Genomic DNA, 115,343 nt, shown 5'->3' with positions numbered 1-115,343 from the left:
GTGGGAGAAGTACTGGAAGCCCGCTTTACGCTGGAAGATAAGCTCGTGCAGCTGGCCTGGGATAATCAGCTGGCAAGTGCCCCGGTTGCCAATGCAAACGATATGGCACGCCCAGCTTAAAAAACAGCAAATGTAAAATGCTTGTTATTATTAAAAAGGCCTTTTATGCTGAAGGGGCTTTGCAGTATCAACGCGAAGTCGTTCAGCGCTAAGGCCTGAGCGTTTTATCTTGTCGGAGTGCCCCCCGGGGCTGAGACCGTTAATTCGGGATCCGCGGAACCTGATCAGGCTAATACCTGCGAAGGGAACAAGAGTAAAATTCATCAGTGCAGCGGCATTTTATCGCCTGCTGTTGCTATTACTCCTTCCGGACTCCGGACAAGCAAACTTCCCTTTTAGATGGAAATTGCTATGTCTGTATCGAAAACAAACCGCCGTGAACAACGCGCCCAGGCGCAAGAATTTATCGACTCACTCAAAGGCGGATCGGCATTCCCCAGCTCTAAACGCATCTGGATCACTGGCAGCCAGCCTGATATTCGCGTGCCTATGCGTGAGATTCAGCTCAGCCCGACACTGGTCGGCGGCAGTAAAAGTGAGCCTCAGTTCGAAGATAACGAGGCAGTGCCGGTGTATGACACCGCTGGGCCTTATGGCGATCCTGATGCGCAGATTGATGTCCATCGCGGGCTGCATAAGCTACGCGCACGCTGGATAGCACAGCGTGATGACAGTGAAACCCTGGAGCAGATCAGCTCGGTCTACACGCAACAACGTTTAGCCGATGATGGATTAGACCATTTGCGTTTTGAGCATCTGCCCCAGCCTCGCCGGGCAAAAGCAGGACGTTGCGTGACACAGCTTCATTACGCTCGCCTCGGCATCGTCACGCCGGAAATGGAATATATTGCGCTGCGTGAAAATATGGGCCGCGAACGAATTCGTGGTGAAGTGTTGCTACAACAACATCCAGGTCACAGCTTCGGTGCGCATCTCCCCGAGAATATCACCGCTGAGTTCGTGCGTGAGGAAGTCGCCGCCGGACGTGCCATTATCCCCGCCAACATTAACCATCCCGAATCTGAGCCCATGATTATTGGTCGCAACTTCCTGGTTAAGGTCAACGCTAACATCGGAAACTCTGCCGTCACGTCTTCGATTGAAGAAGAGGTAGAAAAGCTGGTGTGGTCAACCCGTTGGGGCGCGGATACCGTGATGGACCTTTCAACCGGGCGCTACATCCATGAAACCCGTGAGTGGATCTTGCGTAACAGCCCCGTCCCCATTGGTACAGTGCCGATTTATCAGGCCCTGGAAAAGGTCAACGGCGTAGCGGAAGATCTCAACTGGGAAGTGTTCCGCGATACTCTGCTGGAACAGGCGGAACAGGGCGTCGATTACTTTACTATTCATGCAGGAGTTCTGCTGCGCTATGTGCCAATGACCGCCAAACGTCTGACTGGTATTGTTTCTCGTGGCGGCTCAATTATGGCGAAGTGGTGCCTTTCGCATCATAAAGAGAGTTTCCTCTATCAGCATTTCCGCGAAATTTGTGAAATCTGCGCGGCTTATGATGTCTCGTTATCACTGGGTGATGGGCTGCGTCCAGGCTCCATTCAGGATGCTAACGATGAAGCACAGTTTGCCGAGCTGCATACGCTCGGAGAGCTGACGAAAATTGCCTGGGAGTATGATGTTCAGGTGATGATCGAGGGGCCGGGACATGTACCGATGCAGATGATCCGCCGCAATATGACGGAACAACTTGAGCACTGTCATGAGGCGCCATTCTATACCCTTGGCCCGTTAACCACTGACATTGCCCCTGGCTACGATCACTTCACCTCAGGAATTGGTGCCGCCATGATCGGCTGGTTTGGTTGTGCCATGCTGTGTTACGTCACACCTAAAGAGCATCTCGGTTTACCGAATAAAGAGGATGTGAAGCAAGGGCTGATCACCTATAAAATTGCCGCCCACGCCGCCGATTTGGCGAAAGGCCATCCGGGCGCGCAAATTCGTGATAACGCGATGTCCAAAGCACGCTTTGAATTCCGTTGGGAAGATCAGTTTAATCTGGCACTCGACCCGCACACTGCCCGCGCCTATCATGACGAAACACTGCCGCAAGAATCTGGCAAAGTGGCACATTTCTGCTCTATGTGTGGACCCAAATTCTGCTCAATGAAGATTACGCAGGAAGTCCGTGAATATGCAGCGCAGCAGGAAGCTGCGGCAAAACCTATCGAAATTGGCATGGCAAGGATGTCCGATGCGTTTCGCAGTCGTGGCAGCGAGCTGTATCACCCAGCCGATGCCCTAAACGAGGAATAAGTATGAGTGCCCCTTTTCCCTCCACCGCACCAGTCCTGGGACTGTATCCGGTTGTGGACAGCGTTGAGTGGATCGCCCGCCTGCTAGAAGCTGGCGTGCGCACGATCCAGCTACGCGTGAAAGATCGTCAGGATGAAGATGTCGAACCGGCGATCCGGGAAGCCATCGCGTTGGGCAAACAGTATCAGGCACGGCTGTTTATCAATGACTACTGGCAGCTCGCGGTGCGCCACCAGGCTTATGGTGTCCATCTGGGGCAGGAAGATCTCGACGTGGCTGACCTGGATGCAATCCGCGCTGCGGGGCTGCGTTTAGGGATTTCGACCCATGACGATGCCGAGCTGGACCGCGCGCTAGCGATCCAGCCATCCTACATTGCACTGGGCCATATCTTCCCGACCCAGACCAAAGATATGCCATCGGAACCGCAAGGCCTGGTAGAACTTAAGCGCCACCTGTCACGGCTGCAACATATTCCGACCGTTGCCATCGGCGGTATTTCGATCGCACGTGCGCCAGAAGTGCTGGCCACAGGCGTAGGAAGCATTGCGGTAGTGAGTGCGATTACACAGGCGGAAGACTGGCGTGCCGCTACGGCCACCCTGCTGGCCCTGGCTGAACCAGAGAATCAGGAACCTGTCGCACAGGGGTGATGTAATTGTTGCACTGGCGCACAAGTTAACTGGAAACCACTACGCACCTCGTAAATCAACAGCTAGTGCATAGTCGGTGATCAACTTAATGTTGCTGGCGTCAGGCAACTCCGCGTCTGACCAGGGCTGATAGCTTCTCCTTTTCGGCCCTGCCTTTCTCGCTATGCAGCACAGGAGGCGATTGCTCGCTCCACAGCAGCCCCCACCAAAGCAACAGCCTGCTCAGTTCGCGCATCGAGAGGGAATGTGAAGTTAAGCCGCAGGCAGTTGCGGTATTTTCCTGAAGCAGAAAACAGAGAACCCACCACCACTTGTATCCCAGAAGCTCGCAGCTCACGGTTGAGTAATACCGCATCAAATGCCTCTGGCAACTCAATCCACATTAAAAATCCGCCCTGCGGACGCGATACGCAGATACCACAGGGAAAATAGTGCCGCACCCAGCAGCTGAAGGTTTCATAGTTACGCTGATAAATTTGCCGCATCCGACGGAGGTGGGGCTGGTAATAGCCCTGACGGATAAATTCGGCCACGGCATATTGTGTTTGCGTCACGGTCGATCCGGTCACGATGTATTTCATGTGAATGACCCGATCGCGATAGCGACCCGGTGCGACCCAACCCACGCGTAAGCCGGGGGCCAGGGTTTTCGATACCGAACTGCACAGCAATACCCGGCCATCGACATCCAGTGATTTAATACTCACGGGGCGCGGATATTCCCACGCGAGTTCGGCATAGACGTCATCTTCAATAATCGCCGCATCAAAGCGCTGCACCAGCGCCAGCAGCGCCCGTTTGCGTGCTTCCGGCATGATAAAGCCCATGGGGTTGTTGCAGTTGGGTACCACAATCACAGCCTTTATTGCCCACTGATCAAAGGCCAGCTCCAGTGCTTCGATACTCATGCCCGTCACTGCATCGGTGGGGATTTCGATGGCGCGGATACCGAAACCACGCAGCGCCTGCATAATGCCGTGAAATGACGGTGACTCAACGGCAATGATATCGCCTGGTTCGCACACCGCGCGGATAGCCACTGAGATTGCCTCGTGGCAACCGTTGGTAATCACAATATCATCCGGTCCCAGCTGGCAGCCGCTATCAATGGCAATACGCGCCACCTGCTCCCGCAACGGCAGGCACCCGACAATGCTGTCATAAGCCAGTATGCGTGGATCCTGCTTCTGCGCCTGTCGGCTCAGGATCTTCCAGAGTGGTTTTAGTGTTGGCTGGGTCAGGTCTGGCGAACCATTTCCTAATAGCAGCATGTCGGTTTCCATCCGCCCGCTGAGTAAATCCAGCACTTCATCCCATTGTGAAATTTCGACGGGGCGCTGTACCGGTTTTGAAAGCGCAGGAACCGGGGGCACGGCTTTGCGGCTGGCAACAAAATAACCCGAGCGCGGTTGTGAGTGGATGAGCTGTTTCTCTTCTAACAGGTAATAGGCCTGCTGGACTGTGCTGATGCTGACGCCGTGCTCCTCGCTCAGGCTGCGAATAGAAGGCAAACGCTCGCCGCTCCGATAAAGCCCCTGCTCTATACGTTGCGCCAGCAGCGCAGCCAGATGTTGATAACGTGTCATTGCATGCCCTCGTAAGCCGTACTCCTGGGTTCAACCAGTACAGATGGCAACAAAAATCACCATTCAGACTGTTTTATCACCGCTCTGTACTGGTTGTAAAAGCTGATTTTTGTATCTGTATCCTTTTCCGTCACAGACGCACACTGGAGTCCGGGTAAAACATTGAGGTTATCGCCATGGAATTTGATCAAAACCGCTCTGGTAAGCCATCTTCGGTTACGTTACTAACAGTGATTCGCGCGCTGCTAACGGCATTTACGCAATGGCGTGCTCGCCGAGAAACTGCCGCTATTTTGTCACAGCTCAACGATCAGCAGCTGAAAGATATTGGTATGTCACGCAGTGATGTTGAACGCTGGCGCTGAATCGCAGCCATAAAAAAACCCTGCCGAGGCAGGGTTTTTTATTAGTACGGCTGACGATTAATCGTCGTTGCCGCCAAGACCAGCGTTCAGCAACTCAGCCAGGCTTGCAGAGGCTTCATCCGCAGTTACCTGCGGTGCAACCGGTGCTTCGCCCGCAGAGCGGCGACGCATACGATCCTGGTGGTAAGCATAACCAGTACCGGCTGGAATCAGACGACCTACGATTACGTTCTCTTTCAGGCCGCGCAGTTCATCGCGCTTACCTGCTACTGCAGCTTCGGTCAGGACACGAGTGGTCTCCTGGAACGATGCAGCAGAGATGAACGACTCGGTTGCCAGTGACGCTTTGGTGATACCCAGCAGATCGCGCATAAACGTTGCGCCAACTTTGCCGTTCGCTTCGAGGTCGCGGTTCGCGATCTTGATGCGGGAGTATTCAGCCTGCTCACCTTCCAGGAAGTCGGTGCTGCCTGCGCTCGCGATGGTTGCTTTACGCAGCATCTGACGCACGATGACTTCGATGTGTTTATCGTTAATCTTAACGCCTTGCAGACGGTAAACTTCCTGCACTTCGTTAGTGATGTAACGGGTCACAGCATGGACGCCACGCAAACGCAGGATGTCGTGTGGAGACTCTGGGCCGTCAGAAACAACGTCACCACGTTCTACACGTTCACCTTCGAATACGTTCAGCTGACGCCATTTCGGAATCATCTCTTCGTACGGATCGCTACCATCAACTGGGGTGATTACCAGACGACGCTTGCCTTTGGTCTCTTTACCGAAGGAGATAATACCGCTGATCTCCGCCAGGATTGCTGGCTCTTTCGGACGACGCGCTTCGAACAGGTCAGCAACGCGTGGCAGACCACCGGTGATGTCCTTGGTACCGCCAGATTCCTGCGGAACACGTGACAAGGTGTCACCAGCACTGATCTTAACGCCATCTTCCAGCTGAACAATCGCTTTGCCCGGCAGGAAGTACTGTGCTGGCATGTCGGTACCTGGGATCAGAACATCGTTCCCGTTAGCATCAACAATTTTCAGCGCAGGACGCAGATCTTTAGCACCTGCAGTACGTTCTGCAGAGTCCAGTACCACCAGAGATGACAGACCGGTAAGGTCATCAGTCTGACGGGTAATGGTCTGACCGTCGATCATGTCAGTGAAGCGAATGAAACCGCCCACTTCGGTGATAACTGGCATGGTGTGTGGATCCCAGTTTGCTACGGTTTCGCCCGCTGCAACCTGCTCGCCATCACCTTTAGCCATCACTGCACCGTAAGGAACTTTATAGCTCTCTTTGGTACGACCGAATTCGTCGATCATTTTCAGCTCAACGTTACGAGAGACGATAACCAGTTTCCCGGAGGAGTTGGTTACAGACTTCGCGTTGGTCAGCTTGATAGTACCTTTGTTCTTCACCTGAATGCTGGATTCAGCAGCCGCACGAGATGCCGCACCACCGATGTGGAACGTACGCATCGTCAGCTGTGTACCCGGCTCACCGATGGACTGTGCTGCGATAACGCCGATGGCCTCACCTTTGTTGATGATGTGACCACGTGCCAGGTCGCGACCGTAGCAGTGTGCACATACGCCGAAGTCGGTTTCACAACCTACAACAGAACGTACTTTAATCGCATCAACAGAGTTCACTTCGACAACATCACACCAGTGCTCATCGATCAGCGTGTTACGCGGGATCAGGATGTCAGCAGTACCTGGCTTCAGCACGTCTTCAGCCGTTACACGACCCAGTACACGCTCACGCAGTGGCTCTTTAACGTCGCCACCTTCGATGACCGGAGTCATCATGATGCCTTCGAATGTGCCACAGTCGTCTTCGGTAACCACCAGGTCCTGCGCAACGTCTACCAGACGACGCGTCAGATAACCGGAGTTAGCGGTTTTCAGTGCGGTATCCGCAAGACCTTTACGCGCACCGTGCGTCGAGATGAAGTACTGGAGTACGTTCAGACCTTCGCGGAAGTTCGCGGTGATTGGCGTTTCGATGATTGAGCCATCTGGCTTAGCCATCAGACCACGCATACCTGCCAGCTGACGAATCTGAGCTGCAGAACCACGCGCACCGGAGTCGGCCATCATGTAGATGCTGTTGAACGACACCTGCTGCTCTTCTTCACCGTGACGGTTGATCACAGTTTCAGTTTGCAGGTTGTCCATCATCGCTTTGGAAACGCGTTCGTTCGCTGCGGCCCAGATATCGATGACTTTGTTGTAACGTTCGCCAGCAGTTACCAGACCAGACTGGAACTGTTCCTGAATCTCAGCAACTTCAGCTTCCGCTTCGTTGATGATTTCCGCTTTCTTAGCCGGGATAACCATGTCGTCGATACCTACAGAGGCACCTGAACGGGCTGCGTAAGCAAAACCGGTGTACATGGTCTGGTCAGCAAAGATAACGGTCGGCTTCAGGCCCAGGATGCGGTAACAGGTGTTCAGCATCTTGGAGATTGCTTTCTTACCTAACGCCTGGTTGACGATAGAGTAAGGCAGACCTTTCGGTACGATCATCCACAGAATCGCACGACCAATGGTGGTGTCGATAATGCTGGTTTTCGCAACGAACTCATCTTGTTCATTTTTGCTGTATTCAGTAATACGCACTTTAACGCGTGCATGCAGCTCGGCCAGGCCAGCGCGATACACACGCTCAGCTTCTTTCGGGCCGGTCAGTACCATGCCTTCGCCGCGCGCATTTACTTTGTCACGGGTCATGTAGTACAGACCCAGTACAACGTCCTGAGAAGGAACGATGATTGGCTCGCCGTTCGCTGGTGACAGGATGTTGTTGGTAGACATCATCAGCGCACGCGCTTCCAACTGAGCTTCCAGCGTCAGCGGTACGTGAACTGCCATCTGGTCACCATCGAAGTCGGCGTTATATGCCGCACAAACCAGCGGGTGCAGCTGGATCGCTTTACCTTCGATCAGAACAGGTTCGAATGCCTGAATACCCAAACGGTGCAGGGTTGGTGCACGGTTTAGCAGTACTGGGTGTTCGCGGATCACTTCGTCCAGGATATCCCAAACGACAGCTTCTTCACGCTCAACCATTTTCTTAGCAGCTTTGATGGTGGTCGCGAGGCCACGCAGTTCCAGCTTGCCGTAGATGAACGGTTTGAACAGCTCCAGTGCCATTTTCTTCGGCAGACCACACTGATGCAGACGCAGGTATGGACCTACGGTGATTACAGAACGGCCAGAGTAGTCAACACGTTTACCCAACAGGTTCTGACGGAAACGACCCTGCTTACCTTTGATCATGTCGGCCAAAGATTTCAGAGGACGTTTGTTAGAGCCAGTGATGGCACGACCGCGACGGCCGTTATCCAGCAAGGCATCTACCGCTTCCTGCAGCATACGCTTTTCGTTACGTACGATGATATCTGGCGCAGCCAGATCCAGCAGACGCTTCAGACGGTTGTTACGGTTGATAACGCGACGGTACAGATCGTTCAGATCCGACGTTGCGAAACGACCACCATCCAGCGGTACCAGCGGACGCAGATCTGGCGGCAGAACCGGCAGAACGGTCAGGATCATCCACTCTGGCTTGTTACCAGACTGAACGAACGCTTCCAGCAGCTTGATACGCTTGGTCAGCTTTTTACGTTTGGTCTCGGAGTTGGTTTCGTTCAGCTCTTCACGCAGCTGTTCGCACTCTTGCTCCAGATCCATATTTTTCAGCAGCGCCTGGATAGCTTCTGCACCCATCTTCGCGTCGAATTCGTCACCGAACTCTTCCAGCGCGTCAAGGTACTGCTCTTCGGTCAGAATCTGACGTTTTTCCAGGTTGGTCATACCGCCTTCGATCACAACATAAGATTCGAAGTACAGTACGCGCTCGATATCACGCAGCGGCATATCTAACAGCAAGCCGATACGAGATGGCAGTGATTTCAGGAACCAGATATGCGCAGTTGGGGAAGCCAACTCGATATGGCCCATGCGCTCACGACGAACCTTGGTCTGTGTAACTTCAACGCCACACTTCTCACAGATCACACCGCGATGTTTCAAACGCTTGTACTTACCGCACAGGCATTCGTAATCTTTTACCGGCCCAAAAATACGGGCGCAGAACAGACCGTCACGCTCCGGTTTGAAGGTACGGTAGTTAATGGTTTCTGGCTTTTTAACTTCACCAAAAGACCATGAACGGATCATGTCTGGCGAGGCCAGAGCAATTTTGATCGCATCAAACTCTTCGGTCTTAGTTTGCGCTTTCAGAAACTTAAGTAAGTCTTTCACGGATTAGCTCCCGTCGGAGTGGAACTCTCAGGGACGCACACCTTAAGTGCGCGTCCCGTAACCAGTACTTGCGAGTACTTACTCGTCTTCCAGCTCGATGTTGATACCCAGCGAGCGAATCTCTTTCAACAGTACGTTGAAGGATTCCGGCATGCCTGGTTCCATCTGATGGTTGCCATCGACGATGTTTTTATACATCTTCGTACGGCCATTCACGTCATCAGACTTAACAGTCAGCATTTCCTGCAGGGTATACGCAGCACCGTATGCTTCCAGTGCCCACACTTCCATCTCACCGAAGCGCTGACCACCGAACTGCGCCTTACCACCCAGCGGCTGCTGAGTAACGAGGCTGTAAGAGCCGGTAGAACGTGCGTGCATCTTGTCGTCAACCAGGTGGTTCAGTTTCAGCATGTACATGTAACCTACGGTTACCTGACGCTCGAACTGCTCACCGGTACGGCCGTCGAACAGAGTGATCTGACCAGAAGAAGGCAAGCCGCCGAGCTGCAGCAGCTCTTTGATCTCGCTCTCTTTCGCACCATCAAACACTGGCGTTGCGATTGGCATACCTTTTTTCAGGTTCTCAGCCAGACGCAGAACTTCATCGTCAGTGAAGGTGTTCAGATCCACTTTCTGACGCACATCAGTGCCCAGATCGTAAGCACGCTGGATGAACTCACGCAGTTTGGCAACTTCTTCCTGCTTCTTCAGCATCGCATTGATCTTCTCGCCGATGCCTTTAGCTGCCATCCCCAGGTGGGTTTCCAGAATCTGACCGATGTTCATACGTGACGGTACGCCCAGCGGGTTCAGTACGATGTCGACCGGCGTACCGTTCTCATCGTAAGGCATATCTTCGATCGGGTTGATCTTAGAGATAACACCTTTGTTACCGTGACGACCTGCCATCTTGTCACCAGGCTGGATCTGACGTTTAACGGCCAGATACACTTTAACGATCTTCAGCACGCCAGGTGCCAGGTCGTCGCCTTGGGTGATCTTACGACGCTTAGCGTCGAGTTTTTTCTCAAACTCGTGCTTCAGTTCGTCGTACTGCTCGGCCAGCTGCTCCAACTGGTTTTGCTTCTCTTCGTCGGTCAGACCCAGCTCCAGCCAGCGCTCGCGTGGCAGCTTATCCAGCTTGTCCGCTTCTACGCCACCAGAGATCAGTGCTGACTTAATACGGCTGAACAGGCCCGCTTCGAGGATCTGCAGTTCTTCAGACAGGTCTTTCTTAGCCTGCTTCAGCTGCATCTCTTCGATTTCCAGCGCGCGCTTGTCTTTTTCTACGCCATCACGGGTGAAGACCTGTACGTCGATAACCGTACCGGAAACACCATTTGGAACGCGCAGAGAAGAGTCTTTAACGTCAGACGCTTTCTCACCGAAGATCGCACGCAGCAGCTTCTCTTCTGGCGTCAGTTGGGTTTCACCTTTTGGTGTTACCTTACCAACCAGAATGTCGCCACCGGTCACTTCCGCACCGATATACACGATACCGGATTCATCCAGTTTGGAGAGTGCAGCTTCACCTACGTTCGGGATATCTGCAGTGATCTCTTCTGGCCCCAGCTTGGTGTCACGAGACACACATGCCAGTTCCTGGATGTGGATAGTGGTGAAACGATCTTCCTGAACTACACGCTCGGATACGAGGATGGAGTCTTCGAAGTTGTAACCGTTCCATGGCATGAATGCCACGCGCATGTTCTGACCCAACGCCAGTTCACCGAGGTCGGTAGACGGGCCATCAGCCAGCACATCACCACGTTCAACTGGCTCACCCAGAGATACGCAAGGCATCTGGTTGATACAGGTGTTCTGGTTAGAACGGGTGTATTTGGTCAGGTTATAGATGTCGATACCCGCTTCGCCCGGATACATCTCATCTTCGTTAACTTTGATAACGATACGAGAAGCATCAACGTACTGAACGGTACCGCCACGTTTCGCTACAGCAGTAACACCGGAGTCAACCGCTACTGCACGTTCCATACCAGTACCTACCAGCGGCTTATCAGCGCGCAGAGTTGGTACTGCCTGACGTTGCATGTTCGCACCCATCAAGGCGCGGTTAGCATCATCGTGTTCCAGGAACGGGATCAGGGACGCACCGACAGAAACGACCTGTTGGGTCGAAACGTCCATGTAGTCAACCTGGTCGCGGCTGAACAGGCTTGACTCACCTTTGCTACGGCAGGTGACGAGATCGTCAACAAAGCTACCATCTTCAGCAAGGTTGGTGTTCGCCTGAGCGATAACGTAGTTACCCTCTTCAATTGCAGAGAGGTAATGAATTTCGTCACCCACTTTGCCGTCAACAACGCGACGATACGGAGTCTCGAGGAAGCCGTATTCGTTAGTCTGCGCGTAAACAGAAAGGGAGTTGATCAGACCGATGTTCGGACCTTCAGGCGTTTCGATTGGACATACACGACCGTAGTGGGTTGGGTGTACGTCTCGCACTTCGAAGCCTGCGCGTTCACGGGTCAGACCGCCTGGGCCCAGAGCAGAGATACGACGCTTGTGCGTGATCTCAGACAACGGGTTGTTCTGGTCCATAAACTGTGACAGCTGGCTAGAACCGAAGAACTCTTTCACCGCCGCCGAAATTGGCTTAGCGTTGATCATGTCCTGTGGCATCAGCGTATCGAGGTCGCCCAGAGACAGACGCTCTTTAACTGCACGCTCAACACGTACCAGGCCAACACGGAACTGGTTCTCAGCCATCTCACCGACTGAACGGATACGACGGTTGCCGAGGTGGTCGATATCATCGACTTCGCCAATACCGTTACGAATGCCGATCAGTTTCTTCATCACCTGGATGATGTCATCTTTGCTCAGGATACCTGAACCTTCGATTTCATCACGCAGCAGTGAACGGTTGAACTTCATACGACCAACCGCAGAGAGATCGTAACGATCTTCTGAGAAGAACAGGTTCTCGAACAGGTTTTCTGCTGCTTCACGCGTTGGTGGCTCACCAGGGCGCATCATACGGTAGATCTCAACCAGCGCGCTCAGGCGATCGTTGGTTGGGTCAACACGCAGGGTCTCTGAAATGTATGGGCCGTGATCCAAATCGTTGGTGAACAGCGTTTCGATGCGCTTGTGGCCAGACTGGCTCAGTTTAGCCAGCACATCCAGTGACAGCTCCATGTTCGCAGGAACAATCAGCTCACCGGTGTTTTCATCGATGTAATCTTTGGACACCACTTTGCCGGCGATATATTCAACCGGCACTTCGATATGCTGGATTCCATCTTTTTCCAGCTGGCGAATGTGGCGTGCGGTAATACGACGACCTTTCTCAACGTAGACGTTGCCGTTGGCTTCGATATCGAAGCTCGCGGTTTCACCACGCAGGCGCTCAGGCACCAGTTCCATCTGCAGCTTGTTGTCGCGGATTTCATACACGACTTTATCAAAGAACAGATCGAGGATTTGTTCAGTGGTGTAGTTCAGCGCACGCAGGATGATACTGGCCGGCAGCTTACGGCGACGGTCAATACGGACGAACAGGTTGTCTTTTGGATCGAACTCGAAGTCGAGCCATGAACCACGGTAAGGGATGATGCGTGCGTTATACAGCACTTTACCGGAAGAGTGCGTTTTACCCTTATCGCTATCAAAGAACACGCCAGGACTACGGTGCAGCTGAGAAACGATAACACGCTCAGTACCATTGATTACAAAGGTACCGTTGTCGGTCATGAGTGGAATTTCACCCATGTAGACTTCTTGTTCTTTAATGTCTTTAACGGTGCCTTCTGGCGCTTCGCGCTCATAGATCACCAGACGCAGTTTCACGCGCAGCGGTGCCGAGTAGGTCACGCCACGGATCTGACATTCTGTCACGTCAAAGACAGGCTCACCCAAACGGTAGCTGACATACTGCAGCTCTGAGCTGCCGCTGTAGCTTGAGATCGGGAATACGGAACGGAAGGCTGCTTCCAGACCGTACTGGCCTTCTGGATCTTGCTCGATAAACTTCTGGAACGAGTCAAGCTGGATAGAAAGGAGATAAGGTATGTCCAGAACTTGTGGACGTTTACCAAAATCCTTACGAATACGTTTTTTCTCGGTATAGGAGTAAACCATAGGGTTCCTCAGCTAGCTGACATGTCGAACCACGCTGTCCGTCCTGAAAAGGACAGTTCATGCAACACTATTTTGTTTTTCATGCGATGCGGTGCACCCCATGCAATACGTCTTTCTATCACTCTTAAATCATTTCATCACCGTTGCGCAGGCAGGGAACCTTAGCAGGACAGCGATATATTAAGGCGTCGATAGAAAAAAATATTGAGGAGAAACAATGGACAAACAGTGCGAAACGCCATCGTTCCCCTGTAGCGCAAAAAGGCTGGTGACCAAAAAGTCACCAGCCTCAGCCCGATGTTACTCAGGCTGCAACCCTAAGGTTGTCTTACTTAACTTCAACTTCAGCGCCAGCTTCTTTCAGCAGTGCTTCCAGAGCAGCTGCGTCATCTTTGCTGATGCCTTCTTTGATAACACCGGTAGCTTCAACCAGGTCTTTAGCTTCTTTCAAGCCCAGACCAGTTGCAGTACGAACTGCTTTGATTACTGCTACTTTGTTCGCGCCAGCTGCTTTCAGCACAACGTCGAACTCAGTTTTTTCTTCAGCAGCTTCAGCCGGGCCTGCAGCAACAGCTACAGCAGCAGCAGCAGAAACACCGAATTTTTCTTCCATAGCAGAAACCAGCTCAACTACTTCCATTACGGACATAGCTGCTACTGCTTCCAGAATTTGATCTTTAGTGATAGACATTACAATAGTTCCTAAGAATCAGTGAAAATTTATACGTTAGCAAGTACGAAGGAAAAGAATTTGGCCTTAAGCCGCTTCTTTTGCATCGCGAACAGCAGCCAGAGTGCGGACCAGTTTGCCGGCAGCGGCTTCTTTCATGGTCGACATCAGACGTGCCAGTGCTTCTTCGTAAGTCGGCAGAGTTGCCAGACGGTCAATATTGGCCGCCGTGATCAGCTCACCTTCAAAGGCTGCAGCTTTGACCTCGAATTTTGCATTCGCTTTCGCGAACTCTTTGAACAGACGAGCAGCAGCGCCCGGGTGTTCCATAGAGTATGCAATCAGGGTCGGACCAACAAACGTGTCTTTCAGGATCTCAAACTGAGTTCCTTCAACGACGCGGCGCAGCAGGGTGTTACGAACAACACGCATGTAAACGCCAGCTTCACGACCTGCTTTACGCAGTTCGGTCATTTTATCAACGGTAACGCCACGGGAATCCGCAACAACCGCTGAAAGCGCGCCTTTGGCTACTTCGCTGACTTCAGCAACAATCGCTTGTTTGTCTTGAAGATTTAATGCCATTAGCTTTTGCTCCTGGATTTTTGACCGGAGAAGGATTTCTCCGAACTCACTTCACTTAATCCCGCCGAAACGGGATAAGCGCTGAAACACGGTGAGCAGAATCCAGCTAAGAAAATATTCTTTTTGGTTCTGTCACCGTCTACGCAGGGGATTAAGCGTTGTGCCCGAAAGCACTCAGCTCCTGCGGTCTTGGACGGAGGCCAGGATATGGCCTGGCTCCAACCTAAATTCTTTAAGCGTTTCTGCCTAAGCAGAACAATGGGCGAAAATTCTAGATGAATTTTTCACCCATTTCAAGCAGCAATTAGTTTGCTGCTGCGCTCAGACCAGCCTGGTCAACGGCAACGCCGGCGCCCATGGTGGTAGAGATGCTAACTTTCTTGATGTACACGCCTTTAGCCTGTGAAGGTTTAGCTTTTTTCAGCGCAACCAGCAGAGATTCCAGGTTTTCTTTCAGTTTGTCAGCATCGAAGTCCACTTTACCGATGGTAGTGTGGATGATACCGTTTTTGTCGTTACGATAACGAACCTGACCTGCTTTAGCGTTTTTCACTGCTTCAGCAACGTTAGGAGTTACAGTACCAACTTTCGGGTTTGGCATCAGGCCACGTGGACCCAGAACCTGGCCCAACTGGCCAACAACGCGCATTGCATCTGGAGATGCGATAACAACGTCAAAGTTCATTTCGCCTTTTTTGATCTGGTCAGCCAGATCTTCCATACCTACCAGCTCAGCGCCAGCTGCTTTAGCAGCTTCTGCGTTTGCGCCTTGGGTAAATACAGCTACACGTACTGAACGACCAGTACCGTGTGGCAGAACGGTCGCACCACGAACGTTCTGATCTGATTTACGTGCGTCGATGCCGAGGTTAACAGCAACGTCAACGCTTTCAACGAACTTAGCAGTTGCCAGTTCTTTCAGCAGAGCAATAGCTTCGGTGATGTCGTACTGCTTGGTCGCATCAACTTTGTCACGGATTACGCTCATGCGCTTGGTCAGCTTAGCCATTTCTTAATCCTCTACTACCAGGCCCATGGAACGTGCAGTACCTTCGATAGAGCGAGTCATCGCTTCTACGTCAGAACCAGTCATGTCCGCAGCTTTGGTTTCTGCGATTTCACGTACCTGAGCACGAGTTACTTTACCGACTTTGTCTTTGTTCGGCTTACCAGAACCAGACTTGATGCCCGCTGCTTTTTTCAGCAGTACGGCAGCCGGAGGCGTTTTGGTAACGAAGGTGAAAGAACGGTCGCTGTATACAGTGATAACAACTGGAGTAGGCAGGCCTTTTTCCAGAGATTCTGTTTTGGCGTTGAACGCTTTACAGAATTCCATGATGTTAACACCCTGCTGACCCAGAGCTGGACCAACCGGTGGACTTGGGTTTGCCATACCAGCTGCAACCTGCAGCTTAACGTAGGCTTGTACTTTCTTAGCCATGATATTTCCTCAAATGGGTTATAGCGCCTGATAACCAGGCTCCCCGTGATAATCATTCACACGCTGTTACCAGCGCATAAAAACAAAAGGCGCGAAATTATAGGTAAATTTCGCGCCTTCCGCAAGAGCTAAAAAGTGAACAAAAGGATTAACCTTTCTCCACCTGAGCAAAGTCGAGTTCGACTGGTGTTGCACGACCAAAGATAGAAACAGATACCTTCAGGCGGCTTTTCTCGTAGTCAACTTCTTCCACAACGCCGTTAAAGTCGGCAAACGGACCATCGCTGACGCGTACCATTTCGCCCGGCTCAAACAGTGTTTTCGGACGCGGCTTATCACCAACCTGCTGCAGGCGGTTCATGATCGCATCGACTTCTTTATCGCTGATTGGAGCAGGACGATCGGAAGTACCACCGATGAAGCCCATCACGCGTGGAACGCTACGCACCAGGTGCCAGCTAGCGTCGTTCATCACCATCTGGACTAATACATAGCCTGGGAAGAACTTGCGTTCGCTTTTACGACGCTGGCCACCACGGATTTCAACCACTTCTTCGGTTGGAACCATGACTTCACCAAACAGTTCTTCCATGTTGTGCAGCTTGATATGCTCGTGCAGCGACTTTGCTACGCGAGCTTCAAAACCGGAAAACGCCTGCACGACGTACCAGCGTTTTTTTGGAGCTTCAGACATCTCAGAACCTCAGGCCAGTAATAAACGATACCAGACGGACCAGAATACCATCCAGCCCCCACAAAATCAGTGACATCACGGCGGTAACCGCGGCAACGATTAACGTGGTATGCAGAGTTTCCTGGCGATTCGGCCAGATGACCTTGCGCATTTCGGTTCTTGCTTCACGCGCAAATGCCACTGTTGCTTTGCCTTTCGTCGTCAGCAATGCGATGCCACCTGCCGCCGCAATAATCACCACAACAATCAGCGCGCGCAGCGCTAACATCATGTCACGGAAGTAATAATTGCCTACAATGGCGACAACCAGCAGTACTGCAACAACCAGCCATTTGACTGCTTCCAGGCCGCGTCCGCTTCCTTGAGCTTCGGTATTCGCACTCATAAACCAACCTGCCACAATAATTCAGAAACTATTTTGCCCCGCATGGCGAGGCATCCAAACCGAATGAGCTTTTGGGCATAACTCGGTATCCGACGCCGTAAACCAGAGCCTGTCTCAGCAATGATTATGACCTAAAATCACTGATGAGCCAGGTTCTATGCGACAGCGTGCAAAAAGGGCATCAAATGATGCCCTTTCCATGTGCATTGCGTCAAATGTTATCGTAATTAAGCGATAACTGAAGCAACAACACCTGCACCAACGGTACGGCCGCCTTCGCGGATTGCGAAGCGCAGACCCTGGTCCATCGCGATTGGGTGGATCAAGGTAACAACCATTTTGATGTTGTCGCCTGGCATTACCATCTCAACGCCTTCTGGCAGTTCTACTGAACCAGTTACGTCAGTTGTACGGAAGTAGAACTGTGGACGATAGCCTTTGAAGAACGGAGTATGACGGCCGCCTTCGTCTTTAGACAGAACGTAAACTTCTGACTCGAACTTGGTGTGTGGCTTGATTGAACCCGGCTTAGCCAGAACCTGGCCACGCTGGATGTCTTCACGCTTGATACCACGCAGCAGAACACCACAGTTCTCGCCTGCCTGACCCTGGTCCAGCAGTTTACGGAACATTTCAACACCGGTACAAGTAGACTTAGCAGTGTCCTTGATACCAACGATTTCAACTTCGTCGCCTACTTTAACGATACCGCGCTCAACACGACCGGTTACAACAGTACCACGGCCTGAGATTGAGAATACGTCTTCGATTGGCAGCAGGAACGGCAGGTCGATTGCACGTACTGGGTCTGGGATGTAAGAATCCAGGTGGCCAGCCAGCTCGATGATTTTAGCTTCCCACTCTGCGTCACCTTCCAGTGCTTTCAGCGCTGAACCGTGAACGATTGGCGTGTCGTCGCCTGGGAATTCGTACTGTGACAGCAGGTCACGTACTTCCATCTCAACCAGCTCCAGCAGCTCTTCATCATCAACCATGTCGCACTTGTTCAGGAACACGATGATGTAAGGAACGCCAACCTGACGACCCAGCAGGATGTGCTCACGAGTCTGTGGCATTGGGCCATCAGTTGCAGCAACAACCAGGATCGCGCCGTCCATCTGCGCAGCACCGGTGATCATGTTTTTCACATAGTCGGCGTGGCCTGGGCAGTCAACGTGTGCGTAGTGACGAGCTGGGGTTTCATATTCAACGTGTGCGGTGTTGATGGTGATACCACGAGCTTTTTCTTCTGGGGTGCTATCGATCTGGTCGAATTTCTTAGCCTGGCCACCGTAGGTTTTAGCCAGAACAGTGGTGATAGCTGCAGTCAGAGTGGTTTTACCGTGGTCAACGTGACCGATGGTGCCAACGTTTACGTGCAGTTTAGTACGTTGAAATTGCTCTTTCGCCATGGCGATAATTCCTTACGTTATGCCTTCACGAATCGTGAAGGCATCAATTAACAATTTTAAACCGTAGCTTATTTGCTACGAGCTTCAATAACGGCCTGAGCGACGTTGTTCGGCGCATCATCGTACTTCAGGAACTCCATGGAGTAAGAAGCACGGCCTTTAGTCAGAGAACGCAGCTGAGTAGCATATCCGAACATTTCAGACAGCGGAACTTCAGCGTGAATCTCAACGCCAGTAGCGTTAGATTCCTGACCTTTCAGCATACCACGACGGCGGCTAAGGTCACCGATGACGTCACCAGTGTTCTCTTCTGGAGTTTCTACTTCAACCTTCATGATAGGTTCAAGCAGTACTGGAGTTGCTTTCTTAAAGCCGTCTTTAAACGCAATAGAAGCAGCCAGTTTAAACGCCAGTTCTGAGGAGTCAACGTCATGGTATGAACCGAAGTGCAGACGAACACCCAGATCTACTACCGGATAACCGGCCAGTGGACCAGATTTCAGCTGCTCCTGGATACCTTTGTCAACCGCAGGGATGTATTCACCAGGAATCACACCACCTTTGATGTCGTTGACGAATTCGTAACCTTTAGGGTTAGAACCCGGCTCCAGTGGGTACATGTCGATAACAACATGACCATACTGACCACGACCACCAGACTGCTTGGCGTGTTTACCTTCGATATCAGTAACTTTGTTACGGATAGCTTCACGGTAAGCAACCTGAGGTTTACCGACGTTCGCTTCAACGTTGAATTCACGCTTCATGCGGTCAACGATGATGTCGAGGTGCAGTTCACCCATACCAGCGATGATAGTCTGGTTAGATTCTTCGTCAGTCCATACGCGGAATGACGGGTCTTCTTTCGCCAGACGACCCAGAGCCAGACCCATTTTTTCCTGGTCAGCTTTGGTTTTCGGCTCAACGGCGATAGAGATAACCGGCTCTGGGAATTCCATGCGCTCAAGGATGATGACGTTATCTGGGTCACACAGGGTGTCACCAGTGGTCACATCTTTCAGGCCGATCGCAGCTGCGATGTCGCCCGCACGAACTTCTTTGATCTCTTCACGCTTGTTAGCGTGCATCTGAACGATACGGCCCAGACGCTCACGGTTTGACTTAACCGGGTTGTACACGGTGTCACCAGTGTTAACAACACCAGAGTAAACGCGGAAGAAGGTCAGGTTACCAACAAACGGGTCGGTTGCGATTTTGAACGCCAGCGCAGCAAACGGCTCGCTGTCGTCTGAGTGACGAACAGCCGGAGTGTCTTTACCGTCGTCCAGCATACCGTTAATCGCGGTAACGTCAGTCGGTGCTGGCAGATATTCAACAACTGCATCCAGCATCGCCTGAACACCTTTGTTCTTAAATGCAGAACCACAGGTTACCAGGATGATTTCGTTGTTCAGAACACGCTTACGCAGAGATGTTTTGATCTCTTCTTCAGTCAGTTCTTCACCACCGAAGAATTTCTCCATCAGCTCATCAGAGCCTTCAGCAGCGGCTTCGACCAGCTTCGCGCGCCATTCTTCAGCCAGTTCCTGCATATCAGCTGGGATATCTTCGTAGACGAAGGTTACACCTTGGTCTTCGTCGTTCCAGTTGATTGCTTTCATTTTCACCAGGTCAACAACACCGGTGAATTTCTCTTCTGCGCCGATAGCCAGCTGCAGAGGAACTGGAGTTGCACCCAGACGAACTTCCATCTGGTTAACAACTTTCAGGAAGTTAGCACCCATGCGGTCCATTTTGTTAACGAACGCGATGCGTGGAACTTTATATTTGTTAGCCTGACGCCATACGGTCTCAGACTGTGGCTGAACGCCACCAACTGCACAGTAAACCATTACCGCGCCATCAAGAACACGCATAGAACGTTCTACTTCGATGGTGAAGTCAACGTGTCCTGGGGTGTCGATGATGTTTACGTGGTGTGGTTCGAACTGCTTAGCCATACCAGACCAGTAACAGGTGGTTGCAGCGGAAGTGATGGTAATACCACGTTCCTGTTCCTGCTCCATCCAGTCCATGGTTGCTGCGCCGTCGTGTACTTCACCGATTTTGTGGTTTACACCGGTGTAGAACAGAACGCGTTCGGTAGTAGTAGTCTTACCGGCGTCGATGTGCGCACTGATACCGATGTTACGGTAGCGAGCAATGGGTGTTTTACGAGCCATTTTATTCCTCGGTTTTTCGGACGTTCAAAGTTAGTCGACCCCAGCGGGTTGGCTGTTTGAGCGCCCGCTGGTTGAACAACAACTACGTAACTGTTACCAGCGGTAGTGAGCGAACGCCTTGTTGGCTTCTGCCATACGGTGAACGTCTTCACGTTTCTTAACTGCGGTACCTTTATTGTCCGCAGCATCAGAAAGTTCGTTCGCCAGGCGCAGAGCCATTGATTTATCACCGCGTTTACGAGCAGCTTCAACGATCCAACGCATTGCCAGAGCATTACGACGAACCGGACGTACTTCAACTGGAACCTGATAAGTAGAACCACCAACGCGGCGAGATTTAACTTCCACGGTTGGGCGGACGTTGTCCAGGGCTACTTCAAATGCTTCCAGCTCGTTTTTACCAGAGCGCTGAGCCAGGGTCTCAAGAGCGGTATAAACGATTGATTCTGCAGTAGACTTCTTACCATCTACCATCAGGATATTTACAAATTTAGCCAGCAATTCTGATCCGAACTTAGGATCCGGCAGGATTTTACGCTGACCAATGACGCGACGACGTGGCATGGAAATACTCCGTTGTTAATTCAGGATTGTCCAAAACTCTACGAGTTAAGTTTGACATTTAGGTTAAAACGTTTGGCCTTACTTAACGGAGAACCATTAAGCCTTTGGCTTCTTCACACCATACTTGGAGCGAGCCTGCTTACGGTCTTTAACACCTGAGCAGTCCAGCGCGCCACGAACGGTGTGGTAACGCACACCTGGCAAGTCTTTAACACGACCGCCACGGATCAGGATCACTGAGTGTTCCTGCAGGTTGTGACCTTCACCACCGATGTAGGAGGTAACTTCAAAACCGTTGGTCAAACGCACACGGCAAACTTTACGCAGTGCGGAGTTTGGTTTTTTAGGGGTGGTGGTGTACACACGAGTACATACGCCACGTTTCTGCGGGCAAGCTTCCAGCGCAGGCACGTTGCTCTTTGCAACTTTGCGTACGCGTGGTTTGCGAACCAGCTGGTTAACTGTTGCCATTAAATAGCTCCTGGGTTTAGCTTTTGCTTCGTAAACACGTAATAAATCGCCTCGTAAGAGTACGAGGACGCAGAATTTTAGGGCTGAGTCAAAAGGGTGTCAAGAAATAACCAGGCTTTCCAGCATTACCAGGTCATTTGTTTTGGGTGACCAGCCGTTAATGCAACGAATCCAGTATAGTCGACCCGTTGCACTTCGGTTGAAATTTGAGCAATGAGACCGCGTGCGGTCACATCTTCCTGTAACACGTAGACAGTTGCTGCACTTGCAAGCAGACGTGCTAATGGCGCACTACCTTGCAGGGCAGCGGTCACGCCATCCTGTAGCAGGAGCAAATCATCACCCGGCTGTAGTAACAACAGCAGGCTATCAAGATCGCTCTGCCAGGGTGATTGCATCAGGGTATGTAGCATCTCGTGGCCTTAAAAGCGCAGAATTCGGTCATAGCTGTCGAGTTTAGCGCGTAACGCACTGGCGGCCAGCACTTCCGCTTCCAGCACCCGATCTGAGTCAGCAGAGAAGCCACGGGCCTGAAGAGACTCAAGACAAACATAGCACTGCTCAATGTCGTATAACGCCAATACGCCAAATGTCGCAATATAGTCACGTGCCAGAATGGTAGCAGGCTGTTGGCCTGGGATCAGCTGCAACACACCATCACCGATGAAAAACAGGCCTACATCTTCGCTCAGTGCAGCGGTAGCCAACACGGCGTCCAGCCCTTCCCGTCCGGCACTGCTGCCATGAGGTGCCTGAGTAAAGATAAATGCCACACGATTCATCAGAACTGTACCAGTCTATCGCAGCTTAAGGCGGCCTCAGCCAGTGCGCCCAAACCGCTAAACACAAAACCGGGCTGCAAGTTTGCACCCGCCAGATCCAGACGAGCGGCTTCTTGCTCATCCGTCACACCGCGACGCAGTGCTGCTGCGACACAGATGTTCAGGGCAACGCCCTGCTCCTGGTGCAACGCTTGCCACTCACGTACCAGATCCACTTCATCGCTGGCCGGCGCGGTGAGCTGATTCGCATTCAGCACCCCTTCGCGATAGAAAAATACGCTCTCCAGCTGATGCCCTGCTGCGAGTAAAGCACGTGCAAACAATAGCGCACTGCTGGCGTGCTGTGTGCCATAAGCCGGACCGGTAACCAACAAGGTATAGCGCATCACCTTAGCTACTCCTGGGCATCATCGCTTTTGAACTGGCGAATGTAGAGATAGACCGTATGTTTGGAGATATTCAGGCGGTCTGCAACCTGGTTGATCGCATCTTTGATATCAAAAATACCTTTTTCATACAGGTTAAGCACAATCTGCCGGTTCTTGGCATTGTTGGATACGCTGCGATCGCCGCTGACTTCTTCAATCGTGAACTCGAGAGTTTGTGTCACCAGGTCCTCTACCGAACTGGCAAAGTTAACGCTCGAATCAACCTGCTGCATTTCTGGTGGCATAAACGTGGACATAATCTGCGAGAAAGGCACATCAAGGTTCATATTGATACACAGCAGACCAATTACCCGCTGCTCGCGATTGCGAATGGCAATCGTCACTGACTTCATCAGCACGCCACTTTTCGCCCGAGTGAAGTAAGCGCGTGAGACGTTGCTGTCAGCACCGTGCATGTCGTGCAGCATTCGTAGTGCCAAATCAGTAATTGGCGAGCCGACTTTACGCCCGGTATGTTCACCATTGGCGATCCGTACCGCAGAGCATTTCAGGTCTTCCAGGGAGTGCAGGACAATTTCGCAATGCGAGCCGATCAGCATCGCTAGCCCATCGACGACTGCCTCATAAGACTTAAGAATATCAAAGTCACTGGCAGCAAACGGTCGTTGATCCAGCAAATCAAAATCGCCCGGTTCACCGGGATTAAACGGATTCGACATCAAGAAGATCACCCTAAATGGCTGGAGCCTGTCTCAGCGCAGGGCAGACTCATGATTCAGATAATTGTGCGGGCATTAGTCTGGCAAATGTCGTGCGCATATTCCAGAGCTTTATCAGGGAGAAGCAACGAAAAGGGGCTGGCTGGATGCACATCAAAATCACAAAGAGTGACAGGAGATCGTGATGGCTAGTCGAACATCTGGCAGGAAGAGAAATAACGGGGCAGTTAACCCTGCCCCGCTTGGCAGTTAGCCGGATAAGCAGCTAAAACAGCGCTCTGACTTACTGTGCTTTTTTATCCGCAGCAGCTGGAGCCTGAGTTTTTGCGTCAGCTTTTGGTGCTGGCTTGATGTCCAGCAGCTCAACTTCAAACACCAGAGTAGAGTTAGCTGGAATACCAGGAACGCCATTAGCGCCGTAGGCCAACTGTGGTGGAATTACCAGCTTGATTTTGCCGCCTTTCTTAACGTGCTTCAGGCCTTCGGTCCAGCCTGGGATCACGCCATCCAGACGGAATGACAGTGGCTCACCACGGGTGTAAGAGTTATCAAACTCAGTACCGTCAGTCAGAGTACCTTTGTAGTTCACAACTACAGTGTCACTGTCTTTCGGTGCTTCACCAGTACCTTCTTTCTCTACCTGGTACAGCAAACCGCTTTCGGTTTTCTTCACGCCTTTTTCTTTAGCGAACTTGGCTGCATATGCTGCGCCTTTGTCTGCGTTCTCTTTAGCGTCTTTTTCCTGCTTAGCCTGAGCTGCGCCTTTTACGCGGGCTTCGAAGGCTTGCAGAGTCTGTTCGATCTCTTCATCAGAGAGTTTGCTCTTACCACCGAAAGCATCCTGTACACCAGCGATCAGCTGCTGTTTATCCAGAGTGATGCCCAGTTTTTCCTGTTCCTTCAGTGAGTTGTCCATGTAGCGACCCAATGAAGCACCCAGTGCATAGGCAGATTGCTGATCTTCATTTTTGAAAGCAGCATTCTTTGGTGCCTGTGGCGCAGCCGCCGCAGCTGGCGCATCCGCAGTAGGGGTTGCAGTGGCTTCTGCCGCTGTAGCCAGCGATGCGTTCATCGCTACCGCCAGGGTGGTCGCTAACAATGTGACTTTAAACAGTGATTTCATCCTTTCTCCAAAACCGAAGCCTGTGACCTCGGGAATCATTGCGGAACCTGAGGCCCACACTATAACGGTACGCGGCAGTGGCGAACACTCCCGCAGGGTAATTACCTGGTTAACCTCCGACCTTTTTTGCATCAGGAAGTTTCACCAGAGATGATAACGTAAGGCACGTTTTTCAAGCCCTCCAGGCCAACGCCTGCATAAAAACCAGATGAATCTGTGCTGGAAGACTGCGTACAATCGCACTCATGTCGTAAGTGAGACACCTGATACGAGGAGAAGTCATGCAACAACCAGAGTGGGAGCAGCGTCTGGAAGCGCTGGAGAGTAAGTTAGCCTTTCAGGAGTTGACCATCGATCAACTCAATAACACGGTAGTGCAACACGAACTGGAAATGAGCCGTATGCGTGAGCAGATGCGTTTGCTGCTGGAAAAAGTAAAATCGACGGCACCGTCGATGATTGCTTCTCAGTCAGAAGAGACACCACCGCCACACTACTGATTCAACCCGCCTACTAAGCTGAACACATTTTTAGCGGTTCAGCTTATTTAGCACTTACACCGCCTTGTTCTGTTTTATATTCCAGCCAGATTGTGTTTCTGCGCCTTTACCGCCGGACGTGGTCTGCTCCCAGTAACTCTGTTTTACCTATTCAGCCTGAAACTGATAGCTGATTTTAGGGCTATCGCTATTATGAAACGCGTTATGCATCACATGCGTGAGCATGGCATTTTCCAGCGTAATACGATAATACTCCATCTGCTGCCCTCCAGCCTTACACAGAGAAAGCTCTACCTTGGGAATATGTTTCCCGCTGGATAAAAAGTGGGAAATGGCAGGCGTGGCCTTATCTAAATTAGCGATTACCGTTAGATCTTTATATTGCACCTTTCCCACCCCGCCACCACTTCCTAGCGCTAAATTGGTTGACTGCACAGCACCCCAACTATAAGACTCAATATCAACCCAGCCTTTATGTTTGTCATTTTGCGACTCGCCTTGAATTCCATCAATGCGCAAAAACATGTCCATGATCACAATAACTCCTTAGGATTTTCACAGCGATATTTAAACAATGAGAGATCATTCAACTGAAATAAAAAGATAGCTATACATAGAAACTCATTTATGGTTTTCTTCTGCGGCCCCAATATCCACAAGGAAAAATCATGGACAATTACTGGCAGCAGAATCGATTATCCAGTTATTATCGCACTATGGCAAATGCAGAAGCGAAAGAGTTGAGCCGCGTCGCAAATAGCGCATCACTGATGCATCTTAAAGACGGATTTTTACGGATGCAGTTTCAGGATGAGATCAGCTTATTTATACGAGAACAATTAAATAAACTCAGTTACGCGAAAACCGAAGATGAGTTCCAGGCGTGCTTAAATAAATTAAAATCCGAGAAGGAAAATTTACAAGCAGAAGACAGGATGCTTACATCGGGTGAGGCTAAATTAACGGCATCTGTAAAAGTCGTTGCAACCGAGGAAGGATTCAGCTTTACAATCAATGCAGTAGGTGTTGTTGTCGGATTAGGGCAAGCAATAGTTGGAATGGGGTTATTATTTACTCTAGCGACCCCTGCCGGTGTTGTTGGCGCTGCATACGGCGCTTTACTCGTCATGCATGGCATAAATGATGCCTATGAATCGTATAGAAATATTAGAAATAAACGTAGTGACTCTCGCGGATTCTTAAAGGATAGCTATATGAAATCAGCCAACTTTCTAGGATTTGATGAGCGTATAGGGGAGTTAGCTTATCACGGAGCCACAATGGGCCTCTCATGGTATGGCATGACCAGACTCGTACTAAGACCAGGAACCCTCAGTCTGTTTAATCATATGCCCTCAGACTATGTCAGGCACCTATCTTTAATGTCAAAAGTAGATTTTGGCGGAGAGTTGTTTACAAACCTTATCGCTGCCAAAGGATTGTATGACGGTTTCAATCATGCTGCTTCAAACGAAAACGAAATGCCTTCAATGCCAACCTCGCCATAGGATAAAAGTAAAATACAGGCCCTATGGTAAGCAATGTCAAAACCCAAGGAATTAGAGAGCTCACGTCATTTAAAATATCAAGAATTACGACAATGAAAACAATCACTTGCAGAACGATGAGTATCATGTACCTATAGGAAAATGCATCAATTATAGAAGAGTAAGTCATATACCTCTTGCCTAGATATTGCCTTAACACGGCAATATCTTTCCCACTAAAACCGTTATCCAACAATTTTTTCTCATACTCAAATGCATTCACGCTACACACCTCATACAAAATTCCTTCTCACCAACCATGAGATAAAAAATGCCAGCACTATAGTCCGTTAGCCATTGGCACATAGCACCATTAACCACCCGTACCTTATACAAGACCAAACCCGATATCAAAGTTTGTTATTGTTTAATGGTCACAATTATGATCCACCCCATAAAAAAGAGTAAACAATGCCTAATAGACAGAAAAATCTCACCCCCGAAGTGAATAAACCGCAGAAAACTCTACAGAGTGAGATAAGATCCACCCGGTTTAAGCGCGCTCTCTGTTTTCTTTACGGCATTGCGAGCAGCCTGAAAATATTACTCGAATACGTAACAGGTCAACCCGTCTCTTTATATACGCTATTTAGCTTGGTACTGACGATTAGTGTGGTGTTATACGGTTTTTATCTTTCATCAACCTATAAATATCTGTTAGATGAACAGTTAGCTAATCAGCAGGAGAAAAAAACCGATCCTGAACACGACAAAGCGGAGGGTAGACAGTCAGTCAACTGACTGACTGTAAAGCGGAATCACACGGTGGTTGGATGATGTTGTGCGCCGCCACAAGACGGCGGCGCACTCTGCTACCAGCGGAAATACTTGTTGGTTGAGTGGTAGATCACCCGGTTACTGTTGCTGATATCACTGCCATAGCGGTCGTGTAACGCGAGGTAGATGGCACCTACCGAAAGCAGCCCAAGAAAAATCAGCATCGGCACTTTCTGCGGCAGCCGATAGTTTCCGTTAAACGCATAGGCCAGCACCACGGTGGGAATAAAGAAATAACGCCCCTGAACGCCAACGATCTCCTGCGTGGGGAAAGGTGACCATTGAGCCAGCATCGCCAGGTAGATCAGGATCACCGAAGAGAGCGCAACGACAATCAGCAACACCCCACTACTGCGCTGAGCAATTAACTTCCCTTTAAAGACGGTCACCACCAACGCCAGCGCAAAAATCAACGCGAAAATCACAATCAGCGAGACACGCACCGGCGCATCCAACGCACCGAGAATGCCAATAAAGCTGATGAAGATCATCGCCATGGATTTTATATTGGCAAAGGTGTGCAAGAAGATTGTCGCCACTTGCAGCGGATGTTGGATGTAGTACTTAATCATGGCCGGTGCTTCAATCCCCGGATGCAGCGTGACCAGGGTGTTATGGGTATTTTTCAGGGTATACAGCGTCCAGGCCAGTGCAATCAGCGTGATTAGAACGGTCGCCACCAGGTGGATAGCACGCCGTTGTCGCCACCACAGCCACAGCGGCAGCAGGACCATGGGAAGCAGGTTGATTTTGCTACACAACAGCAGCGTTAGCGCCACGCTGAGCAGGAGTAGATAACGCCCACTCAATGGTTTCTCAGTATTGCTGTTAAGCCGCATAAAGCAGGACATCGCCAGCAGAGCAAGGCTCAACCCCAGTCCATCAATCGTGGGTGAAAATAGCTGATACAGTGACATCGGCAGTAACACTACGACCCACGCCAGCGGTGGGATCGGATAGATGCGCCACGCCCACACAATCAACGCCAGAGAAACGGTAAAAGTAAAAATGGCCGCGAGTTGATAGGTATACCAGAAGTTTAGCCCGGAGAGTTCACCGATCTTCAACGCAATAGCTGCCGGTGCATAGAATAGCGGCAAGTAATAAGAGACATTAGGCATCGCATGGAATGCGGTGCTGCCGGTGAAGGTGACCTGCTTGAGCTGTGCGATGTAATCAGTGAAATTTTGTGGCTGGTAAGTATCAGCGATCTCACTGTACAAACTGTTCGCCTTGTCAGCACCCTGATCAATGCTGCCACCGGTGTTCGGTTCGCCATTCAGTACCCACTCGCCTTGTGCCAGTGCAGCGCTACGTGAAAAGTGGTTAATTTCATCGGGAGAACTTAAGGGCGGTTTTGCCAGCGAAATAAGAAAAAACAGCAGGTAAACGACGATAATCGCCAGCAGTCCACGTAGCGGTGAAAAAGTCTGGGTCATGTTATATCCCTTTTAACTGACGGCAATACGCTTATAGATAAAGGTTCTGGACATGAAGAAGTTTGAGAACATCCCGGCAATACTGCCTACTGCCACCGCAATAACGGGCCAACTGTGCGCCAGAGAGAAGTAATTTATGACTATCATGTAGCAGCCAATATTAATCACGCCACCAAGACACATAAACAGAAAATAGAGCAGAAACTCTTTACTGCGCCGCTGTGAAACCTGTGCCTGAGCAAAGGTAAATGCGCGATTAAGCAGCCAGGTCGCGATCACCGCACAGATAAACGAAATCACTCTGGCGTAATACAGCCCTAACGCCCCTTTCAGCAGGTAAAGCACGCCGGTATCGACCACAAATCCGACGACGCCAACCACGCCAAATTTAAACGCCTCCAGCAGCAGTTGCTTCATCAGAAGTCACGATTCGAAGTTGATAAGTAGAACAGACGCTTGTTCTCCTGACGCCCAATGGTGACGTTATCCAGAATCAGTCCACACGCCAGCGATAAGAACCCTGCCAGCATTAACACCGCCGAAAGCACTGCGGTGGGCAGACGCGGTACCAGGCCGGTACTAAAGTATTGTGCCAATACGGGTAGAAACAGCCCCAGTGAGACGATAAAGAACAGCAGGGAAATCATGCCGAAGAAGAACAGCGGCTTTTCGCGCATGAACAGTCGAATAATTGTGGCAAGGATACGCACTCCGTCTTTATAGGTGGAGAGCTTGCTTTCCGAACCTTCGGGACGTTCGCCGTAAACCGTGGTCACTTCACCATAGGGCATACGCAGTTCCAGCGCATGTACCGTCAGCTCAGTTTCCGTTTCGAAACCACGCGCCAGCGCCGGGAAAGACTTTGCATAACGACGGGTAAATGCACGATAACCAGAGAGCATATCCGTGAAGCGTCCCCCAAAAATCCTGGTCACGCTGGTGGTAAGGAGCTTATTACCAAACTGGTGCCCTGGCCGATAGGCCTTTTCGGCAATCTCGGCGGCAACCCGACGACAGCCAACCACCATATCGAGGCGGTCATCTATCAACTTGTCCACCAGCTTGTGGATCGCACGCGCTTCATAGGTGGCATCACCATCGACCATCACGTAAACATCGGCATTAACCTCAGCAAACATGCGACGCACAACATTGCCTTTGCCTTTCTCGTTAACCGCAATCACCGTGGCACCGGCCGCCTGGGCCTGCTCACGAGTGTTATCGGTTGAGAGATTATCAAATACCCAGATATCCAGCTCCGGCATGGCCGTTCTGAATTCACTAACTACTTGATAGATAGTGGTTGCCTCATTATGACAAGGCACCACTAAAGCAACATGTTTACCACGATAGCGAACATGTTCCTGAATCAGTTCTTCGCTGGCTAAATCAGCGGACACGAGTTTATTTACAGTGAGCATTTAATATCCCTGTACAGGCTAAACTACGTTAATTTTTTGGCGTTCAGTTCTGGAGCAGTGCAAGGAAGTTAAAAACATTTTGTGCGGATCGTCAATAAACTCGCTTTTTTACCGGTCTTTTTAGGAGATTTCGAGTAAATGAATATCAAAAAATAAGAACAAGCTTGCAAGGTAAAATGTAAAAACCAGCTTTATCCTGGCCGATGTAACAATAATAGACTGATATATGAAAAACACACTCAGGATTGAGAATAAAAAAATAATAGAATATTTAATAGATTGTCACAATATCGTCAGAAAATAAAAAATCCCGGCACAATGTCCGGGATTTCAGGCAGCTACGCTAAATAAGCGTGGTGCGAAGGTACTGTATTAGTGGCTGCAGCCACAACCGCCGGTACCACAACCGCCTTGACCGTGGTCATGGTCGTGATCGTGGTCGTGATGATGGCCGTCAGCACCGTGAACGTGGCCGTGAGCCAGTTCTTCAGCCGTGGCTTCACGGATCGCGACAACTTCAACGTTGAAGTTCAGGTCCTGACCCGCCAGCATGTGGTTGCCATCGACAACAACGTGCTCATCTTCCACTTCGGTGATTTCTACTGGAACTGGACCCTGATCGGTTTCCGCCAGGAAACGCATGCCCACTTGCAGTTCATCTACACCCATGAAGACATCTTTTGGTACGCGCTGTACCAGGTTGTCATCATACTGGCCGTAAGCGTCGTTTGCAGTGATATGCACGTCAAACTTATCGCCTACTACATGATTTTCCAGCGCTTTTTCCAGACCAGAAATCAGGGAACCATGACCGTGCAGATAATCCAGCGGTGCACTCACCGGAGACTCATCAACCAACACACCGTCTTCTGTACGTACCTGATAGGCCAGGCTTACTACCAGGTCTTTTGCTACTTTCATGATATCTCCTAACCGTTGAGAACCGATAACCCCGCCTCATTGGTCTATTTTTGCGTGCAATAACACCAACCAGAAAGGTTCGAAACTGAGGAACAGCGCCTCGCCACCTCAGCGTAATGGCGCCGATTGTAGCGGAATTCAATCCCGCTGTAAGTTTAAGCTTAAAAAAAGGTGCGGGATTCCGCTACTCAGGATGGAAAATGCCAATAACCTGCTCGTTTTCCCGAACCTGGCTTTTCGCCTGTTTGTCCGCTTCACGCATCTGGTGGCCGCACTTAACACACTCAACCACATCGACATTATTTTCACGCCACAGTGCCAGAGTATCTTTCTGCTGACACTGCGGGCATACCGCACCGGCAATAAAACGTTTACGCATTTTGCTCTGTCCGAAAGGGTGACCTGCTATCTTGCGATAGCAGGATCTGTACATTACTCATCGTCCCAGCCATCAAGCTGGCGTTTTTCGTGCTGCATTTCCCGCTGGAAGATATCCTCCAGCTCGCGTCTTGCCTCACGCACACGCGAGACTTGAACGCTGTCGCCATGATTTGGCACCAGTTCACGCAGCATACGCATATCCAGGCGGCGGAAGTGCAGCTGTGCCCGCTGCGCCTGATGTGGGTGCATACCCAGAGAAATAAGTGCTTTACGGCCCAGCTCCAGCGCACTGGAGAAGGTTTCACGCGTGAACTGCTGAACACCGGCCTGCAGAAGCTCATGCGCCTCCACACGACCACGCGCCCGCGCCATGATCTGCAACTGTGGGAAATGCTGTTGGCACAGATGCACGATGTTCATGGTGTCTTCCGGCTCATTACAGGTGATCACGATGGACTGGGCGGTTGCAGCGCCCGCTGCCCGCAGCAATTCTAGTTCAGTCGCGTCCCCATAATAGACCTTATAGCCGTACTTGCGCATCAGGCTAACCGCACTGATGTCACGTTCCAGTACGGTAATACGGGTATTATTCGCCATGAGCAAGCGCCCAACGACCTGACCGAAACGGCCAAAGCCGACCACAATCACCTGCGGCGCATCATCTTCCACATAGTGTTTCTCATCGCTGTCTTCCGTTTCATTGAAGCGGCGCGCCAAAATGCGATCGATGCCCTGCATGACCAGCGGCGTGGTCATCATTGAGAGCGTGACGGTGACTAACAGCAGCGGGAGTTGGTCACCGGTAAACAACTTGACCGAAGAGGCAGCAGAGAACAGGACAAAGGCAAACTCGCCCCCCTGACTCAGCACCCCGGCAAACTGCAAACGTTCAGAGCTGCGCATGCCATAAATGCGTGCAAGGACGTACAGCACCAGCGTTTTCACTACGACCAGCAGCAGCACACCCACCAGGATTTCCACGATGTGGGTATAGAGCACGCCCAGGTTTAGCGCCATACCAACCGAGATAAAGAACAAGCCAAGCAGCAGGCCTTTAAACGGCTCAATCGCAACTTCCAGCTCATGGCGGTATTCGCTTTCCGCCAGCAGGATGCCTGCGATGAAGGTTCCCAACGCCATGGAAAGCCCGAGAGTGTCCATAAACAGCGCCGAACCCAATACCAGCAGCAGTGCGGCTGCTGTGAAGACTTCACGCACGCCAGAAGCGGCGATGTAGCGCAGGATGGGACGTAACAGATAGCGCCCTCCCACCAACATGCCGGCAAAGGCCAGCACTTTCATCCCCAGTTTCATCCAGTCGAACTGGCCGTTGTCTCCACCTGCCAGCAGCGGCACCAGCGCCAATGCGGGAATCACGGCCAAATCCTGGAACAACAGTACCGAGAAGCCAAGCTGGCCCGATTCACTGCGGTTCATGCCTTTGTCGCGCATCAGTTGCAGCGCCATCGCCGTCGAGGACATTGCCAGTCCGATACCGCCAATCACCGCGGCCTGCCAGGCAAAATGGCTGAGCCAGAGAATCACCCCAAGCAGCGCTGCCGAAATGATCACCTGCGCGGCACCCACGCCAAAAATAGAACGTCTTAGTGCCCAAAGCTTCGAGGGGTTAAGTTCCAGTCCGATGATAAACATCAGGAACACCACGCCAAGCTCGGAGAAGTGCAGGATCTCTTCTACATCACTGATAAAGCCCAGCCCCCAAGGACCGATAGCGATGCCCGCCAGCAGATAGCCCAGTACGGCGCCAATCCCCAGGCGCGCTGCCACTGGCACAATCAGAACCGCAGCAACCAGATAGATCACCCCGGCCGTGAGTAACGTTTGTCCTTCCATTACACGCCTCCCTGTGGCAGTGGAGATGAGAGCCAGTCGCCATAGGCGCTCGCAAAGTTTTTCATGACTTCCGGCTGCTGTCGCCGTGCCCAGTAGATCACCATCGGCGTCATCCAGTGCATACGACACATCTGCGCGGTAAGTTCAAACGGGCGCATAACTTCCGTCATCGGGTAGCGATTCAGGCCATCCTGATGATAAGCCGTTTCCGGCTCCCCGGTCGTGATGACGCTGCGCCAGTATTTGCCCGCCAGCGCATTCCCGTCAGTGCCGCTGGCAAAGCCGCGCGACAAGACGCGATCCAGCCACTCTTTGAGCAAAGCCGGGCAGCTGTAGGTATAGAGCGGGTGCTGAAACACAATAATGTCATGCTCACGCAGCAGCTGTTGTTCATGGTGAACATCAATAAAGAAGTCGGGATAGTGTGCATAGAGATCGTGCACAGTAACGTGCTCCAGTCCCATTGCCGGTTGCAGCAAAACCCGATTTGCAATCGAATCCTGTGATTCCGGATGGGCGTAAAGCAGCAGGATTTTTGGTGGCTGCGGCATAGCTTCCCCTTCCAGGGCGTCGTCATGGCGTGACTTTTCCGCTACCATGCTCGACGCAGTATTTATCTGTACCCCAATAGTTCACGCTGCAGGAAAGCGGCGAGGCAGCAAATCCCTGAAAGAGTCGGGATTAAGTAAAGCAAGCCAACGCGCCCGGAGCGTGATTTCTGGCGGGTATTATTATGGTGCGTGTAAATTAACATATTCTGACTATGCGGCGCTTATGATTGTCTTCTCCTCGTTACAAATTCGCCGTGGCACTCGCGTCCTGCTCGATAACGCCTCCGCCACGATCAATCCAGGGCAAAAAGTTGGCCTGGTCGGTAAAAATGGCTGCGGTAAATCGACGCTGCTGGCCTTGCTTAAAAATGAAATCAGCAGTGATGCCGGTAGTTTCTCTTTTCCTGCTAACTGGGCATTGGCCTGGGTTAACCAGGAGACGCCAGCGCTGAGTAAAGCTGCGCTAGAGTATGTTATCGACGGCGATCGCGAATTTCGTCAGCTGGAATCCGAATTAGCCCACGCAAATGCAGAAAATAATGGCAATGCCATCGCCCTGCTGCACGGTAAGCTGGAGGCCATTCAGGCGTGGAGTATTCATGCTCGCGCCTCCAGCCTGTTACACGGTCTGGGTTTCAGTAATGAGCAACTCCAACGCCCGGTAAGCGATTTTTCCGGTGGCTGGCGTATGCGTCTGAACCTGGCACAAGCCCTGATTTGCCGTTCAGATTTGCTGCTGCTTGATGAACCGACGAACCACCTCGATCTCGATGCCGTTATCTGGCTGGAGCGCTGGCTGAATAACTACACCGGCACGCTGATTCTGATTTCCCACGATCGCGATTTTCTCGATCCGGTTGTCGATAAGATTCTACATATCGAACAGCAAACGATGGTTGAATACACGGGCAATTACAGTTCATTTGAACGTCAGCGTGTCGCAAAACTGGCCCAGCAGCAGGCATTGTTTGCCCAGCAGCAGGAGAAGGTGGCGCATCTCCAGAGTTATATCGACCGTTTCCGCGCCAAGGCGTCAAAAGCGAAACAGGCACAAAGCCGCATCAAGATGCTGGAGCGGATGGAGTTGATTGCGCCAGCTCACGTAGATAATCCGTTTAGTTTTAGTTTCCGCGCCCCAGAGAGTTTACCCAGCCCATTGCTGAAGATGGAGAAGGTGACCGCCGGTTATGGCGAGCGAATTATTCTTGATGCCATTAAGCTGAATTTGGTGCCAGGTTCGCGCATTGGTCTGTTAGGCCGTAACGGCGCAGGTAAATCGACGCTGATCAAACTGTTAGCGGGAGAGCTGGCTCCGCTCAAAGGTGAGACGGGTCTGGCAAAAGGCATTAAGCTCGGCTACTTCGCTCAGCATCAGCTTGAGTTTTTACGTGCTGATGAAACACCGTTGCAGCATCTTGCCCGTATTGCGCCGAAGGTTCTGGAGCAGCAGCTGCGCGATTACCTCGGCGGTTTTGGCTTCCAGTCCGATAAAGTCAATGAAGTGACCGAGCGTTTTTCCGGCGGTGAGAAGGCCCGCCTGGTGCTGGCATTGATCGTCTGGCAGCGGCCAAACCTGCTGTTACTGGATGAACCGACCAACCACCTCGATCTGGATATGCGTCAGGCACTGACCGAAGCGTTGATTGATTTCGAAGGCGCTCTGGTTGTGGTCTCGCACGATCGTCATCTGTTGCGTGCCACCACCGACGACTTGTATCTAGTGCATGATGGTAAGGTCGATATGTTCGAGGGCGATCTGGAGGATTATCAGCAGTGGCTGAGCGATCTGCAGAAGCAGCAGGCGCAACAGGATGCTGCCCCACGCCAGGATAACGCCAATAGCGCTCAGGCACGTAAAGATCAGAAACGCCGTGATGCCGAGTTACGCGCGCAGACTCAGCCGTTGCGCAAAGAGATCGAGAAGCTGGAGAAGCAGATGGCAAAATGGCAGAGCCAGTTGAATGATGCCGAGCAGCAGCTTTCTGACAGCGCCATTTATGAGCAAGCGCGCAAAGCCGATCTCGCGCAGGCGTTACAGCTTCAGGCCAGTGCCAAATCGTCTCTGGAAGAGACTGAAATGGCATGGCTGGATGCGCAAGAACAGCTCGAAGCCATGCTGGCTGCGGAGTGATGCTTTAGATTTTCCCTCACCCTCTCCAAAGAGAGAGGGTGTATAAATCAAAACGGCGTATCGCCCAGCACCGTTGCGCGGTGCATGATACGGCGCGCGGGAGAGTAATCTGCGGTGGCGTAATGCTGCGTAATACGGTTATCCCAGATAGCGACATCCCCTTCACGCCAGCGCCAACGCACCTGAAACTCGGGTTTGGTAATGTGCGCAAACAGGAAATTCAGAATCGCCTCACTCTCTTTTTGATTCAGACCAACAATCCGGGTGGTAAATCCTTCGTTTACAAACAACGCTTTCTTACCACTCACCGGGTGAGTACGAATCACCGGATGCGTCACTGGCGGGTTCTTATCCACCGCGAGTTGCAAACGCTGACGCTCCGCCTCGGTTTTACGGTACTTATACTCCTGGAACGACTTGCGAATATCGTGCTCTGCCTGCAAGCCATTCAGCAAGGTTTTGAACGGCTCAGACAGCGCATTATAGGCCGCAATATTGCTGGCCCACAGCGTATCGCCGCCGTTCTCGGGCAGCAGCCGGGCAGCCAACACGGCAATCGCCGGAGGCGTATTGATAAATGTCACATCGGTGTGCCAGTTATCGTTGTCGGGGGGATTATTGTCATCGGTATCCAACACGATAATCTCCTCCACGCCTTCGGCATGGGGATAGATGGGATGGATATGCAGATCGCCAAAACGGGCAGCGAAAGCACGCTGCTGCTGCGGTGTTATCGTCTGGTCGCGCAGAAACAGTACCTGGTGACGTAGCAAGCCATGATAGAGCTGCTCAAACTGAGCATCGCTTAACGGGCGGCTCAAATCCAAATCATTCACCTGAGCGCCAATGTGCGGGCCCAGCGCGGTCAGAGATACTTTCTCACTCATTGCTGCTCTCCATTCCACGGGGTCAAACGGCGCTGTAACGCTCGCAGCCCCAACTCTAACGTAATTGCGATAACTGCAATCACCAGGATGCCCGCCAGGACCACATCGGTCGCGAGAAACTCACCGGCTGACTGCACCATAAAACCTAACCCACGCGTTGCACCTATCAGTTCAGCGGCCACCAGGGTTGACCAACCTACCCCCAATCCGATGCGTAATCCGGTCAGGATCTCCGGCAGTGCGCCGGGTAAAATTACAAAGCGTAAGACCTGCCAGCGGCTGGCACCCAAAGCACGGGCAGCACGAATGCGTACCTGTTGGGCATTCTTGACGCCCGCCAGGGTGGACAACGTCACCGGCGCAAAAATCGCCAGATAAATCAGTAAAATCTTCGATGTTTCGCCAATGCCAAACCAGATCACCATCAGCGGTAAATACGCCAGTGGCGGCACCGGGCGGTACAGCTCAATTAATGGATCAAGTAAACCGCGAATGGTCGGGCTCAGGCCCATCGCAATGCCCACGGGCACCCCAATCAGCGCGGCGGCCAGTAAGGCAATCACCATACGAAACAGGCTGGCGGAAAGGTGCTGCCATAGCGTGGCATCCATAAAGCCCTGGGGGCTGGCGACCATATACAATTTCGCCAACACTTGTTGCGGTGGCGGCAAGAAAATCGGAGCGACTAATCCCAGTGCCGTAATTGCCCACCACACCAGGACCAGCAGCACCAGGCTCAAAAAACTCAGGCTTAACTGACGGGAAAAAGGCCAGCGCACCCCACGGCGTGCCGTCTGGGTTTTATCGATTACCGCACTCATATGAACGCCTCACGTTGAGAAAACACCTGATTCAGGACATATTCCCGGCGCTCAATAAATGCCGGATCGGACTTGATGCTGCGGCACGGCTCACCGGCGGCAAAGCGCTGCCCAAAGTCCAGACGCAGGCGCTCGGCCACCCGACCCGGCCCCGGCGACAGCAGCACCAATTCGCTCGCCAGAAACACCGCTTCTTCAATGTCGTGCGTAATTAACAAAATCTGCTTTCCGCTATCGCGCCACAGAGTCAGGAGCAGCGTTTGCATCTGCTCACGCGTAAACGCATCCAGTGCGCCAAACGGCTCATCCAGCAACAACAGCTGAGGATCGGTCGCCAGCGCACGAGCAATGCCCACTCGCTGGCGCTGTCCACCAGACAGCTGCCAGATAAAACGTTGTTCCGCCCCTTCCAGGCCCACCTGCTTGATCAACCGCGTGGCGGTACGATGACGTTCAGCCCGGCCGACACCCGCAAGTTGCAGTCCAAAGGCAACGTTATCGATCACATTACGCCACGGCAGCAGGCCCTCATTCTGGAATACCACCCCACGCTCTGCGCCCGGCCCCTGAACCGTCTTTCCTTCCAGGGTAATGCTGCCGGACTCCACCGGTAAAAACCCGGCGATCAGATTCAGCAAGGTTGTCTTACCGCATCCGGACGGCCCCAGCACCACCATAAGTTCACCGTTGCCCAACTGCAGATTGATATCCTGCAACGCAGCCTGACCGGCATAACGCGCACTGAGATGGTTGATGCTGAGCATACTCGTCCCCTTATTTCTTAATCAGCGGCGCCACGAAACGTGAGGTCACGTACTGGCTGTAATCACTGGCGGCATCAGGCACTTTGCCCTGCTCCTTCAGGAACTGCGCCGTATCCACAATCGCTTTATCCACCGGTTTGCCCAACTGCTCAACCTGCTGTTCAGCCGTCAGATAGGTGTTACCTTTTACCAACCCTGGGACGTCTGCTTCGGGTACACCACTCAGGCGAGCCAACTTCTGCAGATACTCGGGCTGCTTGAGCCAGGCTTCTGGGTTATTCAGATAAGCCTGCTGTGCTTCAATCGCACTGCGGGCAAACGCCGTCACCACTTCAGGGTGCTTCTGCGCGAAATCTTTGCGCACTACCCAGACATCCAGCGTTGGGGAACCCCATTTGCCCACTTCAGAGGAGTCAGTGAGTACATTGCCGGTTTTCTCCAGCTCGTTAACCGCCGGAGACCAGACGTAAGCGCCATCGATATCACCACGCTGCCAGGCCGCATTGATCGCCGCAGGCAACAGATTGATCAGCTGTACCTGGCCCGGCTTAATACCCCAGTGCTTCAGGGCGGCCAGCAGGCTGTAATGGGAAGTGGAGATGAAAGGCACGGCAATCTTCTTGCCGATAAGGTCTTTAGGGGAAGTGATCGACTTCTTCACGACCAGGGCTTCAGAACTGCCAAGCTGTGAGGCCAGCAAGAAGGCTTCAATCGGTAACTTCTGCGTTGCCGCTACTGCCAGCGGACTCGAACCGATATTACCAATTTGTACATCGCCGGAAGTCAGCGCCTGTAGTACACCGACGCCGCTATCGAATTTGCGCCACTGGACATTTGCCCCGCTCTCTTTTGCGAAAGTGCCATCAGCCTGTGCCACCTTCGCAGGCTCAGCCGACGTTTGGTAGGCAACGGTGACATCCACTTTTTCCGCGTTAGCGTGCAGTGTCACCAGGGCCAGTGCTGTGGCCAGAAGAGTCAAACGTGTTGCTGCCATGATATTCACCCCATCGATTCTTATGATAGATGCAGTGTCACAAGCGGCAGAAATTTCATAAAGGAATAAAAAATTATCCCTAATAGGAATTAGTTCTTAGATCATTGGCGGCAAAACACATGCAAAAAGCGCAAAAAAGAGGCGGCAAAGGAGAAATATGCAGGGCAGTTGAGCCTACCCTGCGAAGTGCGCGGTAAAACAGGAAGTTAGAGCCAGATTAAAATCACGCAGGCTGCGGTCAGTAATCCCATGGCGAGGTTAAACACGCGCCAGGCGCGGGGGCTGTGTAACAGTCGGCCAATCATGCTGCCAAACCCTAACCAGGCAATACCCGCCACCAGATTCACCAACACCATGGCAAAACTAATCGCAATAACCGAACTACGCCAGGCATCGCCGGTCAGACTAAAACTCGCCACGGCACCCAATGCCATAAGCCAGGCTTTAGGGTTGATTAACTGCAGCAATCCGCCCTGCCAGAAAGGCATTGGCGAGGTTGGGCCAGTACCGGCTTCCAGGGTTTCGTATTCTGCGGTTGCAATTTTCCAGGCCAGCCATAGCAGATAAAGACTACCCGCAACTTTCAAAAACAGGTGTAATGAGGGATAGAGTAAGATCAAACCGCCAACGCCGAAGGCAACCAGCATCAACATGATCTGCATGCCGATCATGATGCCAATCATTAGCGGGATTGATCGGAGGAAGCCAAAGTTGGCACCGGAGGCCGTAAGTAACATATTATTAGGCCCCGGGGTAATAGCGGCAACCCACAAAAAGCCCAACATAGACAAGAAAAGACTTAATTCCATGAAATGGGTGCTCCTCACCCTAACCCAGCTACAGGTGCTATGAATCAGAACAGCATAGAAGCCGTGAATTTTACACCACTCGCCGGCTTGCACAATCCACATCTACAGACCTTGCTGCCGCGCCTGCTCCGCCGTCGTGTCCATCTTAAACCACACTGGCAAAGGCTCGATTTGCCCGATGGCGATTTTGTCGATCTTGCGTGGAGTGAAGATCCCCAAGGTGCAAAGCATAAACCCCGCGTAGTACTGTTTCATGGCCTGGAGGGCAGCATTCGTAGCCCGTATGCGCACGGACTGATGCAGGCCTGCCAGCAGCAGGGGTGGCTGAGCGTCGTGATGCATTTTCGCGGCTGTAGCGGCGTCCCTAACCGCCTGAATCGTATTTATCACTCTGGTGAAACCGAAGACGCACGTTTTTTCCTTAACTGGCTGCGCAGCACCTGGGGCGAAGTGCCTACTGCCGCCATTGGTGTTTCGCTCGGTGGCAATATGCTGGCCTGCCTGCTGGGAGAGCAACGGGGCGATATCCCCCTGGAGGCGGCGGTTGTCATCTCTGCGCCCCTGGAGCTGGAACCGTGCAGCGTTAAACTGGAGAGCGGCTTCTCACGCTTCTATCAGTATTACCTGCTGACTCAGCTGAAAAAAAATGCGCTGCGTAAACTGCGCGCCTGGCCAGACTCCCTACCGGTGGACCTACTGCAACTCAAAGGCTTCCGCCGTCTGCGCGACTTTGATGATGCGGTCACTTCGCGCGCGCACGGCTTTGTCGATGCCGGTGATTACTACCGCCGTGCCAGTGCCATGCCATTGCTAAAGCAGATCGAAACGCCGCTGCTGATCATTCATGCTAAAGACGATCCCTTTATGACCGATGCGGTGATCCCCAGCCATGAACAGCTATCGGCCAGCACCACTTATCAACTCACCACTCACGGCGGCCACGTTGGCTTCGTTGGCGGTAGCCTGCGTCGTCCACAAATGTGGCTAGAGCAGCGGGTGCCGCAGTGGCTTACTCCCTGGCTGGAAGCAACAACATGATTATTCCCTGGCAGCAAATTGACCCAGATACCCTGACGAACCTGATTGAAAGCTTTGTGCTGCGCGAAGGCACAGACTACGGCTTACAGGAACGCAGCCTGACACAAAAAGTGGATGATGTGCGCCGCCAGCTGGCAAGTGGTGAGGTGGTTCTGGTGTGGTCAGAACTGCACGAAAGCGTCAATATTATGCCTCGCTCTGAGTTTCGTGGCGGATAGCATCCGCCCGCATTTCGTGTTAACAATGCACATCGTCTGACTTAACAGGGAATCCATTTATGTCTGCCAGGCATCCGATTATCGCCGTGACCGGTTCCAGTGGCGCAGGCACAACCACCACCAGCCTCGCCTTTCGCAAGATTTTTCAGCAGCTACAGCTACAGGCCGCCACGCTGGAAGGGGATAGCTTCCATCGCTTTACTCGCCCTGAAATGGACATGGCGATCCGCAAAGCGCGCGATATGGGTAAACACATCAGCTATTTCGGCCCAGAGGCCAACGACTTCGGCTTACTGGAAAGCACATTCGCCGAATATGGCCGCAGCGGTCAGGGGCAATCGCGTAAGTATCTGCATACCTATGATGAAGCCGTACCCTGGAACCAGGTGCCAGGCACCTTTACGCCGTGGCAGCCGCTCCCGCAAAACACCGATGTCCTGTTTTATGAAGGATTGCATGGTGGCGTGGTCGCACAGAATCACGACGTTGCCGGGCAGGTGGATTTACTGGTTGGAGTCGTCCCTATCGTTAACCTGGAGTGGATTCAAAAGTTGATCCGCGATACCAGCGAGCGCGGCCACTCGCGCGAAGCCGTGATGGAGTCCGTGGTGCGTTCGATGGAAGACTACATTAACTACATCACCCCACAGTTCTCACGCACGCACATTAACTTCCAGCGCGTGCCCACTGTCGATACCTCAAACCCGTTTGCAGCGCGAGAAATCCCCTCACTGGATGAAAGTTTTGTCGTGATTCATTTCCGCGACCTGGAAGATATTGATTTCCCCTATCTGCTGGCGATGATTCAGGGCTCGTTTATCTCGCACATTAATACGTTGGTCGTACCGGGCGGCAAAATGGGGCTGGCAATGGAGCTGATCATGACGCCGCTGGTGCAGCGTCTGATGCAAGGTCGAGGTGTGGCTTAAGCCGCAATCACTTCATAGCTGTGGGTTATTTCTACACCTTTGCCGAGCATAATCGCCACTGAGCAGTACTTCTCGGCAGAGAGATCCACCGCCCGCGCTACCGCTTTATCACTGAGATCTTTACCAGTGACGATAAAGTGCAGATTAATATGGGTGAAAATACGCGGTGCTTCTTCACGGCGTTCTGAGGTCAGCTTCACTTCGCAATTGCTCACGTCATGACGCCCTTTTTGCAGAATGGAAACCACGTCGATGGCGCTACATCCGCCTGCGGACATCAGCACCAGTTCCATTGGGCTTGGCGCTTTATCGCCGGAATTCCCGTCCATAATAATCTGATGGCCTGAAGAAGACTCACCGAGAAAGGTCAGCCCCTCTACCCACTTTACTCTTGCCTGCATGCTACTTACTCCAGAGGTCGATTTGCCGCCAGAGTACGCCTCTCCCTGACAAACAGCAATCGCCTCCGAACCAAGACCCGCCTCGTTGCAGCTGAAGCGAGACAACACAAGACAGTCGGCAAAAGCTGTGCTACAAACAGAGATGAAAATATTTTTCGTCACATAAAGGCGAAAACGGGGCGGTGCTTATATTTCCCCGACATAATTTCCAATACTGGAAAACGGTTGATGATTTCAACGCCTGTCAGGGCTACCCTCCCTGTATTTTGGGCACGATTACAATAGAGGATGATCGCGAATGGTTCTCGGCAAACCGCAAACAGACCCTACACTCGAATGGTTCCTGTCCCATTGCCATATTCACAAATACCCATCCAAAAGCACCCTGATTCATCAGGGCGAAAAGGCGGAAACGCTTTACTACATCGTTAAAGGTTCTGTCGCCGTTCTTATCAAGGACGAAGAAGGGAAAGAGATGATCCTCTCTTATCTCAACCAGGGCGACTTTATCGGTGAGCTTGGCCTGTTTGAAGAAGGTCAGGAGCGTAGTGCCTGGGTTCGGGCTAAAACAGCCTGTGAAGTCGCTGAAATTTCTTATAAGAAATTCCGTCAGTTAATTCAGGTAAATCCAGATATTTTAATGCGCCTCTCTTCTCAGATGGCGCGTCGCCTGCAGGTGACTTCAGAGAAAGTCGGTAACCTTGCTTTCCTTGATGTGACCGGGCGTATTGCTCAGACGCTACTCAACCTGGCGAAACAACCCGATGCAATGACCCATCCAGACGGTATGCAAATTAAAATTACCCGTCAGGAAATCGGGCAAATTGTTGGCTGCTCGCGTGAAACGGTCGGGCGCATTCTGAAAATGTTGGAAGATCAGAATTTGATCTCCGCGCACGGCAAAACCATCGTCGTTTACGGCACCCGCTAATATTTTCTGATTTACGGCGCGAGGCTCTCCTCGCGCCGTCATTATTTATGATGAGCTGATGTGGCGTCGAATCATCTATCACCCCGAAGTTAACTATGCCCTGCGCCAGACGTTAGTGCTGTGCTTGCCTGTGGCCTTGGGCTGGCTATTTGGCGATCTGCAAAAAGGCCTGCTTTTCTCGCTCGTGCCTGCCTGTTGTAACATCGCTGGCCTTGATACTCCGCATAAACGCTTCTTTAAACGTCTGATCGTCGGCGGTAGCCTGTTTGCCAGCGCCAGCCTGCTGATGCAATTTTTGCTGTTAAAGAATGTGCCGCTACCTGCCATTCTGTTTGCGCTTCCGTTGCTACTCGGCGTCTTAGGGGAGATCAGCCCACTGCATGCCCGACTGCTTCCCGGCACACTGATTGCGGCTATTTTTACCCTCAGCCTGATTGGCCGCCTGCCGATCTGGGTTCCCCCGCTGCTCTATATTGGCGGGACATTATGGTACGGCTTATTCAACTGGCTCTGGTTCTGGCTGTGGAAAGAGCAGCCGCTGCGGGAGTCCCTCAGCCTGCTGTACCGCGAACTGGCAGACTACTGCGATGCTAAATATACCCTGCTGACCCAGCTCACCGATCCGGAAAAGGCGCTGCCGCCGCTGTTGGCTCGCCAGCAAAAAGCCGTCGATTTGATGAATACCTGCTATCAGCAGATGCACATGCTGGCCGCCAGTCGCAACAACAGCCACCAACGTCTGAAGCGGGCGTTTCAGGTCGCACTGGATTTACAGGAACATATCTCCGTCAGCCTGCATCAGCCTGAAGAGGTGCAGAAACTGGTCGAGCAGAGTCATGCTGAAGCGGTTATCCGCTGGAATGCGAAAACCATCTCTGCCCGCTTGCGCCTGCTGGCCGATGACATCCTTTACCATCAGCTACCAGACCGCTTTAACATGGATAAACAGCTGGGCGCGCTGGAAAAGATCGCCCGCCAACATCCGGGCAATCCGGTTGGAAGCTTTTGCCTCTATCACTTCAACCGGATTGCCCGGGTACTGCGCACCCAAAAACCGCTCTATTCCCGAGACCTGATGGCAGATCGCCAGCGCCGTCTGCCACTGTTACCTGCGCTGCGTAGCTACCTGTCGTGGCGCTCCTCAGCGCTGCGCACCGCCGGACGCTTTGCCGTGATGCTGATGTTTGGTGCCAGCCTGGGGCTACTGTTCAATGCCCCCAAACCTTACTGGATTCTGATGACCATCATGTTCGTCAGCCAGAATGGCTATAAAGCCACCCAGGTCAGGATTCAGCACCGGGCTGCGGGTACGTTTGCCGGTTTGGTGATTGCCGCCGCCAGCCTTCACTTTGCGGTTGCGGAGTCGCTGGTGCTACTGACCATGCTGGTGATTACCTTTGTCAGCTACCTGTTCACCCGCAAGTTTTACGGCTGGTCGATGATTGGCTTTACGGTAACGGCGGTGTATTCGCTGCAACTGCTGGCGCTCAACGGCGCACAGTTTTTACTCCCGCGCCTGCTGGATACGCTGGCCGGTTGTCTGATTGCGTTCGCTGGCATGATTTGGCTGTGGCCACAGTGGCAAAGCGGCCTGCTGCGGCAAAATGCGCATGACGCGCTGGAAGCCGATCAGGAAGCCCTGAGGATGCTACTGGGGCCGGAACAGAGCGCGGAAAAACTGGCTTATCAACGGGTCAAAGTTAACCAGGCCCATAACTCCATGTTTAACTCGCTTAATCAGGCGATGCAGGAGCCGGGCTTCAATGCGCAGTACCTCAAAGACATGCGATTGTGGGTAACGCACAGCCAGTTCATCGTTGAGCATATCAACGCCATGACCATTCTGGCGCGTGAACACACCATGCTGCCACCCGCCATGGCCGAACGTTATCTACAGTCTTGCGAAATTGCCTTGCAGCGCTGCCAGCAGCGACTGGAGTATGAAGGCCCAGGACAGCAAAACAACGTCATGAGCGAAGCAGAAAACATCAATGAAGGGGCAATGACGGTGCTCGAGCTGCACGTGAAGCGCATCATCGGCCACCTCAATGTGATGCACACCATCTCATCACTGGCCTGGAGCCAACGGCCGCACCACGGCCACTGGCTGCTGCCGCTGCTGCGTAAACGCCAGGATAATCAGCAATAAAAATGCCAGCACAAGGCTGGCATTGCTAACGCGGTAGACGCGGAATCAGGCAAACAACACTTTCTCGATGGCGCGGGCGAAACGTGCCATGCCTTCTTTGATGTCTGCGCTCTCAATCACCAGCGAAGGCGCAAAGCGGATCACATCGGTGCTGGCAGTCAGGATCATCACCCCTTCTGCGGCTGCGGCATTGAGAATATCGCGCGCGCGGCTGGCATATTCTGGTTTCAGCACCGCACCAATCAGCAGCCCTTTACCGCGAATGCCGTTAAACACGTGCAGTTTGCTGTCGATCTCATTCAGGGCAGCAACAAACTCCTCGCGCCGTGCCTCTACGCCGTTCAGCACTTCTGGCGTGTTGATAATATCCACGGCGGTTTCAGCAATTGCACACGCCAGCGGGTTGCCGCCATAAGTGGTGCCGTGTACGCCTGGTGCCATAACTGACGCGATTTCATTGGTGGTTAACATCGCGCTGACCGGGAAGCCGCCGCCCAGGGCTTTTGCCGTGGTCAGGATATCCGGCTTAACGCCGTAATGCTCATAGGCAAACAGCTTACCGCTACGGCCCATCCCGCTCTGAACTTCATCCAGCACCAGCAGTGCCTGATGCTCATCACACAGCGCACGCAGGCCCTGAATAAATTCGGGTGTTGCTGGCATCACGCCGCCTTCACCCTGGATTGGCTCAACAACAATCGCGCAGGTGTGGTCGTCGATGACCGCTTTAACTGCTTCCAGATCGTTGAACGGCACATGGACGATATCTGCCGGTTTTGGTCCAAAGCCATCGGAGTACTTCGGCTGTCCACCGACAGAAACGGTAAACAGCGTGCGGCCGTGGAACGCGTTATGGAAGGCAATAATTTTCGTTTTGTAGGCGTGGTGCTTTTTAAACGCGTAGTAACGAGCCAGCTTAAATGCGGCTTCGTTGGCTTCAGCACCGGAGTTAGCGAAAAACACGCGATCGGCAAAGGTGGCCGCGATAAGTTTGCTGGCAAGGCGTAACGCTGGCTCATTGGTGAACACGTTGCTGGTATGCCACAGCGTTTCGCCCTGCTTTTTCAGGGTTTCCACCAGTGCCGGATGGCAATGGCCCAACGCCGTCACGGCGATGCCGCCGGAGAAATCAACGTACTCTTTACCCTGCTGATCCCAGACGCGGCTGCCCTGCCCTTTCACCGGCACAAATTGCGCTGGTGCATAAACAGGCAATATAACGTTATCGAAAGTTTCCCGCGTTACCGCAATTTTATCCGTTGCCATTGACGACCTCATGTGATGAATGGTTGTGGCGAAGTGCAATTCTAGTCAGTAAATATGAATAATAAATCACTTAAAGGCAAACAGAACTTCACTGCCGCAGGAAATTACGCAGCAGCTGATGCCCCTGTTCACTCAGAATACTTTCCGGGTGGAACTGCACGCCTTCCAGCGGCAACGTACGGTGCCGTAATCCCATGATCTCATCCTGCTGTCCATCGCGTTCACTCCACGCAGTGACGACGAACTCCTCAGGCAGCGTGTCAGGGGCCACCACCAGCGAATGGTAACGTGTGACCGTGAGCGGATTATTCAGGCCCTGGAAGACGCCGCTGTCATCGTGACGGATCGCCGATGTTTTTCCGTGCATGGGCACTCTGGCGCGAACCACAGCAGCCCCAAACGCCTGTGCGATTGCCTGATGCCCCAAACAAACGCCAAGAATCGGTAAGCGACCGGCGAAATGGCGGATAGCTTGTAACGAGATACCCGCTTCACTGGGTGTGCACGGTCCAGGCGAAATCATTAAGTGGGTCAACGGCAGCGCCTCTATCTGTTCCAGCGTAATGGCGTCATTGCGCGTTACCTGGACGTCAGCGCCCAGTTCACACAAATACTGATAGAGGTTCCAGGTGAAAGAGTCGTAATTGTCGATCAACAGTAGCATGGGTCATTTTCCGCAGGATAACCCGACTATTCTACGTGTTTTATCCCGGTGATTTTTTACTTTTAAGCGAAACAGCGGGGATTTTAGGGGAGATGAGCAGCAGGAAAACAGCTTCCAGCAGCGAGGTGGCTGGAAGCTGACACAGGGTGTTATTACGGCACAATTTTCGCCGACAGAATCACAACCGGTTTCACTGGCACATTCTGGTACGGGCCGACATCTTTAGTTGGTACCTGAGCGATTTTATCTGCAATATCCATCCCTTTGATCACTTTACCAAACACCGCATAGCCAAAATCACGTTGACCGTGATCGAGGAAAGCGTTGTCTGCTACGTTGATAAAGAACTGGCTGGTGGCGCTGTCTTTATCGCTGGTACGGGCCATAGAGATGGTGCCACGCTTGTTAAGCAGGCCGTTATCCGCTTCATTCTTGATCGGGGCGTTAGGCTGCTTCTGCTGCATATCCGCAGTGAAGCCGCCGCCCTGCAGCATAAAGCCAGGAATGACGCGGTGGAAAATGGTGTTGTTGTAGTAGCCACTGTTAACGTAATCAACGAAGTTTTTTACTGAAACCGGGGCTTTCTGGTTATTCAGTTCAAGTTCGATATTACCGGCTGAAGTGGTGAGCAGCACATGCGTGTCGCCTTTAGCGGCCAATGCCTGAGCAGAAACAGAAGTAAGTGCTAACAGCGCGAAGGCTGCCGTCAAAGTACGTTTCAACATGAAAGATTCCTTACCTGGGAAAGCAACACAAAAACTTGCCTGATTTTAAAGAGCAGGAACCACAAGAGCCAGCGTTTTACTTTTTTTTACGTAGCCCACTGCGATCGCGCAAAGATCGTTATTGGATCTTATGTGTGACATAGATCACACATAAGATGAAATATGAAATCAGTGTTACAGGGATCGTTTATTAAGATCACAGTTGCGCTTACAATTCCTGACACTTTTTTCGCCAACTGCGACTCACACAGGTTCTTAAATGACAAATCTAAATCGTATCGGCCTTACGTGGATAAGCTTCTTTTCCTATGCCCTGACCGGTGCGCTGGTTATCGTCACTGGCATGGTAATGGGTGACATTGCCAAAGACTTTGGTGTTCCCGTTTCCAGCATGAGCAATACCTTCACCTTCCTCAATGCCGGTATCCTGGCCGCCGTGTTTTTAAATGCCTGGCTGATGGTGATTGTGCCGTTGAAGCGCCAGCTGATCTTTGGCTTTGTGCTGATGGTACTGGCGGTTGCGGGCCTGATGATGAGCCACGACCTGCGGATGTTCTCACTGTGCATGTTCGTGCTCGGTGTCGTGAGCGGCATTACCATGTCGATTGGGACATTCCTGATTACCCATCTGTATGAAGGTCGCCAGCGCGGCTCCCGCCTGCTGTTTACGGACTCATTCTTCAGCATGGCCGGTACATTATTCCCGATTCTTGCGGGCGTGCTGTTAGCGAAGCACCTGCCGTGGTACTGGGTATATGCAGCGATTGGTGGACTGTACGTGGCCATTTTCGTGCTGACACTGCGTCTGGAATTCCCAGTACTGAGCAAGCCTGCGGCGCAAAAAGATCAGCCGAAAGAGAAATGGGGGCTGGGTGTGCTGTTCTTAGCCATTGCTGCGTTGTGCTATGTCCTCGGCCAGTTGGGCTTCATCTCATGGGTACCGGAATACGCCAAGACGCAAGGCATGAACATTGATGATGCTGGCAAGCTGGTCAGTAACTTCTGGACCGCCTATATGATTGGCATGTGGGTATTCAGCTACCTGCTGCGCTTCTTCGATATGCAGCGCATCGTGATGGTGCTGGCGGCGGTTTCAACGCTGTTGATGTTCTGGTTTGTTTCCAGCACCGAAGTCACCATGCTGCACTGGATCATCATGCTGTTGGGCTTCTTCTCCAGCGCCATTTACACCACCATTATCACCCTTGGCTCGCTGCAAACCCGCGTCTCATCACCTAAGCTGGTGAACTTTATTCTGACGTGCGGCACTGTGGGTACCATGTTGACCTTTATTGTCACCGCACCGATTGTCGATGCAGGTGGACCACATGCGGCGCTTTACACCGCCAACGGTCTGTATGCGGCGGTGTTTGTGATGTGTGTACTGGTGGGCTTTGTTACCCGCCATCGCCAGCACAGCAAAATTGCGCATTAATCTGCGCTAAAGCATGACCTTAAGGGCGGACAGCGCAAGCTGCCCGCCTTTTTTAACGCCGGAAGTTCACCGCTTCACGCTCAGCCAGGTAAATTTGGCTTTCCGCTGGCCGGGTTTGCGCCACTAGCTTGCCAAAGCGCAACGAATAACGGACCGGCACCTGCCTGCGCACCGCATCAAAACCACTCTCCGCAGGCAGAATGATCAGGCTGGCCGGGAGGCCAACGGCAATGCCATAGTTGTCTAGTTGCAGGGTTTTGGCGCTATTATCCGTGATCAGAGCCAGACTGCGATCGATCTGCTCGTAGCCCATCAACTGGCACACATGCAGCCCCATATGCAGGACCTGCAACATATTCGCGCTGCCGAGGGGATACCAGGGGTCGAACACATCGTCATGGCCGAAACAGACATTAATGTCTGCTTCCAGCAGCTCCTTCACCCGAGTAATACCGCGCCGCTTGGGATAGCTATCGAAGCGGCCCTGCAAATGAATATTCACCAGCGGGTTGGCAACAAAATTAATCCCTGAAAGTTTTAACAGGCGGAACAGGCGCGAGGTATAAGCCCCGTTATAAGAGTGCATCGCGGTGGTGTGACTGGCCGTCACCCGTGCACCGTTGCCATCACGGTGCGCCAATGCGGCCACCGTTTCGACAAAGCGGGACTGCTCATCATCAATTTCATCGCAGTGGACATCGATCAGTCGATCGTAGCGGTTCGCCAGGATAAAAATCTTGTGCAGCGACTCTACGCCGTATTCGCGGGTAAACTCGAAATGCGGGATCGCGCCCACCGCATCCGCGCCCAGCCGTAAAGCTTCTTCCAACAGGGCTTCACCGTTTGGATAGGAGAGAATCCCCTCTTGCGGAAAGGCCACTATCTGGATATCTATCCATTCGGCCATCTCACTTTTCAGCTCCAGCAGCGCTTTCAGTGCCGTCAGGCTGGGATCAGAAACATCCACATGAGTACGCACATGCTGAATGCCGTTCGCAATCTGCCACTTGAGGGTTTGTCGTGCGCGCTGTTTTACGTCTTCATGGCTGAGCATCGCCTTACGTTCCGCCCAGCGTTCAATGCCTTCAAACAGCGTGCCGGACTGATTCCAGGCAGGCTGCCCGGCGGTTTGCGTGGTATCGAGATGAATATGCGGTTCAATCAGTGGCGGGTAAGCGATGCCAAGCTCTGCATCCAGTACATCGTCACCACACAGCGGCTGCTGTTGGGGGGTAATAGCCGCGATACGGCCTTGGGAGATTTCCAGTTGCCATAACCCTTCACGTTCGGGCAAGCGCAGGTTGCTGATCCATTTCGGTGACGTCATTGCCTTCCTCTCCTGTTGGATGGGTCAACAAATAAACTAGCACGGAACGGAAGAAAAACCCGCGCCTGACTGGCGCGAGTTAACAGAGGAAAAACTTACGGCTGAGCGACGAAACCTACGGCTTCGTAGACTTTTTTCAGGGTTTCCTGCGCGTGGGCACGGGCTTTGGCTGCACCGTCACGCATGACCTGGTTGAGGAAAGCTTCGTCATTGCGATAACGGTGATAACGTTCCTGCAACTCAGACAACATGCCAGAAACGGCTTCTGCCACTGCACCTTTCAGGTGACCATACATCTGGCCGTTAAATTCCTGCTCCAGCTCAGCAATGGTTTTGCCGGTCACGCCCGAGAGAATATCCAGCAGGTTAGAGACACCGGCTTTGTTCTGCACGTCGTAGCGGATGACAGGCGGCTCTTCGGAATCGGTTACCGCACGTTTGATCTTCTTCACGACGGCTTTCGGATCTTCCAGCAGGCCGATCACGTTATTACGGTTATCATCCGACTTAGACATTTTCTTGGTCGGTTCCAGCAGTGACATCACGCGGGCACCCGACTTCGGAATAAACGGCTCTGGGATCTTGAAGATATCGCCATACAGCGCGTTAAAACGTCCGGCAATATCGCGGCTCAGCTCAAGGTGCTGCTTCTGATCTTCACCTACCGGCACCTGATTCGTCTGATACAGCAGGATATCCGCCGCCATCAGTACCGGGTAATCAAACAGACCGGCGTTGATGTTCTCTTCGTAGCGGGCAGATTTGTCTTTGAACTGCGTCATACGGCTCAGTTCACCGAAATACGCGTAGCAGTTCAGGATCCAGCTCAGCTGCGCGTGCTCAGGGACGTGGGACTGAACAAAGATGGTGCTCTTGTTCGGATCGATACCACAAGCAAGGTAGAGAGCCAGCGTATCCAGCGTGGCTTTACGCAGCTTCTCTGGATCCTGTCGCACGGTGATCGCATGCAAATCAACGATGCAGTAGATACAGTGGTAATCATCCTGCATCTGCACCCACTGACGTAGCGCACCCATATAGTTGCCAATGGTCAGTTCACCGGAGGGCTGTGCGCCGCTGAAAACGATGGGTTTCATACTCATATCCTGATAATTACAGCCCGAGCGCGGGCAGAAGTTGGTCGAAAGAGTCCAGAGTCAGATCCGGCTGGCTCAGGGAGATAGGTTCACCGTAGTTGTAGCCAAAGGTCATGGCGACATTCGGGACACCCGCCGCCTGTGCGGCCTGAATATCATTACGTGAATCACCGACAAACAGCAGCTGATGCTGAAGCAGGCCAAACTTGCCTAACACCAGGAAAAGTGCTGCGGGATGCGGTTTTTTCGCCGCCACATCATCGCCGCCAATGATCAGTGAAAAGGCGTCTTCAATCCCGAGTGAAGCCAACAGCGGTGCCACAAACGGCGTGGGTTTATTGGTCACAATCGCCAGCGGCAGGCCGGTGGCCTGGAGTTTTTTCAGTGTTTCCACCACGTGGGGAAACAGCGTTGTGCCTGGCGTGACGGTATCGGCATAGTATTTATCAAACAGCGTGCGCGCATCATGCTGTTCCTGCGGCTGCGGCGCACGGCCTAATGCCCAGGTCAGCGCACGTTGCATCATGATATCCGCGCCATTGCCGATCCAGGTGATCACACGATCAACACCGGGTGCGGACAAGTTTAAATCTGCCAGTGCATGATCAATCGCCGCAGCAAGGCCTGGCGCGCTATCGACTAACGTGCCGTCGAGATCAAATGCCAGCGCCTGAATATCAGTGAAATGAGCCATTAACCTTCTCCAGTTCGTGACGCATCTCATCAATGACTTTTTTGTAATCCGGGTGACCAAAGATCGCCGATCCGGCAACAAACATATCTGCGCCTGCTTCTGCGATCTGCGCGATGTTATCGATCTTCACGCCGCCATCCACTTCCAGACGAATATGATAGCCACTCTCGTCGATACGTTTACGTACCTGGCGCAGTTTTTCCAGTGTAGAAGGGATAAACGACTGACCGCCAAAACCAGGGTTAACCGACATCAATAAGATGACATCCAGTTTATCCATTACGTAGTCGAGATAGCTCAGCGGTGTCGCCGGGTTAAAGACCAGACCCGCTTTGCAGCCGTGCTCTTTGATCAGTTGCAGCGTGCGATCGATATGATCGGTGGCTTCTGGGTGGAAAGTGATATAGCTGGCACCGGCCTTCGCAAACTCCGGAATCAACGCATCGACAGGTTTCACCATCAGGTGTACATCAATGGGAGCAGTGATGCCGTAATCACGCAGGGCTTTCAGTACCATCGGTCCCATCGTCAGATTGGGAACAAAGTGATTGTCCATCACGTCAAAATGAACGACATCGCCGCCTGCGGCCAGCGCTTTCGCCGTATCTTCACCAAGACGGGCGAAGTCTGCCGCGAGAATAGAGGGGGCCAGCAAGTATTGTTTCATCCGATTCTCCCAATTTAGTTCGCCAGCATTATTGCTGGCGTAAGACACGGGTCGCGGACGTAACAGACTAGCTAAAAAGCGCCAGCAGTTCGTCAACCTGAGTGCGACCACTTATGCTTCGGCTGATAGAGCGCCGGGCTTTGACCACATGTAGCTCAGCAGCCTGATACCATTCACGCGTTAATACGGTGTCATGGTTTGAAATCAACACCGGTATGCCACTCTCCTGCGCCAACTGTGTTGCCAGTTCAGCCAGATGCTGCTGCTCACGCAGGCTAAAGCTGTTGGTGTGGTAAGCGGTAAAGTTCGCCGTGGCCGATAAAGGCGCATAGGGCGGATCGCAATATACCACAGAGCCAGTTTGCGCATTACGCAGGGTAACATCGTACGATTCGCAGACGAAGGTCGCGTTTTGCGCGCGCTCCGCAAACCAGAGCAATTCGGCTTCCGGGAAGTACGGTTTACGATAGCGCCCGAATGGCACATTAAACTCGCCACGCAGATTGTAACGGCACAAGCCGTTATAGCCGTGACGGTTAAGATAGAGGAACAGCAACGCACGCTCGTAGCCATCACGACTGGTATTGAAGGCTATACGCCGCGCATAGTACACCTCAGACGTATTGCCTTCGGCGTTGAACAGGCGCTGCGCATCACGTATGAAAGCAGCGGTGCGCGTTTTAACAATATTATAGAGGTTAATCAGGTCGTTATTGATGTCGGCCAGATGGTAGCGATCGAACTCAGTGTTTAAAAACACTGAGCCAGCACCAACAAAAGGCTCTACCAGGCAATCGCCTGGTGGCAGATGGCGACGGATATCCTCGACCAGAGGATATTTACCACCTGCCCATTTCAGGAAAGCGCGATTCTTTTTCATGCTGTCGTGGTTCTTACATCTTTTTCTAAGAGCTGTGGGTGTACCGACAGCAGATCTGCGCTTATTGACGGGGCCACGGGCAGTAGCCCCCCATTTAATACTTACTGACCAGACTCTTTCTTCACCTGGCTCAGGGGTTTAACCCACGGATTTTTTGCTCTGACATCCGCTGGCAGCGAAGCAACGGCACGGCGTGCTTCTGCTGGCGTTGCATACGAGCCGCTGACCAGCACATACCAGGCTTCGCCGTTACGTGTTGTCTTGTAGACGTGGTAACTGCCAAGATTTTGCTTACTCGCCCAACTGTTCAGGCTTTCCGGACGAGAAGCACCGCTCAACTGCAGGGTGTAATTACCGCCAGGGAGCCCTTTGCTGCTCGCCTGACCCGTGCCCAGTGCAGGACGTGCCGGTGTAGTATGCGTCGTTCTGGCTTCAGTTGCTGGCGCACGTACAACGGATGTCTCTTTACGCGGTGCGACAGCCGCACTGTGTTGGGTACTGCGCGGCGCAGTCACCACATGCTCTGGCTGCGTGCTGCGTGCCGGTCGGTTCGCATGTGAAGCGAGCGGACGTGGCGCAACTGCTGCCAGGCTGCCGCTTACCGTAGCCGGAGCTGTGGGTAATGAGCTTTGCGAGCCAGCAGCGTTATCAACCTGGCCCTGCTGGTTGGTCAGCGCGGTTCCCAAATCACCTGGCAACGTAACACGTTGCTGATTACTTGGGGTATCCATGGGTGAACCTTGGGTCGGCGTTGCCGAAACCGGCGGTAAACCAATATTCTGCTGGCCATTGTTAGCCGTGGAAGCATCCGCTGTTACTGCGGGGGCTGTCGTCTGGCTACCTGTCTGAGATGTTGTTCCAGAAAGGTCGATATCTTTACCCGCGCCTGGCGCAGGAGGCGTTCCAGAAGCTGAGTTAGCGACGGGTTTGCTGCTATCCGGGCCTTTTAACGCAGAGCCAATACCCAGAACCAACAGCAGTAACACCAGAATACCGATGCCCATCATCATGTGCTGACGAGAGACTGGCGGTTTGCCTGCCGGTGCAGCCCCTTTACGAGGACGCGTCGGACGGCGATCGCTGGCGTCAGGTTTCAACTCATCTTCCGGTTTTAACTCATCCATTCGACCTCCTCCGTAAAGTGGTATTCCCGTCAGCGCCTAAGCGGCATCAGGTCACCACTGAACTGCTTCTCATCAAGGTTTTTGACAATCTCTGATTGCAGCCAACACGATATCATGGGCTACGCCACCACGGACTTCAACTTCGCCAATTGAGCGAGGCAGTACCAGGCGCAACTCACCGCCCAGCACTTTCTTATCACGCATCATGTGCGGTAAGTAAGCTTCTGCCGCCATACTCTCCGGGCCATCAACGGGCAAACCTGCACGTTGGAGTAATGCGATAATGCGTGCAGTTTCCGCAGGGGTAAATTGCCCAAGGCGTTCTGCTGTTCGCGCTGCCATCACCATACCCGCTGCAATCGCCTCACCATGTAGCCAGTTGCCATAGCCCATATGTGCTTCAATTGCATGACCAAAAGTATGGCCGAGATTGAGAAAAGCGCGCACTCCGTTTTCACGTTCATCCGCCGCAACCACCTGCGCTTTGAGTTCACAGCATCGGCGAATACACCATGCCAGAGCCTGTTCATCTAGCGCCAGTAACGCATCAAGATTTTGCTCAAGCCAGCTGAAAAACTCACCATCAAGGATGATGCCGTACTTAATCACTTCGGCGAGGCCAGAAGAGAGTTCACGGGCGGGTAAAGTGCGCAGACAATCTGTATCCACAACAACCGATGCAGGCTGATAGAAAGCCCCAATCATGTTTTTACCGAGCGGATGATTAACGGCCGTTTTGCCGCCCACAGAAGAGTCGACCTGCGACAACAGAGTGGTAGGAACCTGGATAAAACGGACACCACGCTGATAGCTGGCAGCCGCAAAACCGGTAAGATCGCCAATAACCCCGCCGCCTAAAGCGATGAGCGTGGTATCGCGGCCGTGAGGTTTTTCCAGTAATGCAGTAAACACCTGATCCATAACGGCCAGGGTTTTGAATTTTTCGCCATCAGGGAGAATCACCTGATCAACTTTCACGCCCGCTTGCGACAATCGTTCAACTAACGGCTGAAGATAGAGCGGTGCCAGCGTCTGGTTTGTTACCACCATAGCTGAATCGCCTGCTTTCAGCGGCCAAAATGAAGCCGGATCATTGAACAAACCGGCAGCGACAGTGATGGGGTAACTACGATCCCCAAGTGATACAGTGATCTTCTCCATGATGCTCGATACCTGTTGCTACGCCCGCAGGCGTGAAATCAGTTTTTTTCCAACATGTGGATGATCTGATTAGCGACCACTTTCGCGCTCTGCTCATCAGTGCGGATGGTGACATCAGCGATCTCTTCGTACAGCGGATTACGTTCATCAGCCAACGCTTCCAGTACTTCGCGCGGCGGAGATTCCACCTGCAGTAATGGGCGTTTTTTGTCACGTTGCGTACGAGCTAGCTGTTTCTCAATGGTGGTTTCCAGATACACCACGACGCCGCGAGCGGACAGGCGATTACGGGTTTCACGGGATTTTACGGAGCCGCCACCAGTGGCGAGAACAATGCCCTGCTTTTCCGTCAGTTCATTGATGATTTTTTCTTCGCGATCGCGAAAACCTTCTTCGCCTTCGACGTCAAAAACCCAGCCTACATCCGCTCCGGTACGTCGCTCAATTTCCTGATCGGAATCGAAGAATTCCATATTGAGTTGCTGAGCTAACTGACGACCAATAGTGCTTTTGCCGGCACCCATAGGCCCAACCAGAAAGATATTGCGTTTCTCTGCCATTTTATCGGTATTACTACGAATTCGTTAATGATACCCCGCGTTCAACCTCACTGGCTGGCGGGACAGGAACTGAAACCTCATGAGCATTAGCAAGAGTCAGACTGAAAATTATCTCAGCACTCAAGGCGGTTTGGCAACCGAATAAATTGCCTCCGGCAACTTGGTTCAGGCCGGTCAGTGGTATGCGAAGCGGTAAAAAGCCAGTTTTAGGCTGACAATACGCGCTTTTAAGAGGATGTTTCACGCAACTGTGGAGATCAAATCCGCTCTGAACAGTGCTTCCCCATTAAAAAATCGCTAAACCTTGTAAGCTAATTCCTGTCCTGCGTCAACGCAGATGATGCCAGAGTGGTTAATTTCCGCTTTTATCCTGCTGAAAATGCTGCTTCCCTGACCAGTCGAGGGGTAATGAAGATCACCAGCTCACGTTTCTTTTGTTCTTCATGCTGCTGGCGAAACACCCCCCCTAATAATGGCAATTTTGCCAAACCTGGCACCCCCTGCTGACCACGACTGCGCTGTTGCTGGAAAATTCCGCCCAGTGCTAACGTCTGCCCGTCTCGCAGAATCACCTGGGTTTCAATCTCCTGCTTATCAATGGCCAGCACGCTTTTCTCCCCGGTTTGTACGCTGCGCCCAGGGACATTCTGGCTGAGCCGTAATCGCAGCTGAATACGCCCATTCCCCAACACGGTCGGCGTGACTTCCATCCCGAGCACCGCTTCTTTAAATTCAATCGTCGTTGAGCCACTGCTGCCTGTGGCTACCTCATAGGGAATTTCAGTCCCCTGCTTGATAGAGGCGGTTTGTTGGTGCGCGGTAAACAGACGCGGACTGGCGATAATATCGATCTGATTCTCCTGCTCCAAAGCGCTGAGTTCCAGATCCAGCAGCTGCCCCTGAATTCTGGCCAGCGTCATCCCCAGGCTGGACGCGGCCGCTCCGAGAGATAACGGAATGCCAGCGCGCGGTGAACGTAGCGCATCCGGCAGGCTACCCGATTCACCTAATCGCCAGTTCACCCCCAACTCCCGCAGATGGTCCTCGCTGATGGTGACAATGTGCGCCGCCAGCTCGACCTGCTCCAGCGGAATATCCAACGCGTTCAGCCAGCGCTCTGTGTTTGCTAGCGCCTTATCGGTATCCCGCAGCAGCAGCGCATTGGTTCGGCTGTCCACCGTAACGCTGCCGCGTGAGCTCATGAGATTGCCTCTTTCCTGTTGTAAGCTGCGATACACCGCCTCTGCTTCCGCATAGTGCAGACGAACCGTTTTCTGGTTCAGCGGCAGTTGCTGCTGCTTCTCTGCCTCACGCTGCTTATTTAGCTCTGCTTCTTCCTGCTGCCAGTGTTGCGGAAAGACCAGCAGGACATTGTCCTCCTGTACCGCCGTTAGCTGAGCCATGCGCGTGACCAGCTTTAACGCCTGATGCCAGGGCACATTCTCAAGGCGCAGCGTCAGCGTTCCTTCAACGCCGGGGGCAACCAGCAGGTTCACCTGTTGATAATCTGCCAGCGCCTGAAGAATACGCTCAACCGGTGCCTCCTCGAATACCAATGACAGCGGCTGCGGCTCCGCGCTGCGAGCGCAGTTCAGCCACGCCAGCGTTACGATTAAAATGAAGTATTTAGTCACGGGAGGCTCCATGCAGTTGAAAACGCCAGCGCAGATCGGTGCAATCGCCTTCCAGCCGTAGCGTTAATTCCTGGGGGTTAAGGGTGAGAAGCTGCCAACCGGGCAGGGGTTGTGGCTGCTGCTGATTAATGGCAATCACGGTGCGCTGCGGTTTATGTACCAGCCACGCACGATAGTCACCTTGCCTGCCTAGCACGCCCATCAGCCGCCACTCCTCCTGCGAGGCCTGCGGCTGCGCACAACGATCGGTACCCAATGGATGAAATGGATCGCGCGCTTGCAACGGCGCACAAAGGAGGCAAAACAGGCACACCATAGGTTTAATGCGCATCTTCATCCTCCAGCCAGGCCTCTATTAAGAGACCTTCTGGCTGCGATTCAATGCGCCAGCGCGTTGGTAGCCCGGCGGTGCTCTGCGCCAGCTCAGCAAACAGCGGCTGAAACTGCAGCCAGTTCAGTTGTAATTTGAAACTGGCTGGCTGGGTTTCTGGCGACCACTGCACCAAATGCGCCCCACGCCGGGCTAACAACGCGGAAAGAGGCAGAGGTGACGCATACTGTTCAAGCTGCCGTTGAACCTGTTGAATGTTGTGCTGTAGCTCCGCTTCATGGGGTAAGCGTTGCAGGGCGCTCTGCAATTGCTCCCACTGCTGCTGTTGCTCGCTTTGACTCAGCCGCAACTGGTCTAATTGCTGTTGGGAGGGCAGTAAGAAAAACCAGGCAACACCGGCCAGCAGCGTGCTGGTTAGCACTGCAATCGCAAGGCTTCGCAATGGCCAGGCCAGCAATGCCCAGCGTAGTGTTAGTTCATCCATTTGCTGGCTCTGAAGCAGTATGAAGAGAGAAGCGGAAACGCCATACCCCGCTGGGCTGGCGCTCAATGCCCGCTTGCTGAGTACGTATCACCAGGGGATCGGCCGCGAGGTTATTCTGTAGCTGCCGCACGGCTGCCACCTCGTGCACAAAACCCTCCAGCAGCAGACGTTGATCGCGCAGTTCAGCCCGATGAATCCATGCTTTATCCGGTATACGCTCCGGTAATGCCTGCCAGAACCGATGCCAGTGCTGGAACTGATTCCCGCGCGATTGCTGGCGTGCCAACCCCTTCTGGAGCGCCTCCCCTTGCTGCTGAAGTTGCTGACGCTGTCTGAGAGTTTCCCGGTTTTTTGCTATTTCCAGCTCGACCTGCTGCAAGTTCAGGCTGTAGTCGGCAATTTCGCGCTGCACATGCGCACCCCAAAAACCCACACCGAAAAGGCCACAGGCGACGATCGCCCCTAACTGGCAAAGCGAACGCCGCCTCTGCTTCTGCGCCAGGCGCTGACGCCAGGGCAGTAAATTGATTAACACCATGTTGTCTCCTCACTGCGTAACGCAAGGCCCGCCGCCACGGTAAAGCGTCCGGGTTGCTCAGGCAGCGGGGGTTGCAGAAAACGGAACACACTGAAAGGAGAGAAAGCGTGCGTTGAGGGTGCATCAGGGGCGGATGTGCCGTTACTCAATAAAATAGAGGTTGCCTCACTAAAAGCCCGCTGCTGTAGCTGTTGCAGGCTCTCACCTTCATTGCTGTAGCCATATTCTCCGGTCGCACAGCGATACCACAGCCAGCCATCTTGCTGTTGATGTACCAGGGCACTGTTCGTGGGCAGAGATGCCTGTTGCGCCACACAGGCCAGCGCAGAGGTCGTGAGATCAATCACCGTGGGCGCTAATCCCACCTCGCTTAATGGCTGTAGCCACTGATTGACGCGCTGCCGATGAGCGGCGGTCACTGCCAGTACCGAACCATCGCCCTGGGGACGGTAATCCAGCGTCAACTCCGCGGTATCCAATGGAAATAGCCGTTTTGAAGCCGCCTGGACATAGTGGCCAAGCGCAGGTTCACGCAGCTGCATCTCCGGTAAATTAAGTGAACGTTGCAGCGCAAGATGGGGAGGTATGCCGATACGCAGTGAATAACGCTGGGGCAACTGCCTGCGCCACTGCGCTAGCTGGAGCAAAAGAGACGGTGTAAAACACGGCGAATCCTGGTGCTGGCATGCCTCGCTCAACGGCCAGTGCCACCAGTGGCGTAACTGCCAGCCGTTACGCCTGGGTTGTAGCGCCAATGCGCATAAGTGTTTGTTCTGAATATCAAGCCCGATTTGCCAGGTGGTAAAAGCCATCGCACGATCTCCCTGTTAGCCTGCGGAAAAAGGACGTATCAAAGCGTCTGGCTTGCCTTTATACTACCGCGCGATTGTTTATAAACTGCCCACACGTCAACAGATGGGAAATCTCAGGTGAAGTTCGTAAAGTATTTATTGATTCTTGCAGTGTGTTGCATGTTGCTGGGAGCCGGCACCGTTTATGGCTTATACAAGTACATTGAGCCACAGCTGCCCGACGTAAACACACTCAAAGACGTGCGTTTGCAAACCCCGATGCAGGTCTACAGTGCCGACGGGGACTTGATTGCCCAGTTCGGTGAAATGCGCCGTATTCCTCTGAAGCTGCAGCAAATGCCGCCAGAGTTGGTCAAGGCCTTTATCGCCACAGAAGACAGCCGTTTTTATGAACACCACGGTGTTGATCCGGTGGGGATTTTCCGTGCCGCGAGCATTGCTCTGGTATCAGGTCATGCCAGTCAGGGAGCGAGTACCATTACTCAGCAGCTCGCGCGTAACTTCTTCCTGAGCCCGGAACGCACGCTGATGCGTAAGATTAAAGAGGCGTTTCTGGCGATCCGCATCGAACAGATGATGAGTAAAGATGAGATCCTCGAGCTCTATCTGAACAAAATTTATCTCGGTTACCGTGCCTATGGTGTCGGTGCCGCGGCTCAGGTCTATTTTGGCAAAAACATCGATCAGCTGAGTCTGAGCGAAATGGCCATGATTGCCGGTTTGCCTAAAGCACCTTCCACGTTTAACCCGCTCTATTCCCACAGCCGTGCTCTGGCGCGCCGCAATGTGGTGCTGGGGCGTATGTTAGATCAGGGCTACATCACGCAGCAGCAGTACGATGAGGCACGTAATACGCCACTCGTCGCGCATTATCACGGGCCAGAAATTGCCTTCTCTGCACCGTACATCAGCGAAATGGTGCGTCAGGAGATGGTGAAGCGCTACGGTGATGCCGCCTATAACGACGGCTATAAGGTTTACACCACCATCACGCGTCGCTTACAGGAAGCCGCGCAAGATGCCGTGCAAAATAACGTGATTGCGTACGATATGCGCCACGGCTACCGTGGCCCGACTAACGTACTCTGGAAAGCAGGCCAGACGCCGTGGGGCCAGCAGCAGATCAAAACCCGTCTAAAAGACGTGCCGACCTATGGTCCATTGCTGCCAGCGGTGGTGACCAGCGTCAGCACTGATGAAGCGACGGCGTTGTTGAAAGATGGTTCTGCGGTTTCTCTCAACTTGCCAGGTGTCCGTTGGGCGCGCCCATTCAAGACAGATACGCTGCAAGGTGCCACACCTCGCACCGTCGCTCAGGTATTGCAGGCCGGTGAGCAGATTTGGGTGCGTAAAGTGGATAACGACTGGTGGTTAGGTCAGGTTCCTGACGTTAACTCAGCGCTGGTCTCACTCGACCCTGAAAACGGCTCGGTGCGTGCATTGGTGGGCGGTTTTGACTTCAATCAGAGCATGTTCAACCGTGCCACTCAGGCGCTGCGTCAGGTGGGTTCGAACATCAAACCGTTCCTGTACACCGCCGCTATGGACCGTGGTTTAACCCTGGCATCGATTCTGAATGATGTGCCGATTTCACGCTGGGATGCAGGTGCAGGCGCTGACTGGCGTCCGAAAAACTCACCGCCAACCTATGCAGGGCCGATACGTCTGCGTCAGGGCTTAGGTGAGTCGAAAAACGTCGTCATGGTGCGCGCCATGCGTGCAATGGGCGTTGATTACGCCGCCCAGTACCTACAACGTTTTGGCTTCCCGGCACAGAATATTATTCACACCGAATCCCTGGCGTTAGGGGCGGCATCCTTTACCCCACTGCAGGTGGTTCGTGGTTATGCGGTGATGGCTAACGGGGGCTTCCTGATAGACCCTTACTTCATTAGTAAGATCGAAAATGAACAGGGCCAGACCGTGTTTACGGCACAGCCAAAGATCGCCTGCGTACAGTGCAATCTGCCGGTGATTTACGGTGACACCAAAAAAGCCATCGCGCTCAGTGAAGACAGCGTAGAAAACGTTGCCACTTCCCAGCAGCAGCCGAACCCAAGCGTGCCACAGCCAGAGCTGGAGCAGGTGCCTGCCCAGCCTCAGGTAAACACCACGCAGGAATATGCGCCGCACGTGATCAACACCCCACTCTCGTTCCTGATTAAGAGTGCGCTCAACTCCAACGTCTTTGGTGAACCCGGTTGGATGGGTACGGGCTGGCGAGCAGGTCGCGACCTGAAGCGCAACGATATCGGTGGCAAAACCGGTACCACCAACAGCTCGAAAGATGCATGGTTCTCGGGTTATGGTCCGGGCGTGGTCACTTCGGTATGGATTGGGTTTGATGATGCACGACGCGATCTTGGCCGCAGCACAATGTCTGGCGCTATCCCAGACCAGATTTCTGGCTATGAAGGTGGTGCGAAGAGTGCGCAACCGGCATGGGATGATTACATGAAATCAGCCCTGCAAGGGGTTCCTGTGCAACCACTGACACCGCCAGCAGGTGTGGTGACAGTGACGATTGATCGCAGCACCGGCAAGCTTGCCAACGGGGGGGGAAATACTCGCCAGGAGTACTTTATTGATGGAACACAGCCAAAAGAGTACACCGTGCATGATGTCGGCACGACATTAATGGACAACGGCCAGAGCCACGAACTGTTCTAATCGCCACTACAAAAAAGCCGACAACACTGTCGGCTTTTTTTCCCAATTCAGTACTGCAAACGCCCCTGCTTCACCAGCCATTCTCGCACCATAAATAACGCACTCACGTTGCGAGCCTCGCGGAAATCGGGTTCTTGCAGCAACGCCAGCAGGTTGTTCAACGGCCAGCGGCGTACCACCAAAGGTTCTGGCTCATCCCCTTCCAGTTTTTCAGGATAGAGCCCTTCAGCGACCACAATGTTCATCTTGCTGGAGAAATATGAAGGTGCCATGGTGAGCTTGCCGAGGTTTTCTAACCGTCCAGCACCAAATCCCGCCTCTTCCTTCAATTCCCGGTCAGCGGCAGCAAACACGCTTTCACCCGGATCGATTAACCCTTTGGGGAACCCCAGTTCGTAGGTTTCCAGCCCAACGGCATACTCCTCAATCAGCACCAGATGATCGTCAATCAGTGGGACGATCATCACGGCTTCACGATCGGTAGGCTTCATACGCTCGTAGACCCGTTGTTCCCCATTGCTGAACGCCAGATCGACCGACTCTATGGTGAACAGGCGAGATCGAGCCACAGTTTCAACATGGAGAATTTCAGGTTTAATTAGGGGATTCTTCATATTAGCCTCAGATTTTTCACGGCTTTTTCGACGATATCAGATGAAGATATCAGCATACCTAACCGGGAACGAATGTGCGACAGTGAGTTTCGCTCACCACAGATAGCATTACAAACCTTGCGCAACAAAAGGCAAAATTTGCATATCGATATAGCGCAAGAACGCTGTCAATGAGAAATGTTAAATTAAGAAAATGCCGATATTTAGTTGATGCCTCAATCGGTAATATTGCGCTTGAGAAAGACATAACATTAACTATATTAATGAGTTAATCATCTATTTTCTTATTCTGTTCTCTTGTCACCGTGCCCTATAATCGCCAAAATTACCCTGGTGATCGCACAACCCGGAAACTAAAATTTTAATTATGATGCCTTCTATCTGGCTGGACTAAGAAAAGCATGAGCACCTTAACAGCCTCAGTGGTCATTGTACTGATCTGTTCCTTTCTGGCAGTAATCAGTCTTTGGTACGCCAGGCGGCAACGTATGCCCCTGGCGAAGTCGCTGTCACTCCTTAGTCCACCACAACGCAAACTGACTGCCGAAGAACGTTTCGCGGTCGAACGATATCTGGCGTCACTGGGGCAGTTCAAAACTACCCCGGAAGAGGGGCGTGTAGACAAGCAGGTGCTGACACTCACGCCCAACAGCGATAACGTCTATGCCGTGACCCAGGCGATTACCCGCTACGGTCTGTCGACTCAGGATCAGCGTAAGTGGCGCTATTTCCTCGACGCAACTGAAGTCCATTTACCGCCACGCTGGGAGCAATACATCACGGACGAAAACGTGGTTGAGCTGATCAACACCCATCCCATACCTTTAGTCATCTCGCTAAATGGCCATGTGCTGGCGGATTACAATTTGCAGCAACCTGCGTTTATCTCAACGCTGCGCCCACAGACCCACAACGCCTCGATTCGCAAAGAAGAGAGTGAAAACGTCGAGCTGGTTCAGGTGCGTAAAGAAACACCTGAAGAGTTCGCACTTTCACGTTCAGCAGGAATTCGTGAATCGCTGGTCATCTGCGCGGCACTGCTGCTCTATTTCCTCGCCATTATCTCACCCGCCAATATGCTGCCGTGGCTGTGTATCCTTGCCACTGCCATGACGGGTGTGAGTTTGTGGTTCCTCTACCGTTTCCCGGGTCCCAACGGCTTGCGAGATGTACACTGTCTGCGCGGTGCGCCGAAACGCTGGGGACTGTTTGGCGAGTCCAATCAGGAACAGAGCAACATCACCCTGGGGATTATCGACTTACACTACCCGCCGCACTGGCAGCCTTACGTGGCTAACGACTTAGGCAAAGTGACGGATGTCGAAATCTACCTGAACCGTCAGGTTGTACGTCAGGGCCGATTCCTCTCCCTTCAGGATGAGGTACAACACTTCCCGGTGCAGCGCTGGCGTAAAAATGTGGTGCTTGCCATTGGCTCCCTGCTGGTCTTAGCGCTGCTAATTAGCTGGATTCCGCTCAGTATGCCGTTAAAACTGAGCTTCGCCTGGGTGAAAGGAACAGATACCGTTGAAGCCACCAGCGTACAACAACTGAGCAAAAGTACACTGCACGTCGGGGATTACCTCAAGGTCAGTGGTCAGGGCATGTGCTCCGTACCCGATAACCTACAGAATAACCGCAGCAGCGTTTACATGCCTTTTGACTGCTCCGCGATTTACTGGAACAGTGCTAATCCGCTGCCGCTGCCGCAGTCAGACATCATAGACAAAGCCTCCGCGCTGCTGACCACCACCACGCAACAGCTCCACCCGGAAACCAACAGCGATCCGAAAATTAACCCGCAGTTGGCTTCAGCCATTCAGAAATCAGGCATGATTTTACTGGACGACTTTTCTGACTTAGTGCTGAAAACGCAGGATCTCTGTAGCCAGCAACAAGACTGTATTCGTCTCAAGAATGCGCTGGTCAACCTCGGTAATGCTAAAGACTGGCAGAGCCTGGTGAAACGCGCAGACTCCGGCCAGCTCAATGGCATGAATGTGTTGTTACGCCCGGTCAGTGCGGAAGCGTTGGAAAACCTGGTGAATACCGCCACTTCTACCTTCTTCTACCGGGAAACACGCCGTGCGGCGGAAAACCTGAACAGCCCGCCACCGGGTGGTTTCCTGATCGTCAGCGACCAGGGGCGGCAGTGGGTGAATCAGCCTCAATCAGGTGTTTCACTGTTTGATATGGATGCGCCTGCCCAGTGGCAAGAGCTACAACGCATCGCCGGGCTGCTGCTGCACACCTCATTTAGCGCCAGCGGCGTCATTACCAGTATCACCACAGATGCCAACGGAACACAGCATATCGCGCTGCATCACGATGCTGATTCGGTCACCCAGTGGCGCTATCCCGCGACGACGCTGCTGCTGCTGGTGCTGATCGTCATGGTTATCTGCAATTCGGTGCTGGCACTGCGCCGTATCCACCTGAATCGCGTCCGCATGGCGAATATCCATCAGTACTATGAAAAATGCTTTAACCAGTCAATGACCGCTATGCAAAGCGTGCGCCCGATATTCTGAGCTTCTTGCTTCTGTGCTACCCTGTCGCCCTGTTTTTAGGGGGTAATAGCGTGATGAAGCTGGACTGGAATGAGATTGATACCGTACTGCTGGACATGGACGGTACGTTACTGGACCTGGCGTTCGACCGGTATTTCTGGCTGGAACTGGTGCCAGCGACGCTGAGTCAACAACGCGCAATTACCCTGGCGCAAGCCGAAGCACTGATTGCAGAAAAGTACCAGGCGGTGGCACATACGCTAAACTGGTATTGTCTGGATTACTGGTCACAAGAGCTGGCTCTGGATATTCGAGCCATGACCTGGCAACAGCGTGAGCGCACCGCACTGCGGGCCGATACCCTGCCCTTTTTGCAAGCCCTGCGCACTGCCGGTAAACGGACGATTCTGCTGACCAATGCCCATCCTTACAACCTGGATGTCAAACTGGCACAAACCGGCCTGGCATCACACCTTGATTTATTGCTTTCTACCCACATGTTTGGGTATCCGAAAGAGGACGCTCGCTTGTGGCAGGCCGTGCAACAGCACACCGGCTTTGATCGCCAGCGCACACTGTTTATCGATGACAGTGAAAAGATCCTCGATGCGGCGCAAAGTTGGGGAATTGGCTGGTGTCTTGGCGTTGAGAACCCGGATTCTGGCCGCCCAACGCAGGCATTTACCCGCCATAGCGCAGTAAGTGACTATCGCCAGCTCTGTGCCGCGCTGGCGTAAAATCAGGAGCTGTAATGAAAGAAAAAAACAGCGAAGGCGTTCGCCTGGATAAATGGCTGTGGGCTGCCCGCTTCTACAAAACTCGAGCGATTGCTCGCGAGATGATTGAAGGCGGCAAAGTGCACTATAACGGACAGCGCAGCAAACCCAGCAAACTGGTCGAACTGAATGCCGAGCTGATACTGCGTCAAGGCAATGATCAGCGCACTATCGTGGTGCTGGCCATCAGTGATCAGCGTCGCCCGGCCACGGAAGCCGCAGAGTTGTACCGCGAAACCACCGCCAGCATTGAAAAACGGGAACAGGTGGCGCTGGCGCGCAAAATGAATGCGCTAACTATGCCTCATCCCGATCGCCGCCCAGATAAGAAAGAGCGCCGCGATCTGCTTAAATTTAAATTATCGGGCGATGAATAACGCTTCGCCTCAGTGAGAGAAAACTATGTCTGTTCAAGATCAACTGCACCGCTTTCTGTTTGAAAATGTCGCTGTCCGTGGCGAGTTAGTTAATGCTTCCAACACCTGGCAGGATATCGTTAAAGGCCACGATTATCCGGCAGCGGTAGAGAAGCTGATGGGCGAACTGCTCACGGCAACCAGCCTGTTAACGGCGACGCTGAAGTTCGAAGGGGATATCACCGTTCAACTGCAGGGCGATGGCCCATTGAGCCTGGCCGTGATTAACGGCAACAACAACCAGGAGATGCGCGGTGTAGCACGCTTGCGTGAAGGCGCGGAGATCGCTGAAGGTGCAAGCTTAAAAGAGATGGTGGGTAGCGGATATCTGGCGATTACCATTTCACCGCTTAAAGGCGAGCGCTATCAAGGCGTAGTCGGTCTGGAAGGCGAAACCCTGGCAGCCTGCCTGGAAGATTACTTCATGCGTTCTGAGCAGTTGCCGACCCGTCTGTTTATTCGCACCAGCGAAAAAGGCGCAGCCGGTATTCTGTTGCAGGTACTGCCCGCTCAGGAACCCAATCCAGATGACTTTACCCACCTGGCAACCCTGACTGAAACCATTAAAAGCGAAGAGCTGATTGAGCTGCCTGCTACCGACGTCCTGTGGCGCTTGTATCACCAGGAAGAAGCCAGTGTGTTTGATCCCCAGCCGGTGATCTACAAGTGCACCTGTTCACGTGAGCGTTGTGGTGAAGTGTTGTCTACGCTGGCGCAGTCTGAAGTTGACGAAATCATTGAAGAAGATGGTCATATTGATATGCACTGTGACTATTGCGGCACGCATTACGTCTACGATGCTGTCGATATCGCTGCCATTCGCAACGCCGCTAACAATCAGAGCGATCAACTGCACTAAGTTTTTCTTATAGGCGGTTATGCCGCCTTTTCCCCTCTCCCCGCTATACATACAAATTTTTTATACAACAATATCTTTTATTCACTGGATTTCGAATAAAATGTGGTGAAGAGTGAGCCAGAGTACGTTTCAGTTCGCATTTCTGTATTTTCCCGCTTCCGCAACACCCTGAGAAGAGTAGACTGCGCGCCATCGTGCCCAGCCCGGGGTGCCAGTCCCCGGTCGGCAGAACAGTACGAAAGCGATCGATACAAGCCCGAAGCTAAGACACCGATTAGAAGGAGCAGTACCATGAGCGTTAATGGCCAAACCACGCCTGACCTTACCAGCCTGGGCATTACCAAAACCACCGAAGTGGTTTACAACCCTGATTTCGACACGCTGTTTCAGGAAGAGATGCGCCCTGAGTTAGAAGGTTTTGAACGTGGCACCCTGACGCAAAACGGCGCAGTCGCCGTGGATACCGGTATTTTTACCGGCCGCTCTCCCAAAGATAAGTACATCGTGCGTGATGACACCACGCGTGACACGTTGTGGTGGAGCGATCAAGGTACTGGCAAAAATGACAACCAGCCCCTGTCACAGGAAACCTGGCAATCACTGAAACACTGCGTGGTTGAGCAGCTGTCAGGTAAACGTCTGTTTGTGATTGATGCCTTCTGCGGTGCGAACCCAGACAGTCGCCTGAACGTACGCTTTGTCACTGAAGTTGCGTGGCAGGCCCACTTCGTGAAAAACATGTTTATTCAGCCAACGGCGGAAGAACTGGCTGGCTTCAAACCTGATTTCGTGGTGTTGAACGGGGCGAAAACCATTAACCCGGACTGGAAAGCGCAGGGCCTGAACTCCGAAAACTTCATCGCTTTCAACCTTACCGAAGGTGTACAGCTGATTGGCGGTACCTGGTACGGCGGCGAAATGAAGAAAGGCCTGTTTGCCGTCATGAACTACCTGCTGCCGCTGAAAGGCATTGCTTCCATGCACTGCTCAGCTAACGTCGGTGAAGCCGGTGATGTGGCGGTCTTCTTTGGCCTCTCCGGCACCGGAAAAACCACCCTCTCGACCGATCCAGCACGCCAGTTGATCGGCGATGATGAGCACGGTTGGGATGACGACGGTGTGTTCAACTTTGAAGGCGGCTGCTACGCAAAAACCATCAATCTCTCTGCCGCCGCTGAGCCAGAGATTTATGCTGCGATTCGTCGTAACGCACTGCTGGAAAACGTGGTTGTTCGTGAAGATGGCAGCATCGATTTTGCAGATGACAGCAAAACCGAAAATACCCGTGTGACCTACCCAATCGATCACATCGAGAATATTGCGCGGCCTTCTAAAGCGGGCCACGCGAAAAAAGTGATCTTCCTGACCGCAGATGCCTTTGGCGTTCTGCCACCGGTATCACGCCTGACGCCAGAGCAAACGCAGTATCACTTCCTGTCTGGCTTCACCGCTAAACTGGCGGGTACCGAACGTGGTATCACACAGCCAACACCGACCTTCTCTGCCTGCTTTGGTGCTGCCTTCCTGATGCTGCACCCCACCCAGTATGGCGAAGTGCTGGTCAAGCGTATGGAAGCCGCGGGTGCACAGGCTTACCTGGTGAACACCGGTTGGAACGGCAGTGGCAAACGTATCTCTCTGAAAGATACCCGTGCCATTATCAACGCCATTCTGGCTGGCGAGCTGGATGATGCGCCAGTCAGCACCTTGCCAGTATTTGGCTTACAGGTGCCACAGCAGTTGGCTGCGCTGGACAGCAACGTGCTGGACCCACGCAACAGCTGGGAAAGTGCAGAGAAGTGGGAAGCGGCCGCGCAGGATCTGGCACAACGCTTTATCACTAACTTTGAAAAATATACCGATACCCCTGCCGGCGCCGCGTTAGTCGCTGCTGGCCCGCAGTTGAAATAATAAGAGGGGCGGCACCAGGCCGCCCTCTCTTTTGCTCACCGTCAGTGGTTGATCGACGGGCCGTTAACCACCACTTCCGTCAGCGGTAACCAGGCACGAATCTTCAATCCTCCACGATCGCTTTCACCAATTTCTAGCGCACCCTGATGCGCATCGATAATACGCTGCACAATCGCCAGGCCTAAGCCCGTGCCACTGGTGCTGCGCGCACTATCGCCACGCACAAACGGCTGAAACAGATGTTGAAGCTGATCCGGTTTAATTCCTGGTCCGTCATCTTCGACCTGGAACCAGGCGCGATTGAGCTCTCGCCCACTGCTGACCTTGATCCAGCCGTTACCGTAACGCGCGGCGTTCACTACCAGGTTCGCCACGGCACGCTTAATCGACAACGGGTTGATGTTAAGCATCAGCTCTTCTGCCATCACCGCATTTTCAATTTCACGCTCGTAACCACTCTCCGCAGCCACCACCTCGCCCAGTACACTGTTGAGGTCAGCGCGTTCAGTCTGCATCTCCTGCCCGGTACGCAGGTAGTCGATGAACTGCTCAATGATGGCGTTGCACTCTTCGATGTCTTTATTGATCGACTCTGCCAGGTAACCATCCTGCTCGGACATCATCTCAGTAGCGAGGCGAATACGCGTCAGCGGGGTGCGTAAGTCATGACTGACACCCGCCATCAGCAGGGTACGGTCATCCGCCAGTTGCTTGACGCCAGACGCCATCTGATTAAATGCGCGCGTGACTGAGCGCACTTCAGAAGCCCCGTACTCGCGCAGCGGAGGCGGGATAATGCCCTGACCTACCTGCAGTGCCGCATGTTCCAGGTCCACCAGGGGTCGGTTCTGGATGCGAATAAACAGCCAGGCACCGCCAATCGCCAACAGCATAATCGCGAGCGTATAGCGGAACAGCGGCGAGAAGTCGCCCTGATGGATCTCAGTGAGTGGTACACGCACCCAGATATCCGGTGACAGCCAGGTTTTCAGCCAGACGACCGGCGAGTTTTTGTTAACCTCAACCCGCACATCCGTCGGCCCACCCAACTGCTGTGCCATTTGCTGACTCAGGAATTCGTAATGCTGTGCCCAGCGCAGTCCACCCTCTTCCGCCGCTGCATTGGTATAGAGGGAAATACCCAGCTCGCGGTAGATCTCCCGGCGAAACGCAGGCGGCACTTCCAACTGTGTGCCATCTTCAAGCTGCAACCGATCGGTCATCAGCATACGCACTTCGTACGCGAGGACTTTGTTAAACTGCTGAAGGCTAGGCAAAATGGCGAAGTTGAGCACCACCAGGTAGGTCGTTACCAGGCTGACAAACAGCAAGGTAACGATCAATAACAAGGTGCGGGCAAATGAACTGCGAGGTGAGAAGCGCAGTCGCCTCATCGTGTTCCTCCGGGATAGCCCGTATTAAGTGGATAACCCGCCGTCAGGCTTTGCTACCATCCGGAACGAACACATAACCCAGGCCCCAAACAGTCTGGATATAGCGTGGGTGTGCCGGATCTTCTTCCACCATGCGACGCAGGCGAGAGATCTGCACGTCAATTGAACGCTCCATGGCGCTGTATTCGCGGCCACGTGCCAGGTTCATCAGTTTGTCACGCGACAGCGGTTCACGTGGATGGCTCACCAGTGCTTTAAGCACCGCAAACTCACCGCTGGTCAGCGGCATTGGCTCATCTTCGCGGAACATCTCACGAGTGCCAAGATTCAGTTTGAATTTACCGAAGGCGATAACCGCCTCTTCCTGTGAAGGTGCACCAGGCAGCTCATTGGCCTGACGACGCAGCACGGCACGAATACGCGCCAGCAGTTCACGCGGGTTGAACGGTTTTGGAATGTAGTCGTCAGCGCCGATTTCCAGCCCTACGATACGGTCCACTTCTTCACCTTTCGCCGTCACCATAATGATCGGCATCGGGTTGCTCTGGCTACGCAAACGGCGGCAAATTGACAGCCCGTCTTCGCCTGGTAACATCAGGTCCAGCACCATCAGGTGGAAAGATTCGCGGGTCAGCAGACGATCCATCTGCTCAGCGTTAGCAACACTGCGCACCTGAAAGCCCTGTTCGGTGAGATAGCGCTCTAACAGAGCACGCAGACGCATATCGTCATCAACGACCAGAATTTTGTAGTTCTCTTGCATTTTCTACTCCCAAAGGCGCTATTGCCTGAGCCAGTATTGTTAAAAAACTGTCCTGTCTGTGACAGTCATTAATGGTTTATATTCTAGCCGAAATTGTTACAAAGCATATTAAACAGCAGCTTATCTTTAAGTTTTTGCGCCTTCGAGCCACTTTTTCGGTTTTTTTGCCCTGAATAACACCATCTTACAGCCTGAGCAAAATTTCCACAGCCGGATAAGTTTTCAATCCGCGATGGGCTTTCGGCTGGATTGAATTTTTGCCACGCCTTCTTTTACACTGTCTTTAGTGTGTAACCGCCCGATGCTAAGCCATGAAAACCCGACTGATTACCCGTGAAGGCTTTAACAAGCTGAAAGCTGAACTTGACTATCTGTGGCGAGAAGAGCGGCCAGAAGTGACCAAAAAAGTCACCTGGGCAGCCAGCCTGGGCGATCGCAGCGAAAATGCTGACTACCAGTACAACAAAAAACGCCTGCGCGAAATTGATCGCCGGGTGCGCTACCTGACCAAAAGTCTGGAAGAGTTGCGTATTGTCGATTACTCCCCCCAGCAAGACGGCAAAGTCTTTTTCGGTGCCTGGGTCGAAGTCGAAAATGACGAAGGCGAAATCAAACGCTTCCGCATCGTTGGCTATGATGAAATTTTCGGGCAGAAAGATTACATCTCTATCGACTCCCCGATGGCGCGCGCACTGTTGAAAAAAGAGGTTGGCGATGCGGCCAGCGTACAGACCCCAGCCGGTCCGGTACAGTGGTTCGTCAATGAAATTAACTATCTGCGATAGCCATTCGGAATATCACTGAAAGCGGGCCGCTTCACTGGCAATTTCACCCTCCAGTCCGTATAACTGTCCCCTGTTTCTCAACCCCGAAAGACAGTTACCGATGATGAAAGATTCACTGAGCCAGATTATTGCAACTGAGCTGCAGGCGCGAACGGAGCAGGTTGATGCTGCTGTGCGCCTGCTGGACGAAGGGAATACCGTGCCGTTTATTGCACGTTATCGTAAAGAGGTAACCGGTGGCCTGGATGATACCCAGCTACGCCAGTTGGAGAGCCGCCTCAGCTATCTGCGTGAACTGGAGGACCGACGCCAGTCGATTCTGAAATCCATTGATGAGCAAGGCAAACTCAGCGATGACCTTGCCCGCGCTATCAACAACACCCTCAGTAAAACCGAACTCGAAGACCTCTATCTCCCCTACAAACCTAAGCGCCGTACCCGTGGTCAAATTGCCATTGAAGCCGGTCTTGAGCCGTTGGCTGATAGCCTGTGGCAAGATCCGTCACAAGACCCGGAACAGGTTGCGGCTGCCTATGTTGACAGTGATAAAGGCGTAGCCGACGTGCGCGCCGCGCTGGATGGTGCCCGCTACATCCTGATGGAACGCTTCGCCGAAGATGCAGCGCTGCTGGCTAAAGTGCGTGACTACCTGTGGAAAAATGCCCATCTGGTGGCCAAAGTGGTAGAGGGGCAAGCGGAAAGCGGCGCGAAATTCCGTGACTACTTCGATCACCATGAAGCGCTAAACAGTGTGCCGTCTCACCGCGCACTGGCCATGCTGCGTGGTCGTAACGAAGGCGTACTCCAGCTCTCGCTGAATCCCGATCCGCAATTTGAAGAAGCGCCACGCGAAAGCCACGGTGAAACCCTGATTGCCGAACACCTCAATTTACGCCTGAATAATGCCCCAGCGGATAGCTGGCGTAAGGCGGTCGTGAGCTGGACCTGGCGTATCAAAGTGATGCTGCACCTGGAAACCGAGCTGATGGGCAGCGTACGCGAACGCGCTGAAGAAGAAGCCATCAACGTCTTCGCGCGCAATCTGCACGATCTGCTGATGGCCGCCCCAGCGGGCATGCGCGCCACTATGGGCCTCGATCCGGGACTGCGTACCGGTGTCAAAGTCGCGGTAGTGGATGCGACCGGTAAGCTGGTCGCTACCGATACCATTTATCCCCACACCGGCCAGACGGCGAAAGCCGCCAGTGCCGTTGCCGCGCTGTGCACTAAGCATCAGGTAGAGCTGGTAGCAATTGGTAACGGTACAGCCTCGCGTGAAACCGAGCGCTTCTACCTGGACGTACAGAAGCAGTTCCCACAGGTGAGTGGGCAAAAAGTCATTGTCAGTGAAGCTGGCGCTTCGGTCTATTCTGCTTCCGAACTGGCAGCCCTTGAGTTCCCGGATCTGGACGTGTCGCTGCGCGGTGCTGTCTCTATCGCACGCCGCCTGCAAGACCCACTGGCAGAGCTGGTGAAGATTGATCCGAAATCCATCGGTGTAGGCCAGTATCAGCATGACGTGAGCCAAAGCCAGCTCGCGAAAAAACTGGATGCCGTGGTAGAAGACTGCGTAAACGCCGTCGGGGTAGATCTGAACACCGCCTCCGTGGCCCTGCTGACCCGCGTAGCCGGCCTGACGCGCATGATGGCGCAAAACGTGGTGAACTGGCGTGACGAAAATGGTCGCTTCCAGAATCGCCAGCAGTTGTTAAAAGTCAGCCGTCTCGGCCCGAAAGCCTTTGAGCAGTGCGCGGGCTTCCTGCGTATTAACCACGGGGACAACCCGCTGGATGCCTCCACGGTTCACCCGGAGGCCTACCCGATTGTGGAACGCATCCTGAGTGCGACACACCAGGCGCTGAATGAACTGATGGGCAACCCTTCCAGCCTGCGTAATCTGAATGCTCGCGACTTTACCGATGAACGCTTTGGTCTGCCGACGGTAAACGACATCATTAAAGAGCTGGAAAAACCGGGTCGCGATCCACGCCCTGAATTTAAAACCGCGCAGTTTGCGGAAGGGGTGGAAACCATGAACGACCTGCTGCCGGGTATGATCCTGGAAGGTGCCGTGACCAACGTGACCAACTTTGGTGCCTTTGTGGATATCGGCGTGCATCAGGATGGCCTGGTTCATATCTCTTCGCTGTCGGATAAGTTTATCGATGATCCACACAAAGTGGTGAAAGCGGGCGATATCGTGAAGGTCAAAGTGCTGGAAGTGGATCTGCAGCGTAAACGTATTGCGTTAACCATGCGTCTTGACGAGCAACCCGGTGAAACCAATGCGCGCGCCAGCAATCGCAGCACCCAGCGTGAGGCCCCACGCAGCAACAATAGCAGCAATGCTAAACCTCGCAATGCACGCCCGGCCAGCAGTTCGGCGGGTAACAGTGCCATGGGTGATGCGTTAGCCGCTGCCTTCAGCAAGAAGCGCTAACCCCCTGCCGAACCCGCTTTTGCTTATGCCAAAAAAGCGGGTTCGGTTGCGAAATCTCGCTAAGCTGCCAGGCTAAAACAAAGATCACAAAAACTGACTCCAGGCCGTGGCACAGCGAAACAATGGACATCATTAACCAGCTGCTCGACACTATTTATGCCGATACCTTGCCACTCGCCACCCGTGAGCGGCTCCTTTCACACATCCGTGCTGCGCGCGATGCCATGAAACTGCCGCGCAAACTGCACTGGGATGAACAGGACGTGATGCTGATTACCTATGCCGATCAGTTTCGAGAGCCGGATACCCCGACTCTTCAAAGCTTCTCGCGCTTTTACCAGCAGCATCTGGCTAATACCTTCCCGCTGGTACATCTGTTGCCGTTCTACCCCTACTCTTCTGACGATGGCTTTTCAGTTATCGATTACCATCAGGTAAACCCGCTGTGTGGTGAATGGCGTGACATTGCGGAACTGCATACGCACACCCGCCTGATGTTCGATTTTGTCTGTAACCATATGTCGGCGCAAAGCCTGTGGTTTCGCCATTTTCTCGATCGTGAACCGGGCTGGCAGCAGTTCTTTATTGCTATGCCACCCGCCACGGATTTAAGTGCCGTCACCCGTCCCCGGACTTCGCCACTGCTGACGCCATTTGAATGCGCCGATGGTGAAACCCGCTTCGTCTGGAGCACCTTCAGTGCCGATCAGATCGACCTGAACTTTGCCGATGGCGAAGTGCTGATTCATATGGTCGATGTCCTGCTCGACTACCTGAAAAAAGGGGCGGATTACGTCCGCCTTGATGCCGTGGGCTACATGTGGAAAACCCCGGGCACCAACTGCATTCACCTGGCGAAAACCCATCAGTTGGTGCAGCTGTTCCGCGCGATTGCCAATTTGGTGGCACCGGGCACGGTGATCATCACCGAAACCAATGTGCCGCATAAAGACAATATCAGCTACTTCGGCGATGGCCGTAATGAAGCGCAGATGGTGTATCAGTTCTCACTACCGCCGCTGGTGCTCCAGGCGATTCACAGTGGCTCTGGTCGGGCGCTGCGCCAGTGGGCGCGTTCGCTGATCCCTGGCGGCGGCACCACCACCTTCTTCAATTTTCTCGCCTCGCACGACGGTATCGGTCTCAATCCGGCTCGAGGGATCCTCAGCGAACCGGAGATCCTCGCGCTGGTTCGCGATCTGGCTCTGGAAGGGGCGCTGGTCTCCTACAAAAACAACCCTGACGGCACGACCAGTCCGTATGAAATCAACGTCTCCTATCTGGATGCACTGAGCCGCCAGGAAGATGACGATGCCACACGCCTGCGCCGCTTTCTGCTGGCCCACGGCATTTTGCTGGCGTTTCCAGGCGTGCCAGCCGTCTATGTGCAGAGTATGCTCGGTTCACGTAACGATCTGGATGGTGTGCGGGCAGCAGGCCACAACCGCGCGATTAACCGGAAAAAGTTTGCCTTGCAGGAGATGGAAGAGGCACTGGCCGGGAGTAACTGGCTCCGACAACACTGCTTTGAGCAGCTCAGCCAGCTGATCCAGCTCCGTCGTCGTCAACAGGCATTTCATCCTGATAATCCAATGGAAGTGTTTGATAGTGAGAACGCTTTACTCATCATGCAGCGCCAGGGAACAGAAAATATGCTGTGCGTTTTCAACCTTAGTGCGCGGGAAATGCAGGCGACGTTACCGATAGCACGGCAGTTTTTGGATGTGGTCAGCGGAGAGAATGTTGATGGCACCCAGCCAGTGAAGCTGGATGCCTGGCAATTTATGTGGTTACGTGGCTAGGCATTACTCTTTGTCTTTATAAACGTCGGCAGTAGCTGCAAACTTGCCATGCTCACGACCGGCAATAATCAGATAATATTTGCCGCCCAAATCATCGGCTTTTTTCGACAGAGATTTATGTAAGTCCATCGGCGCATCTTTATCACTGGTGTTTACCGTGCCAATTTTTACCAGATTTTTGCTCTCTACTACCTCTTTAGTCACCTCTTCCGCTGCCAGTACAGAGAAAGACATGGCTCCCAACATCACACCCGCAACCAACAGTTTCGCTACGTTCATATCATCATCCTCAATTTATTATGCGTTGTTGAAGTGAAAACCAGACAGCGCAAGCCACCGCCAGCCAAAGGGCCGACTGTGGCACTGCATCCAGAGCAATTCATCGTCTGGCTTACGCGAGAAAGTATTGACGTTGGTGGCGAATTTGCCAGTCGCTAATTGCGGTATCGCTAAAGATCGTGACAGAACTCTATAATCTGCTCGCAGAAAATCTCGGGGTGAGAAATAAAGGGCGCATGGGCCGCTTTTTCAATCACCTGGCTACGAGATTGTGGCCATGCCTCATCCAGCAACGGCGCGATGGCACGCGGCACCAGTCCGTCTAACGCGCCATACAGGCGCAGATGTGGTTGACGGAGGTCGGCCAGAGCAGGACGTAAATCAACGTCACGCAAAATAGCCAGACCGGCATCCAGCACCGCCACTTCAGGCACAGGCTGCGACAACACCACCTCTTTCAACTGACGAGCGTCCTGGCGCGCGCTGCTGGTGCCTAAGGTTTGCAGGGCAAGGAAACGTTCCACCGTGCGCTGAAAATCGGTACTCAGATCCTGCTGGAAGCGTAATAGCGTATCAGGCTTGATTCCCGGCCAACCGTCCCCGGCCGCGAAGCAGGGCGAGGAGGCGACGCTAATCAACGCCGCAATCCGATCTGGCAGGGTCAATGCCAGTTGACTGGCCACCAGCCCGCCCAGTGACCAACCCAGTACAATCGCCTGTGCAGGCAACTGCGGTGCGATCTGCTGCGCCATCTGCGCCAGCGAAAGCGGAGGAAACGGCTGGCTACGTCCATATCCGGGCAGGTCCACCAGATGCAGACGAAAATGCGCGCTGAGTCGCGGCACAATGCTTTGCCACACTTCGGCGTTCAGTCCCCAACCGTGCAACAGCACAAGATCGCGATCGCCAGTGCCACAGCACTGCCAGTGAAGAGATGTCATCAGTTACTATCCAGGTGATGATAAGGAGGTCGTTATGCTACCAATACCCGCTACCTGCTGGCTATGCCGCTTGCCACTTCAACTGCCGCAGCACGGCCTGTGCAGCCTGTGCCTGCGTCAGTTGCCTACGCTCCCTACCCTGTGCCCACGTTGTGCTTTACCGGCCGCCAGCGCACATCAGGCCTGTCTACGCTGCCAGCGCACGCCGCCGCCGTGGCAGGCGCTTGTCTGTGTTGGCAACTATCAGCCACCGCTCAGTCATTGGGTGCGAGATCTAAAGTTTTCAGGCGTGACCGCACTCAGAGTGATGCTGGCACGGCTACTTTTGCTAAGCTTTCAGCACATGAGGCGTCAACTGCTACTGCCAAAACCGGATTTGGTGCTGTGCGTCCCGCTCCACCACCGACGCGCATGGCAACGCGGCTACAATCAAACGGCCTTGCTTGCAGCACCGCTGGCGCACTGGCTTCATGCCGAATTTAGTCAGGGTCTGGTGCGTACCGGGGCGCGTTCACCTCAGCACCAGTTGAATGCGCAGCAGCGTAAAGCGAATTTGCAGGGTGCTTTCCACCTTGAAATCGCGGTGCAGGGACGCCATATCGCCCTTATTGATGATGTGGTCACCACGGGCAGTACCGTGGCGGAAATAAGCCGCACATTGCTGGCGCAGGGCGCAGCCAGCATACAAACAGGTTGCCTGTGCCGTACCTTGTAGAGCGGCGGTGATGGGCGTACTATAAACACTGTAGTTAACAATTGAGCAACCGCCATGATCGTGATTACCGACTCTGCCCAGGAGCACTTCTCCAAGCTGCTGTCCAAACAAGAACCCGGCACCCAGATCCGCGTGTTCGTGATTAACCCAGGCACACCCACTGCGGAGTGCGGGGTTTCTTACTGCCCACCGGATGCGGTAGAAGCTACCGATACCGAGTTGAAATTTGAAAAACTGTCAGCCTTTGTTGACGAGCTGAGCGCACCTTACCTGGAAGAAGCCGAGATCGACTTCGTGACCGATAACCTCGGTTCCCAGCTGACGCTGAAAGCCCCTAACGCCAAAATGCGTAAAGTGTCAGATGACGCACCGCTGGTAGAACGCGTTGAGTATCAGTTGCAGGCTCAGATTAACCCACAGCTTGCCAGCCACGGCGGTAAAGTTACGCTGATGGAAATCACCGATGAAGGCTTTGCCATTCTGCAATTTGGCGGCGGCTGTAACGGCTGTTCAATGGTCGATGTGACCCTGAAAGAAGGGATCGAAAAAGAGCTGCTGGCGACTTTCCCTGAGCTGAAAGGCGTGCGCGACTTGACCGAACATCAGCGTGGCGAACACTCCTACTACTGATGCCAATCGGCGCGACACCCGTCGCGCCGTTGTTTTCTCCCCGGCTATACCCGCGATTTCCCCCGTACCTGACTCACCGCTTTCAACAGACGTTTCACTGTCGCATCGTCAAAAATCGCCTCCAGCGGCACACTGATTTTGCGTCGCCAGTTGGGATATTGCGTAACCGTGCCCGGCACGTTCACAGGAGAAGTCATCCCGAGCCAGTCTTCCACCTGCAATCCCAGCAGCGCACTGCCGGTCTGCGCCAGATAGCGGTGCATAGCCAGGTTGAGCTGCGGGGTCATCGCCAGCTTTTCCGCCTGTTTTGCGCTGCGTGCTGGCATCACGCCCGCCAGATGCAGTGCATCCAGCAGCGCCTGCTTTTGCTTCGCCCGCTCGGCATACAGAGACGCCAACACCGCTTCACCAGGATAGAGCCCCAGCTTGTCGCCAAGCTGCAAATCACCCGCCTGCCAAAAGCCATACAGCGTGGGCAGGTCGTGTGTGCTGGCGCTGGCGATAGACTGCTCTGGATACGCCTCGGGCTGGCGATAACGGCCATCCTGGTTCTGTTCAAACCACAGCACTTTCCACGAGAAAACCCCGCTGTTACGCAACAGGCTGACAATCTCACGCGGAACCGTACCGAGGTCTTCGCCAATCACCATACAACGCTGACGCTGGCTCTCCAGCGCCAGAATGCCCAACAGATCCGCCACCGGATAGCTGACATAGGCGCCTTTATCTGCACCGCCGCCAGCCGGGATCCACCACAGGCGCAGCAGTGACATCACATGGTCAATACGCAGTGCGCCACAGTCGCGCATATTGGCGCGCAGCAGATCGATAAACGGCTGATAAGCCCGCGCCTGCATCACGTGAGGATCAAGCGGGGGTAAGCCCCAGTTCTGTCCCTGAGGGCCAAGTCGATCGGGTGGTGCGCCCACGGAGGCCTTGAGGCGATACAGTTCAGGATCGTGCCAGGTTTCACTGCTGCCCGCGGCTTCCCCTACCGCCAAATCGCGGTACAAACCGACGCTCATGCCGGACTGCTGGCTGACTTGCCAGCACTGAGCCAATTGGCGCTGCGCCAGCCACTGTAACCACTGCCAAAAGGCGATTTCATCTTCATGAGCCGCACACCACGCCTGCACCTCCGCAGTCTGGCTGTGCTGCCAGGCTTCTGGCCAGTCCGGCCAGCCGCAGAAATCCGCCTTACCGTGGCGTAGCTCGCCTTGCAAGCCATCATAAGCGGCCTGATAACGCAGGCTATCACCGCCCTGCTGGACAAACAGTGCAAAAGCCTGCTGCTGTTCATCCTCCACAGGCCGCTGACTAAACTGCGTCCAGGCGTGGCGCAGTGCCGTGATTTTCAGTGCCGTGACCGCCGGATAATCCACCCACTCGCTGGCGCGCGCCTGTTCAAGAGCCTTGCGCGTTTTTGCCTGTTGCCACCAGCGCTGCGCGGCTTTGCTGTGCTGGAAATCGTCCACCTGAGCAACGTCGATATACAACACATTCAACCAGCGCCGTGAGGCAGGACTGTAGGGGCTGGCAAAGGCGGGGCTGGCAGGATAGAGCGCATGCAGTGGATTCAGCCCGACGAAATCTCCACCCTGAGCGCCCACCTGTTGCAGCAACTGTTGCAGATCGCCAAAATCCCCCACGCCCCAGTTGTTGGCTGAACGCAACGTATAGAGCTGAACCAAAGCCCCCCAGCGTTTCCCGCCATTTTCCAACGCAGCAGGCAGATAGCAGCGACGTGGCGCAATAATCACCTGTGTCTGCCAGCGCTTTTTCCCCTGGGTCAGAGTTAACCGATGGTAGCCCTGCGCCAGACGTTTCGGCAGTGGCAGCTCAGCCCCCGCCGACACCTCTCCGCTAAACTGCTTGCCCTGTTCACTCTCCAGCTGCCAGTGAAAGTGCCCGCGTCCTGTGACTAGCAAACGGCGCGCCTGGTTGCCGCGCAGGACCACCGCAGGCGGTAACGGGCCGGGCTTTTGCATCTGCGGGTTGCCCATCACCGCCAGCAGCGCCTGCTTAGTCTCATCACGGATGGCTTCTTTTTTGCCAAGCGCGTTGGTGAATTCCAGTGCGATCCCGGCCGCCTGCGCGGCCTGATCCAGCGAGCGATTCGTCATGGTGGCTCCTTAGCGCTGCGCCTGCCAGATGCGTTGCTGGTAATCCCGAATCGAGCGATCTGAACTGAACATCCCGGTACGCGCGGTATTCAGAATCGCAGTTCGGGTCCACGCCTGTGGATTTTTCCACAGGGACTCCACGCGGATTTGCGCCTGCACATAAGCGTCGAAATCCGCCAGAACCAGCCAGGGATCGCCGTTTTTGGTCAGGCTATCCAGCAGCAAATCAAAGGCATGTTTATCGCCATCGCTGTATTTGCCTTTCTCCAGCGACTTCAGCAAACCGTCCAGCACCTTGTCTTTTTTACGCAGCTTCTTCGGATCATAGCCCCCTGCTTTCAACACTTTAACTTCATCCACCGTATGACCAAAAATAAAAATGTTCTCCTCTCCGACCTGCTGCGCAATCTCGACGTTGGCCCCATCCAGCGTACCAATGGTGATGGCACCATTCAGCGCCAGCTTCATATTGCCGGTGCCGGAAGCTTCATAACCTGCGGTGGAGATCTGCTCGGAAAGGTCTGCCGCTGGGATAATCAGTTCTGCGGCGGTAATACGGTAGTCTGGGATAAAGACCACTTTCAGACGGTCACCCACGCGCGGATCCTGATTGACGACCTCGGCGACTTTATTAATGGCGTAAATAATATTCTTCGCCAGATAGTAGCCGGGCGCGGCCTTCGCCCCGAAGATAAACACGCGGGGTGTGAAGTGTGGGTTGTCCGGATTTTCCAGCAACTGATGGTAGCAGTAGAGAATGTGCAGCAGGCTAAGGTGCTGACGTTTGTACTCGTGCAGGCGTTTAATCTGCACGTCAAACAGCGCCTCAGGATTAACCTCAATACCGGTCACGCGCGCAATGTAACGTGTCAGGCGCGCTTTATTGGCCTGCTTAATATTGCGATAGCGCTCGCGGAACACCAGGTCATCAGCATAGTGTTCAAGATCGCTCAGTGCGTCTAAGTCGTTAGCCCACTCGCCTTCAAGCGTTTCATCAATCAGGCCCGCCAGACCAGGGTTGCACTGTTTTAGCCAGCGACGCGGCGTGATGCCATTGGTGACGTTATGGAATTTTTCCGGCCACAGCTCGGCATACTCCGGGAACAGATCTTTCACCACCAGTTCCGAATGCAGTGCCGCCACGCCATTGACCGCAAAGCTGCCAACCACACACAGGTTCGCCATGCGCACCTGATTGTCAGCCACCACCGCCAGCTTGCGCCACAGCGCCTTATCCTTCGGCCAGCGGCGGGTCACGACTTGTTTAAGCCGACGGTTAATCTCTTTGATGATCTGCATATGACGCGGTAGCAGACTGCGCATCAGGCGCTTGTCCCAGCGTTCCAGCGCCTCCGGCATCAAGGTGTGGTTGGTATAGGCAAACACCCGGCTGGTAATGTGCCACGCCTCTTCCCAACTGAGCTGGTGCTCATCCAGCAGCAGGCGGAGCATTTCCGGGATAGCAATTGTCGGGTGAGTATCATTCAGCTGGATAACTTCGTAATCCGGTAACGATTGAATAGTACGTCCGGCGAGGTGGTGACGACGCAGAATATCGCCAACCGCGCAGGCACACTGGAAGTATTGCTGCATCAGGCGCAGCCGCTTGCCCTGCTCATGATTGTCGTTGGGATAGAGCACTTTGGTCAGTTTGGCGGCCTCAATACCGTTTTGCTCTGCCTGTAAAAACTCACCGTTATTAAAGCGCGTCAAATCAAACGGGGTATCGCTGCTGGCTTTCCACAGACGCAGCGGCAAGGTCACGCCATTGCGATAGCCGATAACCGGGAGATCCCAGGCTTCCCCCTTTAGTATTACCGCAGGCTGCCAGAGCGCTTGCCCCTCAGCACCCTCCACGACGTCACCGCCCAAGCCAACCTGCACATCCAATGCTACTTGATGGCGAAACCACGGATAGCTGTCCCGCTGCCAGTCATCGGGATCTTCATGCTGATGTCCTTCATCAAATGACTGGCGGAACAGGCCATACTGATAGTTCAACCCATGCCCGGTGGCTGGCTGCCCGACGGTTGCCATCGAGTCCAGATAGCAAGCGGCGAGACGCCCTAGCCCGCCGTTGCCCAAAGCCGGGTCCACTTCCTCCTCCAGCAGTTCACCCAACGGCACCTCATAGTCCGCCAGTACCGCGCGAACATCGTCATACCAACCGAGGTTAATCAGGTTATTGCCGGTGAGGCGTCCCAACAGAAATTCCATTGAAAGATAGTTAACGTGACGCTGATTTTTACGTCCGGCCGCAGCCGCCGGGGCGGCGGTCAGAACTTCATTTAAAGCGCCTGAAAGTACCTGCCACCAGTGATGCAGCGAGAGCTGTTGCGGTGAGGTAAATCCGGCATGTTGCCATTGGCGGGTCAGAGCGGCGACAAAACGGGCTTTATTAAATTTCTGCTGTGACATATCAATCCCTTCCGAATCCGTTTTCAACAAGGTGAGTCTGGGCTGCGCACGACCAGCAACGGTTTAATTTAAGACGGCAAAGGATAAAAAAGCGACAGGGTTCACACAAAAGCAGCAAAAAGGCTGACCAGCGAGCGCTGGTCAGCGTAGGAATTAGCAGAGTTCGAGCTGAACTTCGTGCTGTTCAATCACTTTCAGCACGCTGGCTGGCGGTGTTTGATCGGTATAGAGGTAATCCACCAGGCTCATGCTACCGAGATTCACCATCGCGTTACGACCGAACTTCGAGTGGTCACATACCAACATAACGCAGCGCGAATTCTCAATAATGGCCCGCTTGGTACGGACCTCATGGTAGTCAAACTCCAGCAGCGAGCCGTCCATATCGATGCCGCTGATGCCGAGAATGCCGTAGTCGAGGCGGAACTGGGAGATAAAGTCCAGCGTCGCCTCGCCCATAATACCGCCGTCGCGGGTGCGCACTTCACCGCCCGCAATAATCAAACGGAAATCGGGTTTGCCCATCAACAGCATGGCAACGTTAAGATTGTTGGTGACGATACGCAGATTACTGTGGTTCATCAGCGCGTGGGCTACCGCTTCCGGCGTGGTGCCGATATCAATAAACAGCGTAGCGCCGTCTGGGATCTGGCTGGCTACACGCTGCGCGATACGCGCTTTTTCGGCCGACCACATCATTTTACGATCTTGCCAGGCGGTGTTTTCCGAGCTGGAAGGCAGCGCCGCACCACCGTGATGACGTTGAATACGGTTTTGATCGGCCAGATCGTTGAGATCGCGCCGGATGGTCTGCGGGCTGACGGCAAAGTGCTCCACCAGCTCTTCAGTACTGACATAGCCCTGACGGCGAACCAAATCGATAATGCCGTCGTGACGTTGCGTCTGCTTCACATTACTCTCCTGTACTCACTCATCCAGTTACTGACGTCTGGGTTTACGGGTATCGACATACGCCATTGCCAGGCCGACCAGCAGGCCAACAATGTGCGCAGCATTGGCGATATCGAGGCCCAGCACGCCATACCAACCAATCACCAGCCAGAGGATCGCGAAACCAATCAGGCCGCGTTCAAGGTAAATGCCGCTTTCGGGATCGCGCTCGCCGCGTAGCCAGCAATAGCCCATCAGCGCATAGACGACGCCGGAAAGCCCGCCAAACCAGATGCCACTGAATTTATCCTGCATCCAGCCACTCAGCAGTGCGGAAATCAGCATGATCACGAACAGCTTACCGCTGCCCAACCGCTTCTCTACCGCGCCCCCCAGATACCACCACCACATCAGGTTAAAGACGATATGCAGCAGAGAGAAATGCAGTAAAGCATGGCTGAACCAGCGCCATATCTGGAAATATTGCTGTGGGCCTGCGGGCCAGCCGAGCCACATCAGTACCGTTTCATCCCCGACGATCTGCATCAGAATAAACACCGCCACGCAGGCGATCATCAGGGTCATGGTCAGTGGGCCAGCACGCTCACGGATGTTGGCCCAGAAGTGAGTGCGTTCATAACGCAGGCTGTTGCGGGTATTACCGGTTTGCCAGCTGGCGGCGTGATAGCGCGGATTATCAGGATCGCGAATAAACTGATTAAGCTCGTTTTCGACCATCTCCAGTTTCGACTCGTCGTCGAGCATGACCACAGAATGGCCTTCCTGCTCAATCCGCAGTTGCACACCGCGCGTCGCCATGTAGTCAACAAAGGCCTGCGCGGTACGCGGATGGTTAAATTGCGTGATGCGTATCATCTTCCTCGCTCCATCAAGGTTTACTCAGCGCCACTCGCTACCTGAGCCGGGAATACGGCGCGCCAGGCATCAAAGCCACCGTCAATGCTGTATGCCGCCGCAAAACCCTGATTTAACAGATATTGTGCGGCACCTTTGCTGCTGTTGCCGTGATAGCACATCACCAGTACCGCTTTGCTGCGATCGGCGCTGGCAATGAAGTCATTTAAGTTGCTGTTCGACAGGTGCAGGGCATCAGTGGCATGGCCGAGAGCAAAGGTTTGTGGATCGCGGATATCCACCAGCAGCGCACCTTGTGCCAGGTGTTCCTGAGCTTGCTGAACATCAATACATTCGAAGGTTTCCATGGTGTCTCTCATTACTGCGTCACATTTGGCGCTTAGTGTAACCCGAGTTGCAGGTGCAATAACCTGACATTTTATAAGGTTGATGTGATATTTCTGGCGCAGGAATGTTAATTGCGTCACGCAAAATTGTTTTTTCGTGGTTAAGCGCTGGCATCAATGTTTGTTTGCGATTATTATAATGCTCGAAAACGAACATTAAAGAACTATTCCGAACATCGGAGGAGATGACGTGGAAACCAAAGACCTGATCGTGATCGGCGGCGGCATCAACGGCGCTGGCATTGCAGCGGATGCTGCAGGACGCGGCCTGTCAGTGCTGATGCTGGAGGCGCGGGATCTGGCCTGTGCTACCTCATCTGCCAGTTCAAAACTTATTCATGGTGGCCTGCGCTACCTGGAACACTACGAATTCCGCCTGGTTAGCGAAGCGCTGGCTGAGCGTGAAGTGCTGCTGAAAATGGCACCGCACATCGCTTTCCCGATGCGCTTCCGCCTGCCACACCGACCGCATCTGCGACCGGCATGGATGATTCGCCTGGGTCTGTTTATGTACGATCACCTCGGCAAACGCACCAGCTTACCCGGCAGTAAAAGCTTGCGTTTTGGCGCGGATTCGCAGTTAAAATCTGAAATTACACGCGGTTTCGAATATTCTGACTGCTGGGTTGATGACGCTCGCCTGGTGGTGCTGAATGCGCAAGAAGTGGAAAAACGCGGCGGCGAAGTGCGTACCCGCACTCGCGTAACCCGTGCATGGCGTGAAAATGGCCTGTGGATCGTTGAGGCCGAAGACGTGGATAGCGGCAAGCTCTATACCTGGCAGGCTAAAGGTCTGGTCAATGCGGCAGGCCCGTGGGTTAAGCAGCTGTTCGACGACAGCCTGAAGCTGAAATCACCGTATGGCATTCGCCTGATCAAGGGTAGCCACATTGTTGTGCCTCGTGTGCACCGTGAAAAGCAGGCCTATATCCTGCAAAACGAAGATAATCGCATCGTGTTTGTGATTCCGTGGATGGATGAGTTCTCCATCATCGGCACGACTGACGTGGAGTACAAAGGCGATCCGAAAGATGTACGCATCGATGATAACGAGATCGATTATTTGCTGAAGGTGTTTAACGGCCACTTTAAAAACAACCTGAGCCGTGATGACATCGTCTGGACTTATTCGGGCGTGCGCCCACTGTGTGATGATGAATCTGATTCACCTCAGGCGATCACCCGTGATTACACGCTGGATGTACACGATGAGAATGGCGCAGCACCTCTCTTGTCGGTGTTTGGCGGCAAGCTAACCACCTACCGTAAGCTGGCCGAGCACGCGTTGGAGAAACTGGCGAAGTACTATCCGCATGCGGGTGCTGCCTGGACCAAAACTGCCGTATTACCGGGTGGCGATATTGCCGGAAGCCGTGAAGATTACGCGGCCAGCCTGCGTCGTCGTTATCCGTTTATCACCGAAGGTATGGCGCGTCATTTTGCCCGCACCTACGGCAGCAACAGTGAGAAAGTGCTGGCGGGAGCCAAAGGCCTTGAAGATCTGGGTGAAAACTTTGGTCATGACTTCTATGAAGCCGAACTGCGCTACCTGGTGCAGAACGAGTGGGTGCGCGAACTGGATGATGCGATCTGGCGTCGTACCAAGCAGGGTATGTGGCTGACAAAAGAGCAGCAGGCGCGCATTAGCGAATGGTTAGCCGCCCATGCAAAGAAGCCTTCGCTGTCGCTGGCAAGCTAATCTGACCCACGGCATTGCATGAAAAACGGCCCCGGTAGCCTTGCGCTCCGGGGCCGTTTTTTTAGCCTCGCGTCAACGTAACTGGCGAGGATGATTGACCTGCACGTTCAACACAGTGCAACTGCCTGAAACGCTAATCAGAGGCCTGTTACCAGGGTACAGGTTTTACCGTAGAACGGATAAAAACCTTCGGTGTGATAGTCCACTGACACCACTTTGCGAATCTTGCCTTCGGCTTTCGCGCTCTCAATCGATGCGTCACCATTGTTATACAAGCCCAGTACCGAGATGGCACAGGACTGCCCTTTTTTATCGCCGGTCTGATCGGTCGCCATGATTGGGCCTTTCACATTGGTAATCAAACCCAGGCCCGTAGGGGTTGGCCCTGCCGCACAACCAGTGAGCAGCAGTGCAGCGGTAACCAGAGATAAAACGGATAATGTTTTTTTCATTTTTCATCCTTAATAAAAATAATAAAAAAAAGCGGCCCCTTTCAGGGCCGCCTTATAATGACAGCAACATTACGATTTAGTGTGCAGATGTAATAAACTTTACATACTGCGAATTTATTTTCTTAATAAACAAGCTACATCTTGTTTATTTTCTACAATCTTACCGGAGATATATGCCATATCTCATCCGCATACTCCTGAATCGTCCTGTCCGAAGAGAAATAGCCCATATTAGCAATATTCAATACCGCCCGGCGCTGCCACTCTTCGGGTTCTTTATATAACGCATCAACCTTATCTTGCGTATCTACATAGCTACGGTAATCCGCCAGCAGCTGGTAGTGATCGCCAAAGTTCACCAGCGCATCAAACAGATTGCGGTAACGGTTTGGCTCCTGCGGGCTAAACACGCCTGTCGCGATCTGCGTCAACACCTGGCGCAACTCTTCGTCTTCATCAAAGTATTTACGCGGATTGTAGCCCTGCTGCCGTAGCTGCTCGACCTGCGGAGTGGTATTACCGAAGATAAAGATATTCTCCTCACCCACGTGCTCCAGCATCTCCACATTCGCGCCATCCAGCGTGCCAATAGTTAATGCGCCGTTTAATGCAAACTTCATATTACTGGTGCCTGAGGCTTCCGTTCCTGCGGTGGATATTTGCTCAGAGAGATCGGCGGCAGGAATAATGATCTGCGCCAGACTGACGCTGTAGTTAGGAATAAACACCACTTTAAGTTTATTCTTCACGTCCGGATCATTATTAATCACCTGAGCGACATCGTTAATCAGGTGAATAATATGTTTCGCCATATAATAAGCCGACGCCGCTTTACCCGCAAAAATATTCACGCGCGGCACCCATTTCGCCGTAGGATCGTTTTTAATACGATTGTAGCGGGTAATAACATGCAGCACATTGAGCAGTTGGCGCTTATATTCATGAATACGTTTTATCTGCACATCGAACAACGCATTCGGGTCCAGCACGATATCCATGTTCTTCGCCACCCACTCGGCGAGGCGACGCTTGTTCACATGTTTCGCCGTCGCGACCTGCTCAACAAAGCCGGGAAAGTCCGCCTGCGGAACCAGTTCGCCCAGCTGACTCAGGTCGGTACGCCAGTTGCGGCCAATGCTCTCGTCCAGCACGTCAGAGAGCGAAGGGTTAGCCAGCGCCAGCCAGCGGCGTGGGGTAACGCCATTGGTTTTATTGCAGAAACGTCCGGGGAACAGGCGGGCAAAATCCGCAAACAGCGACTGCACCATCAGGTTTGAGTGCAGCTCCGACACACCGTTTACTTTGTGGCTGGCAACCACCGCCAGCCATGCCATTCTGACGCGACGACCATTGGTTTCGTCAATGATCGAGATGCGTGATAACAGCGCGTTGTCATTGGGGTAATACTCCTGAATGGTTTTCAGGAAGAAATCATTGATTTCGAAAATAATCCCCAGGTGACGCGGCAGGATTTTGCCAATCATATCGACCGGCCAGGTTTCCAGCGCTTCGCTCATCAGGGTATGGTTGGTGTAGGAGAACACCTGGCAGGTGACTTCAAACGCATCGTCCCAGCTAAATTTATGCTCATCAATCAGCAGGCGCATCAGCTCAGGAATCGCCAGCACCGGGTGAGTATCGTTGAGGTGGATAGCAATTTTGTCAGCCAGATTGTCCCAGGTTTCATGCATTTGCCAGTGGCGATCGAGAATATCCTGCACCGTGGCCGACACGAGGAAATACTCCTGACGCAGCCTTAACTCGCGCCCTGAATAGGTTGAGTCATCAGGATAGAGCACGCGTGAAACGTTCTCAGAGTGGTTCTTATCTTCCACCGCAGCAAAATAGTCGCCCTGGTTAAACTTACCGAGGTTGATCTCATTACTGGCCTGCGCGCCCCATAACCGCAGCGTGTTGGTGGCATCAGTGTCGAACCCTGGCACAATTTGGTCGTATGCGGTGGCCAGGATCTCTTCGGTCTCCAGCCAGCGGACCTTGCTGCCCTCATGCTGAATACGGCCACCGAAACGCACTTTGTAGCGCGTGTTATAACGCTGGAACTCCCACGGATTGCCATACTCCAGCCAGTAGTCCGGTGACTCTTTTTGCTGTCCATCCACGATATTCTGTTTGAACATGCCATAGTCGTAACGGATGCCATAGCCGTGCCCCGGCAGGCCCATTGTGGCTAAAGAGTCGAGGAAACAGGCTGCCAAACGGCCCAGACCGCCGTTACCCAAGCCGGGATCGCTCTCTTCTTCCATTAACTCCGCCAGATCCAGCCCCATTTCGTTGAGGGCATTGTCCAGATCTTCGTAGATCCCCATCGCCAGCAGGGCATTGCCCAGCGTGCGGCCCATCAGGAACTCCATCGACAAATAGTAAACCTGACGGACATCCTGCGAGAGCTGAGCGCGACTGGAACGCAGCCAACGCTCTACCATACGGTCACGTACCGCCAGCAGCGCGGCATTCAGCCACTCGTGCTTGTTGGCGACCGAAGGATCTTTACCAATAGTAAACATCAGCTTATAGGCAATCGAATGTTTCAGCGCATCGACCGTTAGCGTGGGTGAGGCATAAGTGAATGGTACGTTCATATCAAATATCCCTGTCTACGATTACAACAAGCGTTGATATAGATCGCGGTAGGCGAGCGCAGCGACCTGCCAGCTAAAATCCATCCCCATCGCCTGACGTTGCACATAGCGCCACAGCGAAGGACGAGACCATAAAACAAATGCACGCCGGATAGCGCGCAGTAACGACCAGGCATTGCTATCTTCAAAGCAGAAGCCGCTGGCGATGCCATCGGCAAGGTTTTCCAGCGAGCTGTCGCTCACTGTATCGGCCAGCCCGCCGGTACGCCGCACCAGCGGTAACGTGCCATATTTCAGACCATACAGTTGTGTCAGCCCGCAAGGCTCAAAGCGGCTCGGCACCATAATGATATCCGCGCCGCCCACAATGCGATGGGAAAATGCTTCGTGATAACCGATTTGTACCCCGACACTACCAGGGTGCTCTGCCGCCGCCGCGAGAAAACCCTGCTGCAAGTCCGCATCGCCCTGGCCCAACAGCACCAGTTGCCCGCCTTGAGCCAGTAATCCAGGCAGCGCTTCCAGCACCAGATCCAACCCTTTTTGCTTGGTTAAGCGGCTCACCACGGCAAACAGTGGCACGCTGTCATCCACTTTTAGCCCCATGGTGACCTGCAACTGCCGTTTGTTCTCCGCTTTCGCTTCAACCGTATCGCGGTTGTAACGTGCGCTGAGCAACAGGTCATGGGCCGGGTCCCAGATACCAGGATCAACGCCGTTTAAGATGCCGGTTAAGCGTCCTTCACGCAGGCGCTGGGCCAACAGCGCTTCCATACCGTAACCAAACTCCGGGCGGGTGATCTCCAGAGCATACGTCGGGCTGACTGCAGTAATATGATCGGCATAGAACAGACCGGCTTTCAGGTAGGAGATCTGTCCATAGAACTCCAGCCCATGCATATTGAAGAACGAAGCCGGCAGTTGGATCGCCGCCAGATGATGTGCGGAGAACAACCCCTGATAGGCCAGATTATGTACGGTGAACACCGATTTTGCCGGACGTCCACGCGCTTCCAGATACGCGCAGGTCAGACCGGCGTGCCAGTCATGGGCGTGGACCACATCGGGTCGCCAGAAGGTGTCCAGTCCACAGGCCAGTTCACAGCCCATCCAACCCAGTAACGCAAACCGCAGATAGTTATCGGTATAGGCAAATTGCGATTCATCATGGTAGGGGCTACCCGCGCGCTCATATAAGCCTGGCGCGTCGATCAAGTAGATACCAACCCCATCAAACTGGCCATAGAGCAGGCGCACATAACCGGCAAAGGTTTGCAGCCCCGCCACCTCTTCCACATCCGGGATCCCTTTAAGTAACGCCGGATAGGCCGGAATAAGGACGCGGGTGTCCGTACCCACCGCGATTTGTGCTTGTGGTAATGCGCCGACAACATCCGCTAACCCGCCGGTTTTCAGCAATGGAAACAGCTCAGAACAGACATGTAAAACCTGCATCCTCGACCTCTTAAATCGGTTATCTGGCGCGATCCTCGCGTCAATTGCTTGTGTGTAGTCTTGTTTTTTTACGTCCCGTCTTGCGCCAGCTTCGCCAGCATCAAGCGGGTAACCAAAACAATGCCTTCTTCCGAACGGTAAAAACGGCGGCTGTCTTCGTCGGGGTTTTCACCAATCACCATACCTTCTGGGATCACGCAGGCCCGATCGATAACACAGCGCCGCAAACGACAGGAGCGCCCTACTGTCACATCGGGCAGCAGCACACTGGAGTCAATATTGCAGAACGAGTTAATACGTACACGGGAGAACAGCACTGAGTTAACCACCACCGAGCCGGAAATAATGCAGCCGCCGGAAACCAGTGAATTCATGGTCATCCCATGGCTCCCGGAGCGGTCCTGCACAAACTTCGCTGGCGGCAGCGGCTCCATATGGGTACGAATCGGCCAGCTGTGGTCATACATATCGAGCTCAGGTGTGACTGAAGCGAGATCGAGGTTGGCACGCCAGTAGGCTTCCAGCGTACCGACATCACGCCAGTAAGGGGTGGCGCTGTCATCACTCTGTACGCAAGAGAGAGTGAACGAGTGAGCGTAAGCTTCCCCGCTAGCGACAATTTTCGGCAGCAGATCCTTGCCAAAATCGTGATGGGATTTCTCTTCCAGCAGGTCTTCTTCCAGCAGCTGATAGAGATAAGCGGCGTTAAAGACGTAGATCCCCATGCTGGCTAATGACTGCGTATCGTCACCGGGCATCGCCGGTGGGTTAGTCGGCTTTTCGACAAATCCCACCACTTTATTGCCTTCATCTACCGCCATGACGCCAAACGCACTGGCTTCAGCAATCGGCACCGGCAAGCAGGCAATGGTGCATTGTGCCTGGCTGGCAACGTGATCGAGCAGCATGCGCGAATAGTCCATTTTGTAGATGTGATCCCCGGCGAGGATCACAATGTACTGCGCGCGATAGCGTCGAATGATATCGAGATTCTGCGTCACGGCATCTGCGGTGCCGCGATACCAGTGTTCCGAGGTGAAACGCTGCTGCGCGGGCAGCAGATCAATAAACTCGTTCATCTCTTCGTTGAAAATCGCCCAGCCGCGTTGGATATGCTGCGTCAGCGTATGTGACTGGTACTGCGTGATCACACCAATTCGGCGGATGCCAGAATTAAGGCAGTTAGAGAGGGCAAAATCGATGATGCGAAATTTTCCGCCAAAATGTACCGCGGGTTTAGCGCGTTTGGCAGTGAGATCTCGCAGGCGAGTACCACGCCCGCCAGCAAGGATTAATGCCACGGTTTGAGTAGGGAGCTGACGGGCCAGCATCAGCTGATCGGCTTGTTCTAATTTAACCATGTCTGACTCCTGATGTTTGCTTCTGGAACACGCACACACCGTGTGCGGGACCATGCCAGACAGTAAGCAGGATTGGATTGTCATCCCCGGCGAACGGGGGAACGGCACGCCATTCCCCATCTGGTAAGGTGATGTAACTCACCGACTCCGTGGCATTAATGGTTATTAACCAGTTCTGTGAAAGCAGGATTTGCATTCTGTGCTCCCCCTGCGACCACGCGTCATCCTGAAGGGGTTGGCCGTTGGCATTTAGCCACTGCACATTGCCGTCATCCGGTTGCCACCAGCTATCGGCGGTTAACGCCGGAATACGCTGGCGCAGACGGATAAGTGCCGCGGTAAAATCCACCAGTCCGTTATCTTCATGCCAGTCGAGCCAGCTAAGCTGGTTGTCCTGGCAGTACGCATTGTTATTGCCGTGCTGCGAATGCCCGCGTTCATCACCGGCGAGTAGCATCGGGGTTCCCTGCGCCAGCAGCAGCGTCACCAACAGCGCATGGGTACTCAGACGCCGCCGTTCAGTAATCGCGAAGCTGACGTGCAGTCCCTCTTTCCCGTGATTGTGGCTGTAGTTATTACTGCTGCCGTCGCGGTTCTCTTCGCCATTGGCTTCGTTATGCTTGCGGCTAAAGCTCACCAGATCGCGCAGGGTAAAGCCGTCATGGGCAGTGATCAGGTTGATGGAGGCATGGGGCTGACGATCCTGATGCTGGTAGAGATCGCTGCTGGCGGCAAAGCGGCGGGCGAACTCGCCGTTGCTGAGTTCTCCATGCAGCCAGTAACGCCGTGCAACATCGCGGAAGTGATCGTTCCATTCGCTAAAAGGCGCCGGATAATTTCCTACCTGATACCCTCCCGGACCGATATCCCAGGGCTCAGCAATCAGTTTGACCTGCGACAACAGCGGGCAGGCTTTGATGGCGGCAAACAGCGGCGCGTCCTGGTGATAATCCGGCGTGCGCCCTAACACCGTGGCAAGGTCAAAGCGAAAACCATCCACGTGACAGACGCGAACCCAGTAACGCAGCGCTTCCAGCGCCCAGTTCATGACTTGTGGATGGCTGAGATTGAGCGTGTTGCCGCAGCCGGTCCAGTTTTCATAGGCACCCTGCTCGCTAAGCCAGTAGTAGCTGGCGTTGTCCACCCCGCGCATTGAGAGGGTCGGCCCCTCTTCTTCCAGCTCTGCCGTGTGGTTGAACACCACATCCAAAATCACTTCAATCCCGGCCGCGTGCAGGTTTTTTACCGCCTGCTGGAATTCACGTAGCGGATTGCGGGTGCTGGCATAGCAAGGGTCTACCGCCCACAGGCCAAACGGGTTATAGCCCCAATAGTTGCTCAACCCGAGGCGTAATAATCGCGGTTCACTGGCGAAATGGGCGATGGGCAGTAGCTCCAGCGCGGTGATACCGAGACGTTTAAAATAGGCAATCATCACCGGATGCCCGAGCGCGGCATAACTGCCACGCAATTTTTCCGGGATTTGCGGATGGCGCCGCGTCAAACCGCGTACATGCGCCTCATAGATAACGGTGTTACCCCAGGACGTGCGCAGCGGCTGTGCCTCACCCCAGTCGAAATCCTCTGCTACGACAAGGGATTTGGGCGCAATTTTTCCGCTGTCGAGGCTGTTTTCGCTGTCATAGCGTTCATCATCTTCGACATCACCTTCAATGGCTCGCGCACAGGGATCGACCAGCAATTTTTCTGCGTTAAAACGGTGCCCCTGCTGAGGTTCCCACGGGCCATACACCCGATAGCCGTAACGCTGACCGGGCTTGAGCGCCGGGATATAGCCGTGCCAGATATCGCCAGTGCGGGCGGGCAGCGTGAAACGCTGTTCATCACCACTGGCGCTGAACAGGCAGAGCTCTACCCGCTCCGCATGCTGCGAGAAGAGCGTAAAGTTGACGCCTTTGCCGTCAAAGCTGGCGCCCAGCGGCTCCGCACTTCCCGCCTCAATCATCTATCGGCCTCCCGCACCAACCACAACGTCGCCAGCGGCGGCAGGGTGAGACTGAGTGACTGTGGCCGACCGTGACTGTGGATCTGTTCGCTGTGAACAGTGCCCCCATTGCTCAGGTCACTGCCGTGATAGCCCTTCTGGTCAGTGTTGAGCACTTCGCGCCAACCGCCCGCCTGGTTAATGCCAAACCGGTAATTGTGGCGAGGCACTGGGGTGAAGTTACTGGCAACAATGATTTCATTCCCCTGGCTGTCGCGGCGGACAAAGACAAAGACGGAGTTCTCATGGTCGTCCACCACCAGCCACTCAAAGCCCTGCGGATCGAAGTCCAGCTCATACAGCGGTGAGAAGTGACGATAGGTGGCGTTCAAATCACGTACCAGACGCTGTACGCCATGGTGCCAGTTGTCTTCCCCTTCCAGCAGATGCCAGTCAAGGCTGACGTCGTGATTCCACTCTTTGCCCTGCGCAAACTCATTGCCCATAAACAGGAGTTTTTTACCGGGGAAGGCCCACATCCAGGCGTAGTAAGCGCGCAAATTGGCAAACTTTTGCCATGCATCGCCCGGCATACGATCGAGAATCGACTTTTTGCCGTGTACCACTTCATCGTGCGAGAGCGGCAGGACGAAGTTTTCCGTGTAGTTGTACAACATGCCGAAGGTCATCAGGTTGTGATGGTAGCGGCGATGCACCGGATCGAGCTTCATGTAGTCGAGGGAATCATGCATCCAGCCCAGGTTCCATTTAAACCAGAAGCCAAGACCGCCCGCTTCGGGAGGCCGGGAGACACCATGATAATCCGTCGACTCTTCCGCCACGGTGATGGTGCCGGGAGCCGCTTTACCCAACGAGCGGTTGGTGTAACGCAGGAAAGAGATGGCTTCCAGGTTTTCCCGTCCGCCGTAATGGTTCGGTATCCACTCGCCTTCCGCCCGGCTGTAATCACGGTAGATCATCGAAGCAACCGCATCGACACGCAGACCATCAATGCCGAAGCGCTCCAGCCAGTAGAGGGCATTACCGGCGAGGAAATTACTGACTTCGCGGCGGCCAAAGTTGTAGATCAGGGTGTTCCAGTCCTGGTGATAACCTTCACGCGGATCGGCATGTTCGTATAGCGGAGTGCCGTCGAACTGCGCCAGGCCGAAGTCATCATTCGGGAAATGGCCTGGCACCCAGTCGAGCAGCACATTAATGTCCGCCGCGTGTGCGGCCTCAATGAACTTGCGAAAGTCATCGCGGGTGCCAAAACGGCGCGTCGGCGCGTAGAGGCCCAGCGGCTGATAGCCCCAACTGCCATCAAACGGATGTTCATTGATGGGCAGCAGTTCGATGTGAGTAAAGCCCATCTCTTTCACGTAGGGGACCAACTGTTCTGCCAGCTCTTTGTAGCTGAGCCAGTAGTTGTTGTCAGTGTGTCGCCGCCATGAACCGAGGTGGACTTCATAAATAGAGATGGGTTTGTTGAAGCCGTTCGCCGCTTTGCGGCTTTCGCTCATTTCCGTTTTTGGCGGCAGCCCGCAAATCAGCGAAGCGGTTTGCGGCCGCATTTGGGCTTCCATGGCAAAGGGATCCGCTTTAATGCGCATCCGGCCATTCACGTCGATGACTTCGTATTTATACAGCTGGCCGTTAAATGCGCCGGGAATAAAGAGTTCCCACACGCCCAGTTCGCGGCGAAAACGCATCGGGTGACGGCGGCCATCCCAGAAGTTGAAATCGCCCACCACCGAGACGCGCCGGGCATTGGGTGCCCAGACGGCAAAACGGGTGCCTGTGACGCCATCCACCACGGCGTGGTGTGCCCCGAGGGTTTCATAAGGACGCAGGTGGGTGCCTTCGGCTAATAGCCACGCATCCATTTCCTGGAGGACCGGGCCGAAGCGGTAGGCATCTTCAATCAGGTTTTGTTGCCCATGCCAGGTGACAGCCAACTGGTAGGGAAAAGGATTTTTACGGCGTGGAATGACACCACTGAAAAAACCCCGTGAGTCGATGCATTTCAACTGTGCGCATTTACGCCCGGTTTTCGTTTCAATCACCCACACTTCTGAAGCGTCAGGCAGCAGCGCACGGACTTCTAGCCCATCAGCAGTCTGGTGCATTCCCAATAGTGAAAACGGATCGGCATAATTGCCCGCGAACAAAGCATGGATCGCGTGGGCATCGGGTAGCTCTGACATGACTTTCTTCCTGTGATATTTGGCAGGCGAACCACGCTCCATCAGGAAAACGTCAGTTGCGCTGCTCTTCATTGAGCACTGCGTACACGGCAAGAAAGTGAGCCAATCCATGGGAAAGTATCTTTGCCGCGTACAACAACCATTTACTACGAGAAGCAAAACAGTTAACTACCGGCACAACATGGTTAAATCATAGCTTGGGGTTGCTGGTTGTTTGCAGCAATGTTGAAAATTATTTTAATCGGCGGGGAAACCGTCGACTGGATCACTCAGACAATTCAAGCCTTCCGCTGCGCTTTGCAGAAAAATGCGAGATAAAGCGGAATTTTTGTGAGGTGAAGGCGGGAGTGGTTATGCAGCAGTGGGAAAAGAGAGGGTATCGCCATCCACTCCCACAACTGGGGAGTGGATGTAGCGGGAATTAACCCACCAGCAGACGCAGCATGCGGCGCAGTGGTTCAGCCGCACCCCACAACAACTGGTCGCCAACGGTGAAGGCCGAAAGGTATTCCGGGCCCATGTTCAGCTTACGCAAACGACCAACAGGCGTGCTCAGCGTGCCGGTCACTGCCGCTGGGGTCAGTTCAAGCACGGTGATATCGCGGTCGTTTGGTACCACTTTGACCCACTCGTTGTGCGCTGCCAGCAGCTGTTCAACCTCTGCCAGCGGAACATCTTTCTTCAGCTTCAGGGTAAATGCCTGGCTATGGCAGCGCAGTGCACCAACGCGCACACACAGGCCATCAACCGGGATAATGCTGGAGCTGCCAAGAATCTTGTTGGTCTCAGCCTGGCCTTTCCACTCTTCACGGCTCTGGCCGTTATCCAGCTGCTTATCAATCCATGGGATCAAGCTACCCGCCAGTGGCACACCGAAGTTATCGGTAGGCAGCGTACCGGAACGGGTAAATGCGGTCACATTACGTTCGATATCCAGAATCGCTGAGGCCGGGTTTTGCAGGTCTTTCGCTACGTGGTCGTGCAGCATGCCCATCTGCGTCAGCAGTTCGCGCATATGACGAGCACCACCGCCAGAAGCCGCCTGATAAGTCGCGACAGACGCCCACTCAACCAGGTTATTGGTAAACAAGCCGCCCAGAGACATCAACATCAGGCTCACGGTGCAGTTACCGCCAACAAAGGTTTTGATGCCTTTATCGATACCCTGGCTAATCACCTGCTGGTTGACCGGATCCAGAATGATGATCGCATCATCCTTCATACGCAGCGTCGAAGCCGCATCGATCCAGAAGCCATTCCAGCCGCTTGCACGCAGCTTTGGATAGACTTCACTGGTGTAATCGCCACCCTGGCACGTAATGATGATATCCAGGGCTTTCAGCGCTTCAATGTCAAACGCATCCTGCAATGTACCATTATGCTTGCCGCCGAAATCGGGCGCTGCCTGGCCATGTTGCGAGGTGGAGAAGAAGACCGGATTGATCACATCAAAATCACGTTCTTCGCTCATGCGGGACATCAGCACGGAGCCGACCATACCACGCCAACCAATTAAACCTACATTCTTCATGTCGTGTCCGTCTCTGGCGCATTCGCGCCTGACCTTTACCTGTGGGAAAGAACGCAATGAGGTATTCATCGCGCTCTGTTGATCATAAGATTTACCTGTGACAGTCAACTCTACAAAATGCAGCATTTCTGGCAAGTGAATTAATTCGATTGGCCCGACTTTTTCAGCAGCATTGCTAATGATGCCGCACCGCGTCCGGGAGGACAGGAAAACATATGACTGAAATGATCTCTGCAACCGTGCTTTTATTGCTCATTATGGACCCATTGGGCAATTTACCGATATTTATGTCGGTTTTGAAACATCTGGAACCCAAACGCCGTCGCATCGTGCTGATCCGCGAAATGTTGATTGCCCTGGTGTTAATGCTGCTTTTCTTGTTTGCTGGCGAGCGCATTTTGCAGTTTCTCAACCTGCGCACCGAAACGGTCTCCATTTCTGGCGGCATCATTCTGTTCCTGATAGCCATCAAAATGATCTTCCCGTCTGAGGAGAGCAGCAGCACTGGCTTGCCAGCGGGTGAAGAGCCTTTCCTGGTGCCGCTCGCCATCCCGCTGGTTGCTGGCCCTTCGCTGTTAGCGACCCTGATGCTGCTCTCACATCAATATCCCAACCAGATGGGGCACCTGGTCGGCGCGTTGCTGCTCGCCTGGGGCATTACGGTCAGCATCCTGCTGCTCTCCGGCCTGTTCCTGCGCCTGCTGGGTAATAAAGGCGTTAATGCGCTGGAACGCCTGATGGGGCTGATATTGATCATGCTGGCGACACAAATGTTCCTCGACGGTATTCGCGCCTATCTCAAAATATGAATGTATGGCCAGGGACGGCCAGTCACAAAGTGTGATCGTTTTCGCATTGGGAATTAGGAACATTCCGAATCTGGCGTCATCATTGTTAAGGGTTGTAAATATTTAAATCCGTTCGATATAATCCCCGCCAACCAAGGAGGTGTGTGTGACGGATAATATCGAATCGTATAAAGGAACAGGAATATTCATTATTGTTGAGCGGCTCTATAATCGCGATGCCCCCAGCTGGCACGGTGTCGGTGCATCGATGATTCAGGTTCACAAAATGGTATATCAGCTTTATCGTAAACAGGACGTTTATTTCGAAGGGGAAAAAATCACCCCGGAAAGCGCAACGTTGTGGCAACGGATTAAAATCCTGTCTGGCGCGCAGTTGGTGCAGAAAAATGCGGCGGATAATGAAACCCACTTCGCACTGGCCTATGCGGGCTCGCGTTTTCGCGCTACACCACTCTCAGTAGCCGGTATGGATTCAAAAAATATCCCCGGTTTTCTCACCAAAGAGTACACCTTACCAACGCGTAAAATTCTGGCCTATGGCAGCGATCCGGTGCCCAACGTGAATATTTATGGCCGGGCTGATGCCAGTTTTGTCATGGCGGAAGGTGGCAAAGGTGACCCAACCGCAGCGGCAAAATATGACTTGCAGACTAAGCAGATAAAGCTGGTTGATCCGGTGCATGAACTTCCGGCGCTAATGCGCCAACTGGCCACCTTGAAGGAGAAAAAATGAGAATATCGCCTGGTCGTCTGGTATTCGGCGCGCTGTTTCTTATTTTTGGCTACCTCTCTTACAATCAGGCAGCCAGTATTTTCCTCAGTGATTTCGCCGGAACCATTAGCGATATTCGCAGCATTTTGATCGCCCCGCTGTTTTCAGCCATTTATTATCTGCTTTATTATGTGATTACTGAGGCTATTTTCAGGAAACTGGCTATCTATAAGCCCGGAAAAGAGATCGCATTTAGTGCGCTGTTCTTTGTCGCTAATATTCTGCTGCTGCTGCTCGCCTGTAAATTATTCGCCTGGCAAACTGCGGGTGACCTGGCGGGAACCACAGAATTGATGAATATCGACAATCAGCCGATTGCCATCGCCTATCTGGTCGCCAGCGTAGTGGCTTTCATTCTGTTTACGGTGATACGAAAAAAATGGCGTTAACCGATCTACTCAACCCCATCAAGCACGGTTTCCTGCGCACGTTTAACTACAGTGGTCGGGAAGCCCGCGCCAGCTATCTGGTGTTTGTGGTTTTTCAGGTGGTCTGGTTTTGTCTGTATCTGAAGGGGTTTGCCGCCGGGGATGATGAGATTGGTTTTATCCCCCTGCTGCTGTTTGTGCTGCCTACCCTGGCCTGCGGCAGTCGCCGAATCAATGATGCAGGTTATTCACGAGGTGTGGTGCTGTTACTGCTGGTTGCACCTTATCTGCTATTCCCTTTTCTCGCCTTTCCCGCTTCTGCCAAAGAAAAACCCGCCGGTTAACCGGCGGGCTGTGCATCAGGAGAGCAGCTCAAATGCCACCATGCCAACAATGGCACCGGTAGTACCGAGAATAGTCTCCATCATCGTCCAGGTCTTCAGGGTTTCCCCCTCACTGGCCCCGGTAAAACGGCCAAACAACCAGAAACCAGCGTCATTCACATGACTGAAGATAATTGAACCGCCGCCAATACAGATGGAGAGTGCAGCCAACTGCGCACCGCTGTAGGCCAGAGGCTCAATCACCGGCATGACCAGACCCACAGTGGTCAGGCAGGCCACGGTAGCGGAACCCTGAATAATGCGGATGGCACCAGACAGAATAAAACAGGCCAACGCAATCGGCAGGCCAGCACCAATCAACGCATGTCCTAGCGCCGGGCCAACACCTGAATCCACCAGCACCTGCTTAAATACGCCACCGGCACCAATCACCAGCAAGATAATGCCCGCAGGCTGCAACGCGCTGCCACACACCTGCATCACCTTCTCTTTGCTCATGCCCTGACGATAAGCCAGACCGTAAATGGCCAGCAGGCAAGCGAGTAAAATCGCAATAAAGGGATGACCAATAAACTCCAGCCACTGATAGAGACGTGAGCCTGGCTCGGTAAAGCGGGCACCGATGGTCTTCAAGCCAACCAGAATCAGCGGGAACAGGATCAGCGACAGACTAAAACCAAACGACGGCAGTTGGGCAGCATCAACATCTGGCTGCTTATCTTCTGGCGGAGAGGAGAAAGTCACATGGCGCGAAATAATGCTGCCCCAGAGTGGACCGGCAATCAGCATACCTGGAATGGCCGCACACAGTCCCAGCAGAATCATCCAACCGAAATCCGCGTGCATCTGTGCCGCGAGCAGCATGGGTGCAGGCCCTGGCAACAGAAACGCCGCTGAAGCCGCGACACCAGCAAACAGTGGGATCACCAGTTTAACCAGATTGCCCTGGGTACGACGCGCCACAGCGAAAGCAATGCTGATAAGCAGAACCACGGCCACTTCAAAGAACAGCGGCAGTGCACAAATCAACCCGGCAACCCCCATCGCATAATGCGCACGGTGTTCACCAAAGCTTTTCAGCATACGAATGGCTATCTGATCGACTGCACCGGTTTCATGCAGAATTTTGCCAAACATGGCACCCAGCGCCACCACCACGGCCAGGAAGCCCAGCGTACCGCCCATGCCTTTTTGCATAGTGTCGGCAATGCTGTCCAGTGGCATGCCGGAAAACAGGCCTGCCCCCACCGAAACCAACATCAATGCCACAAAGGCGTGCATCCTGGCTTTCATCACTAAAAACAGCAGCAATAGCACTGAGCCTGCTGCTGTTAACACTAACGTTGCGGTATTCATGTTATCAGCGACCTACCACACTTTTAATGGTCTCAACCGTTGAGGCAACCACCTGTTCAATCGAGGCATTAATCTCTACTACCAGCACATCTTCTTCATCACTACCGGGCTCTTCCAGCGTGTTGAACTGCGTGACCAGCATCTGTGGCTTGAAAAAGTGACCTTTACGCGCTTTAAGGCGTTCTTCGATGGTATCGAAGTCCCCTTTGAGATAGATAAAGCTCAGGTTTTCATTGCCCTTACGCAGAATATCGCGATAACGCTTTTTCAGCGCTGAGCAGACGATGATAGAAATGGCCTGGGTACGCTGCATCGCGAAGGCAGCATCATTCAGGGATTCGAGCCACGGCTGGCGATCGTTATCATCCAGTGGATGGCCTTCCGCCATTTTCAGGATGTTAGCGCGTGGATGGAGGAAATCCCCATCAAGGAAGGCCGTAGTCAGTTGATGAGAGACCTGGCTGGCAACGACGGACTTGCCGCTGCCTGAAACACCCATTAAAACAAAAACATGATGAGAAGACGCGTGCGTAGTCATGTATCAGCTCCGGCAGATAACGATTAATGTTACCGATAACAAACGATGGGCCATTGTCAGGAGCCACCTGCCGAGAGGCAACAAGTTTACCGGGAAAAAGGTGAATATGTGAGCTACGTCATAAAACAACGCGTCAGATACTCTCCCCGACCGTTATCTCAAAACCAACATCAAGTGGCTGTGGCGAATCTCGTTCTCCAGCGATACGCGCCAGCAGCAACGAAGCCGCTTCACAACCCATGCGTTCACGGGGGGTCACCACTGTTGCCAGTCGGGGCGTGATCACATGCGCGATATCATGGCCATGGAAGCCGGCAATCGCCATCTGCTGTGGGATCGCCAATCCCTGTCGCTGGCATTCAAACATCGCCCCAACGGCAAGGTCATCATTGGTACAAAACAGGCTATCTGTTTGTGGGTGGCGGCGCTGTGCTTCACGCAACAGAATGCCACCTGCGGAGAATGAAGAAGCCGCCTCCATCATCACGCTGTTCGGCTGTAGCCCGGCTTCGCACATGGCCAACTCATAGCCACGCTGCTTTTGTAACGTACGCTCATCCAGGCGTGCCCCGAGATACACGGTATGACGATGGCCTTTCTGGATAATTGCGTGGGTCATCTGGCGTGCCGCTTCGATGTTATCAAAGCCCACAGCCATATCGAGACAGGGCGTGACGCAGTCCATTAGCTCCAGCACCGGAATACCGGCAACTTCGAGCATACGTAATGTGCCAGGGGTATGGGTCCGCTCACTGAGGATGACACCGTCAATGTTCCAGCCCAACAGAGAGCGCAGTTGTCGCTCCTCTTTTTCGGCGTTATAACCAAAGTGCGCCACCAGCGTCTGGTAGCCAGCCGCATCCGTGACGCTTTCAATGCCGCGCAGCACGTCGGCAAAGACCTGGTTCGTCAGAGAGGGCAACAGCACGCCAATCGCCCGGCTGGTGGCATTGGAGAGCATATCGGGTGCGCGATTGGGGATATACCCCAGTTCATCCAACGCAGCGGCGATTTTATCCCGTAGCGCCAGCGATACTGATTCAGGGTTACGCAGATAACGGCTAACGGTCATTTTTGTAATGCCGACCTTATCGGCAACATCCTGTAAAACCGGTCTTTTTTTCTTCATGGTCAGGGCTCGTTATACGGTTCTGTCGCGAGTTTAGCATTAAAAACCAGGCGAAAACGTAATGGAGCTCATCTGTGGCGGGAGTAAATTGCAGGCAAAAAAAAAGCCAGCACCCGAGCTGGCTAAGTAATACTGGAAGCAATGTGAGCAATGTCGTGCCTTCTGGGTCTGTCAGGAGACTCCCCGAGAACGCGTGACAATAATAATCATTATCATTCGCGTCTGTAAAGTCTTTTTGAGATTTATTTTCATTTAACCAATCAAGTAAAACCCTTGATGTTAAAGGGGATTTTCACCACAAAGTGCAAGGAGAAGCCCGTTGAGCCCAATCACCGTTCGTCACGTTTTACCCACTGATGCCCCCGCGTTGCAGCATATTTACAGCCAGCCAGATACGCAGGCTAATACGCTACAGCTTCCCTTCCCTGCCTCCCAGTTGTGGCAAGAGCGCATTGCCAATCTGCGTCCCGGCGTACACTCGCTGGTGGCCTGTATTGACGATCGGGTGGTGGGCCAGATAACGCTAGAGGTGGTGGCAACCGCACGCCGCCGCCACACAGCTACGTTTGGGCTCGGGGTGGATGAAGCTTTCCGTGGGCAGGGGGTGGGCAAAGCGCTAATGGCCGCGATTGTTGACCTCTGTGACAACTGGCTCCAGGTAAGCCGCATTGAGCTAACGGTATTTACCGACAATGAGGCGGCAGTCGCGTTGTATCAACAGTTTGGTTTTGCGGTGGAAGGCACAGCCAGACAATACGCAATGCGCCACGGGGTATGGGTGGATGCGTTTTACATGGCGCGTTTGCGCACAAGTGAACTCCCGATGACGTAGCCAGTTTTAATGCGAGCCTGCTTCAGAAAAATTAACCCCGGTTGGTATTCACTTTCCAGATGGGTTTAATGAAGATTTTCTGAGCAGGTCAGTGGCAATGCGGATTCATAAATCAGAATGTAAAGCGTTACGTGCTTCAATGACCAGGGCAGAGAACGTCCTTTGGTATCACTTACGAAATCGCCATTTAGCCGAGAAAAAATTCCGTCGTCAGCATGCAATTGGACCGTTCATTGTTGATTTCGCTTGTATTGCCCACAGGCTGATTATTGAGTTGGATGGTGGTCAACACAACGAAGAAGCGAATAAGCGGTACGACAAGGCCAGGAGTGATTATTTACAGAGATGTGGTTGGACTGTTTTACGTTTCTGGAACCATGAAGTTTTCACTTGCCTTGATGTTGTGCTTCAGGAGATATGGCGCGCACTGGATTCCCATGATACGTCTTTGCCCTCACCCCAGCCCTCTCCCGCAGGCGGGAGAGGGAGTCAGTCCGCTGATTAAGGATGAATACAGTGCCTGAACTGAAGAGTGAACACAGTGCCTGAACTGAAGAGTGAACACAGTGCCTGAGCTGACAGACCTGCAGTCTGATGCAGAGACTCAAATAGCCGCACTAACGGTCCCCTCTCCCTTCCAGGGAGAGGGTTAGGGTGAGGGTTTAATACCCCGCGCTCAAATCATCCACGCTGCGTGGATCGGAAGCACCGTAACGAGTGCCATCCGGGCCAATCATAATGCTCTGCGTACTGCCCATAGCAGGGAGGACTTTCACATGTTGCCCTTTGTCCGTCAGCAGGCGCAACGTATCCGGGCTGAAGCCTTTTTCTACACGCAGTTGGTCTGGCAGCCACTGGTGATGGAAGCGCGGCGCATTGGTCGCTTCCGCCACGTTCATGCCGAAATCAATGGTGTTAAGCACCATTTGCAGCACGGTGGTGATAATACGGCTGCCGCCTGGGCTACCGGTGACCAGCCAGGTTTTGCCATCTTTCACCACGATGGTGGGCGACATCGATGAGAGCGGACGTTTCGCGGGCTGAATGGCATTGGCTTCCCCGCCCACCAAACCATAAATATTCGGAGTCCCTGGCTTGGCCGAGAAATCATCCATTTCGTTGTTCAGCAGAATCCCGCTGTTGCCTGCGACAACCCCACTACCGAAATAGGTGTTCAGCGTGTAAGTCACCGCAACGGCGTTTCCGTCTTTATCCACCACCGAGAAGTGCGTGGTCTGATTACTTTCATAGGGTTCGAGCTTACCGGGTTTGATCTCACTCGACGGACGCGCTTTTGCCACATCAATCTGCTGAGCCAGGGTTTTGGCGTAGGCCTTGCTGGTCAGGGCTTTCACCGGCACATGCACGAAATCGGGATCGCCAAGGTACTCCGAACGATCCGCATAGGCATACTTCTCCGCTTCTGCAATCACCTGCATCGCATCGGCGCTGCCAAAGCCCCATTTTGCCAGGTCAAAGTTTTCGAGGATATTCAGGATCTCAATAATGTGTACCCCACCGGAAGACGGCGGTGGCATCGAATAGACCTGATAACCGCGATAACTGCCGCTGACTGGCTGGCGCTCCACGGCACGGTAAGCCGCCAGATCGGCCTTACCAATCAGGCCATTGTGCTCGGCCATCTCCTGGGCAATCTGGCTGGCTATCACGCCTTTATAGAAGGCATCTGGCCCCTGTTGGGCAATCAACTGGAGGCTATGGGCCAGATTTTTCTGCACCAGTCGATCGCCTTTTTGGTACGGCAATCCATCGGCCTTGTAGAAAATCGCCTTGCTGTTGGGATAGTGGATCAGCGTCTCTTTGCCGTAGGTCTTGAGATCATCCGCCAACGCATCGTTGACGATAATGCCGTCACGCGCCAGGCGAATCGCGGGAGCCAGCAGACGGCTCAACGGCAGGGTGCCATACTCATGTGCCGCTAAGGCAAAGCCTGCCACGGTGCCCGGCGTGCCCGAGGCGAGATGCGAAGTCAGCGACAATTTGCTGTCAGCATTACCCTGCTTATCGAGGAACATATTGCGGCTGGCCCGCGCCGGTGCCATTTCACGGAAGTCGATAGAGGTGGTGTGGCCGGAAGCAGTGCGCAGCAGCATAAAACCGCCGCCACCAAGATTACCCGCCTGGGGGTGCGTAACTGCCAGGGCAAAACCTACGGCAATCGCCGCATCTACCGCATTGCCGCCCTGGCGCAAGATATCCACCCCAACCTGCGTCGCCATCGCATCGACAGAAGCCACCATGCCATGCTGAGCGGTGACCGGATGAAAAGTATCACTGTTGACGCCATAGGAAACCGGCGGTGGAGCGGCCAGCGCCCCTTGAATAACCGTAAAGCTCATCAATGCGCACCAGCTCAGCTGGCGTAATGTTGTCCTTATTCTCATCCCTTCCTCGCCCTTTTCAGTTGTTTACACTTTGTTAGATTTATTCAACTCTTTATAAATAAAGCAAAATGTTTGCCGCTTCGCCAGATTTAGGTGTACTCCTGGAGAGGCGAAGATTGTGAAGGTCTAAACTGGTATCAGTAGTCGACCTTGGGTGCGGCTGCGATTGAGGAGAAAATCTGATGAAAAGATGGCTGATTATTTTGGCCGCGCTGCTGCCACTCAGCGGCATGGCAAGTATGCTGAACCCTTCAGATAACGCCAATAATCTGAATAATCCAAATCGCCCTGGCTATACCAACCCCAGCCAGCAGCGGATGCAAAATGAGATGCAGGTACAGCAGCAACAGCAGAAATTGCGGCTGCAACAGCAACAACAGCAGGAGCAACAGCAGTTGCAGCGCAAAATGCAGGAACACCGTGATAGCGCCCGGCAGCGCATTATTAATTCACAGCCGGGGCATAAGCAGAATTAACGGAAGTCGGGGCCGATGATGTCGATGCGATCGGTGCAGATGGCATCTACGCCCCATGCCAGTAGCTCACTGGCACGCTCTGGGCTGTTGACGGTGTACACCAAAATCCTCAGCCCGGCCTGTTTGATCGCCGCGGTACGCTCAGCATTTAACAGGCGATGATTCAGGTGCAGCGAGACGCACTTCAGGGCGGAGGTCATCTCTTCCCAGTTGTCATGCCACTCGTCCAGCAGCAGACCGCGCGGTAAATCGGGCTCAGCCTGCATCGCAGCTTCCAGCGCCTCGTAGGAAAACGAGGAGAGCAGCGGATCGGTTTGCCCTTGCCATAACTGACGTGCCGCCTGCGCCACCTGCCGCCCGGTTTCAGTTTCCACGCCGGTCGTCGGTTTAATTTCAATGTTAGCCATCATGCCATGCTGTAGGCAACGTGCCGCCACGGCGGCCAACTCCGGCAGCCGCTCGCCGCTGAAAGTCGCACTGTACCAGCCGCCTGCATCCAACTGTTGCAGTTTATTCCACGGTAAATCACCGGCCACGCCCCAGCCATCGCTGGTGCGGTCCAGCGTGTCGTCATGCAGCAGGAAGATATGATTATCCTGCGATAGCTTGGCATCAAACTCGATCATGGTATGGCCATATTCTGCGCCAACATCAATCGCCGCGAGGGTGTTCTCCGGGGCTAATTTGCCGCCACCGCGATGGGCGACAATGTGCGGGTAAGGCCAGTTTTGCATAGTTAATCCAGACGCTTTCCGTGAGTTGAGTCGAAGTAGTGTAACGCATCCTGCGGCAGATGCAGCCACAGTACGCTGCCAGCCGCAGGCCGCTCAGTATGTGGCAGGCGTACCACCAGACGGCTGCTGCCAATGCGACCGTGGGCGAGGTTATCTGCGCCGAGGATCTCCAGCGTTTCGACTTCCATTGGGATTCCCCCCGCTTCGCGGCTGCTGACCTGAATATGCTCCGGGCGGATGCCCAGCGTCACTTCATGTCCAGCCCAGCGGGTTTTCCCTTCGCCCAGCGGCAGCGCGTGCTGTGCATCGAGTTGAAAATGGCTGCCCGCCTGGCTGATTTGCCCTTTGAGCAGGTTCATCGCCGGGGAACCAATAAATGAGGCAACAAACAGGCTGGCCGGTTTCTCGTAGACTTCGACGGGCGTACCGACCTGCTCGACGATCCCTTTGTTCATGACCATCACCCGCTGCGCCAGCGTCATCGCTTCCACCTGGTCGTGGGTGACGTAGAGGCTGGTGGTTTTCAGACGGCGATGAAGCTGTTGCAGCTCGAGCCGCATTTGTACGCGCAAGCGGGCATCCAGGTTCGATAGCGGTTCATCAAACAGAAATACCGCAGGCTCACGCACAATGGCGCGTCCCATCGCCACACGCTGACGTTGCCCGCCAGAGAGTTCGCGCGGGCGACGGCTGAGCAGCGGTTCCAGCTCCAGGCTGCGCGCCGCCTCGACCACCCGTTCGCGTACCTGCGCTTTGCTCATGCCGCGAATTTTCAGGCCGTAGCCCATGTTCTCTTCCACCGTCATGTGCGGATAGAGCGCGTAGTTCTGGAACACCATCGCAATACCGCGATCTTTCGGTTCCATCTCCGTCACACGCTGGCTGTCGATATAGATATCGCCTGAGGTGACGCGTTCCAGCCCGGCGACCATGCGCAGCAGCGTGGATTTACCGCAGCCGGAAGGCCCGACCATCACCATGAATTCACCGTCGTTAATGGTGATATCCAGCGGTTGAATGATCTGGTTTTTACCATCATAGGATTTGGTTACTGTCTGAAGGGTTACCGCTGCCATTTATTTTTCACTCTCCACCAGGCCACGCACAAAGGCGCGCTGCATGACCATTACCACCACCACGGGCGGGATCAGGGTTAATAACATTGCTGCCATCACTTCGTTCCACTGGGTGGGCGATCCACTGGTGGAGATCATGCTTTTGATCCCCGCCACCGCCGTGCCCAGATGAGGATCGCTGACGATCAGCAGCGGCCAGAGATACTGGTTCCAGCCGTAGATAAACGTAATGACGAAGAGCGCTGCGAGGTTGGTCTTCGACAGCGGAAGCACCACATCACGGAAGAAGCGCATTGGGCCAGCGCCGTCTATGCGTGCCGCTTCAATTAATTCATCCGGCAGTGACATAAAGAACTGGCGGAACAGGAAGGTCGCGGTAGCCGAAGCCATCATCGGTAGTGTCAGGCCGCTGTAGCTGTCGAGCAGGTTGAGATCGGCGATCACCTGCACAGTCGGGAAGATACGCACTTCAACCGGGAGCATTAACGTGACGAAGATCAGCCAGAAAAACAGCGTGCGCAGTGGAAAACGGAACCATACCAGCGCAAAGGCGGAGAGCATCGAAACGGTGATTTTGCCCACGGTAATGCCCAACGCCATCAGTACGCTGTTTAACAACATGATGCTAAATGGAGGGCCGCTGCCGTTCACGCCCTGTGTCCAGATGCGTGAGATGTTTTCCCACAGATGCGTTCCAGGGATCAGCGTCATCGGCACCCGATATACCGCGTCGTTGTCCAGCGTTGCCGCGACAAACGCCACATACAGCGGGAACAGGATCGCCAGTAAAGCGAGAATGAGCAGAGTGTGGCTGAAGATATCCAGCCCACGACGATTTTCAATCATTGGTAACGCACCTTACGCTCGACAAAGCGGAACTGGAATACCGTCAGGCCAATCACTAATAGCATCAGTACCACTGACTGCGCCGCTGAAGAGGAGAGGTCGAGGCCGGTGAATCCTTCACGGTAAATCTTGTAGATTAACGTGGTTGTCGCCTGTACCGGGCCACCGCCCGTGGCCGCATCGATCACCGGGAAGGTGTCAAAGAAGGCATAGATCAGGTTGACCACCAGCAGGAAGAAGCTCACTGGCGTGATTAACGGCAATGAGAGCTGGAAGAAGCGCCGCACTGGTCCGGCACCATCAATGGCTGCCGCTTCCACCAGTGATTTCGGGATCGACTGTAATGCAGCGAAGAAAAACAGGAAGTTGTAGCTCATCTGCTGCCAGATGGACGCCAGTACCACCAGGAACATCGCCTGCCCGCTGTTCTGGGCGAAGTTCCAGTTGTAGTGCAGTTGGTTATTGAGGATGTAGCTGATGAGCCCGAGGCCAGGGCTGAACAGGAACATCCACATTACTGCCGCCACCACCGGCGCAACGGCGTACGGCAGCAGGAACAGGGTTTGGTAGAGTTTTTTCAGTCTGACGACGTAGTCCACCAGCGCGGCCAGCAGCAAAGAGAAGCCCATGCCGCAAATTGTGACCAGCGCACTGAATTTAATGGTGACCCAGAAGGTGTCGAGATAGAGGCCATCACTGAATAGCCGTTTGAAGTTTTCCAGACCGACAAAGGTGCTGGAGATGCCAAACGGGTCGATATTCTGTAGCGAGTACCACAGTGCTTCTCCGGCAGGCCAGAGGAAGAAGATCGCAGTAATAATCAGTTGCGGCAGTACCAGCAAGTAGGGCAGCGGGCTGGTGCGAAACACCGGGCGAGAGGAGGACATAGGCGAGTTCCGTAAACCTGAAAATGCAGGGCCAGCAGCGGCTGGCCCTGAAGGCGGATTATTTCACCTGCTGTTCGAAACGACGCAGCAGTTCATTCCCGCGTTTTACCGCGTTATCCAGTGCAGTCTGTGGTGACTGTTTCCCGGTCCAGACGCCTTCCAGTTCCTCATCCACAATGGTACGGATCTGCGGCATGTTGCCGAGGCGCATACCTTTGGTGAATGGCAGAGGATCTTTGTTTAGCATCTGACGCGTGGCAATGTCAGCACCTGGGTTTTTGTCGTAGAAGCCCTGCTGTTTCGTCAGTTCATAGGCAGCGGTAGTAATCGGCAGGTAGCCGGTTTTCTGGTGCCATTCTGCTGCGATATCCGGCTGGGCAAGGAATTGCATGAATTCAGCAACGCCTTTGTAGGTGTTGGCATCTTTGCCTTTCATAACCCACAGGCTGGCTCCACCGATGATGGCGTTCTGTGGTGCATTTGGCACGGTGTCGTCGTACGGCATCATGCCGACACCAAAGTTAAATTTGGCGTAGTGTTTAATGTCGGCCAGTGAACCGGATGAAGCCATTGTGATGCCGCAGTCGCCGTTGTAGAACTTGGCGGTTGGCTCATCTTTACGGCCGTAGTAGGTAAAATCACCTTTTTTGTTCATGTCTTCCAGCAACTGGATGTGACGCACCTGGATCGGTTTGTTGAACTCCAGTACGGCGTCAGTGCCATCGAAGCCGTTGTTTTTCGTTGCCACTGGCAGGCCATGCCAGGCGCTGAAGTTTTCGATCTGGATCCAGCCTTGCCAGCCGCTGGCGTAACCGCAGGTCATGCCCGCTTTGCGCAGTGCATCGGCATCTTTCGCCAGTTCCTGCCAGGTTTTCGGCGGTTGATCCGGATTCAGACCCGCTTTTTTGAACGCGTCTTTGTTGTAGTAGAGCACCGGCGTGGAGCTGTTAAACGGCTGAGAGATCAGCTGGCCATTGCTGTCGCTGTAGTAACCTGCGACTGCTGGCACAAACTGTTTGGCATCCATTGGCACGCCTGCGTCTTTAAACACGTCATGTACCGGGACGATGGCTTTAGACGCCATCATGGTGGCGGTGCCCACTTCGTAAACCTGTAAAATGGCCGGTGCTTTACCGGTACGAACTGCCGCAATACCTGCCGCCAGGCTCTGTTCGTAGTTGCCTTTGTAGACAGGTACGATTTTGTAGTCTGGGTGCGTCTGGTTAAAACGTTGCGCCAGAGAATCAACTTCTTTGCCTAACTCGCCTTCCATTGAGTGCCAGAAAGGAATTTCAGTGGCAGCCAGCGCATTGCCGCTTACCGCCATTCCCAGTAGGACACTCATCAAGCCACGACGAAAAGTAAACACGGACATATTGTTTTCCTGTGCAGGTAGGTACGCGCGAATTCACGCATTTTTTGTTCGCGAAGTAACATGACACGCAAATATGATAGAAAAATAACTGAAATGTGACCGAGATATGACACACAGAAAATCACCGCCCAGCTTAAGAAAAGCTTATGTTTCATCACGTTTCAGCACATTTCTCTGTGCAGGGAGGACGGGTTGGGTTTGTGCGCTTCAGGTTGGCAAGGTGCGGGTTGGGTTCGTGCGTTTCAGTCGCAGATGGTGCGGGCAGTATTCGTGCGTTCCAGTCGCAGATGGTGCGGGCGGTATTCGTGCGTTCCAGTTGGGATAGTGCGGGTTGGGTTCGTGCG

Annotated in this window: 107 protein-coding genes, 1 pseudogene and 1 riboswitch (1 of these 109 running past the window's edge); of the genes and pseudogenes, 34 read left to right on the top strand and 74 right to left on the bottom strand. The window is 53.4% G+C overall.

Features of this window, described 5'->3' with window-relative positions; all coding sequences use genetic code 11:
• The 3 genes from B880_RS0124330 to thiE all read left to right on the top strand — a co-directional run.
• Positions 1–120, top strand: the final stretch of a protein-coding gene (locus B880_RS0124330) for an Rsd/AlgQ family anti-sigma factor (RefSeq protein WP_026042892.1). 387 nt of this gene lie to the left of the window's left edge; 120 of the gene's 507 nt are visible here — the last part of the coding sequence; its start codon lies beyond the left edge, outside the window; its stop codon occupies positions 118–120.
• Positions 121–223: 103 nt separating this feature from the next.
• A riboswitch (TPP riboswitch) is annotated at positions 224–324 on the top strand.
• Between the two features lie 87 nt (positions 325–411).
• A complete protein-coding gene (gene thiC / locus B880_RS0124325) occupies positions 412–2,334 on the top strand; it encodes a phosphomethylpyrimidine synthase ThiC (protein ID WP_017350071.1) in 1,923 nt (640 codons plus the stop codon).
• A 2-nt stretch (positions 2,335–2,336) separates the two neighbouring features.
• Complete coding sequence (thiE, locus tag B880_RS0124320; protein ID WP_017350070.1) at positions 2,337–2,987, top strand: thiamine phosphate synthase; 651 nt, start codon at positions 2,337–2,339, stop codon at positions 2,985–2,987.
• A gap of 161 nt (positions 2,988–3,148) precedes the next feature.
• Here thiE and B880_RS0124315 read toward each other — a convergent pair whose 3' ends face one another.
• Positions 3,149–4,573, bottom strand: coding sequence for an aminotransferase-like domain-containing protein (locus B880_RS0124315; RefSeq protein ID WP_017350069.1), 1,425 nt, complete (start codon positions 4,571–4,573; stop codon positions 3,149–3,151).
• 176 nt (positions 4,574–4,749) lie between these two features.
• On the opposite strand from B880_RS0124315, the gene B880_RS0124310 reads away from it, so the two are divergent.
• Positions 4,750–4,938 (top strand): DUF1127 domain-containing protein, encoded by a 189-nt coding sequence (locus B880_RS0124310; protein WP_017350068.1) that lies wholly within the window; start codon positions 4,750–4,752, stop codon positions 4,936–4,938.
• A gap of 57 nt (positions 4,939–4,995) precedes the next feature.
• On the opposite strand, the gene rpoC is transcribed toward B880_RS0124310, so the two are convergent.
• From rpoC to fkpA, 17 genes are all read right to left on the bottom strand, one after another.
• The gene (rpoC, locus tag B880_RS0124305; protein WP_017350067.1) at positions 4,996–9,216 is read right to left on the bottom strand and encodes a DNA-directed RNA polymerase subunit beta'; all 4,221 of its coding nucleotides are present in this window, start codon (positions 9,214–9,216) and stop codon (positions 4,996–4,998) included.
• Between the two features lie 78 nt (positions 9,217–9,294).
• A complete protein-coding gene (rpoB, locus tag B880_RS0124300) occupies positions 9,295–13,323 on the bottom strand; it encodes a DNA-directed RNA polymerase subunit beta (protein ID WP_017350066.1) in 4,029 nt (1,342 codons plus the stop codon).
• A 328-nt stretch (positions 13,324–13,651) separates the two neighbouring features.
• A complete protein-coding gene (gene rplL, locus B880_RS0124295; RefSeq protein WP_026042891.1) occupies positions 13,652–14,014 on the bottom strand; it encodes a 50S ribosomal protein L7/L12 in 363 nt (120 codons plus the stop codon).
• 66 nt (positions 14,015–14,080) lie between these two features.
• Positions 14,081–14,578 carry a 50S ribosomal protein L10 gene (rplJ, locus tag B880_RS0124290; protein ID WP_017350064.1) on the bottom strand — a complete coding sequence of 166 codons (498 nt, stop codon included), beginning with the start codon at positions 14,576–14,578 and terminating at the stop codon, positions 14,081–14,083.
• A 304-nt stretch (positions 14,579–14,882) separates the two neighbouring features.
• On the bottom strand, positions 14,883–15,587 hold the full coding sequence (rplA, locus tag B880_RS0124285) for a 50S ribosomal protein L1 (RefSeq protein WP_017350063.1): 705 nt from the start codon (positions 15,585–15,587) through the stop codon (positions 14,883–14,885).
• A 3-nt stretch (positions 15,588–15,590) separates the two neighbouring features.
• Complete coding sequence (rplK, locus tag B880_RS0124280; RefSeq protein ID WP_008108393.1) at positions 15,591–16,019, bottom strand: 50S ribosomal protein L11; 429 nt, start codon at positions 16,017–16,019, stop codon at positions 15,591–15,593.
• Positions 16,020–16,167: 148 nt separating this feature from the next.
• Positions 16,168–16,713: a transcription termination/antitermination protein NusG gene (nusG, locus tag B880_RS0124275; protein WP_007886300.1), complete on the bottom strand. Its 546-nt coding sequence runs from the start codon at positions 16,711–16,713 to the stop codon at positions 16,168–16,170.
• A 1-nt stretch (position 16,714) separates the two neighbouring features.
• On the bottom strand, positions 16,715–17,098 hold the full coding sequence (gene secE, locus B880_RS0124270; RefSeq protein ID WP_017350062.1) for a preprotein translocase subunit SecE: 384 nt from the start codon (positions 17,096–17,098) through the stop codon (positions 16,715–16,717).
• 227 nt (positions 17,099–17,325) lie between these two features.
• Entirely contained in the window at positions 17,326–18,510 is a 1,185-nt protein-coding gene (gene tuf / locus B880_RS0124265) for an elongation factor Tu (RefSeq protein WP_017350061.1), read from the bottom strand.
• 68 nt (positions 18,511–18,578) lie between these two features.
• Positions 18,579–20,693 carry an elongation factor G gene (gene fusA, locus B880_RS0124260; protein WP_017350060.1) on the bottom strand — a complete coding sequence of 705 codons (2,115 nt, stop codon included), beginning with the start codon at positions 20,691–20,693 and terminating at the stop codon, positions 18,579–18,581.
• A 93-nt stretch (positions 20,694–20,786) separates the two neighbouring features.
• Positions 20,787–21,257 carry a 30S ribosomal protein S7 gene (rpsG, locus tag B880_RS0124255; RefSeq protein ID WP_017350059.1) on the bottom strand — a complete coding sequence of 157 codons (471 nt, stop codon included), beginning with the start codon at positions 21,255–21,257 and terminating at the stop codon, positions 20,787–20,789.
• 96 nt (positions 21,258–21,353) lie between these two features.
• On the bottom strand, positions 21,354–21,728 hold the full coding sequence (rpsL, locus tag B880_RS0124250) for a 30S ribosomal protein S12 (RefSeq protein ID WP_003852912.1): 375 nt from the start codon (positions 21,726–21,728) through the stop codon (positions 21,354–21,356).
• Between the two features lie 125 nt (positions 21,729–21,853).
• Positions 21,854–22,141, bottom strand: coding sequence for a sulfurtransferase complex subunit TusB (gene tusB / locus B880_RS0124245; RefSeq protein ID WP_017350058.1), 288 nt, complete (start codon positions 22,139–22,141; stop codon positions 21,854–21,856).
• 9 nt (positions 22,142–22,150) lie between these two features.
• Complete coding sequence (tusC, locus tag B880_RS0124240) at positions 22,151–22,510, bottom strand: sulfurtransferase complex subunit TusC (RefSeq protein WP_017350057.1); 360 nt, start codon at positions 22,508–22,510, stop codon at positions 22,151–22,153.
• Positions 22,510–22,896, bottom strand: coding sequence for a sulfurtransferase complex subunit TusD (tusD, locus tag B880_RS0124235; protein ID WP_017350056.1), 387 nt, complete (start codon positions 22,894–22,896; stop codon positions 22,510–22,512). Before tusD ends, tusC begins: the two co-directional genes overlap by 1 nt.
• Positions 22,897–22,904: 8 nt before the next feature.
• Positions 22,905–23,618 carry a helix-turn-helix transcriptional regulator gene (locus tag B880_RS0124230; RefSeq protein ID WP_017350055.1) on the bottom strand — a complete coding sequence of 238 codons (714 nt, stop codon included), beginning with the start codon at positions 23,616–23,618 and terminating at the stop codon, positions 22,905–22,907.
• 283 nt (positions 23,619–23,901) lie between these two features.
• A complete protein-coding gene (gene fkpA, locus B880_RS0124225; protein WP_026042890.1) occupies positions 23,902–24,741 on the bottom strand; it encodes an FKBP-type peptidyl-prolyl cis-trans isomerase in 840 nt (279 codons plus the stop codon).
• Between the two features lie 281 nt (positions 24,742–25,022).
• Here fkpA and B880_RS0124220 point away from each other — a divergent pair, with 281 nt between their 5' ends.
• Complete coding sequence (locus B880_RS0124220) at positions 25,023–25,241, top strand: SlyX family protein (protein WP_017350052.1); 219 nt, start codon at positions 25,023–25,025, stop codon at positions 25,239–25,241.
• Positions 25,242–25,295: 54 nt separating this feature from the next.
• On the opposite strand, the pseudogene B880_RS25550 reads toward B880_RS0124220, so the two are convergent.
• Positions 25,296–25,772, bottom strand: a pseudogene (locus B880_RS25550) (Hcp family type VI secretion system effector).
• A gap of 137 nt (positions 25,773–25,909) precedes the next feature.
• Here B880_RS25550 and B880_RS0124210 point away from each other — a divergent pair.
• Together B880_RS0124210 and B880_RS0124205 are read left to right on the top strand one after the other, a co-directional pair.
• Positions 25,910–26,749, top strand: coding sequence for a DUF4225 domain-containing protein (locus B880_RS0124210; protein WP_017350050.1), 840 nt, complete (start codon positions 25,910–25,912; stop codon positions 26,747–26,749).
• Positions 26,750–27,199: 450 nt separating this feature from the next.
• On the top strand, positions 27,200–27,529 hold the full coding sequence (locus B880_RS0124205) for a hypothetical protein (RefSeq protein ID WP_017350049.1): 330 nt from the start codon (positions 27,200–27,202) through the stop codon (positions 27,527–27,529).
• Positions 27,530–27,600: 71 nt separating this feature from the next.
• On the opposite strand, the gene B880_RS0124200 is transcribed toward B880_RS0124205, so the two are convergent.
• The 7 genes from B880_RS0124200 to kefG form a co-directional block, all read right to left on the bottom strand.
• Positions 27,601–29,004: a DUF2142 domain-containing protein gene (locus tag B880_RS0124200; protein ID WP_017350048.1), complete on the bottom strand. Its 1,404-nt coding sequence runs from the start codon at positions 29,002–29,004 to the stop codon at positions 27,601–27,603.
• Between the two features lie 12 nt (positions 29,005–29,016).
• Positions 29,017–29,421 carry a GtrA family protein gene (locus B880_RS0124195; RefSeq protein ID WP_017350047.1) on the bottom strand — a complete coding sequence of 135 codons (405 nt, stop codon included), beginning with the start codon at positions 29,419–29,421 and terminating at the stop codon, positions 29,017–29,019.
• Positions 29,421–30,425 carry a glycosyltransferase gene (locus B880_RS0124190; protein WP_017350046.1) on the bottom strand — a complete coding sequence of 335 codons (1,005 nt, stop codon included), beginning with the start codon at positions 30,423–30,425 and terminating at the stop codon, positions 29,421–29,423. Before B880_RS0124190 ends, B880_RS0124195 begins: the two co-directional genes overlap by 1 nt.
• A 372-nt stretch (positions 30,426–30,797) precedes the next feature.
• The gene (gene slyD, locus B880_RS0124185) at positions 30,798–31,346 is read right to left on the bottom strand and encodes a peptidylprolyl isomerase (protein WP_017350045.1); all 549 of its coding nucleotides are present in this window, start codon (positions 31,344–31,346) and stop codon (positions 30,798–30,800) included.
• Positions 31,347–31,530: 184 nt separating this feature from the next.
• Positions 31,531–31,725 carry a YheV family putative zinc ribbon protein gene (locus tag B880_RS0124180; RefSeq protein ID WP_026042888.1) on the bottom strand — a complete coding sequence of 65 codons (195 nt, stop codon included), beginning with the start codon at positions 31,723–31,725 and terminating at the stop codon, positions 31,531–31,533.
• A gap of 53 nt (positions 31,726–31,778) precedes the next feature.
• Entirely contained in the window at positions 31,779–33,581 is a 1,803-nt protein-coding gene (gene kefB / locus B880_RS0124175; RefSeq protein ID WP_017350043.1) for a glutathione-regulated potassium-efflux system protein KefB, read from the bottom strand.
• Positions 33,581–34,132, bottom strand: coding sequence for a glutathione-regulated potassium-efflux system ancillary protein KefG (gene kefG / locus B880_RS0124170; protein ID WP_017350042.1), 552 nt, complete (start codon positions 34,130–34,132; stop codon positions 33,581–33,583). The genes kefB and kefG overlap by 1 nt, the downstream gene beginning before the upstream one ends.
• A 223-nt stretch (positions 34,133–34,355) precedes the next feature.
• On the opposite strand from kefG, the gene B880_RS0124165 reads away from it, so the two are divergent.
• A complete protein-coding gene (locus tag B880_RS0124165; protein WP_026042887.1) occupies positions 34,356–36,263 on the top strand; it encodes an ABC transporter ATP-binding protein in 1,908 nt (635 codons plus the stop codon).
• A 47-nt stretch (positions 36,264–36,310) separates the two neighbouring features.
• On the opposite strand, the gene tauD is transcribed toward B880_RS0124165, so the two are convergent.
• The 5 genes from tauD to B880_RS0124140 all read right to left on the bottom strand — a co-directional run bounded on the left by tauD (position 36,311) and on the right by B880_RS0124140 (position 40,538).
• A complete protein-coding gene (tauD, locus tag B880_RS0124160) occupies positions 36,311–37,150 on the bottom strand; it encodes a taurine dioxygenase (protein ID WP_017350040.1) in 840 nt (279 codons plus the stop codon).
• Positions 37,147–37,971, bottom strand: coding sequence for a taurine ABC transporter permease TauC (gene tauC / locus B880_RS0124155; protein ID WP_017350039.1), 825 nt, complete (start codon positions 37,969–37,971; stop codon positions 37,147–37,149). Before tauC ends, tauD begins: the two co-directional genes overlap by 4 nt.
• Positions 37,968–38,735, bottom strand: coding sequence for a taurine ABC transporter ATP-binding subunit (gene tauB / locus B880_RS0124150; RefSeq protein ID WP_017350038.1), 768 nt, complete (start codon positions 38,733–38,735; stop codon positions 37,968–37,970). The genes tauC and tauB overlap by 4 nt, the downstream gene beginning before the upstream one ends.
• A 10-nt stretch (positions 38,736–38,745) precedes the next feature.
• Positions 38,746–39,729: a taurine ABC transporter substrate-binding protein gene (gene tauA / locus B880_RS0124145; protein ID WP_017350037.1), complete on the bottom strand. Its 984-nt coding sequence runs from the start codon at positions 39,727–39,729 to the stop codon at positions 38,746–38,748.
• 206 nt (positions 39,730–39,935) lie between these two features.
• Positions 39,936–40,538, bottom strand: a complete 603-nt coding sequence (locus B880_RS0124140; protein WP_026042886.1) for a LysE family translocator — start codon at positions 40,536–40,538, stop codon at positions 39,936–39,938.
• Positions 40,539–40,577: 39 nt separating this feature from the next.
• Here B880_RS0124140 and B880_RS0124135 point away from each other — a divergent pair, with 39 nt between their 5' ends.
• Genes B880_RS0124135 through B880_RS0124125 form a run of 3 tightly spaced genes read left to right on the top strand, consistent with a single transcriptional unit; the run spans position 40,578 to position 42,723 of the window.
• A complete protein-coding gene (locus B880_RS0124135; RefSeq protein WP_017350034.1) occupies positions 40,578–41,576 on the top strand; it encodes a hydrolase in 999 nt (332 codons plus the stop codon).
• Positions 41,573–41,794 (top strand): YheU family protein, encoded by a 222-nt coding sequence (locus B880_RS0124130; RefSeq protein ID WP_017350033.1) that lies wholly within the window; start codon positions 41,573–41,575, stop codon positions 41,792–41,794. The genes B880_RS0124135 and B880_RS0124130 overlap by 4 nt, the downstream gene beginning before the upstream one ends.
• 59 nt (positions 41,795–41,853) lie before the next feature.
• Positions 41,854–42,723, top strand: a complete 870-nt coding sequence (locus B880_RS0124125) for a phosphoribulokinase (protein ID WP_017350032.1) — start codon at positions 41,854–41,856, stop codon at positions 42,721–42,723.
• Here B880_RS0124125 and B880_RS0124120 read toward each other — a convergent pair.
• The gene (locus tag B880_RS0124120; protein WP_017350031.1) at positions 42,720–43,124 is read right to left on the bottom strand and encodes an OsmC family protein; all 405 of its coding nucleotides are present in this window, start codon (positions 43,122–43,124) and stop codon (positions 42,720–42,722) included. The genes B880_RS0124125 and B880_RS0124120 overlap by 4 nt on opposite strands.
• A gap of 298 nt (positions 43,125–43,422) precedes the next feature.
• Here B880_RS0124120 and crp point away from each other — a divergent pair, with 298 nt between their 5' ends.
• Both crp and B880_RS0124110 read left to right on the top strand, forming a co-directional pair.
• Positions 43,423–44,055 (top strand): cAMP-activated global transcriptional regulator CRP, encoded by a 633-nt coding sequence (gene crp, locus B880_RS0124115; RefSeq protein WP_000242758.1) that lies wholly within the window; start codon positions 43,423–43,425, stop codon positions 44,053–44,055.
• A gap of 58 nt (positions 44,056–44,113) precedes the next feature.
• On the top strand, positions 44,114–46,204 hold the full coding sequence (locus tag B880_RS0124110) for a YccS/YhfK family putative transporter (protein ID WP_017350030.1): 2,091 nt from the start codon (positions 44,114–44,116) through the stop codon (positions 46,202–46,204).
• 45 nt (positions 46,205–46,249) lie between these two features.
• Here the strand turns inward: B880_RS0124110 and argD are convergent, their stop codons facing one another.
• From argD to ppiA, 3 genes are all read right to left on the bottom strand, one after another.
• Entirely contained in the window at positions 46,250–47,470 is a 1,221-nt protein-coding gene (argD, locus tag B880_RS0124105; RefSeq protein ID WP_017350029.1) for a bifunctional acetylornithine/succinyldiaminopimelate transaminase, read from the bottom strand.
• Between the two features lie 88 nt (positions 47,471–47,558).
• Positions 47,559–48,134: an aminodeoxychorismate synthase component II gene (locus tag B880_RS0124100; protein ID WP_017350028.1), complete on the bottom strand. Its 576-nt coding sequence runs from the start codon at positions 48,132–48,134 to the stop codon at positions 47,559–47,561.
• A 152-nt stretch (positions 48,135–48,286) separates the two neighbouring features.
• Positions 48,287–48,859: a peptidylprolyl isomerase A gene (gene ppiA / locus B880_RS0124095; RefSeq protein WP_017350027.1), complete on the bottom strand. Its 573-nt coding sequence runs from the start codon at positions 48,857–48,859 to the stop codon at positions 48,287–48,289.
• A 259-nt stretch (positions 48,860–49,118) separates the two neighbouring features.
• Between ppiA and tsgA the strand changes: the two genes are divergently transcribed.
• Positions 49,119–50,294, top strand: coding sequence for an MFS transporter TsgA (tsgA, locus tag B880_RS0124090; RefSeq protein WP_017350026.1), 1,176 nt, complete (start codon positions 49,119–49,121; stop codon positions 50,292–50,294).
• Positions 50,295–50,346: 52 nt separating this feature from the next.
• Here the strand turns inward: tsgA and B880_RS0124085 are convergent, their stop codons facing one another.
• From B880_RS0124085 to B880_RS0124025, 13 genes are all read right to left on the bottom strand, one after another.
• Positions 50,347–51,621, bottom strand: a complete 1,275-nt coding sequence (locus B880_RS0124085; RefSeq protein ID WP_017350025.1) for a cytosine deaminase — start codon at positions 51,619–51,621, stop codon at positions 50,347–50,349.
• 95 nt (positions 51,622–51,716) lie between these two features.
• Entirely contained in the window at positions 51,717–52,718 is a 1,002-nt protein-coding gene (gene trpS / locus B880_RS0124080) for a tryptophan--tRNA ligase (RefSeq protein ID WP_017350024.1), read from the bottom strand.
• Between the two features lie 16 nt (positions 52,719–52,734).
• On the bottom strand, positions 52,735–53,412 hold the full coding sequence (locus tag B880_RS0124075; protein WP_017350023.1) for a phosphoglycolate phosphatase: 678 nt from the start codon (positions 53,410–53,412) through the stop codon (positions 52,735–52,737).
• Entirely contained in the window at positions 53,396–54,079 is a 684-nt protein-coding gene (gene rpe, locus B880_RS0124070; RefSeq protein WP_017350022.1) for a ribulose-phosphate 3-epimerase, read from the bottom strand. Before rpe ends, B880_RS0124075 begins: the two co-directional genes overlap by 17 nt.
• A 67-nt stretch (positions 54,080–54,146) precedes the next feature.
• The gene (gene dam / locus B880_RS0124065; protein ID WP_017350021.1) at positions 54,147–54,959 is read right to left on the bottom strand and encodes an adenine-specific DNA-methyltransferase; all 813 of its coding nucleotides are present in this window, start codon (positions 54,957–54,959) and stop codon (positions 54,147–54,149) included.
• Between the two features lie 101 nt (positions 54,960–55,060).
• Entirely contained in the window at positions 55,061–56,083 is a 1,023-nt protein-coding gene (locus B880_RS0124060) for an SPOR domain-containing protein (protein ID WP_017350020.1), read from the bottom strand.
• Positions 56,084–56,155: 72 nt separating this feature from the next.
• Positions 56,156–57,244 carry a 3-dehydroquinate synthase gene (gene aroB / locus B880_RS0124055; RefSeq protein ID WP_017350019.1) on the bottom strand — a complete coding sequence of 363 codons (1,089 nt, stop codon included), beginning with the start codon at positions 57,242–57,244 and terminating at the stop codon, positions 56,156–56,158.
• Positions 57,245–57,282: 38 nt separating this feature from the next.
• A complete protein-coding gene (gene aroK / locus B880_RS0124050; RefSeq protein WP_017350018.1) occupies positions 57,283–57,804 on the bottom strand; it encodes a shikimate kinase AroK in 522 nt (173 codons plus the stop codon).
• A gap of 365 nt (positions 57,805–58,169) precedes the next feature.
• The gene (hofQ, locus tag B880_RS0124045) at positions 58,170–59,438 is read right to left on the bottom strand and encodes a DNA uptake porin HofQ (RefSeq protein WP_017350017.1); all 1,269 of its coding nucleotides are present in this window, start codon (positions 59,436–59,438) and stop codon (positions 58,170–58,172) included.
• Positions 59,431–59,769, bottom strand: a complete 339-nt coding sequence (locus B880_RS25545) for a HofP DNA utilization family protein (protein WP_017350016.1) — start codon at positions 59,767–59,769, stop codon at positions 59,431–59,433. Before B880_RS25545 ends, hofQ begins: the two co-directional genes overlap by 8 nt.
• Complete coding sequence (locus B880_RS0124035) at positions 59,759–60,253, bottom strand: HofO family protein (protein ID WP_017350015.1); 495 nt, start codon at positions 60,251–60,253, stop codon at positions 59,759–59,761. Before B880_RS0124035 ends, B880_RS25545 begins: the two co-directional genes overlap by 11 nt.
• Complete coding sequence (locus B880_RS0124030) at positions 60,246–60,791, bottom strand: PilN domain-containing protein (RefSeq protein WP_017350014.1); 546 nt, start codon at positions 60,789–60,791, stop codon at positions 60,246–60,248. Before B880_RS0124030 ends, B880_RS0124035 begins: the two co-directional genes overlap by 8 nt.
• Positions 60,782–61,603, bottom strand: coding sequence for a hypothetical protein (locus tag B880_RS0124025; protein WP_017350013.1), 822 nt, complete (start codon positions 61,601–61,603; stop codon positions 60,782–60,784). The genes B880_RS0124030 and B880_RS0124025 overlap by 10 nt, the downstream gene beginning before the upstream one ends.
• Positions 61,604–61,720: 117 nt before the next feature.
• Here B880_RS0124025 and mrcA point away from each other — a divergent pair, with 117 nt between their 5' ends.
• Positions 61,721–64,273, top strand: a complete 2,553-nt coding sequence (gene mrcA, locus B880_RS0124020; RefSeq protein WP_026042883.1) for a peptidoglycan glycosyltransferase/peptidoglycan DD-transpeptidase MrcA — start codon at positions 61,721–61,723, stop codon at positions 64,271–64,273.
• 47 nt (positions 64,274–64,320) lie between these two features.
• Here mrcA and nudE read toward each other — a convergent pair whose 3' ends face one another.
• Entirely contained in the window at positions 64,321–64,887 is a 567-nt protein-coding gene (gene nudE / locus B880_RS0124015) for an ADP compounds hydrolase NudE (protein WP_017350011.1), read from the bottom strand.
• A gap of 401 nt (positions 64,888–65,288) precedes the next feature.
• On the opposite strand from nudE, the gene B880_RS0124010 reads away from it, so the two are divergent.
• The 5 genes from B880_RS0124010 to pckA all read left to right on the top strand — a co-directional run bounded on the left by B880_RS0124010 (position 65,289) and on the right by pckA (position 71,359).
• Positions 65,289–67,418, top strand: a complete 2,130-nt coding sequence (locus B880_RS0124010; RefSeq protein WP_026042882.1) for an IgaA/UmoB family intracellular growth attenuator — start codon at positions 65,289–65,291, stop codon at positions 67,416–67,418.
• A 53-nt stretch (positions 67,419–67,471) separates the two neighbouring features.
• Positions 67,472–68,134 (top strand): GMP/IMP nucleotidase, encoded by a 663-nt coding sequence (gene yrfG, locus B880_RS0124005; RefSeq protein WP_017350009.1) that lies wholly within the window; start codon positions 67,472–67,474, stop codon positions 68,132–68,134.
• 14 nt (positions 68,135–68,148) lie between these two features.
• Positions 68,149–68,550, top strand: a complete 402-nt coding sequence (hslR, locus tag B880_RS0124000) for a ribosome-associated heat shock protein Hsp15 (RefSeq protein WP_017350008.1) — start codon at positions 68,149–68,151, stop codon at positions 68,548–68,550.
• A gap of 25 nt (positions 68,551–68,575) precedes the next feature.
• Positions 68,576–69,448: an Hsp33 family molecular chaperone HslO gene (gene hslO / locus B880_RS0123995; protein ID WP_017350007.1), complete on the top strand. Its 873-nt coding sequence runs from the start codon at positions 68,576–68,578 to the stop codon at positions 69,446–69,448.
• A gap of 291 nt (positions 69,449–69,739) precedes the next feature.
• Positions 69,740–71,359, top strand: coding sequence for a phosphoenolpyruvate carboxykinase (ATP) (gene pckA, locus B880_RS0123990; protein ID WP_017350006.1), 1,620 nt, complete (start codon positions 69,740–69,742; stop codon positions 71,357–71,359).
• A 41-nt stretch (positions 71,360–71,400) separates the two neighbouring features.
• Here pckA and envZ read toward each other — a convergent pair whose 3' ends face one another.
• On the bottom strand, positions 71,401–72,753 hold the full coding sequence (envZ, locus tag B880_RS0123985) for a two-component system sensor histidine kinase EnvZ (protein WP_017350005.1): 1,353 nt from the start codon (positions 72,751–72,753) through the stop codon (positions 71,401–71,403).
• A 43-nt stretch (positions 72,754–72,796) separates the two neighbouring features.
• The gene (ompR, locus tag B880_RS0123980) at positions 72,797–73,516 is read right to left on the bottom strand and encodes an osmolarity response regulator transcription factor OmpR (RefSeq protein WP_001157751.1); all 720 of its coding nucleotides are present in this window, start codon (positions 73,514–73,516) and stop codon (positions 72,797–72,799) included.
• A 311-nt stretch (positions 73,517–73,827) separates the two neighbouring features.
• Between ompR and greB the strand changes: the two genes are divergently transcribed.
• From greB to B880_RS0123965, 3 genes are all read left to right on the top strand, one after another.
• Positions 73,828–74,301, top strand: a complete 474-nt coding sequence (greB, locus tag B880_RS0123975; protein WP_017350004.1) for a transcription elongation factor GreB — start codon at positions 73,828–73,830, stop codon at positions 74,299–74,301.
• 103 nt (positions 74,302–74,404) lie between these two features.
• Entirely contained in the window at positions 74,405–76,741 is a 2,337-nt protein-coding gene (locus B880_RS0123970) for a Tex family protein (protein ID WP_443146822.1), read from the top strand.
• Between the two features lie 122 nt (positions 76,742–76,863).
• Complete coding sequence (locus tag B880_RS0123965) at positions 76,864–78,543, top strand: alpha-amylase family glycosyl hydrolase (protein WP_017350002.1); 1,680 nt, start codon at positions 76,864–76,866, stop codon at positions 78,541–78,543.
• 3 nt (positions 78,544–78,546) lie between these two features.
• Here the strand turns inward: B880_RS0123965 and B880_RS0123960 are convergent, their stop codons facing one another.
• Complete coding sequence (locus tag B880_RS0123960; protein WP_017350001.1) at positions 78,547–78,822, bottom strand: YdgH/BhsA/McbA-like domain containing protein; 276 nt, start codon at positions 78,820–78,822, stop codon at positions 78,547–78,549.
• Positions 78,823–78,855: 33 nt separating this feature from the next.
• Here B880_RS0123960 and B880_RS27255 point away from each other — a divergent pair, with 33 nt between their 5' ends.
• Positions 78,856–78,981 carry a hypothetical protein gene (locus tag B880_RS27255; protein WP_272947546.1) on the top strand — a complete coding sequence of 42 codons (126 nt, stop codon included), beginning with the start codon at positions 78,856–78,858 and terminating at the stop codon, positions 78,979–78,981.
• Between the two features lie 11 nt (positions 78,982–78,992).
• On the opposite strand, the gene bioH is transcribed toward B880_RS27255, so the two are convergent.
• Entirely contained in the window at positions 78,993–79,763 is a 771-nt protein-coding gene (bioH, locus tag B880_RS0123955) for a pimeloyl-ACP methyl ester esterase BioH (RefSeq protein ID WP_017350000.1), read from the bottom strand.
• 34 nt (positions 79,764–79,797) lie between these two features.
• Between bioH and B880_RS0123950 the strand changes: the two genes are divergently transcribed.
• Positions 79,798–80,478, top strand: a complete 681-nt coding sequence (locus tag B880_RS0123950) for a phosphoribosyltransferase family protein (protein ID WP_017349999.1) — start codon at positions 79,798–79,800, stop codon at positions 80,476–80,478.
• Between the two features lie 54 nt (positions 80,479–80,532).
• Positions 80,533–81,108 carry a Fe-S biogenesis protein NfuA gene (gene nfuA, locus B880_RS0123945; protein ID WP_017349998.1) on the top strand — a complete coding sequence of 192 codons (576 nt, stop codon included), beginning with the start codon at positions 80,533–80,535 and terminating at the stop codon, positions 81,106–81,108.
• A gap of 44 nt (positions 81,109–81,152) precedes the next feature.
• On the opposite strand, the gene malQ is transcribed toward nfuA, so the two are convergent.
• From malQ to glpE, 5 genes are all read right to left on the bottom strand, one after another.
• A complete protein-coding gene (malQ, locus tag B880_RS0123940) occupies positions 81,153–83,231 on the bottom strand; it encodes a 4-alpha-glucanotransferase (protein WP_017349997.1) in 2,079 nt (692 codons plus the stop codon).
• A gap of 9 nt (positions 83,232–83,240) precedes the next feature.
• A complete protein-coding gene (gene malP, locus B880_RS0123935) occupies positions 83,241–85,649 on the bottom strand; it encodes a maltodextrin phosphorylase (RefSeq protein WP_017349996.1) in 2,409 nt (802 codons plus the stop codon).
• Positions 85,650–85,802: 153 nt separating this feature from the next.
• Positions 85,803–86,561, bottom strand: a complete 759-nt coding sequence (locus tag B880_RS0123930) for a DeoR/GlpR family transcriptional regulator (protein ID WP_017349995.1) — start codon at positions 86,559–86,561, stop codon at positions 85,803–85,805.
• A gap of 27 nt (positions 86,562–86,588) precedes the next feature.
• The gene (gene glpG / locus B880_RS0123925; protein WP_026042881.1) at positions 86,589–87,413 is read right to left on the bottom strand and encodes a rhomboid family intramembrane serine protease GlpG; all 825 of its coding nucleotides are present in this window, start codon (positions 87,411–87,413) and stop codon (positions 86,589–86,591) included.
• Between the two features lie 23 nt (positions 87,414–87,436).
• Positions 87,437–87,763, bottom strand: a complete 327-nt coding sequence (gene glpE, locus B880_RS0123920) for a thiosulfate sulfurtransferase GlpE (protein WP_017349993.1) — start codon at positions 87,761–87,763, stop codon at positions 87,437–87,439.
• A gap of 229 nt (positions 87,764–87,992) precedes the next feature.
• Here glpE and glpD point away from each other — a divergent pair, with 229 nt between their 5' ends.
• Positions 87,993–89,501 (top strand): glycerol-3-phosphate dehydrogenase, encoded by a 1,509-nt coding sequence (glpD, locus tag B880_RS0123915; RefSeq protein ID WP_017349992.1) that lies wholly within the window; start codon positions 87,993–87,995, stop codon positions 89,499–89,501.
• Between the two features lie 137 nt (positions 89,502–89,638).
• On the opposite strand, the gene B880_RS0123910 is transcribed toward glpD, so the two are convergent.
• From B880_RS0123910 to asd, 7 genes are all read right to left on the bottom strand, one after another.
• Positions 89,639–89,953, bottom strand: coding sequence for a TRL-like family protein (locus B880_RS0123910; RefSeq protein ID WP_017349991.1), 315 nt, complete (start codon positions 89,951–89,953; stop codon positions 89,639–89,641).
• A gap of 152 nt (positions 89,954–90,105) precedes the next feature.
• Positions 90,106–92,553 carry a glycogen phosphorylase gene (gene glgP / locus B880_RS0123905; protein WP_017349990.1) on the bottom strand — a complete coding sequence of 816 codons (2,448 nt, stop codon included), beginning with the start codon at positions 92,551–92,553 and terminating at the stop codon, positions 90,106–90,108.
• Positions 92,554–92,574: 21 nt separating this feature from the next.
• Entirely contained in the window at positions 92,575–94,008 is a 1,434-nt protein-coding gene (gene glgA, locus B880_RS0123900) for a glycogen synthase GlgA (RefSeq protein WP_017349989.1), read from the bottom strand.
• Positions 94,009–94,076: 68 nt separating this feature from the next.
• Complete coding sequence (glgC, locus tag B880_RS0123895) at positions 94,077–95,369, bottom strand: glucose-1-phosphate adenylyltransferase (RefSeq protein ID WP_017349988.1); 1,293 nt, start codon at positions 95,367–95,369, stop codon at positions 94,077–94,079.
• Positions 95,362–97,335, bottom strand: coding sequence for a glycogen debranching protein GlgX (gene glgX, locus B880_RS0123890; protein WP_017349987.1), 1,974 nt, complete (start codon positions 97,333–97,335; stop codon positions 95,362–95,364). Before glgX ends, glgC begins: the two co-directional genes overlap by 8 nt.
• Entirely contained in the window at positions 97,332–99,521 is a 2,190-nt protein-coding gene (gene glgB / locus B880_RS0123885; RefSeq protein ID WP_017349986.1) for a 1,4-alpha-glucan branching enzyme, read from the bottom strand. The genes glgX and glgB overlap by 4 nt, the downstream gene beginning before the upstream one ends.
• A gap of 421 nt (positions 99,522–99,942) precedes the next feature.
• Positions 99,943–101,052, bottom strand: a complete 1,110-nt coding sequence (asd, locus tag B880_RS0123880) for an aspartate-semialdehyde dehydrogenase (protein WP_017349985.1) — start codon at positions 101,050–101,052, stop codon at positions 99,943–99,945.
• Positions 101,053–101,267: 215 nt separating this feature from the next.
• Here asd and B880_RS0123875 point away from each other — a divergent pair, with 215 nt between their 5' ends.
• From B880_RS0123875 to B880_RS0123860, 4 genes are all read left to right on the top strand, one after another.
• On the top strand, positions 101,268–101,861 hold the full coding sequence (locus B880_RS0123875; RefSeq protein ID WP_017349984.1) for a YhgN family NAAT transporter: 594 nt from the start codon (positions 101,268–101,270) through the stop codon (positions 101,859–101,861).
• 145 nt (positions 101,862–102,006) lie between these two features.
• Positions 102,007–102,594, top strand: a complete 588-nt coding sequence (locus tag B880_RS0123870) for a hypothetical protein (protein WP_017349983.1) — start codon at positions 102,007–102,009, stop codon at positions 102,592–102,594.
• Complete coding sequence (locus B880_RS0123865) at positions 102,591–103,022, top strand: hypothetical protein (RefSeq protein WP_017349982.1); 432 nt, start codon at positions 102,591–102,593, stop codon at positions 103,020–103,022. The genes B880_RS0123870 and B880_RS0123865 overlap by 4 nt, the downstream gene beginning before the upstream one ends.
• Positions 103,013–103,345: a DUF805 domain-containing protein gene (locus B880_RS0123860; protein WP_017349981.1), complete on the top strand. Its 333-nt coding sequence runs from the start codon at positions 103,013–103,015 to the stop codon at positions 103,343–103,345. The genes B880_RS0123865 and B880_RS0123860 overlap by 10 nt, the downstream gene beginning before the upstream one ends.
• Before the next feature lie 15 nt (positions 103,346–103,360).
• Here the strand turns inward: B880_RS0123860 and gntU are convergent, their stop codons facing one another.
• From gntU to gntR, 3 genes are all read right to left on the bottom strand, one after another.
• The gene (gene gntU, locus B880_RS0123855) at positions 103,361–104,701 is read right to left on the bottom strand and encodes a gluconate transporter (RefSeq protein ID WP_017349980.1); all 1,341 of its coding nucleotides are present in this window, start codon (positions 104,699–104,701) and stop codon (positions 103,361–103,363) included.
• Positions 104,702–104,705: 4 nt separating this feature from the next.
• Complete coding sequence (gntK, locus tag B880_RS0123850) at positions 104,706–105,239, bottom strand: gluconokinase (RefSeq protein WP_017349979.1); 534 nt, start codon at positions 105,237–105,239, stop codon at positions 104,706–104,708.
• A 133-nt stretch (positions 105,240–105,372) separates the two neighbouring features.
• A complete protein-coding gene (gene gntR / locus B880_RS0123845; protein ID WP_026042880.1) occupies positions 105,373–106,368 on the bottom strand; it encodes a gluconate operon transcriptional repressor GntR in 996 nt (331 codons plus the stop codon).
• Between the two features lie 319 nt (positions 106,369–106,687).
• On the opposite strand from gntR, the gene B880_RS0123840 reads away from it, so the two are divergent.
• The gene (locus tag B880_RS0123840; protein WP_017349977.1) at positions 106,688–107,200 is read left to right on the top strand and encodes a GNAT family N-acetyltransferase; all 513 of its coding nucleotides are present in this window, start codon (positions 106,688–106,690) and stop codon (positions 107,198–107,200) included.
• A gap of 97 nt (positions 107,201–107,297) precedes the next feature.
• Positions 107,298–107,705 carry an endonuclease domain-containing protein gene (locus B880_RS25540; RefSeq protein ID WP_036646759.1) on the top strand — a complete coding sequence of 136 codons (408 nt, stop codon included), beginning with the start codon at positions 107,298–107,300 and terminating at the stop codon, positions 107,703–107,705.
• 157 nt (positions 107,706–107,862) lie between these two features.
• Here the strand turns inward: B880_RS25540 and ggt are convergent, their stop codons facing one another.
• Entirely contained in the window at positions 107,863–109,605 is a 1,743-nt protein-coding gene (gene ggt / locus B880_RS0123835) for a gamma-glutamyltransferase (protein WP_026042879.1), read from the bottom strand.
• A gap of 182 nt (positions 109,606–109,787) precedes the next feature.
• Here ggt and B880_RS0123830 point away from each other — a divergent pair, with 182 nt between their 5' ends.
• On the top strand, positions 109,788–110,081 hold the full coding sequence (locus B880_RS0123830; protein WP_017349974.1) for a DUF2756 domain-containing protein: 294 nt from the start codon (positions 109,788–109,790) through the stop codon (positions 110,079–110,081).
• Here B880_RS0123830 and ugpQ read toward each other — a convergent pair.
• The 5 genes from ugpQ to ugpB are packed head-to-tail and all read right to left on the bottom strand — an operon-like array spanning position 110,078 to position 114,999.
• Positions 110,078–110,815: a glycerophosphodiester phosphodiesterase gene (gene ugpQ, locus B880_RS0123825; RefSeq protein WP_017349973.1), complete on the bottom strand. Its 738-nt coding sequence runs from the start codon at positions 110,813–110,815 to the stop codon at positions 110,078–110,080. The genes B880_RS0123830 and ugpQ overlap by 4 nt on opposite strands.
• 2 nt (positions 110,816–110,817) lie before the next feature.
• The gene (locus B880_RS0123820; RefSeq protein ID WP_017349972.1) at positions 110,818–111,891 is read right to left on the bottom strand and encodes a sn-glycerol-3-phosphate import ATP-binding protein UgpC; all 1,074 of its coding nucleotides are present in this window, start codon (positions 111,889–111,891) and stop codon (positions 110,818–110,820) included.
• Complete coding sequence (ugpE, locus tag B880_RS0123815) at positions 111,892–112,737, bottom strand: sn-glycerol-3-phosphate ABC transporter permease UgpE (protein ID WP_017349971.1); 846 nt, start codon at positions 112,735–112,737, stop codon at positions 111,892–111,894.
• Positions 112,734–113,624, bottom strand: a complete 891-nt coding sequence (gene ugpA / locus B880_RS0123810; RefSeq protein WP_017349970.1) for a sn-glycerol-3-phosphate ABC transporter permease UgpA — start codon at positions 113,622–113,624, stop codon at positions 112,734–112,736. The genes ugpE and ugpA overlap by 4 nt, the downstream gene beginning before the upstream one ends.
• Before the next feature lie 58 nt (positions 113,625–113,682).
• Positions 113,683–114,999 carry a sn-glycerol-3-phosphate ABC transporter substrate-binding protein UgpB gene (ugpB, locus tag B880_RS0123805; protein WP_017349969.1) on the bottom strand — a complete coding sequence of 439 codons (1,317 nt, stop codon included), beginning with the start codon at positions 114,997–114,999 and terminating at the stop codon, positions 113,683–113,685.
• Positions 115,000–115,343 lie beyond the last annotated feature (344 nt).

Origin of the sequence: Pantoea sp. A4, assembly GCF_000295955.2 — a bacterium.
GTDB lineage: Bacteria > Pseudomonadota > Gammaproteobacteria > Enterobacterales > Enterobacteriaceae > Pantoea > Pantoea multigeneris.
This window is presented reverse-complemented; position numbering and strand designations above follow the sequence as displayed.

Coding starts and splice junctions, on each gene's coding strand:
- thiC (WP_017350071.1), top strand. CDS start 412: ATGTCTGTATCGAAAACAAACCGCCGTGAACAACGCGCCCAGGCGCAA.
- thiE (WP_017350070.1), top strand. CDS start 2,337: ATGAGTGCCCCTTTTCCCTCCACCGCACCAGTCCTGGGACTGTATCCG.
- B880_RS0124315 (WP_017350069.1), bottom strand. CDS start 4,573: ATGACACGTTATCAACATCTGGCTGCGCTGCTGGCGCAACGTATAGAG.
- B880_RS0124310 (WP_017350068.1), top strand. CDS start 4,750: ATGGAATTTGATCAAAACCGCTCTGGTAAGCCATCTTCGGTTACGTTA.
- rpoB (WP_017350066.1), bottom strand. CDS start 13,323: ATGGTTTACTCCTATACCGAGAAAAAACGTATTCGTAAGGATTTTGGT.
- rplL (WP_026042891.1), bottom strand. CDS start 14,014: ATGTCTATCACTAAAGATCAAATTCTGGAAGCAGTAGCAGCTATGTCC.
- rplJ (WP_017350064.1), bottom strand. CDS start 14,578: ATGGCATTAAATCTTCAAGACAAACAAGCGATTGTTGCTGAAGTCAGC.
- rplA (WP_017350063.1), bottom strand. CDS start 15,587: ATGGCTAAGCTGACCAAGCGCATGAGCGTAATCCGTGACAAAGTTGAT.
- rplK (WP_008108393.1), bottom strand. CDS start 16,019: ATGGCTAAGAAAGTACAAGCCTACGTTAAGCTGCAGGTTGCAGCTGGT.
- nusG (WP_007886300.1), bottom strand. CDS start 16,713: ATGTCTGAAGCTCCAAAAAAACGCTGGTACGTCGTGCAGGCGTTTTCC.
- secE (WP_017350062.1), bottom strand. CDS start 17,098: ATGAGTGCGAATACCGAAGCTCAAGGAAGCGGACGCGGCCTGGAAGCA.
- tuf (WP_017350061.1), bottom strand. CDS start 18,510: ATGGCGAAAGAGCAATTTCAACGTACTAAACTGCACGTAAACGTTGGC.
- fusA (WP_017350060.1), bottom strand. CDS start 20,693: ATGGCTCGTAAAACACCCATTGCTCGCTACCGTAACATCGGTATCAGT.
- rpsG (WP_017350059.1), bottom strand. CDS start 21,257: ATGCCACGTCGTCGCGTCATTGGTCAGCGTAAAATCCTGCCGGATCCT.
- rpsL (WP_003852912.1), bottom strand. CDS start 21,728: ATGGCAACAGTTAACCAGCTGGTTCGCAAACCACGCGTACGCAAAGTT.
- tusB (WP_017350058.1), bottom strand. CDS start 22,141: ATGCTACATACCCTGATGCAATCACCCTGGCAGAGCGATCTTGATAGC.
- tusC (WP_017350057.1), bottom strand. CDS start 22,510: ATGAATCGTGTGGCATTTATCTTTACTCAGGCACCTCATGGCAGCAGT.
- tusD (WP_017350056.1), bottom strand. CDS start 22,896: ATGCGCTATACCTTGTTGGTTACCGGTCCGGCTTATGGCACACAGCAC.
- B880_RS0124230 (WP_017350055.1), bottom strand. CDS start 23,618: ATGTCGAATCCGTTTAATCCCGGTGAACCGGGCGATTTTGATTTGCTG.
- fkpA (WP_026042890.1), bottom strand. CDS start 24,741: ATGAAATCACTGTTTAAAGTCACATTGTTAGCGACCACCCTGGCGGTA.
- B880_RS0124220 (WP_017350052.1), top strand. CDS start 25,023: ATGCAACAACCAGAGTGGGAGCAGCGTCTGGAAGCGCTGGAGAGTAAG.
- B880_RS0124210 (WP_017350050.1), top strand. CDS start 25,910: ATGGACAATTACTGGCAGCAGAATCGATTATCCAGTTATTATCGCACT.
- B880_RS0124205 (WP_017350049.1), top strand. CDS start 27,200: ATGCCTAATAGACAGAAAAATCTCACCCCCGAAGTGAATAAACCGCAG.
- B880_RS0124200 (WP_017350048.1), bottom strand. CDS start 29,004: ATGACCCAGACTTTTTCACCGCTACGTGGACTGCTGGCGATTATCGTC.
- B880_RS0124195 (WP_017350047.1), bottom strand. CDS start 29,421: ATGAAGCAACTGCTGCTGGAGGCGTTTAAATTTGGCGTGGTTGGCGTC.
- B880_RS0124190 (WP_017350046.1), bottom strand. CDS start 30,425: ATGCTCACTGTAAATAAACTCGTGTCCGCTGATTTAGCCAGCGAAGAA.
- slyD (WP_017350045.1), bottom strand. CDS start 31,346: ATGAAAGTAGCAAAAGACCTGGTAGTAAGCCTGGCCTATCAGGTACGT.
- B880_RS0124180 (WP_026042888.1), bottom strand. CDS start 31,725: ATGCGTAAACGTTTTATTGCCGGTGCGGTATGCCCGCAGTGTCAGCAG.
- kefB (WP_017350043.1), bottom strand. CDS start 33,581: ATGGAAGGACAAACGTTACTCACGGCCGGGGTGATCTATCTGGTTGCT.
- kefG (WP_017350042.1), bottom strand. CDS start 34,132: ATGCCGCAGCCACCAAAAATCCTGCTGCTTTACGCCCATCCGGAATCA.
- B880_RS0124165 (WP_026042887.1), top strand. CDS start 34,356: ATGATTGTCTTCTCCTCGTTACAAATTCGCCGTGGCACTCGCGTCCTG.
- tauD (WP_017350040.1), bottom strand. CDS start 37,150: ATGAGTGAGAAAGTATCTCTGACCGCGCTGGGCCCGCACATTGGCGCT.
- tauC (WP_017350039.1), bottom strand. CDS start 37,971: ATGAGTGCGGTAATCGATAAAACCCAGACGGCACGCCGTGGGGTGCGC.
- tauB (WP_017350038.1), bottom strand. CDS start 38,735: ATGCTCAGCATCAACCATCTCAGTGCGCGTTATGCCGGTCAGGCTGCG.
- tauA (WP_017350037.1), bottom strand. CDS start 39,729: ATGGCAGCAACACGTTTGACTCTTCTGGCCACAGCACTGGCCCTGGTG.
- B880_RS0124140 (WP_026042886.1), bottom strand. CDS start 40,538: ATGGAATTAAGTCTTTTCTTGTCTATGTTGGGCTTTTTGTGGGTTGCC.
- B880_RS0124135 (WP_017350034.1), top strand. CDS start 40,578: ATGAATCAGAACAGCATAGAAGCCGTGAATTTTACACCACTCGCCGGC.
- B880_RS0124130 (WP_017350033.1), top strand. CDS start 41,573: ATGATTATTCCCTGGCAGCAAATTGACCCAGATACCCTGACGAACCTG.
- B880_RS0124125 (WP_017350032.1), top strand. CDS start 41,854: ATGTCTGCCAGGCATCCGATTATCGCCGTGACCGGTTCCAGTGGCGCA.
- B880_RS0124120 (WP_017350031.1), bottom strand. CDS start 43,124: ATGCAGGCAAGAGTAAAGTGGGTAGAGGGGCTGACCTTTCTCGGTGAG.
- crp (WP_000242758.1), top strand. CDS start 43,423: ATGGTTCTCGGCAAACCGCAAACAGACCCTACACTCGAATGGTTCCTG.
- B880_RS0124110 (WP_017350030.1), top strand. CDS start 44,114: ATGTGGCGTCGAATCATCTATCACCCCGAAGTTAACTATGCCCTGCGC.
- argD (WP_017350029.1), bottom strand. CDS start 47,470: ATGGCAACGGATAAAATTGCGGTAACGCGGGAAACTTTCGATAACGTT.
- B880_RS0124100 (WP_017350028.1), bottom strand. CDS start 48,134: ATGCTACTGTTGATCGACAATTACGACTCTTTCACCTGGAACCTCTAT.
- ppiA (WP_017350027.1), bottom strand. CDS start 48,859: ATGTTGAAACGTACTTTGACGGCAGCCTTCGCGCTGTTAGCACTTACT.
- tsgA (WP_017350026.1), top strand. CDS start 49,119: ATGACAAATCTAAATCGTATCGGCCTTACGTGGATAAGCTTCTTTTCC.
- B880_RS0124085 (WP_017350025.1), bottom strand. CDS start 51,621: ATGACGTCACCGAAATGGATCAGCAACCTGCGCTTGCCCGAACGTGAA.
- trpS (WP_017350024.1), bottom strand. CDS start 52,718: ATGAAACCCATCGTTTTCAGCGGCGCACAGCCCTCCGGTGAACTGACC.
- B880_RS0124075 (WP_017350023.1), bottom strand. CDS start 53,412: ATGGCTCATTTCACTGATATTCAGGCGCTGGCATTTGATCTCGACGGC.
- rpe (WP_017350022.1), bottom strand. CDS start 54,079: ATGAAACAATACTTGCTGGCCCCCTCTATTCTCGCGGCAGACTTCGCC.
- dam (WP_017350021.1), bottom strand. CDS start 54,959: ATGAAAAAGAATCGCGCTTTCCTGAAATGGGCAGGTGGTAAATATCCT.
- B880_RS0124060 (WP_017350020.1), bottom strand. CDS start 56,083: ATGGATGAGTTAAAACCGGAAGATGAGTTGAAACCTGACGCCAGCGAT.
- aroB (WP_017350019.1), bottom strand. CDS start 57,244: ATGGAGAAGATCACTGTATCACTTGGGGATCGTAGTTACCCCATCACT.
- aroK (WP_017350018.1), bottom strand. CDS start 57,804: ATGGCAGAGAAACGCAATATCTTTCTGGTTGGGCCTATGGGTGCCGGC.
- B880_RS25545 (WP_017350016.1), bottom strand. CDS start 59,769: ATGCGCATTAAACCTATGGTGTGCCTGTTTTGCCTCCTTTGTGCGCCG.
- B880_RS0124035 (WP_017350015.1), bottom strand. CDS start 60,253: ATGGATGAACTAACACTACGCTGGGCATTGCTGGCCTGGCCATTGCGA.
- B880_RS0124030 (WP_017350014.1), bottom strand. CDS start 60,791: ATGGTGTTAATCAATTTACTGCCCTGGCGTCAGCGCCTGGCGCAGAAG.
- B880_RS0124025 (WP_017350013.1), bottom strand. CDS start 61,603: ATGGCTTTTACCACCTGGCAAATCGGGCTTGATATTCAGAACAAACAC.
- nudE (WP_017350011.1), bottom strand. CDS start 64,887: ATGAAGAATCCCCTAATTAAACCTGAAATTCTCCATGTTGAAACTGTG.
- B880_RS0124010 (WP_026042882.1), top strand. CDS start 65,289: ATGAGCACCTTAACAGCCTCAGTGGTCATTGTACTGATCTGTTCCTTT.
- yrfG (WP_017350009.1), top strand. CDS start 67,472: ATGAAGCTGGACTGGAATGAGATTGATACCGTACTGCTGGACATGGAC.
- hslR (WP_017350008.1), top strand. CDS start 68,149: ATGAAAGAAAAAAACAGCGAAGGCGTTCGCCTGGATAAATGGCTGTGG.
- hslO (WP_017350007.1), top strand. CDS start 68,576: ATGTCTGTTCAAGATCAACTGCACCGCTTTCTGTTTGAAAATGTCGCT.
- pckA (WP_017350006.1), top strand. CDS start 69,740: ATGAGCGTTAATGGCCAAACCACGCCTGACCTTACCAGCCTGGGCATT.
- envZ (WP_017350005.1), bottom strand. CDS start 72,753: ATGAGGCGACTGCGCTTCTCACCTCGCAGTTCATTTGCCCGCACCTTG.
- ompR (WP_001157751.1), bottom strand. CDS start 73,516: ATGCAAGAGAACTACAAAATTCTGGTCGTTGATGACGATATGCGTCTG.
- greB (WP_017350004.1), top strand. CDS start 73,828: ATGAAAACCCGACTGATTACCCGTGAAGGCTTTAACAAGCTGAAAGCT.
- B880_RS0123970 (WP_443146822.1), top strand. CDS start 74,405: ATGAAAGATTCACTGAGCCAGATTATTGCAACTGAGCTGCAGGCGCGA.
- B880_RS0123965 (WP_017350002.1), top strand. CDS start 76,864: ATGGACATCATTAACCAGCTGCTCGACACTATTTATGCCGATACCTTG.
- B880_RS0123960 (WP_017350001.1), bottom strand. CDS start 78,822: ATGAACGTAGCGAAACTGTTGGTTGCGGGTGTGATGTTGGGAGCCATG.
- bioH (WP_017350000.1), bottom strand. CDS start 79,763: ATGACATCTCTTCACTGGCAGTGCTGTGGCACTGGCGATCGCGATCTT.
- B880_RS0123950 (WP_017349999.1), top strand. CDS start 79,798: ATGCTACCAATACCCGCTACCTGCTGGCTATGCCGCTTGCCACTTCAA.
- nfuA (WP_017349998.1), top strand. CDS start 80,533: ATGATCGTGATTACCGACTCTGCCCAGGAGCACTTCTCCAAGCTGCTG.
- malQ (WP_017349997.1), bottom strand. CDS start 83,231: ATGACGAATCGCTCGCTGGATCAGGCCGCGCAGGCGGCCGGGATCGCA.
- malP (WP_017349996.1), bottom strand. CDS start 85,649: ATGTCACAGCAGAAATTTAATAAAGCCCGTTTTGTCGCCGCTCTGACC.
- glpE (WP_017349993.1), bottom strand. CDS start 87,763: ATGGAAACCTTCGAATGTATTGATGTTCAGCAAGCTCAGGAACACCTG.
- B880_RS0123910 (WP_017349991.1), bottom strand. CDS start 89,953: ATGAAAAAAACATTATCCGTTTTATCTCTGGTTACCGCTGCACTGCTG.
- glgP (WP_017349990.1), bottom strand. CDS start 92,553: ATGAACGTACCATTCACTTATGCCTCACCCACGCTAACGGTCGATGCG.
- glgA (WP_017349989.1), bottom strand. CDS start 94,008: ATGCAGGTTTTACATGTCTGTTCTGAGCTGTTTCCATTGCTGAAAACC.
- glgC (WP_017349988.1), bottom strand. CDS start 95,369: ATGGTTAAATTAGAACAAGCCGATCAGCTGATGCTGGCCCGTCAGCTC.
- glgX (WP_017349987.1), bottom strand. CDS start 97,335: ATGATTGAGGCGGGAAGTGCGGAGCCGCTGGGCGCCAGCTTTGACGGC.
- glgB (WP_017349986.1), bottom strand. CDS start 99,521: ATGTCAGAGCTACCCGATGCCCACGCGATCCATGCTTTGTTCGCGGGC.
- asd (WP_017349985.1), bottom strand. CDS start 101,052: ATGAAGAATGTAGGTTTAATTGGTTGGCGTGGTATGGTCGGCTCCGTG.
- B880_RS0123875 (WP_017349984.1), top strand. CDS start 101,268: ATGACTGAAATGATCTCTGCAACCGTGCTTTTATTGCTCATTATGGAC.
- B880_RS0123865 (WP_017349982.1), top strand. CDS start 102,591: ATGAGAATATCGCCTGGTCGTCTGGTATTCGGCGCGCTGTTTCTTATT.
- B880_RS0123860 (WP_017349981.1), top strand. CDS start 103,013: ATGGCGTTAACCGATCTACTCAACCCCATCAAGCACGGTTTCCTGCGC.
- gntU (WP_017349980.1), bottom strand. CDS start 104,701: ATGAATACCGCAACGTTAGTGTTAACAGCAGCAGGCTCAGTGCTATTG.
- gntK (WP_017349979.1), bottom strand. CDS start 105,239: ATGACTACGCACGCGTCTTCTCATCATGTTTTTGTTTTAATGGGTGTT.
- gntR (WP_026042880.1), bottom strand. CDS start 106,368: ATGAAGAAAAAAAGACCGGTTTTACAGGATGTTGCCGATAAGGTCGGC.
- B880_RS25540 (WP_036646759.1), top strand. CDS start 107,298: ATGCGGATTCATAAATCAGAATGTAAAGCGTTACGTGCTTCAATGACC.
- ggt (WP_026042879.1), bottom strand. CDS start 109,605: ATGAGAATAAGGACAACATTACGCCAGCTGAGCTGGTGCGCATTGATG.
- B880_RS0123830 (WP_017349974.1), top strand. CDS start 109,788: ATGAAAAGATGGCTGATTATTTTGGCCGCGCTGCTGCCACTCAGCGGC.
- ugpQ (WP_017349973.1), bottom strand. CDS start 110,815: ATGCAAAACTGGCCTTACCCGCACATTGTCGCCCATCGCGGTGGCGGC.
- B880_RS0123820 (WP_017349972.1), bottom strand. CDS start 111,891: ATGGCAGCGGTAACCCTTCAGACAGTAACCAAATCCTATGATGGTAAA.
- ugpE (WP_017349971.1), bottom strand. CDS start 112,737: ATGATTGAAAATCGTCGTGGGCTGGATATCTTCAGCCACACTCTGCTC.
- ugpA (WP_017349970.1), bottom strand. CDS start 113,624: ATGTCCTCCTCTCGCCCGGTGTTTCGCACCAGCCCGCTGCCCTACTTG.
- ugpB (WP_017349969.1), bottom strand. CDS start 114,999: ATGTCCGTGTTTACTTTTCGTCGTGGCTTGATGAGTGTCCTACTGGGA.